Annotated in this window: 99 protein-coding genes (2 of these 99 only partly in view); 57 read left to right on the top strand and 42 right to left on the bottom strand. The window is 51.7% G+C overall.

Annotated elements, in window-relative coordinates:
- From METMI_RS0119800 to METMI_RS0119730, 14 genes are all read left to right on the top strand, one after another.
- Window positions 1-906: the 3' portion of a hypothetical protein gene (locus METMI_RS0119800; protein WP_029151825.1), read on the top strand. Its footprint begins 27 nt before the window's first position; only the last 906 of its 933 coding nucleotides appear in the window; the start codon falls outside the window, past its left edge; the stop codon is at window positions 904-906.
- A gap of 3 nt (window positions 907-909) precedes the next feature.
- Window positions 910-5,211, top strand: coding sequence for a hypothetical protein (locus METMI_RS0119795; RefSeq protein WP_019868047.1), 4,302 nt, complete (start codon window positions 910-912; stop codon window positions 5,209-5,211).
- A 62-nt stretch (window positions 5,212-5,273) separates the two neighbouring features.
- A complete protein-coding gene (locus METMI_RS0119790) occupies window positions 5,274-7,067 on the top strand; it encodes an FISUMP domain-containing protein (RefSeq protein ID WP_019868046.1) in 1,794 nt (597 codons plus the stop codon).
- A complete protein-coding gene (locus METMI_RS25770) occupies window positions 7,068-8,969 on the top strand; it encodes a glycosyltransferase family 2 protein (RefSeq protein ID WP_156829907.1) in 1,902 nt (633 codons plus the stop codon). It abuts the gene before it with no gap.
- Between the two features lie 30 nt (window positions 8,970-8,999).
- A complete protein-coding gene (locus METMI_RS28210; RefSeq protein ID WP_156829906.1) occupies window positions 9,000-10,307 on the top strand; it encodes a hypothetical protein in 1,308 nt (435 codons plus the stop codon).
- A 48-nt stretch (window positions 10,308-10,355) separates the two neighbouring features.
- Window positions 10,356-11,561, top strand: coding sequence for a hypothetical protein (locus METMI_RS27180; protein ID WP_019868043.1), 1,206 nt, complete (start codon window positions 10,356-10,358; stop codon window positions 11,559-11,561).
- Between the two features lie 523 nt (window positions 11,562-12,084).
- Window positions 12,085-13,551: an MBL fold metallo-hydrolase gene (locus METMI_RS0119770; protein ID WP_019868042.1), complete on the top strand. Its 1,467-nt coding sequence runs from the start codon at window positions 12,085-12,087 to the stop codon at window positions 13,549-13,551.
- Window positions 13,552-13,580: 29 nt separating this feature from the next.
- Window positions 13,581-14,039 (top strand): cupin domain-containing protein, encoded by a 459-nt coding sequence (locus METMI_RS0119765; RefSeq protein ID WP_019868041.1) that lies wholly within the window; start codon window positions 13,581-13,583, stop codon window positions 14,037-14,039.
- A 340-nt stretch (window positions 14,040-14,379) separates the two neighbouring features.
- Entirely contained in the window at window positions 14,380-14,628 is a 249-nt protein-coding gene (locus tag METMI_RS26475) for a hypothetical protein (protein ID WP_029151824.1), read from the top strand.
- Between the two features lie 26 nt (window positions 14,629-14,654).
- Window positions 14,655-14,846: a hemin uptake protein HemP gene (gene hemP / locus METMI_RS0119750; protein ID WP_019868038.1), complete on the top strand. Its 192-nt coding sequence runs from the start codon at window positions 14,655-14,657 to the stop codon at window positions 14,844-14,846.
- 195 nt (window positions 14,847-15,041) lie between these two features.
- Window positions 15,042-15,911, top strand: coding sequence for an energy transducer TonB (locus METMI_RS24690; protein WP_019868037.1), 870 nt, complete (start codon window positions 15,042-15,044; stop codon window positions 15,909-15,911).
- A gap of 4 nt (window positions 15,912-15,915) precedes the next feature.
- On the top strand, window positions 15,916-16,605 hold the full coding sequence (locus tag METMI_RS24685; protein WP_019868036.1) for a MotA/TolQ/ExbB proton channel family protein: 690 nt from the start codon (window positions 15,916-15,918) through the stop codon (window positions 16,603-16,605).
- Window positions 16,605-17,030, top strand: a complete 426-nt coding sequence (locus METMI_RS0119735; protein WP_019868035.1) for an ExbD/TolR family protein — start codon at window positions 16,605-16,607, stop codon at window positions 17,028-17,030. Before METMI_RS24685 ends, METMI_RS0119735 begins: the two co-directional genes overlap by 1 nt.
- 124 nt (window positions 17,031-17,154) lie before the next feature.
- A complete protein-coding gene (locus METMI_RS0119730; RefSeq protein ID WP_019868034.1) occupies window positions 17,155-19,317 on the top strand; it encodes a TonB-dependent receptor in 2,163 nt (720 codons plus the stop codon).
- A gap of 181 nt (window positions 19,318-19,498) precedes the next feature.
- On the opposite strand, the gene METMI_RS0119725 is transcribed toward METMI_RS0119730, so the two are convergent.
- On the bottom strand, window positions 19,499-19,738 hold the full coding sequence (locus METMI_RS0119725; RefSeq protein ID WP_019868033.1) for a hypothetical protein: 240 nt from the start codon (window positions 19,736-19,738) through the stop codon (window positions 19,499-19,501).
- A 154-nt stretch (window positions 19,739-19,892) separates the two neighbouring features.
- Here METMI_RS0119725 and METMI_RS0119720 point away from each other — a divergent pair, with 154 nt between their 5' ends.
- The 14 genes from METMI_RS0119720 to METMI_RS0119650 all read left to right on the top strand — a co-directional run bounded on the left by METMI_RS0119720 (window position 19,893) and on the right by METMI_RS0119650 (window position 42,731).
- Window positions 19,893-20,588 (top strand): PepSY-associated TM helix domain-containing protein, encoded by a 696-nt coding sequence (locus METMI_RS0119720; RefSeq protein WP_019868032.1) that lies wholly within the window; start codon window positions 19,893-19,895, stop codon window positions 20,586-20,588.
- Window positions 20,589-20,594: 6 nt separating this feature from the next.
- The gene (locus METMI_RS0119715) at window positions 20,595-21,278 is read left to right on the top strand and encodes a Fe2+-dependent dioxygenase (RefSeq protein ID WP_019868031.1); all 684 of its coding nucleotides are present in this window, start codon (window positions 20,595-20,597) and stop codon (window positions 21,276-21,278) included.
- A 382-nt stretch (window positions 21,279-21,660) separates the two neighbouring features.
- Window positions 21,661-22,155 carry a rhodanese-like domain-containing protein gene (locus METMI_RS0119710; protein ID WP_019868030.1) on the top strand — a complete coding sequence of 165 codons (495 nt, stop codon included), beginning with the start codon at window positions 21,661-21,663 and terminating at the stop codon, window positions 22,153-22,155.
- A gap of 47 nt (window positions 22,156-22,202) precedes the next feature.
- Entirely contained in the window at window positions 22,203-24,653 is a 2,451-nt protein-coding gene (locus METMI_RS0119705; RefSeq protein ID WP_019868029.1) for a DUF1549 and DUF1553 domain-containing protein, read from the top strand.
- Between the two features lie 31 nt (window positions 24,654-24,684).
- Window positions 24,685-26,130: a DUF1501 domain-containing protein gene (locus tag METMI_RS0119700; RefSeq protein WP_019868028.1), complete on the top strand. Its 1,446-nt coding sequence runs from the start codon at window positions 24,685-24,687 to the stop codon at window positions 26,128-26,130.
- A 567-nt stretch (window positions 26,131-26,697) separates the two neighbouring features.
- A complete protein-coding gene (locus tag METMI_RS0119690; RefSeq protein WP_019868026.1) occupies window positions 26,698-27,084 on the top strand; it encodes a hypothetical protein in 387 nt (128 codons plus the stop codon).
- Window positions 27,085-27,095: 11 nt separating this feature from the next.
- The gene (locus tag METMI_RS0119685; protein ID WP_019868025.1) at window positions 27,096-27,671 is read left to right on the top strand and encodes a peroxiredoxin; all 576 of its coding nucleotides are present in this window, start codon (window positions 27,096-27,098) and stop codon (window positions 27,669-27,671) included.
- Between the two features lie 151 nt (window positions 27,672-27,822).
- Window positions 27,823-28,437, top strand: coding sequence for a c-type cytochrome (locus tag METMI_RS0119680; RefSeq protein WP_156829905.1), 615 nt, complete (start codon window positions 27,823-27,825; stop codon window positions 28,435-28,437).
- A 354-nt stretch (window positions 28,438-28,791) separates the two neighbouring features.
- Window positions 28,792-30,441, top strand: coding sequence for a PepSY domain-containing protein (locus tag METMI_RS0119675; protein ID WP_019868023.1), 1,650 nt, complete (start codon window positions 28,792-28,794; stop codon window positions 30,439-30,441).
- Window positions 30,442-30,933: 492 nt separating this feature from the next.
- Window positions 30,934-32,178, top strand: a complete 1,245-nt coding sequence (locus METMI_RS0119670; RefSeq protein ID WP_232215258.1) for an MdtA/MuxA family multidrug efflux RND transporter periplasmic adaptor subunit — start codon at window positions 30,934-30,936, stop codon at window positions 32,176-32,178.
- Window positions 32,179-32,302: 124 nt separating this feature from the next.
- On the top strand, window positions 32,303-35,410 hold the full coding sequence (locus METMI_RS0119665; protein WP_019868021.1) for an MdtB/MuxB family multidrug efflux RND transporter permease subunit: 3,108 nt from the start codon (window positions 32,303-32,305) through the stop codon (window positions 35,408-35,410).
- Between the two features lie 286 nt (window positions 35,411-35,696).
- Complete coding sequence (locus METMI_RS0119660; RefSeq protein WP_019868020.1) at window positions 35,697-38,819, top strand: efflux RND transporter permease subunit; 3,123 nt, start codon at window positions 35,697-35,699, stop codon at window positions 38,817-38,819.
- Window positions 38,816-40,297: an efflux transporter outer membrane subunit gene (locus tag METMI_RS0119655; protein WP_019868019.1), complete on the top strand. Its 1,482-nt coding sequence runs from the start codon at window positions 38,816-38,818 to the stop codon at window positions 40,295-40,297. Before METMI_RS0119660 ends, METMI_RS0119655 begins: the two co-directional genes overlap by 4 nt.
- Before the next feature lie 64 nt (window positions 40,298-40,361).
- Window positions 40,362-42,731, top strand: coding sequence for a tetratricopeptide repeat protein (locus tag METMI_RS0119650; RefSeq protein WP_019868018.1), 2,370 nt, complete (start codon window positions 40,362-40,364; stop codon window positions 42,729-42,731).
- Between the two features lie 119 nt (window positions 42,732-42,850).
- On the opposite strand, the gene METMI_RS0119645 is transcribed toward METMI_RS0119650, so the two are convergent.
- Complete coding sequence (locus METMI_RS0119645; protein WP_198007945.1) at window positions 42,851-44,620, bottom strand: SLC13 family permease; 1,770 nt, start codon at window positions 44,618-44,620, stop codon at window positions 42,851-42,853.
- A 643-nt stretch (window positions 44,621-45,263) separates the two neighbouring features.
- Between METMI_RS0119645 and METMI_RS24680 the strand changes: the two genes are divergently transcribed.
- The 15 genes from METMI_RS24680 to METMI_RS0119560 all read left to right on the top strand — a co-directional run bounded on the left by METMI_RS24680 (window position 45,264) and on the right by METMI_RS0119560 (window position 59,686).
- Window positions 45,264-45,683, top strand: a complete 420-nt coding sequence (locus METMI_RS24680) for a phosphate-starvation-inducible protein PsiE (RefSeq protein ID WP_040573249.1) — start codon at window positions 45,264-45,266, stop codon at window positions 45,681-45,683.
- Window positions 45,684-45,804: 121 nt separating this feature from the next.
- Window positions 45,805-46,833 (top strand): urease accessory protein UreH domain-containing protein, encoded by a 1,029-nt coding sequence (locus METMI_RS0119630; RefSeq protein ID WP_040572808.1) that lies wholly within the window; start codon window positions 45,805-45,807, stop codon window positions 46,831-46,833.
- Window positions 46,834-46,874: 41 nt separating this feature from the next.
- Window positions 46,875-47,102 carry a cytochrome oxidase putative small subunit CydP gene (gene cydP / locus METMI_RS0119625; protein ID WP_019868013.1) on the top strand — a complete coding sequence of 76 codons (228 nt, stop codon included), beginning with the start codon at window positions 46,875-46,877 and terminating at the stop codon, window positions 47,100-47,102.
- Window positions 47,092-48,651: a cytochrome ubiquinol oxidase subunit I gene (locus METMI_RS0119620; protein ID WP_019868012.1), complete on the top strand. Its 1,560-nt coding sequence runs from the start codon at window positions 47,092-47,094 to the stop codon at window positions 48,649-48,651. Before cydP ends, METMI_RS0119620 begins: the two co-directional genes overlap by 11 nt.
- Window positions 48,652-48,723: 72 nt before the next feature.
- The gene (locus METMI_RS0119615) at window positions 48,724-49,221 is read left to right on the top strand and encodes a hypothetical protein (RefSeq protein WP_019868011.1); all 498 of its coding nucleotides are present in this window, start codon (window positions 48,724-48,726) and stop codon (window positions 49,219-49,221) included.
- A 64-nt stretch (window positions 49,222-49,285) separates the two neighbouring features.
- Window positions 49,286-50,425: a cytochrome d ubiquinol oxidase subunit II gene (gene cydB / locus METMI_RS0119610; RefSeq protein ID WP_019868010.1), complete on the top strand. Its 1,140-nt coding sequence runs from the start codon at window positions 49,286-49,288 to the stop codon at window positions 50,423-50,425.
- 10 nt (window positions 50,426-50,435) lie between these two features.
- Complete coding sequence (gene cydX, locus METMI_RS28245) at window positions 50,436-50,588, top strand: cytochrome bd-I oxidase subunit CydX (RefSeq protein WP_019868009.1); 153 nt, start codon at window positions 50,436-50,438, stop codon at window positions 50,586-50,588.
- A complete protein-coding gene (locus METMI_RS0119600) occupies window positions 50,578-50,793 on the top strand; it encodes a YgaP family membrane protein (RefSeq protein ID WP_019868008.1) in 216 nt (71 codons plus the stop codon). The genes cydX and METMI_RS0119600 overlap by 11 nt, the downstream gene beginning before the upstream one ends.
- Before the next feature lie 117 nt (window positions 50,794-50,910).
- A complete protein-coding gene (locus tag METMI_RS0119595; protein ID WP_019868007.1) occupies window positions 50,911-52,182 on the top strand; it encodes an NAD(P)/FAD-dependent oxidoreductase in 1,272 nt (423 codons plus the stop codon).
- Window positions 52,183-52,281: 99 nt separating this feature from the next.
- Window positions 52,282-52,521 (top strand): hypothetical protein, encoded by a 240-nt coding sequence (locus METMI_RS0119590; RefSeq protein WP_232215257.1) that lies wholly within the window; start codon window positions 52,282-52,284, stop codon window positions 52,519-52,521.
- Complete coding sequence (locus METMI_RS0119585) at window positions 52,518-52,946, top strand: type II toxin-antitoxin system VapC family toxin (RefSeq protein ID WP_019868005.1); 429 nt, start codon at window positions 52,518-52,520, stop codon at window positions 52,944-52,946. Before METMI_RS0119590 ends, METMI_RS0119585 begins: the two co-directional genes overlap by 4 nt.
- A 76-nt stretch (window positions 52,947-53,022) precedes the next feature.
- A complete protein-coding gene (locus tag METMI_RS0119580) occupies window positions 53,023-54,339 on the top strand; it encodes a TolC family protein (protein ID WP_019868004.1) in 1,317 nt (438 codons plus the stop codon).
- Window positions 54,340-54,574: 235 nt separating this feature from the next.
- Window positions 54,575-54,934 carry a hypothetical protein gene (locus METMI_RS0119575; RefSeq protein ID WP_232215256.1) on the top strand — a complete coding sequence of 120 codons (360 nt, stop codon included), beginning with the start codon at window positions 54,575-54,577 and terminating at the stop codon, window positions 54,932-54,934.
- Window positions 54,935-55,334: 400 nt separating this feature from the next.
- On the top strand, window positions 55,335-56,426 hold the full coding sequence (locus METMI_RS0119565) for an efflux RND transporter periplasmic adaptor subunit (RefSeq protein WP_019868001.1): 1,092 nt from the start codon (window positions 55,335-55,337) through the stop codon (window positions 56,424-56,426).
- Between the two features lie 2 nt (window positions 56,427-56,428).
- A complete protein-coding gene (locus METMI_RS0119560) occupies window positions 56,429-59,686 on the top strand; it encodes an efflux RND transporter permease subunit (protein WP_019868000.1) in 3,258 nt (1,085 codons plus the stop codon).
- A gap of 186 nt (window positions 59,687-59,872) precedes the next feature.
- Here the strand turns inward: METMI_RS0119560 and METMI_RS0119555 are convergent, their stop codons facing one another.
- Both METMI_RS0119555 and METMI_RS0119550 read right to left on the bottom strand, forming a co-directional pair.
- Window positions 59,873-60,535 carry a thiopurine S-methyltransferase gene (locus tag METMI_RS0119555; protein WP_019867999.1) on the bottom strand — a complete coding sequence of 221 codons (663 nt, stop codon included), beginning with the start codon at window positions 60,533-60,535 and terminating at the stop codon, window positions 59,873-59,875.
- Complete coding sequence (locus METMI_RS0119550; protein ID WP_019867998.1) at window positions 60,532-61,185, bottom strand: class I SAM-dependent methyltransferase; 654 nt, start codon at window positions 61,183-61,185, stop codon at window positions 60,532-60,534. The genes METMI_RS0119555 and METMI_RS0119550 overlap by 4 nt, the downstream gene beginning before the upstream one ends.
- Window positions 61,186-61,835: 650 nt before the next feature.
- On the opposite strand from METMI_RS0119550, the gene thpR reads away from it, so the two are divergent.
- The gene (thpR, locus tag METMI_RS24675) at window positions 61,836-62,384 is read left to right on the top strand and encodes an RNA 2',3'-cyclic phosphodiesterase (RefSeq protein ID WP_019867997.1); all 549 of its coding nucleotides are present in this window, start codon (window positions 61,836-61,838) and stop codon (window positions 62,382-62,384) included.
- Window positions 62,385-62,404: 20 nt separating this feature from the next.
- Here the strand turns inward: thpR and METMI_RS0119540 are convergent, their stop codons facing one another.
- On the bottom strand, window positions 62,405-63,964 hold the full coding sequence (locus METMI_RS0119540; RefSeq protein WP_019867996.1) for a sigma 54-interacting transcriptional regulator: 1,560 nt from the start codon (window positions 63,962-63,964) through the stop codon (window positions 62,405-62,407).
- A 163-nt stretch (window positions 63,965-64,127) separates the two neighbouring features.
- Here METMI_RS0119540 and METMI_RS0119535 point away from each other — a divergent pair, with 163 nt between their 5' ends.
- The 4 genes from METMI_RS0119535 to METMI_RS0119520 all read left to right on the top strand — a co-directional run bounded on the left by METMI_RS0119535 (window position 64,128) and on the right by METMI_RS0119520 (window position 67,259).
- Window positions 64,128-64,787 (top strand): DUF938 domain-containing protein, encoded by a 660-nt coding sequence (locus METMI_RS0119535; protein WP_019867995.1) that lies wholly within the window; start codon window positions 64,128-64,130, stop codon window positions 64,785-64,787.
- A 43-nt stretch (window positions 64,788-64,830) separates the two neighbouring features.
- Window positions 64,831-65,403: a beta-class carbonic anhydrase gene (locus METMI_RS0119530; protein WP_019867994.1), complete on the top strand. Its 573-nt coding sequence runs from the start codon at window positions 64,831-64,833 to the stop codon at window positions 65,401-65,403.
- Window positions 65,404-65,409: 6 nt separating this feature from the next.
- Window positions 65,410-66,141, top strand: coding sequence for an SDR family NAD(P)-dependent oxidoreductase (locus METMI_RS0119525; RefSeq protein ID WP_019867993.1), 732 nt, complete (start codon window positions 65,410-65,412; stop codon window positions 66,139-66,141).
- Between the two features lie 107 nt (window positions 66,142-66,248).
- Window positions 66,249-67,259 carry a L,D-transpeptidase family protein gene (locus METMI_RS0119520; protein WP_040573247.1) on the top strand — a complete coding sequence of 337 codons (1,011 nt, stop codon included), beginning with the start codon at window positions 66,249-66,251 and terminating at the stop codon, window positions 67,257-67,259.
- A gap of 27 nt (window positions 67,260-67,286) precedes the next feature.
- Here METMI_RS0119520 and METMI_RS0119515 read toward each other — a convergent pair whose 3' ends face one another.
- The 6 genes from METMI_RS0119515 to METMI_RS0119490 all read right to left on the bottom strand — a co-directional run bounded on the left by METMI_RS0119515 (window position 67,287) and on the right by METMI_RS0119490 (window position 71,489).
- Window positions 67,287-67,703 carry a YidH family protein gene (locus tag METMI_RS0119515; RefSeq protein WP_019867991.1) on the bottom strand — a complete coding sequence of 139 codons (417 nt, stop codon included), beginning with the start codon at window positions 67,701-67,703 and terminating at the stop codon, window positions 67,287-67,289.
- Window positions 67,704-67,708: 5 nt separating this feature from the next.
- Window positions 67,709-69,013 carry an NADP-dependent isocitrate dehydrogenase gene (icd, locus tag METMI_RS0119510; RefSeq protein ID WP_019867990.1) on the bottom strand — a complete coding sequence of 435 codons (1,305 nt, stop codon included), beginning with the start codon at window positions 69,011-69,013 and terminating at the stop codon, window positions 67,709-67,711.
- 313 nt (window positions 69,014-69,326) lie between these two features.
- Entirely contained in the window at window positions 69,327-70,373 is a 1,047-nt protein-coding gene (locus METMI_RS0119505; protein ID WP_019867989.1) for a peptidylprolyl isomerase, read from the bottom strand.
- Window positions 70,374-70,385: 12 nt separating this feature from the next.
- Complete coding sequence (locus METMI_RS0119500; RefSeq protein ID WP_019867988.1) at window positions 70,386-70,652, bottom strand: BolA family protein; 267 nt, start codon at window positions 70,650-70,652, stop codon at window positions 70,386-70,388.
- Entirely contained in the window at window positions 70,649-70,951 is a 303-nt protein-coding gene (locus METMI_RS0119495) for a YciI family protein (protein ID WP_019867987.1), read from the bottom strand. Before METMI_RS0119495 ends, METMI_RS0119500 begins: the two co-directional genes overlap by 4 nt.
- Before the next feature lies 1 nt (window position 70,952).
- Window positions 70,953-71,489, bottom strand: coding sequence for a septation protein A (locus METMI_RS0119490; RefSeq protein ID WP_019867986.1), 537 nt, complete (start codon window positions 71,487-71,489; stop codon window positions 70,953-70,955).
- 152 nt (window positions 71,490-71,641) lie between these two features.
- Between METMI_RS0119490 and METMI_RS0119485 the strand changes: the two genes are divergently transcribed.
- The 5 genes from METMI_RS0119485 (at window position 71,642) to dnaK (ending at window position 76,598) form a co-directional block, all read left to right on the top strand.
- Window positions 71,642-71,938 (top strand): DUF1244 domain-containing protein, encoded by a 297-nt coding sequence (locus METMI_RS0119485; protein ID WP_019867985.1) that lies wholly within the window; start codon window positions 71,642-71,644, stop codon window positions 71,936-71,938.
- Window positions 71,935-72,672 carry a class I SAM-dependent methyltransferase gene (locus METMI_RS0119480; RefSeq protein WP_019867984.1) on the top strand — a complete coding sequence of 246 codons (738 nt, stop codon included), beginning with the start codon at window positions 71,935-71,937 and terminating at the stop codon, window positions 72,670-72,672. Before METMI_RS0119485 ends, METMI_RS0119480 begins: the two co-directional genes overlap by 4 nt.
- Before the next feature lie 131 nt (window positions 72,673-72,803).
- Window positions 72,804-73,862, top strand: a complete 1,059-nt coding sequence (gene hrcA, locus METMI_RS0119475) for a heat-inducible transcriptional repressor HrcA (protein WP_019867983.1) — start codon at window positions 72,804-72,806, stop codon at window positions 73,860-73,862.
- 117 nt (window positions 73,863-73,979) lie between these two features.
- The gene (gene grpE / locus METMI_RS0119470) at window positions 73,980-74,594 is read left to right on the top strand and encodes a nucleotide exchange factor GrpE (RefSeq protein WP_019867982.1); all 615 of its coding nucleotides are present in this window, start codon (window positions 73,980-73,982) and stop codon (window positions 74,592-74,594) included.
- An 81-nt stretch (window positions 74,595-74,675) separates the two neighbouring features.
- Complete coding sequence (dnaK, locus tag METMI_RS0119465) at window positions 74,676-76,598, top strand: molecular chaperone DnaK (RefSeq protein ID WP_019867981.1); 1,923 nt, start codon at window positions 74,676-74,678, stop codon at window positions 76,596-76,598.
- 159 nt (window positions 76,599-76,757) lie between these two features.
- Here the strand turns inward: dnaK and trhP are convergent, their stop codons facing one another.
- The 27 genes from trhP to speA form a co-directional block, all read right to left on the bottom strand.
- Window positions 76,758-78,143, bottom strand: a complete 1,386-nt coding sequence (trhP, locus tag METMI_RS0119460) for a prephenate-dependent tRNA uridine(34) hydroxylase TrhP (RefSeq protein WP_019867980.1) — start codon at window positions 78,141-78,143, stop codon at window positions 76,758-76,760.
- A gap of 180 nt (window positions 78,144-78,323) precedes the next feature.
- A complete protein-coding gene (locus METMI_RS24670; RefSeq protein ID WP_019867979.1) occupies window positions 78,324-78,530 on the bottom strand; it encodes a succinate dehydrogenase assembly factor 2 in 207 nt (68 codons plus the stop codon).
- Entirely contained in the window at window positions 78,530-79,309 is a 780-nt protein-coding gene (locus METMI_RS0119450) for a succinate dehydrogenase iron-sulfur subunit (protein ID WP_019867978.1), read from the bottom strand. The genes METMI_RS24670 and METMI_RS0119450 overlap by 1 nt, the downstream gene beginning before the upstream one ends.
- A gap of 173 nt (window positions 79,310-79,482) precedes the next feature.
- Window positions 79,483-80,661, bottom strand: coding sequence for a glutaredoxin family protein (locus METMI_RS0119445; protein ID WP_332248678.1), 1,179 nt, complete (start codon window positions 80,659-80,661; stop codon window positions 79,483-79,485).
- A 198-nt stretch (window positions 80,662-80,859) separates the two neighbouring features.
- Window positions 80,860-82,644 (bottom strand): succinate dehydrogenase flavoprotein subunit, encoded by a 1,785-nt coding sequence (sdhA, locus tag METMI_RS0119440; protein WP_019867976.1) that lies wholly within the window; start codon window positions 82,642-82,644, stop codon window positions 80,860-80,862.
- A gap of 3 nt (window positions 82,645-82,647) precedes the next feature.
- Complete coding sequence (sdhD, locus tag METMI_RS0119435; protein WP_019867975.1) at window positions 82,648-83,028, bottom strand: succinate dehydrogenase, hydrophobic membrane anchor protein; 381 nt, start codon at window positions 83,026-83,028, stop codon at window positions 82,648-82,650.
- 11 nt (window positions 83,029-83,039) lie between these two features.
- A complete protein-coding gene (gene sdhC / locus METMI_RS0119430) occupies window positions 83,040-83,417 on the bottom strand; it encodes a succinate dehydrogenase, cytochrome b556 subunit (protein ID WP_019867974.1) in 378 nt (125 codons plus the stop codon).
- A 385-nt stretch (window positions 83,418-83,802) separates the two neighbouring features.
- Entirely contained in the window at window positions 83,803-84,963 is a 1,161-nt protein-coding gene (locus METMI_RS0119425) for a glycosyltransferase family 2 protein (protein WP_019867973.1), read from the bottom strand.
- A gap of 176 nt (window positions 84,964-85,139) precedes the next feature.
- Window positions 85,140-86,648, bottom strand: coding sequence for an amidophosphoribosyltransferase (purF, locus tag METMI_RS0119420; protein ID WP_019867972.1), 1,509 nt, complete (start codon window positions 86,646-86,648; stop codon window positions 85,140-85,142).
- 25 nt (window positions 86,649-86,673) lie between these two features.
- Window positions 86,674-87,165, bottom strand: coding sequence for a CvpA family protein (locus METMI_RS0119415; protein WP_029151818.1), 492 nt, complete (start codon window positions 87,163-87,165; stop codon window positions 86,674-86,676).
- Between the two features lie 29 nt (window positions 87,166-87,194).
- Window positions 87,195-88,043 carry an SPOR domain-containing protein gene (locus METMI_RS25755; protein WP_019867970.1) on the bottom strand — a complete coding sequence of 283 codons (849 nt, stop codon included), beginning with the start codon at window positions 88,041-88,043 and terminating at the stop codon, window positions 87,195-87,197.
- Window positions 88,040-89,320: a bifunctional tetrahydrofolate synthase/dihydrofolate synthase gene (gene folC / locus METMI_RS0119405; protein ID WP_019867969.1), complete on the bottom strand. Its 1,281-nt coding sequence runs from the start codon at window positions 89,318-89,320 to the stop codon at window positions 88,040-88,042. Before folC ends, METMI_RS25755 begins: the two co-directional genes overlap by 4 nt.
- Before the next feature lie 34 nt (window positions 89,321-89,354).
- Window positions 89,355-90,272, bottom strand: a complete 918-nt coding sequence (accD, locus tag METMI_RS24660; RefSeq protein WP_019867968.1) for an acetyl-CoA carboxylase, carboxyltransferase subunit beta — start codon at window positions 90,270-90,272, stop codon at window positions 89,355-89,357.
- A 1-nt stretch (window position 90,273) separates the two neighbouring features.
- A complete protein-coding gene (gene trpA / locus METMI_RS0119395; RefSeq protein WP_019867967.1) occupies window positions 90,274-91,086 on the bottom strand; it encodes a tryptophan synthase subunit alpha in 813 nt (270 codons plus the stop codon).
- Window positions 91,083-92,285, bottom strand: coding sequence for a tryptophan synthase subunit beta (trpB, locus tag METMI_RS0119390; protein ID WP_019867966.1), 1,203 nt, complete (start codon window positions 92,283-92,285; stop codon window positions 91,083-91,085). Before trpB ends, trpA begins: the two co-directional genes overlap by 4 nt.
- 263 nt (window positions 92,286-92,548) lie before the next feature.
- The gene (locus METMI_RS0119385) at window positions 92,549-93,175 is read right to left on the bottom strand and encodes a phosphoribosylanthranilate isomerase (RefSeq protein ID WP_019867965.1); all 627 of its coding nucleotides are present in this window, start codon (window positions 93,173-93,175) and stop codon (window positions 92,549-92,551) included.
- Between the two features lie 95 nt (window positions 93,176-93,270).
- Window positions 93,271-93,906: a DUF2231 domain-containing protein gene (locus tag METMI_RS0119380; protein ID WP_019867964.1), complete on the bottom strand. Its 636-nt coding sequence runs from the start codon at window positions 93,904-93,906 to the stop codon at window positions 93,271-93,273.
- Between the two features lie 87 nt (window positions 93,907-93,993).
- Window positions 93,994-94,794 carry a tRNA pseudouridine(38-40) synthase TruA gene (gene truA / locus METMI_RS0119375; RefSeq protein WP_019867963.1) on the bottom strand — a complete coding sequence of 267 codons (801 nt, stop codon included), beginning with the start codon at window positions 94,792-94,794 and terminating at the stop codon, window positions 93,994-93,996.
- Between the two features lie 345 nt (window positions 94,795-95,139).
- Window positions 95,140-95,514, bottom strand: coding sequence for a hypothetical protein (locus tag METMI_RS0119365; RefSeq protein WP_019867961.1), 375 nt, complete (start codon window positions 95,512-95,514; stop codon window positions 95,140-95,142).
- A gap of 213 nt (window positions 95,515-95,727) precedes the next feature.
- The gene (locus METMI_RS27550; RefSeq protein WP_019867959.1) at window positions 95,728-96,165 is read right to left on the bottom strand and encodes a hypothetical protein; all 438 of its coding nucleotides are present in this window, start codon (window positions 96,163-96,165) and stop codon (window positions 95,728-95,730) included.
- Window positions 96,166-96,174: 9 nt separating this feature from the next.
- The gene (locus tag METMI_RS24655) at window positions 96,175-97,074 is read right to left on the bottom strand and encodes a GAF domain-containing protein (protein ID WP_198007944.1); all 900 of its coding nucleotides are present in this window, start codon (window positions 97,072-97,074) and stop codon (window positions 96,175-96,177) included.
- Window positions 97,075-97,082: 8 nt separating this feature from the next.
- Entirely contained in the window at window positions 97,083-97,556 is a 474-nt protein-coding gene (locus tag METMI_RS0119350; protein WP_019867957.1) for a hypothetical protein, read from the bottom strand.
- Window positions 97,557-97,615: 59 nt separating this feature from the next.
- Window positions 97,616-97,966: a hypothetical protein gene (locus METMI_RS0119345; protein ID WP_019867956.1), complete on the bottom strand. Its 351-nt coding sequence runs from the start codon at window positions 97,964-97,966 to the stop codon at window positions 97,616-97,618.
- 99 nt (window positions 97,967-98,065) lie between these two features.
- Window positions 98,066-98,926 (bottom strand): NAD(P)-dependent oxidoreductase, encoded by an 861-nt coding sequence (locus tag METMI_RS0119340; protein WP_019867955.1) that lies wholly within the window; start codon window positions 98,924-98,926, stop codon window positions 98,066-98,068.
- 61 nt (window positions 98,927-98,987) lie between these two features.
- Window positions 98,988-100,004, bottom strand: coding sequence for a ParA family protein (locus tag METMI_RS0119335; protein WP_019867954.1), 1,017 nt, complete (start codon window positions 100,002-100,004; stop codon window positions 98,988-98,990).
- Entirely contained in the window at window positions 100,001-101,209 is a 1,209-nt protein-coding gene (locus tag METMI_RS0119330; RefSeq protein WP_019867953.1) for an ATP-binding protein, read from the bottom strand. The genes METMI_RS0119335 and METMI_RS0119330 overlap by 4 nt, the downstream gene beginning before the upstream one ends.
- 116 nt (window positions 101,210-101,325) lie before the next feature.
- Window positions 101,326-103,155 (bottom strand): biosynthetic arginine decarboxylase, encoded by a 1,830-nt coding sequence (gene speA, locus METMI_RS0119325; protein WP_019867952.1) that lies wholly within the window; start codon window positions 103,153-103,155, stop codon window positions 101,326-101,328.
- 897 nt (window positions 103,156-104,052) lie between these two features.
- Between speA and METMI_RS0119315 the strand changes: the two genes are divergently transcribed.
- A complete protein-coding gene (locus tag METMI_RS0119315; RefSeq protein WP_232215255.1) occupies window positions 104,053-104,871 on the top strand; it encodes a GGDEF domain-containing protein in 819 nt (272 codons plus the stop codon).
- Between the two features lie 177 nt (window positions 104,872-105,048).
- Here METMI_RS0119315 and METMI_RS0119305 read toward each other — a convergent pair whose 3' ends face one another.
- Both METMI_RS0119305 and METMI_RS0119300 read right to left on the bottom strand, forming a co-directional pair.
- Window positions 105,049-106,368, bottom strand: coding sequence for a hemolysin family protein (locus tag METMI_RS0119305; RefSeq protein ID WP_019867948.1), 1,320 nt, complete (start codon window positions 106,366-106,368; stop codon window positions 105,049-105,051).
- Between the two features lie 916 nt (window positions 106,369-107,284).
- A complete protein-coding gene (locus METMI_RS0119300) occupies window positions 107,285-108,385 on the bottom strand; it encodes a sigma-54 interaction domain-containing protein (protein ID WP_083930409.1) in 1,101 nt (366 codons plus the stop codon).
- Window positions 108,386-108,899: 514 nt separating this feature from the next.
- On the opposite strand from METMI_RS0119300, the gene METMI_RS0119295 reads away from it, so the two are divergent.
- Window positions 108,900-110,603 carry a hypothetical protein gene (locus tag METMI_RS0119295; RefSeq protein ID WP_019867946.1) on the top strand — a complete coding sequence of 568 codons (1,704 nt, stop codon included), beginning with the start codon at window positions 108,900-108,902 and terminating at the stop codon, window positions 110,601-110,603.
- A 410-nt stretch (window positions 110,604-111,013) separates the two neighbouring features.
- Here the strand turns inward: METMI_RS0119295 and METMI_RS0119285 are convergent, their stop codons facing one another.
- Complete coding sequence (locus tag METMI_RS0119285; RefSeq protein WP_019867944.1) at window positions 111,014-112,465, bottom strand: hypothetical protein; 1,452 nt, start codon at window positions 112,463-112,465, stop codon at window positions 111,014-111,016.
- Between the two features lie 74 nt (window positions 112,466-112,539).
- A complete protein-coding gene (locus METMI_RS24650) occupies window positions 112,540-113,088 on the bottom strand; it encodes a molybdopterin-binding protein (protein WP_019867943.1) in 549 nt (182 codons plus the stop codon).
- Between the two features lie 334 nt (window positions 113,089-113,422).
- Here METMI_RS24650 and METMI_RS0119275 point away from each other — a divergent pair, with 334 nt between their 5' ends.
- Together METMI_RS0119275 and METMI_RS0119270 are read left to right on the top strand one after the other, a co-directional pair.
- A complete protein-coding gene (locus tag METMI_RS0119275) occupies window positions 113,423-115,099 on the top strand; it encodes a hypothetical protein (protein WP_019867942.1) in 1,677 nt (558 codons plus the stop codon).
- Between the two features lie 238 nt (window positions 115,100-115,337).
- Window positions 115,338-115,343, top strand: the start of a protein-coding gene (locus METMI_RS0119270; protein WP_019867941.1) for a ShlB/FhaC/HecB family hemolysin secretion/activation protein. 1,608 nt of this gene lie beyond the right edge of the window; only the first 6 of its 1,614 coding nucleotides appear in the window; the start codon lies at window positions 115,338-115,340; its stop codon lies off the right edge, out of view.

The raw sequence follows: 115,343 nt of genomic DNA, 5'->3' as shown, positions 1-115,343 counted from the left end.
AAACTCTCGGCCTTGTATGCCAATCCTGCCGCCTTATCGCAGCAGGTAGAAGACACCGTTAGCTGCCCAGATAACATCACGGCTTGGTTGGGTAGGCTTAAGCTTTTGTATGGCGTGCCCATTAACTATTTGGTGCCTGATGAAGCGATGTTGCCGCCTGAATCAATCCGCTTTTTTTATCTTGATAGCAATTGGGTGGATGCTTTGGTGGATGGTGCCTACAGCATAGGGCGTAACCTCACAACCAATGAAGACACCGTCAGCTTGGCTTTGGACAAAGCCACCATGCCCATCATGAAGGATGGCACATCGGGCGCGTCAGCCTCGATCCGTGCAGCGGCTTTGGGCGTGGAGTCGCCAGTGGTTTCCTTCGCAACCATTTCCGGTTTTATGCTGCGCTCATCCTTGGTCCAGGATTATCCGGGCATGGGCGTCAACCCTTATCCCCTAGGCGGCACGCCGTTGGATCCGACCCCAAACCTGCTCACCATCTTGCGTATGGAACGTTTAGGGCCAGATTCGGATACCCTGATTTGCCTAGTGGAGGGTGATATGTATCGGGTTGATATACACGAAGCGCCAGAAGCCTTGCACTATGGCCTGGACAGCTTCGAAACCGCTGGTGATGCCATCACCAGTGAAAAGACCATTTATACCTTCACTAAAAGTGGTTCCCCCGGTGACGCTTCGGTGACCATGGATTTGGCAAACCCTAAACATCTTGATTTGGCGGCTAACAATTGTTTCCGTGCCACAAACGATAAACGCACTGTAAAAATGCAAACCTTGGCAAACCTTATTGCGCAAAACCAAGTGGTGCCATTACCTGCCATTGATTCGTCCGAAATGGGGTTTGAAATGGTGGAAGGCGTGGGTATGGTTAGTTTCTACAATAAAAAATCATAATTTATGAAAGCAATCGTTCCGTTAAATATAGCCGCCATTAGGGTAAGCCCTACCGACAATTCCAATGTGGTCACCCAATTTAAGGGGCGTGTGGCCAATTTTGACAATCTGCCCTATGGGCAAAAGTCGTCGCTAACCAGTACCGGTGATGCCGTCGTGCAATTGCTGGAAAGCAATGACAGCCCGCAAGCCCCATTGTACACAGGCATCCATTTGCACTGGGAACTGCCCGATTACTTCCGCAAAGGCGTGCAACCCGTGGGGGGCAGCAATGTCATTTTTCCCCAAGCGCCCAACCGTTGGCTGGTTGTGCGTTACCTCAGCGTTTACAACCCTGGCGACAATACCTGGGGGGCGGTCAGCAACTTTAGTTGGGTGGTGGAAAGCGATTATATTTCCATGTCGCAATTGAAGGATACGGATGGTGTCACCCGACCTTCCGTCCCTGTACCCTTGCCGGTCAACCCTGCTTTTGGTGAACAGCCTTACCGTTTTATGGGGCGTGTGGTCAATGCCTCGGAATGGCCGAAAACAGCGGTGGGTGACCAGTATCTCAGTGATTTTAACGATGAGGATGGGAACCCCTGTTATCTCAATTCGATCGGTTTCCTAGGCCCGGGCTTTTCCTCTTACTATCCTGATTGCTGTAGTGTTTTTGGTTTCTTGGATCGTTTTTTGGATAACCCCGTTATTTACAACGCGCTTAAAAATGGCACCCCTATCCAGTTTAAGGCCAGCTACCAAGTCATGGGTTGGATTAGTGATGGCAATGACCCCTTGGATGGGATTGCCACCCAAGTGGTCGGGCAATACCAAAATTACGTTACCAACTGCAACCAACAGGACACTGAAATAACAAAAACCCCCGCCGATTTTTTTACCAATATTGCCCAGCAAAATTTTAGGTGGCTGTTTAATAAGGCGGACATCACTTATACCTTAGATGCCAACAAAAATATTGAGACACTTGATATTCCCGACAAAACCATTTGTACGGGCATTGCCCAAGAGATTGTATGGGATATGCTGGTAAGCCCGGGCACATCCAGTTTTTTAGGGGATCCAGAAACCCCAACCCAACCCGGTGTCTGGACGGATAATGATTTAAAAGTGGCGATAGGCAACACGTCGATAGAAGCCTTGTCGGCTTTGCTGAAATATGATAACGGCAATACCGACAACGACCCCGATTTGCTGGGTAACTACGAATATTTGTTGGACGCCTTGCAGTTAGGCCTTTTGAACAACTTGGAAGCCCAGGGGAACAATGTCATCGCGCTGGAAGAGGCGTTGCATTCAAGTGGATTTGCCCGCGAACAGGGCGGTTTACAGTGGATAGTGCAACAAAAGCCCTCGGACCCTTCAAAACCGCCCGCACCGGTTGATCCTGATACGGAGATCAGTTTGCCGTTAACTTTGGCCGAAGAACTGAATCTCCTGAACCAAGCACAAAAAAATTATGACATGGGGCGTGGTGCATTGAAGCTCATGCGCCGGCAACTGTATATGGACTGGTATCGCTATATAAAAATGTATGCCGGCAATATTGTTTCCCCAAACGTCAGTGTCAATGCCCTCACGAATTTTTTAACCACCAAGGGGAAAAGCGAACTGGATGCCGTGGTCAACAAAGGCAACGCGGTGGGGGTGCTTGTTTATATCAGCTCGCCTGACAATTCAGGTTCAGTCATTGATGTGCAGCAGCCTGCGGGTGGCGACAACTCGGCCGCTTATGCCGTGTGGGACAAACTCAACCAGTTCAAACAGGAAATGGACGAATATCCTGACTGGCAAATTATTGCCGTGCCGGCCCCCTCATTTTGGTTGCCTACCGACCCGGTCGCGGTTATGGAAGGAAGCCGTATGGAACCCGCCCGCCGGAATGGGGCCACCAGCGATATCCAGGTGAGGCTTACCCCGGAGTTGCTGGGCCAGCTTGGCATCAGCTATAACGGGAATGGTTTCAGCATCAATGCGGCAACTGTTCCCGGGCAAGCAACGCTTAACACCAGCATCCCTTATCAGGATGATTTTTCCGCAGTCATCGGCGAAGCGTGTTTGTTAATACCTTCTTTAGCCCCCAATGTGGCCACTGCCTTACAAGGTTTAGGCGGTGGCGGCACTAATCCGGCGGTGGCCGACTATTCCGGATTTGTCACTGCCCTGAGCAACACCCAAGGCGGGGTGAGTGGGCTTGAAAAGGGTACTCCGCTAATCGGTTTGTACAATGCCGTCCGTCAGCCGGATTATGTTCCGGTTGCAAACCCGGTACAGACAGTGACGGTGCCTTTGCCCATAAATGTCACGTTCACTAACACAGCCGCCAACGGTTGGGTTCCTGATGCCGTGCAATGGAACACCCAAATGCAGTACCCGGAATTTTCCGAGAACCGTTATGACCCGTTTTTGCCAGTCAGTTTGATCTGGAACCTTAGCCTCGACCCGCTGCAAAAGAAATTGGACAAGCTGGATTACAGCAACACCAACCTGACCGATTTCTTCCAGCTAAACCCTGACGCCATTGATTACCAGTACAGCGTCAACAACTTGCCTATCACAACTGGCGATGAGGTCAGTTACGACAGTTCCGTGGTGATGTCCAAAAAAGCGACCTTTAGCCTCACTTACCAAATCGACAGTTTCGAAGCCAATTATCCTAACGATCCAGCTGACCCCACCCTTTCGCAAATATCCAACGACTACAAAAGCCGGAAAATATTGTCGCAAACCATGAGCGGGTTAAATGTGGAGCAATTGCTGTGTTACTACATACCCCAGATATCCGTGGAAGACCTCACCATGGGCTCTAGGGATTCAGTCACCACCGCGATAAAAAATGCCGCGCTCACGGCCAATGTTGGTGATAACTGGTATGACTATGCCTTTAACTCACAGGCGCCCATCCCGACCGGGCCACAGGCGTTAGCCAATTTTGGCCCGCTGCGGGGTGGTTTCTTTAGCGTCAATGGCCTTGAGGTGGTGGATGTCTTTGGGCAAAGGATGGTCTTGGGCACTCCCGTAAAAAATCCGGACGGCTCGCTGCAGGTCATCCCCGCCATGACTATGGCGCCATTGCCTGGCGATACCGCGAATGCCGGAAAAATTTTCTTGCCGCCCCGCATACTTGCGCCCACCCGGTTGTGGTTCCACTGGTTGAGTGCGGCGCACAATAATGCGGTCAGTGGTATCAGCAGCGATTTTGTCGAAATGAACACCCATCCCGCCACGTCACCCGTGTGCGGTTGGGTGCTGCCCAACCATTTGGACAATAGCCTCTTCTTTTATGATGCAGAAGGGGCGGCCGTGGGCTCATTTGGTGTGGAACATGGAAACTTACGGTACCGGACACGCGCCGGAAATATCAACAACCCATCGGACATGTTGTCGATAGACATCGGCCCTTATGGCGACACCGACCCTCCCGTCAATGTGCATTTAGCCAATTTTATGTGGTACATCAATAATAAAAGTGGCGGTGCCGGAGGCAGCGGCGATTTTCTGACCGACCTGATGCAGGCGATACTCAATTCTGACCGCTACATCAACCCGGCCAATTTTGCCCAAGACGCTTCCCTGTCTGTGCTGATAGGGCGGCCACTGGTCATTAGCCGGTCCATAATCAGTATGGAAACATCCGGTAACCTGCTACCGCTTAATCAGGCGGATACCCAGGCCACTGACCCTTGGCCTCTGGATGTCAATGCCGGACGTTATGAATACACGGATAGGATAGCCCACAGCACGGCCAACCTGGATCAAGTGCAGTTTCCGCTGAGGTTAGGGGATTTGAGCAATATTGATGACGGCTTGGTGGGTTATCTCATCGAGCAAAATGCCACTGACCCCTACGGCAATGGCACTTTCTATGCGCCTGCGGCCAACCCTTCCGGTTCCCACGGAGTGAGTGTGCCGTCGGCAACCAATATCCAGTTAACGTTGAATGCGTCCCCTATCGTATTGACGCTATTGATGGACCCCAGGGCCGCAGTTCATGCCACTGCGGGTGTGCTGCCTGTTGAGGAGCTGGGCATACCTGCCGACCAGTATTCCAATACGCTTAAAAACCTGCAAATGACCTTCTTCACCACGCCAGTCTTGCAAAAAAGGCAGGGGCTTATTGTGCCCCTGCCAGCACAGAGCGGCTATGTGTGGAGTTGGCTGGATCCGGGTGACCAGCCCCAGGTTCCTTTGGCCGCCAATGCGTCCAATAGCAATTCTTCTTGGGATTACACGCCACAAACTTTATTGGAAGGATGGTTGGCCCTTACCCCAGACCCCAACCCGGCACCGGACAACACGAACTAAAAAACGAGTTGTTGCTGAAAACACCTAAGCATTCCTGTTACCACTAAAAATTATTCATAAGTATGGCAAACGAAAATAATGGCATCAATTTGGTTGTGGCAAACCCTGAAGGCAAGCCTGTTGTTTACACGGGTTCACCTGCCACCACACTGACTTTTTCATTAACTAATTTAACGGGCGCGAATATCACGTTTGGGAACGGCACGGATGCCAACACCTTCGAAATTTTCCTGCCGGTATGCTTTGCCCTCTCGGATCTGGACAACATGCACATCCTCCTTGAAGGCTGGGCATTTAGTGTGAACAGCCAAGACACGTCTTTGATGTTGGTGTACAGCGGGGGAGGCGCACCAGTGTGGAATGACGGTGCCGTGTTCAGCTTTGACGTCACAGGGGTGCAAACCACTGCCCAGCCTAATACGGACACGGCACAAGTGACCTTCATCAATTTTTCCGATGGCGTGCCTTCACAGGTCACCGCACCTTTAAGCGTCTCCAACCCGCCTGTCCCGGGCAATGCCGACCTGACTAAAGTGTTACAGGTCTCTTTGGATAACCAAGGCGGCGTCATTGTTTCCCCTTCGGGCGACCCTTTACAGAACACTGTCTTCCTCAATATCAAAAACATAGGCGGCGCCCCGTTGTATTCTGGGGACGCCATGTGGCAGGGCAACCCCACGGTCACCGTTGTGTTTGTTTATGGCACCTCAACGGGGAGTTTGGCCCCTGATAACAAAACCAATGTCGGGCCAGGCAGTGGTTCGGCTTGGAACATTGCCGCCACCATCCCTTACAATCCGCCCCAAAATATCTGGGGCACCACGAACCCGTCTTCCGGTTCATCCGATGCCCATCCACGCTGGTTCCTCAAGCCCTCGGCGCTGAACCAAGGCATTATCGGCACGGGCGATAATGCGAATATCACCTTTAGTTTTAGCGAGATTATTTCCTTCACTCCGCCCGGACATACACAAATGATTGTGCAGTTCAGCGGTTTTATGAAAGATGAAAATACGCCTTACGACGATGCGGTATTTGTCCTGGACATGGTGAAGCAGAATGCACCTGCTACCCGCGGGCTCATCAACTTTTTTAGCCCGACCCCCCTGTATACGGTAAACCAACCTAACACACCGATAGCGATCCCCTTGCGGTGGGCTATGTTTGATGTCGCCAGTGTCACCGTCATCGCCAGTTTTCCGGGCATTAGCCCTATTGATGTGCCTTATCCGAACCCGACGACCATCGCTTATGACAATGCGGTAGTGACCATACCGGGCACTACCCAAAGCACGGCGGTGACCATCACCTTACAAGCCTACAATGGCACGGGCGGTTTTTTGAACAGCATGCAGTTCACGGTCTACATACAAGCCAACATGTTTGTGGACCCGCGTGACGGCAAGGTCTATCCGGTCGTTAAGGCCAATAACAGGCTATGGATGTCGGCCAACTTAGACTATGTGGCGCCTGCCGGTTCGTCAGTGTATGGCCCTGAAGCCCAATATGGACGCTTGTATCAATTTAATGCCGCCGCCCAGCCGCAAAATATGTCTGGATGGAGATTGCCGAATAAAGACGATTGGGAAAACCTCATCACCACTTTTACTTATGCCCAGTTAATAGCGGGCGGCGACAGTGGTTTTGACGCCCTACTTAACGGGTCTATGGACGTTAATGGCGTCCCCTCCAACTTTAGTGTCTACGGTTATTATTGGACAGGGGTAAATAATGGCGGCAAGGTGGATTATTTGTCTTTCAGTAGCAAAAGCAATTCGGTAACTTACTTGGAGGGCGCTTACGCCCTGCCTGCCGCATCCTCGCTGTCCGTAAGATATGTGAAAGACGTAAGTTAAGTGTCTGATATTATGGAAAATAACAAGACCATTTGCCTTTGCATGATGGTGCGCAACGAAAGCCATGTCATAAAAAGGGCATTGGAATCCGCCAAACCGCATATTGATTATTGGGTCATTGTTGATACGGGCTCAACAGACAATACGGAGGAAATCATCCAACAAACCCTTCTTGATATACCCGGTGAACTGCATCATTCAAAATGGGTGGACTTTGGCCACAACCGTACCGAAGTGGTACGCTTGGCCCGCAACAAAGCCGCTTACCTGCTTATCCTGGATGCGGATATGGCCGTTAATGTGTATGCCCCATTCAAACACAAACTGACCGCTGATGCTTATGAAATCAGGTACGAAGGCGATGAGTCTTACACACAGCACATGTTGGTCGCCGCCCGCCACAACTGGCATTATGTCGGTGTCACCCATGAATATATAGATGCCCCAACCAAGCAATACATCGACTGGATGGATGAGCTGACCCTGACGCATTTTGCCGATGGGGGGATGCGTAGCGACAAATTTGAAAGGGACATCCGCCTACTGACGGAAGATTTGCAGAAAGACCCGGGCAATGCCCGTAGCCTTTTTTATCTTGCCCAATCCTACAAGGACTTGGGCAAATACAAGGACGCGCTTTATTGGTATGAGCAGCGGGCCGCTATGGAAAATAGCTGGGACGAAGAGCGGTGGTTTGCCCAAATGCAGGCGGGAAGGATGAAGTTGCTTTGCGGTTATCCCTGGGATGAAGCCGTGCAAGCTTTGTTGAAAGCCTATGCCATGAGGCCTTCCAGAGCCGAACCCATTTATACCGTAGTCAGGTATCTGCGGGAACAGGGTTCATACCAATTGGCTTGGCAATTGTGCGCTTTTGCCGCCAATGGCATGCCTTTGCCAACCCGCGATATTTTGTTTATCGACACCCCGGTTTACCGCTACTTATTACAATTGGAGTATGCCGTTTGTGCTTATGCCAATGCATACTTTGCTATGGCCCTCAGCGCCTTCAATAGCATCTTGGGCATGGAGGGTTTGCCCGCCGATGTCGAAAATTCCGCTATCCGTGGGCGGAAATTGTGCTTGGCACAGTTGTTCCCCCCTAAAGAAAATATCGCCGGTCCCGACAATAGGATTATGGTGGTCACCATCTTTAACAATCCTGGAGATGCGCTCAACACTAATGTGCAGCAGCTGTTGGCGCAAAATTATCCGGACACCAAAACCCTGTTCATCAATGATGCTTCGACTGACGAAAGCCCCCGATATTTACCCCAAGCAAATGGGCAAATAACCCTAATCCATCATGCGGCTCGCCAGGGTTATGCCGCCAGTTTGCATGAGGCCATAACCGGACATTGCGATGCCGATGACATTGTGGTGATAGTCAACGGGGAGGATTGGTTGGCAGGGGCCGATGCGTTAAGCCAAGTGAATGCATTTTACCAACAGCAGGATTGCTGGGTCATGTATGGCCAATTTAACTACAGCACCGGGCAAAAAGGCGATAGCCAACCCTTTGCTTCCGTTCAGGAATTGCAACAACATCGTCAACAGCCCCGCGTCAGCCGGTTAAATAGTTTTCGGGCGGGGCTCTACCAGAGCATCGCCATGGTGGATCCATCATACGAGTGCCTTAAAAATGAAAAAGGGCAATGGCTGACTGCCGCCCCGGAAACCGCCATGATGGTGGCGCTCATGGAATTGGCCGGGTTTGACCGGATCCGCTATCTCGATGCGGTGCTAGGTACCTGTACAAAAAATATCCGTCATCCTGACAATTGGCTACAAGCCAACTTAATGAAAAATAACCTGAAAACCATAGCCGCTAAACGCCCTTTCATACCGCTCCCCAGTTACCGGTATGGAATTGATGGTATGGCAGGCCTTGAAAAGCGGATTTAACTTAAAAGTGATTGGACAATGAATGGGTCTTTGAACGAATTTTACGAAAAAGCGGCCTTGCTGGGGCATGACACGGACAAACTTGCCGCAGGGGAAACCGTTATTTCCTATGGCACTTTTGCCTCGTTGCTTGAGGGAAGGCGGTTGCTTTCGATGGCTACGGACGCACAGCGGGTGGCTAGGCAACAAAGCTTTTTCAACCCGCCTTTGCAGGCAAGGCAGCGTCTGGGGCAGGGCATACATGACCGTGGTGAAGCCCTGGTGTTTGCCGACGGTGTTTTGTTGGATGGCGACCACCAAGGCATAGGCAACCACATGCCCGCCCATATCAAGGCCATCAGCGTCCTACAAAAAACTATCCCCGCCGGGGAGGTTTGGGATGTCAGTGTCAGGGGCGAAGCATGGGGCATAGATGATATGGAAGAGCTGTATACCGCTGTCAACGTGGGTGAACTCATCATAGGGCCGGGAGCTAAATTAATCGTCAGGGGCAATGTGTTTTCTTTGCTTTGCCAACGGCTGGTTTGCTTACCCCCAACAGGGGACGGCACTGACGATTACCAATTGGGCATATTGCCGACACCTTTTTCAGTTGACAATAAAAACGGCGATATGGATGGCGGCGGCGGTGCGGATGGCCTGCACGGCGGACAAGGCGTTGACGGTAAGCAAGCCCACGTCAGCAGTAGTATCTTGGGATACACCTTGACCCATGACATTACTGAAGAAGCCATGTGTGGCAGTGATGGCGGTGACGGTAAAGATGGGGCACCGGGCATCCATGGACGCAATGGGGGAATGTGCAAGTTGGCAGAAATCACAGTACGTAATCTGGAAGGACGGCTGGCTGTTTTTGCACAGGCAGGTCAGGGCGGCAATGGCGGTCGGGGCGGCGATGGCGGTGATGGTGGCCACGGCGGCCACGGGGCTCAGGGTTATAAGTTAATACGAAAAACGTTAAACGCCGGCACCGGCGGCAAGGGGGGCAATGCAGGAAGTGGGGGTAAGGGTGGCATGGGCGGTAATGGTGGGTTGGCTTCTAATATATATATCAATCTGCCAACCGGACAACAATCCCAAGTCAGCTGTATGACCCTGGCATCTCAAGGGGGCTATGGTGGCCGAGGTGGCAAGGCAGGCGTAGCGGGCCATGCTGGCTTAGGCGGAAAGGGTGTGATCCCTGGCGCCGATGGTTTAGCCAGCGAAGCGGGGACGGATGGTAAAGATGGTATGGACGGGCGTTCGCGGCCTGCTCCGTGGATGTTTGTGAATGAACAGAGAAGGACAGGTGAAACCGTTTTGGTGGAAGCGCCGCAAATGGCGGCCTCATATCAGTGAGTTTTATCTACATTTTATAACCCATTATTTTTAATATAGGAAACCACTATGAAAAAATTAAGTTTTTATGAACGGGCGGAAAAGCTGGGGCATTCGGCTGAAGGGCTCAAGGCAGGCCATAAAATAGCTTCAGTGATCAGCATCCCCAATATCGAAGAATTAAGAAAACTATTGGATGACGGCTCTTCTGACGAAGACCGGGCTAAAAGGGAAGAGGCATTGTTTGGGCATATTCCGTTGACTTCGCCTGAAACAGATACCTCGGATGCCGGACTGTTAAGACGGGTGCATTCTTATGTTTATGGCAATGGGGTGTTGGCCGATTCTGACCGGGAAATTATTGACCAAGCTTTCCCTTTGGATGTTTTTGCCGAATCCGCAGCTAACGTGACTTACGATGTCCCAACCAATTTGGGCACTTCGCAATTAATGATCACTTTAAATTACGGGACGGTGACCATCAACGACCAAGCCTGTGTTTCAGTTTACAATTCCACCTTGAATTATACGATGGATACCTTGGTAAGAAATGGCACCCCACCAGCAGGAATGGGGGATTTTAATATCCTAGGTGTAACGGGCGGGACTGGCCCTGCAGGGGCTACGGGGGCTACGGGTGGTAATGGCAGTACGGGTAAGGCCGGTAACTGCTCCAGTGCAGGCATTGCTGGAGACTCGGGGCAAAATGGAACCGTAGGCAATACCGGAGGGACAGGCGGTGTAGGTGTGGCCGGTTTTGACGGTTTACCCAGCATGCCCGCCACCATTACCATTAACCAATCTATACAAAACACCAATTCTATCATTGTGTTTACAGCATCTGGCGGTGGTGGTACGGGTGGTGTTGGCGGTCAAGGTGGGACAGGCGGCATAGGCGGGAATGGCGGGAATGGTGCGACCTGCGGATGTACGGGATCAGGTGCGGGCAATGGCGTAAATGGCGGGGCGGGCGGCAATGGTGGCACAGGTGGCCAAGGCGGCAATGGCGTTAATGCCTCCGGCAATGTCATTGTCAATGTACCCGCCACTTATTTAAATGATATTAACGGGATAAGCGGGCCGGCTTCACCAGGCGTTGGTGGTGCTGGTGGTACAGGCGGGGTCGGCGGTGCTGGCGGCGGTGGCGGTTCCGGTGGTAAACACAATGGTAACGGCAGTGGCGGCAGCACGGGCGGTAACGGGACTAATGGTGCTAAAGGCGTCCAAGGGACGCAAACAGGGGCACCCGCGACTATTATCCCTAAGCCTATTTAACAGAAAAACATTGCTGCTTTTGTCCATGGCTTCCAGTTGTTTCCGTAAGCCATGGATATTGCAAAAAATTGTAGGCTAACGCAATTGGGTGCAGGCACTTTAGTTTGGCGGGATGTGCCTAGTGGGCTGGGGATTAGTTCCAGACTATTGATAGCAACCTTTGGGACACCGCTACAAAACACCGGAATATTCCCATATAAATAACCAAATAATATCCCCTAAGGCACGTATGGTTCCGGTGCTTCAATGTATCCAGCCATATTTCACATTTTGTTGGTACAGATTCACCCTGCATCAATACACACAGCACAACAGCAAAGGTTGTTGGCCATTCAGCATTTCCGAATTAAAAATCACTAGGTTTAAATTTCCCCGTCACTCCGTATAAGCTGGCAGCAATAGGTTTTGGCTAATTAGCCAAGGACTTATAGTTAATTAAGCTTAATGGTACAGCTCTTGCGTTAGCGAATCCGTTATTTCCTTATTTTTATAATTCCGAATTCATATCGCCTAGAGGTTTTACATGCGTAAATTATTGTTTCCCGTTTTTGGCTTGACTGTCGCGTTGACGGGTTGCGCCAGCTTACAACCACAGCCTTTGCAATCAGCCGCTGATGCGCTGGACGTTGCCAAGCTGAAATCCATTGAATTTTCAGGGACTGGACGTTGGTTCCAGTTCGGGCAGGCACCGAACCCCAACCTGCCTTGGCCGCAGTTTGATGTCAGCCGCTATACCGCCGATATCAATTATGAAACGCCCGGTGCGCGTGTCCAGATCACCCGTAAGCAAACCATAGAAGCCGGGCGCTTGCGTCCGGCTCCGGTTGAGCAAAAACCTGACCAATATGTCAGCGGGCAGTATGCTTGGAACCTTGCACCGCCAGCCAATGCGCCGCAAGGTGCGCCAGTCGCAACTGCCCAACCTGCCGCCGTTGAAGAGCGTGCCGCCGAAATTTGGGCGACCCCGCAAGGTTTTTTGAAAGCGGCTATTGCCCATCAAGCCACTTCCCAAGCCGCCGATGACGGGACGGAGGTGTCCTTCACGGTAGGCGGCAAATACCGCTATATTGGCAGGATCAATGCCAATCACCAAGTCGAGGGCGTGAAAACATGGATAGACAATCCGATTTTGGGCGATACGCTGGTGGAAACCAAGTTTTCAGATTATAAGGATTTTGGCGGCGTGCAATTCCCTGCCCATATCGAGCGTAGCCAAGGCGGTTATCCGGTATTGGATTTGAAGGTGGCCGAGGTCAAGTTAAATCCGGCGGTCAATCTTCCTGTACCCCGTGAGGTCGCCAGTTTTAAACTACCACCCGTTAAGGTTAGCCGTCTTGCCGATGGCGTGTTTTATCTGACGGGCGGTACGCACCACAGTGTCGCCATTGAGCAGCAAGACCATGTTGTTGTGGTCGAGGCACCGCTGAACGAAGACCGTTCTTTGGCGGTCATCGCCAAGGTCAAGGAAATTATCCCCAACAAGCCTATCAAGTATTTGGTGAACACCCACGCGCATTTCGACCATTCCGGTGGTTTGCGCACTTACGTCGATGAAGGCGCGACCATCGTGACGGCGCAACAAAACCAACCCTATTACGGGCAAGTTTGGGCGGCACCCAGAACGCTTAATGCTGACCGTTTGGCGAATTCAAACCGGACCGCCAGCTTTGAAACTTTTTCCGACAAACACGTTTTATCTGATGGCAAACGTGTGATTGAAATCCATTCCATTGCCGGCAATGGCCACAACGATGCCTTCGCGTTGGTTTACCTTCCTGCCGAGAAAGTCCTGATCGAAGCGGACGCTTATACCCCGGCCGCCGCTAACGTGCCGCCACCTGCTTCCCCTAATCCATATTCTGTGAACCTTTATGAAAACATCCAAAAGTTAGGGTTGGATGTGGACAAAATCGCCGCCTTGCATGGGTCACGGGTGGTGACATTGGCTGACCTTCGCGCGGTGATTGGTCTGGCTAGGGCTTCCCGTTGAGGAAGCCAAACATTCTGCGGAGATAAGGCATGCTGAAAAACTGGCAAATATTTGCTTTGGCAATGGCCGGAGGGTTGGTGCTGGCACAGTCCGCTCTAGCCGCCGGAATCGATCCCGCTTCGGTCGAATTCCAAACGCCAGGACAAATACAATGGGTCAGGAATGCCGCCGGAACTAACGAACAGGCAGTTTTGTTCGGAGACCCCAACAAACCTGGGCCTTATGTCGTGCGTATCAAATGGCTACCCGGCAATATGAGCCGCCCGCACTTCCATCCTAATGACCGTTTTTTTTCTGTCATCTTAGGGACTTGGTGGGTGGGGACAGGCGAAAAATATGACCCTGAAGATACCATCCCTGTCCCTGCCGGCAGTTATGTGATCCACCATGCGGGTAAGATCCATTATGACGGGGCAAAAAACGAAGAAACTATTATCCAGGTGTCCGGCATCGGCCCTGCGTCTTGCATACCGGCAGAGAAACATTGATGCCGCGTCATTTATCGTCGATATCGTAAGCGATAGCCCCAATTTTAAGCATTACGTCCAATAAAACTTCGGCGTGGCCCTGTGCAAGCATGACCACGCCGACTGTCCAATGTAAAAACACCATTTAGTATCGGCAAATCCTTGTGGATAAGGCATTACCCTGAGTTAGCCGTTTACGGCAGCGCATAGGCCAATGCCCAAAAATTCCTTGATATATTAAACGATAATCATTATCATTTGTTTTAAGCGATGAATGACCTCTCGCTTCTTTCGTTTAACGCCGGATATTGCATCTTGCGTTAAACATTTTTTCCGATTACCACACAGACGGGTGAGGTTTATGCTCCAGCGACAGTCCATTTCTGATAAAACCGAATTGATACGGCTACATTCGGCAACCTGCCTTTCGATGACACAATTCATCAATGGTCACCACTGCCCAAAACTATCCCATTTGATCGTGCAGCAACTCAGTTTATTGATCGCGCATCCCGATTTGGAACAGGTTTCCAACAGCCGGGATATGTACCAACAATTGCTCGAACACTGGCAAAGGGCTGTACATGGGCATCCTTCCAAGTTTCACTAAACACGTTTACGGACTTTGGATTCGAGATGAAAAATATCAATAACCTGCACATCCACCGCCAGAGCGTCGTGATTGTGGAACAGGAATCGGTTCCTGAGCGGCGGCGGGTCAGTAGTGCCGAGTTGTTTGGGATGCAGCATGAAGTCGTTATTGAACACAATAATGAGGAGTACCGCCTCCGCATCACCAGCAACAACAAACTGATTTTGACCAAATAGATGGGCTTGTAAACTTGCATTACCCAGCTAGCCACCCAGCCCCGCCGGACTAGGCAGCCCGCCAAGCGTTCAAATAAACGGAACTATTTTCGAGATTTCAGCAGTCAATAAACCGCCCTCAGCAGCGGCGTAGCCAGCCACCTAGAGCGTTAGCCAGGAAGCCAGCCAACTTTCATTGGTATATAAGGTATGGCTATGTCAAAACATTCTTTTAAGGTATTGGATTTTCCAGTCCCCACCGCTAAAAATCCACATCAGGCCCGAAACAACAGCTTATCCAAAGCCGGGATGCTTACTGTCGTTAGCGGCAATAATCCTGGCAATGCCAGTGCGTCCCCTATGCGTCCTGCCAGGCAAGGCGTTGGCCATCTGGGTAAACGCGGCGAATATTTAATCGCCATTCCGGTGACCCTAGCCTTGCATTGGTTAGGGCTTTTCGCCGTGCCGGTCGCCGAACCCCAGGAAACTATCCAAGCACCGAAACCGATTAGGGTGGAATGGCTGGGCAACCCGCAACCCCATGCAGAACCCGCTAAAGCGATCCCGCAGCAACTACCCGCCAAGCCCAAACAGGCAAAGCCCGTTGAAAAGCCTAAGGCGAAACCACGGAAAATGGAGGCCAACCCTTCAAAGCCCCTTATTGCCGCCCCCGGCACGGCAGCCGGGCCAGCAATCGCGCCGTCGCCAGCCCCCACGGCCAAGCCAGCGGTGGCCGCATCAGCAAACCCGATGCCCATGGCGCAAGCCGAAGCGGAACCCCGCGCCGCCGAGACTATGCCCGTCACGCTACCGCACCTTAATGCCAATTACCTGGACAACCCGGCACTGGATTATCCGCCCGTTTCACGCGAACTCAGCGAACAAGGCCGGGTGTTGGTGCGGGCCATGGTGAATGCCGACGGCCATGTCAAGCAAGTGCTGTTGCGTAAAAGCAGCGGTTTTAGCCGGCTGGACCAGGCCGCGCTGGATAGCGTGAGAAATTGGCGTTTTGTCCCGGCCCGGCGCGGCGAGCAGCCCGTGTCGGCTTGGGTTGTTGTTCCCGTTGCCTTTACTCTTGAAGGATAGCCAGATGGATTTCAAACATTTTTTGGCGCAAAGCGATACCCTGGGTACGGTCTTGTTCGGCTTGCTGGCCTGCATGTCGATGGCGAGTTGGTATTTTATTATCGTCAAAGCTTGGCAAGGCAGGTTGGCGCATCGCCGTAGCACACAATTTTTAAACAGTTTCTGGGACGCGGCTTCGTTGGATGATGTCGCGCAATCGTTGGTCCGGCATCCGGCCAGCGAACCTTTCGCCCATTTGGCCTACCACGCCATCAGTTCAGTCCGGCACCATGCCGAACATGGTGCACACCGCTTGCATGAGGCCGGTTCTGCGCCGGAATTTCTGACCCGTGCCATGCGCCGCGTCATTGATGAAGAGACCGCCAAGCTGGAATGGGGGCTTACGGCCTTGGCTTCGATTGCCAGCACCGCGCCGTTTGTCGGCCTGTTCGGCACGGTATGGGGGGGTTACCACGCGCTGGTCGGCATCGGCAAAGGCGGGCTAGGCACGCTGGACCAAATCGCCGGCCCGGTCGGCGAAGCCTTGATTATGACCGGATTGGGCTTGGCGGTCGCCATCCCCGCCGTGTTGGCGTACAACGATTGCTCACGCTCGAACCGCCTGACGCTGGCAAAGCTCGATGCCTTCGCCCATGATTTATTCGCCTTTTTGACCACGGGCGGCACTGTGCCAACCCAGACAGGAGGGCAGTGATGGCCTTCGGCGGTTTCGACCAAAACAAAAATACGCATCCGGTTTCAGAAATTAACATGGTGCCGCTGATAGACGTGATGCTGGTGCTGCTGATTATTTTCATGATCACCGCACCGTTGATGACACACACCATCAAAATTGACTTGCCGAAAACCGGCGGCCAGGCGCAGCCCGAACCGCCCGATGCCATCGCGTTATCCATCAATCTTGACCAGCAGCTGTTCTGGAACGGAACGCCGCTATCACGCCAGGAACTTCAGCAACGCTTGCGGCAAATCTCAATCCAAACGCCGCAACCGGAAGTGCACGTCCGCGCCGACCAGGCCGTACCGTACCGGCTGATTGCCGAAACTTTGTCCGATGCCGCGCAAGCCGGAGTGACCCGCATCGGTTTTGTCGCCGAGCCGGATCAGGGTGGCCAATGATGGTCTGTCCACGAAAGGCATGAAAAAAGATGATAAAACTTTTATTTGTAAACCCACCAGCCACCCAGCGTTTCCAGTCAGGCAGCCATCCTTTAAAACTATGCAATATTGACAGGGGAACTGTATGCCCAATCCAAAAACCACAAACAAATGGCCGTTAGGGGCTTTATTGCCGTTAGGTGCGGCGTTGAGCGGGATGGCCATGGCGGCGGAACCCGTAGCGGCTTATCCTGACGGGACGGAAACCGTCCTTGAAGATGTCAAGGTCAAGGCCGCGCCCTCGCAAAAACCCAACCGCTTCAAGGCCGAAACGTCCACGACTGGCGGCAAGACCGAGATGGCGATCCGTGACATCCCGCAATCGGTGAGTGTCGTCAAAAAAGAGCTGATCCAATCGCAAAATGCCTTTAATTTGCGGGATGCTTTGAAAAACGTCAGCGGCTTGACCATCGCCGCCGGGGAAGGGGCGCGCACGGGCGATTCGATCACCTTGCGCGGCTTTTCCGCCAATTCCGACAATTATCTCGATGGCGTGAAGGAAAACGGGCAGTACAACCGCGACACGTTCTTTATCGAAAAAACCGAAGTGCTGAAAGGCGCGTCCTCCATCCTATTCGGGCGCGGTGCAACGGGCGGCGTGATCAATCAAACCGCCAAAAAACCCACGGGCAAAACGGGCGTGACGGGCGGGTTCACTTATGGTTCTTACGATTTCAAACGCACCACGATGGATGCCGAATCGGCTTACCAAAACTTGTCGGCGCGGCTGAACTTCCTGTTCCAAGACAACGGGTCGTTCCGCGATTACAACGACACCCAACGGCTGGGTTTGGCGCCGTCCTTCCGCGTGAAAGTCGATGACGGCACCAACGTGGATTTGAGTTTGCTGCATCAGGAAGAGCAGGGCGTGTTCGACTACGGTGTGCCGATGTATCGCGGCAAACCCGCCGATGTGCCGGTCAACACCTATTATGGCTTTACTGATAACAGGTTGATGGACACCGACACCAATGTCGCCACGGTCGCGCTCAGCCATCGTTTCAACGCCGATTTTTCGGTCAAGAACACCGTGCGGGTCGGGGCGTATGAACGCAATTACCTCACCCATTTGTTTGGTGCGGTCACGGACAAAGGCGCGGCGTCGACGGTGGCGCGTAGCCAAGCCTTACGCCGCAACGTGCAGGACAATGTCTATAACCAGACGGATTTTGTCTACAAAAAACCGTTATTGGGCTTCAACAACACCTTGATGTTCGGTAGCGAATTCGGTTGGGAAAATTACGATTTCAAATCCAAAAACTCGACAGGGGTCAGTAGCATTTCTATCTTCAATCCGGTGTTGACCGCCAGCAGCACAGGCTTGGCGACTGATTTTAGCGGCATCTTGACGACTGACCGTTACACCAAGGCGCAAACCTATGCGGGCTATGTCTTGGATCAGTTTGAAATTTCACCGGAGTGGAAAGTGTTGGTGGGGACGCGCTATGACCAATTCGACGCCCAGCAGCTAGACCGTGTCGCCACTGACAGCTTCAGCCGTAGCGATAGCCAGTGGAGCCCGCGCAGCGGTTTGGTCTGGCAACCGGATAAGGTGCAGTCCTATTATTTCAGTTACGGCACGTCCTTCAACCCGTCGGCGGAGAGTTTGTCGCTGAGCGAGTCCACCGCCAATTTGCCGCCGGAACAGAACCGCAATTTTGAAATCGGTGCGAAATACGATTTGTTCGGCGGACGTTTATCGGCGACGGCGGCGGTGTTCCGTTTGGAAAAAACCAATGCCCGCACCGCCGACCCTAATGACTCCAATTTGACTATTTTGGCGGGTGAGCAGCGCACCGATGGTTTTGAATTCGGTTTGGCGGGCGAAGTGCTGCCGCGATGGGACATGTCGATGACCTATGCCTATTTGGATGCCGAGATCAGCAAATCCAATACGATGGCGACGGGTACGGTCAGCGGTTTGAGCAAATCCCTACAGGGCATGAACGCCACCAATGTCCCTGAACATAGCGGCGTGGTCTGGAACAGTTTCCACATCACGCCGGAGTGGGAAGTGGGCGGCGGCGTGTTTTACGCTTCCGACCGCTACGCCGACAACGTCAATGAAGTGACCTTGCCGGCTTACGCGCGTTTGGATGCCGTCGTGGCTTATCACCAAAAGCATTACGATGTGCAGATGAACGTGTTTAACCTCGCCGACACCGTGTATTACGAATCGGGGCAAACCCGTTCGGCCTTGCCGGGCGTGCCGTTGTCGGCGCAAGTGACGTTGAATGTGAAATATTAATTAGGATGGGTGGTACGAAGCCCAACAACTTTGAAGTTATAGAATTTACGCTTGTTCCCAAGCTGCGGCTTGGGAAGCTTTAGCTTCCAGTCATTTTCGAAGCTAGAACTTCTTAGTCTTGGGTTACCAAAGCCGGAGTTTGGTAACCAGCAGAAATTCTAGCATGAAGATAAAAGCATTTTTAAATCTGAGGCTTAAGTGAAATATCTATATTTTCATTATGTCTTATCAGAGACCTTTTTGCATTATCTTTAGATGAAAAAATCACAGGACGTTGTTGGGTCTTATCGGTTAACTCAATAGAACTCTTGTCTTTAACTAGGGTAACTTTATATCCGCTACCTGGAATTTTTTCGAGTTTTGCTTTATCGGCGGCTTTAATATTTGCTATAGCTTGTTCGGTAAGACGGTTTCTTGACATAAAATTACCATATAAATGAATTAAAAGTTACGTTATATTAGCAATAAGATTGCATTAAGTAAATACCTTAGATTTATTTTATTTCATAGATTGTTGGTGTTGTTTGCGATAGCGTAATCCGACCTACGATTCAAATACTTATCTAATTACCAAAATGAACACCACCCAAGCCACCACAACCCGCCCGCCCAAAAGCCAAGGCGGTTATCTCTTCTTACCCAAACCCCTTGCCCGTGGCACATTTTTAAAATGGCTGCGCCGCACCCATGCCTGGTTAGGCTTGTGGGGTGCGGCCTTGGGTTTGCTGTTTGGGGTGTCCGGCATCTTGCTCAACCACCGCGACATCCTGAAAATCCCCGCCGCCAAAATGGCCCAGCATGAACTGCAATTGCCGCTGCCTGGACTGCATCCCAGTGACCCTAAGGCCTTGGCGGTATGGTTGGGGCAAACTTTAGGCATCGACACCCAACATGCCAGAATCCGCCGCGAAGCGGGCAAGGCCGTGGTCTGGAACAACACCACAATCCAACAGCCGCCGCTGTGGCAAATCTCCGTCCGCAACCCCAAGCGTGTGCTGCAAGCCGACTATTGGGAAGGCAACGCTTTCGTCAGCGTCAAACAAGGCGAAGCTAATTTCTTCGCGCTACTGACCAACCTGCACAAAGGTTCGGGCATGGGCATCGGTTGGGTGTTGTTGGCGGACACGCTGGCGGGTGGTTTGGTGGTGCTGAGTTTGACGGGCACGCTGCTGTGGACGGGTCTGCATGGCAAACGTTTGGCGGCGGCTGGTTTGGGCTTGGGTTCATTCGGCCTGGCCATGTTTTTTACCTTACAAGCCATCGGGGAATAGACAAAAATGCTGGTTCAAATCCCCGGACTCCTCAGCCCGCAAGCCCTGCAACAATGCCGCGATATGCTCGCCGGTGCGCCGTGGACAGACGGGCGCGTCACCGCCGGAACCCAATCGGCGCAAGTCAAAAACAATTGGCAATTGCCGGAACAAAGCCCGCAATGCCAAGCCTTGCGCCCGGTCATCGCCGATGCCTTAAACCAGAACCCCCTGTTCTTATCCGCCGCCCTGCCAAAACGCATTTTTCCGCCTTTGTTCAACCGCTACGAAGGTGCGCACAACACTTTTGGCAACCATATCGACAACGCCATCCGCTATTGTCCGGTCACCGGACAGCGCATCCGCACGGACTTGTCGGCAACCGTGTTTTTAAGCGATCCCGACAGTTACGAAGGCGGCGAACTGGTCATTGAAGACACTTACGGGCAACATGCGGTCAAATTGGCGGCGGGCGATATGGTGTTGTATCCGGGTTCCAGTTTGCATCGGGTGGAACCCGTCACTAGCGGCGTGCGGATGGCGGCGTTTTTCTGGATCGAAAGCCTGGTGCGGGAAACCGAACGCCGCCGTTTGTTATTTGAGATGGACATGGCGATAGTGGAACTGCGCAGCACCCAAGGCGATTGCCCCCCGGCCATCAATTTGACGGGCTGCTACCATAATTTACTGCGGATGTGGGCGGAGGTTTGACTGCCATGGCATTTTTGTCACCATCCCCATTGATGGCTTCGTGGCGCAGGATTTAAATGCTTGGTTTGGGGGGAGTGCTGTTTGCTGGTGCTAGCCCCGATCCGGCTATATGCTTATTTTTTAACATCACTGTTGCTGGCCTATATGAATATCAACAGGGTAAAAATGATTTTGCCTGTTGGACGAAAACATGGCCGTGGGCATCAATGGCATTTAATTAATAATTCTTAGTTAAACAATGGCTTATAGTTAATTTAAATTAAATTTTTCTGGTTTGTGATACTGGCACGATAGCTGCTCTAGTACATACGAGAGCGACGATGCCCATTCGGTACGGGCATCCCGAACATTCTAGCCATACATCAAGGAACCCCTAATAACCATGAAAAACTCACCAAAACTGCTGTTGACGACATTATTGATCCTTGCGGCGCCAGTCACCTTTGCCGCCAACCATGACGCAGGCCATGCCAGCCAAAGCAAAGAAGCCCACACCGGCGATGCCCGCCCTTACACTGCCAAATCCCCAAAGCTCAACCGTGCCCAGTTGGACGCGTTGCTTGCCAAGCCTGAGCAGCTCACCATCATTGATGTCCGCCGCCCTGACGAAGTTTCGGCAATTGGCGGGTTTCCTGTTTATCTGAGCATCCAGCTCAATGCCCTAGAACAAAGTTTAGCGTTTATCCCTAAAGACCGGACGATTGTCACGGTGTCCAACCACGCCGGACGCGCTGGCAAAGCGGCTGACCTGTTGGCGGAAAAAGGTTTCCATGTCGCCGGGGCGGTCGGTTCGCAAAATTACGAAGAAGAAGGGGGAGTGATAACCAAAATCGCCCCGGTTGCGCCTAAAGCCACAGACCATAAAAAGAAACTTTGATAAAGCCAGGCATAGGCCGCTGACGCTTTTATATTTGGAGCATAGCCATGAAGACGAAATTATATCTTGCCATCCTGTGGGGGCTTTCCGGCGCGGTAGCGTTAGAAGCCTCCGCATCGGTGGATTTGTTCAACAATCCGGTCGGGGCGATAGGAGCCAAAAGCAACCAGCCGGACCTGTTCAATAACCCGGTCGGTGCGATAGGCACCGATAAAGCCCAAGCCGTGCCCGCAACCGAAAAAGCGGCGCCCGACAAGTCTGCCGCCGCCGAAGCAAAACCCGCCCAAACGGCCAAATCCAACCATTGGGCATATAAGCCAGTGAGCCGTCCGTCAGAACCAGCGGTCACTGATAAAAGCTGGGTGCGTAACCCTATTGACGCGTTCGTTTTGGCAAAATTGGAAGCCAAGGGGATCAAGCCTTCACCTGAAGCGGACCGTGCCGCGTTCATCCGCCGCGCGACGTTAGACGCTTGGGGCGTGATCCCCACGCCTGAGCAAGTCCAAGCCTTTGTGGAAGACACGGCGCCTAATGCTTATGAAAAATTGGCTGACCGTTTGTTGTCGTCGCCCAAATACGGTGAGCGCCAGGCTAGGCGTTGGCTGGATTTGGCACGCTATGCCGATAGCACGGGCTTTCAAAACGATGAGACGCGGCCTAATTTATGGCGCTACCGCGATTATGTGATCAATTCCTTCAACCAGGACAAACCGTATTCGCGCTTTATCCAGGAGCAATTGGCGGGTGACGAGATATGGCCTGACAACCAGGATGCCTTGATCGCCACGGGGTACATGGCGAATTTCCCCGACAACCACAACTCGCGGGATTTGGTGCAACGGAAATACCAGATCACCACCGACATCACCGATACGGTCGGCAAAGTGTTTTTGGCGCAGACCGTCGAGTGCGCACGCTGCCATAACCACAAATTCGACAAGATCAGCCAAAAAGACTATTTCTCCTTGCAATCGTTTTTTGCCAACGTCAGCGCGGTTGACAATATCCCTGTTGCGAAAAAAAGCGAAGTCGAACATAACTACGAAGCGGCTCTGGCCAAGTGGGAAGCCGCTACGAAAGATATCCGCGACAAGCAAAAAGCGATTATCGATTCGGTTAGGGACCAAGCCGTCAAGCATCATAAGGAGCGTTATTTGACGGATAGCCGCGAGGCGATCTTTAAGCCCCAAAGCGAATGGAACGCCCAAGACCGCTGGGTGAACCACCGTTTGGCGTACATCACCGACCAGCAAAGTTTGGCGGCTTTTTTGCGGGACACCGCAGAAAGCAAAGGTAAGGACAAAAACTACACCAAAGAAATTGCTGACAAATGGACGGAGTACGACAAGCTGGCCGAAGACCTGAAAAAGTTTAACGACTTAAAACCCAAATCCGGTTCGACTGAAATCTCCGCCATGACCGAACTGGGCCACTCCGATGCGCCGCCCAGTTATGTGTTTTTTGGGGGTGACCATGAGAAACCTTTGGAACAAGTGCAACCTGCGTTCCCTGAAGCGATCACCGACGAGAAACCTGATATTAAGGCGACGCCCTTTTCATCAGGCAGACGCGCCGCGCTGGCAAATTGGATCGCCAGCGATAAAAACCCTTTGACGGCACGGGTGTTCGTCAACCGGGTTTGGGAAGAATATTTCGGCCATGGCATTGTCGAAACCGTCAGTGATTTCGGTAAGGCCGGACAAAAACCGACTAACCCTGAATTGCTGGACTACTTGGCTGACAATTTCATCAAGCAAGGCTGGAGCATCAAAAAACTGCACCGCGACATCCTGTTGTCCAGCGTTTACCGTCAAGCCTCGGATTACCGTGAAGACATCGCCAAAGCCGACCCTGACAACAAATTGTTAGGGGTTTTCCCAAGAAAACGTTTGGAAGCCGAGCAAATCCGCGATTCCTTGCTGGTCGCGTCAGGCAAGCTGGAAGACAAGGTCGGCGGCCCCAGTGTGTTCCCGCCAGTCCCTGCCAACCTAGGTGCGGGCAACCAATGGCAAGTGTCTAAAGACCCTCAAGACCAGAACCGCCGCAGCTTGTATATCTTCACGCGCCGCAGTGTGCCGTACCCCTTGCTGGAAACCTTCAACATGGCTTCCGCGCAAGAGGCGCACAGCAAGCGTGAAGTGACCACCTCGCCTTTGCAGTCATTGGCCTTGTTCAATAGTGACGTGGTGTTTGGCTGGTCCCAGGCGTTGGCCGGACGGGTCATTAATGAAGCGGGTAAAGATGAAGCCGCGCAATTGGATAGGTTGTATCAAATCTTGTTTGCCCGCAAAGCGAGCGATTCCGAAAAAGTGTTGTTGCAGAAATTTTTGGACAACCATGAAAAGACGGTCAGGGAAAAAACCTCGGAAGGTAAGTTTGCGGTCAGCATACCGACCGGGCTGAAAGATAACCAAAAGCTGGATCCTATCCGTGCCGCCGCATTTGTTGATTTGGTACATACCGTGGCGAATTCCAACGAATTCATCTACCGCTTCTAACGCAACTATTATTTTCTAAGGGGATAAAGACATGAACAACCAATCACGCAGGGATTTTTTACTGAAAACAGGCTATGGCTTAGGCGGAATGGCATTGGGCGGGATGTTGCCTGGTGGCGGTTTCCTTTCCAGTGCCTTGGCATCCGAGCTGGCGGATCCGCTGACACCTAAACAGCCGCACTTTGCCGGCAAAGTGAAATCCATCATTTGGTTACACCAAAACGGCGCACCCAGCACGCTGGATTTGTACGATTACAAACCGGAACTGGTCAAGTTGGCGGGACAAGATGTCCCGGCTTCTTTCTTAAAAGGCATCAAAACCAGCACCCAAGGGGGCTTGGGTAAATTGTACGCGTCCAACCGCACATGGAAGCAACATGGCCAAAGCGGAGCTTGGTTTTCGGACTTGTTGCCCAATTTGGCGCAACATGCCGATGACCTGACTTTCATCAAATCCAGCGTGACGATTGGCGCGACCCATGACATTTCCATACTCAAGCTGAACTCGGGTGGTTTGAACCCGGGCCGCCCGACGCTAGGTGCATGGATCCAGTATGCTTTAGGTTCGGCAAACCCCGATTTGCCTGCTTATGTCGTCCTTTACAACGGCAAAAAAGAACCGACTGGCGGTTCCATCAACTGGAGCTCAGGCTTCCTGCCTGCGGTGTACCAGGGGACGGCTTTCCGTTCAGGCAAATCACCCATCCTGCATTTGGAACGTCCTGAATTGGTTGCCGCATCGCAGCAACATGACAATTTAGGTCTGTTAAAGCAATTGAACGATTTAAAAGACCAGGCCTATCCCCAAGACACTGAGTTGCAAGCCCGTGTCCGTTCTTATGATTTGGCGGAACGCATGCAAACGTCAGCGCCCGAAGCCGTTGACTTGAGCAAGGAGTCGGATGCGACCAAAGCCCTGTATGGTTTGGACGATGAAACCACCAAAGAATATGGCACCAACTTGCTGCGGGCGCGCCGTTTGGTCGAACGTGGCGTACGTTTCATCCAAGTCGTCAGCGGCCCTGTCGATGTGGACGGTGACGAGCGGACTTGGGATGCCCATACCAAACTGGAAGAAAACCACGGCAAACATGCCAAAATCGTCGATAAACCGATTGCCGGCTTGCTCACCGATTTGAAAGCCTTAGGTTTGTTGGATTCGACTTTGGTGGTGTGGACTTCAGAATTTGGTCGTACTTCCTGGGGCGAAAGCGGCACTGGCCGTGACCATAACCCTTGGGGTTACACCCAATGGTTGGCGGGTGGCGGTGTCAAAGCCGGGACAACTTATGGCGCGACTGACGAAATCGGCCTGCAAGTGGCGGACAAATCGCTTGCCGTCGACACCTACGACTTACACGCCACTATCCTCAACCAAATGGGCTTGGACCACTTGAAGCTGGTCTATAAATATCAAGGCCGTTCCGAACGCCCCACGGTGGTTTACGGAAAGGTCATTAAAGAACTCATCGCATAGTTGGGGCTGTTTACCCGGCAACCAACCCTTTGGGTATTGATGATGAAACCATGAAGGGCAAAATTTAGGCAGGTTTTTCTTACCTATTTTCCTTGTTTAAGATCGTGCCCTTTGTGGTTTTATCTCCACCTTCATCATGTTATTGACTGATGTTACTCAGACATTTTCTGCGACTTAAAAATAAATAAAGTAGAGTCGCTATCGCGATGTTTTTTAAATCGGGTTCTCGCACCCGAAGGCGAGATACTTTCTTTTGCGCCGCCAAAAGAAAGTATCCAAAGAAAAGGCGGCCCGGTTGCCGCTGATGTCTTGCGCTCCTCGCATTGGCCGGAGGGAGGCAGAATGGGCTTCCTGCCCATCTGCCTCCGTGCGGCATCCATGCCGCACCCCTTCGGGCTAGTCCCGACCAATACTGCGGTGCTCGACGCGGCAAACGGGATAGTAACTAAGTTACTGCGTAACAGAATCGGAAACTGAGGCCTTCCAACAAGGGCTCCCAATCTGGGGGACTGGTAGGGCACAGCATTATTGGCGGCTTGGAAACCGTCTTTTTAAGGAATACAACACATGCGTAAAATGATTAAGCCCTTCGGGATACTGCTCGTGCTGGTGGCTGGTATGGCTTATGCTGAAGCGGAATTCGATTTTGAAGAGTTGATGGAAACAATAGACACCAACGCCCATAATCTTCAGGACAACATCACCAACAAAGATGCCAACGGCTCAATCGCGCTTGCCAAAGAGATGCAAAACTCATTCAAATTGGTCGAAGGTTACTTTGAGAAACGGGGCGATGCCGCCGATGCCGTGACCGATGCCAAACGCTACGAGGACATGGCCGCCGAAATAGTCAAATTCGTCGAAACCAACGATTTTGAAGCCGCCTCCAACAAGGCCATAGAAATTTCCAAGGCTTGCGACACCGCTTGCCATGACACTTATAAACCGCTTTAAAGGAAGCACACATGAAACGATTTTTACTGGCGTGCCTATTGGGCAGTGCAATGCTATCTGCCAATGCCGCTTTGAAAGAAGGCGACACCGCACCCGATTTTACCGCCCAAGCTTCGCAAGCGGGCAAGGCATCCAGCTATTCGCTCAAGGAGGCTTTGAAAAAAGGCCCGGTGGTGGTTTATTTTTACCCTTCCGCTTTCACCAAAGGCTGCAATTTGCAGGCGCATAGCTTCGCCGTGAACTTCGACAAGTTTGCCGCTGCGGGCGCGGGCATTGTCGGTGTGTCCCTGGACAATATCGCCAGGCTGAACGAGTTTTCGGCCGACCCTGAATTTTGCGCCGGTAAATTCCCGGTGGCTTCGGATGAAGACGGCAAAATCAGCAAGTCCTTTGAATTGGATGTACGCGAAGCGGCGCCAGGAAAAAAAGACACCCGTGGCAATGACATCACCCATGGCTTTGCCGAGCGCACTACCTTCATTGTCACCCCGGACGGCAAAATCGCCGCCAGTATCGGTGGCCTAAAAGCCAAGGAAAACGTTGATAAGGCACTTGAAGTTGTCCAGCATCTTACGGTTAAACATTAACCGCCCACGTCGAAGCCAATTGGCCGCGCAGGGTTCTGCAAAGGCCCAATGCCAATCAAGCAAGTTCAGGCAATTTGCATTCACACTGCGGCTCCGGCGCTGCCATGTTTCATGGCGGCGTAGGTGCCGCTTGTTTTTTAGCCTGTTGGTCATGGCCGTGCCCATCCAAACGGTGGCGGCTGCCGATGGGATGGAAGATATTGGCCAGCGTATCGGCAAGGGTGATCCGGTGGTAGGAAAAACCCTTTCCGCATCAGAACGCTGCCAAGAATGCCATGGTGAAGACGGCAATAGCACCGATAACCGTATCCCTAAACATGCAGGGCAATACGCCAATTATCTCATCAAGCAATTACGCGATTTCCAATCCGGCGCACGGCAGCATGAAGTGATGACCGTGATGGCGGAGGATTTGACCGATGCCAATATCGCGGATATCGCCGCCTATTTCGCCAGCCAACCAACGATGCAAGGCCTGCCCATGCGGGATTTCCCGATAGCCACAAAATTATTTTTTGAGGGCGATAAGGGTAGGGCGATTGCGCCTTGCAGCAGTTGCCATGGCGACACAGGCAAAGGCAACCGTACCGGGGAGGTTGCTTATCCTGTGATTGGCGGGCAAAACAAAAATTACCTGCGGGCGCAACTGGTCAGTTGGAAATTGAGTGAACGCACCAATGGCCCCGATGGGGTGATGAACAAGACTGCAAAGTTGTTGAGTGATGATGAAATTGAAGCGTTGGCCAATTACATTTCCGGGTTGTAAGTAGGTGTGTAAAAGTTTTTTAACATTAAATTTTTGTAGAACCCATCCGACAGCCGGAACGGGTTTGTACCAACAGTAGGCGCATTAAGCGACCCGTTCCGTAACGTTTACAGTGCCTATAGGTATTTTGAAACGTTAAGGACGGGGTTTCAAACCCCGTCCTGCCCGAGAAGATATGGGAAAAGGGCGTGGACTCTGGGTAAGGTACGTACCCAAGTCCAAAGCCGGAACGGGTTTGTAGCCTGTCCGGTCATGTTTTTAATGCCTTAGGGTATTTTAAAACGTTAAGGACGGCGGCAGTCCTGCGCCGGGAAGGAGTGTTATAGGCAAATTTCTGATAAAGAAGGGCATAAAATGAAAAGATTAAACCGTCTGTTATATGAAATCCACCGCTGGGTCGGGATAGCCTTGGCGGCTTTTATGTTGATGTGGTTTTTTTCCGGTTTGGTGATTATGTATTCACCGACCATTACGCAAACGCGCAGCGAACAACTGGCCCATGCCGAGACCTTGGCTCCCGAAGTCGGTTGGTTGAGTGTGGGCGAAGCGTGGGAGCGCAGTGCCGGGCAACGCAAGGCATTGGACAAAACCAAGCCAAAAGAGGCCAAAGGCGATGAGGTGGCCGCCAGCATTGCTGACGCCCGTTTAGTCCGTAGCGCGGATGAGCCGCTGTGGCTGGTGGAAGACAGCAAAGGCCAACGCTGGGCCCTGTCCGCACTTGACGGCTCCCTTCATAAAACCTCGGCCGGACAGGCCTTAAAAATTGCCGAACATTGGTATGGGCTTGATTCCGGCGACATAGCCCAGGCCAAGCATCTGGCGACCTTGGACAAAACCATTATGCTGCGTAACCAGGACGCGTTGGCGCCTTTCCATCAGGTTGCCGTAGGTGGTCATGGCCAGCAGTTATTGATTTCGTCTAAGACCGGCGAAGTCCTGCACGCCTCCACCCAGGTAGGCCGCGCCTTTTACTGGGCGGGCAATTGGCTGCATTTGTTCAAGCCTTTGGAGGCCATCGGTTTGGGGAAAGCCCGTGGGGACGTGCAAATGTATTCAGGCTTGGCCGCAACGGTTGCGGTTTTGACCGGGCTGATTATTGGCTGGCTGCGCTGGCGTCCCGGTTTTGGCGGCAGGCCGACTTATTCGCAAGGCCGTACCCAGCCCTACCGCGAATTTTGGTTCAAATGGCATTTTTGGAGCGGCTTGCTGGGCGGGACGATGATGCTGTTCTGGGCGTTGAGTGGTTTTTTGGACACCAACCCCGGAAAAGTCTTCTCGCAAACCAATCCGAACCGCCAAGAAATCAACCGCTACTTAGGTGACGGTTTACCGTCTGCAATGCGCGATTGGCGGCCCGTGTTGCCCTTGGAACTGGCGGCCGCCGTTGAGGGTGCGGATGTCGTCGAACTCAGCTGGAAACGCTTGGAAAATGAAGCCGTGTTGCTGGCCAACACGCGTGACGGGCAACGTCTGCCACAAGCGGTCGAGGGTGGTAAAGCGCGTTTTGACGGACCGTCGTTGTTGGCGGCGGTAGGCCGGATTGCCGCTAAATCTGCCGTGGCAAGCCAAGTGCTTTTAAATGGCTATGACAGCTATTACTATGCCAGACAAGACCAAAGTTTGGTGGAAAAGCCCTTGCCCGTGCTGCTGGTGACCTTAGCCGATGACGCAGGCACACGTTTGTATATCGACCCGCAAGACGGCAAATTGCTTAGCAAAGTGGACAGAAGCGCGCGGGTGTTGCGCTGGGTTTATTCGGCTTTGCACCACTGGGATTTTGGTTGGCTCAGGTACCGGCCGCTCTGGGATGTTTGGATGCTGGCATGGGTGTCGTTTGGTTTGGTGTTAAGTGTCAGTTCCTTAATCATCGGTTGGAGACGGCTTAAACAAACTTTTGGGTTTAAAAGCACGTCCAGCCGCAAAAAAGCGCCTCATAAAAGCAGATACCCTGTCGGGCAAACCTTGGAAGAACCTCAGTTTGGTACCGATAGCTTGCAGGGGTGAGACTGAAATTTTTATTGTGACCGTTTGCGCTGGTTCCCAAGCTCCGGCCTCACTGCCATTAAGTTAACAAATAAACATTAAAATCAATAAATTAAAGTGTTTCCCAATGTAATATCAATGTAGGATGGACTGACGCTAGGAAGCCCATCAAAGTAGGCAACCCCATGATGGGCTTCCTAGCGTCAGCCCATCCTACTTTTAGTTGTTGTAATATTAAACACAACACATTGATTTTAAAATGCTAATCTTAAATTAATGGCAGTGAAGCTCCGGCTTGGGAACGGGCATCAACTCATCAGGAAAACATATTTCCTGCACATTCCTAAGTTAAGCTAGCCATGCCATCCGAGGCATCTGGTTAATGGTGGCTGGAGTGTCGGTAAATATCACTTCCTATCCGCTTTTTTTCGTGGCTTTAGTGGCTAAAGTGGACAATGGGTAAAATACCTTTAAATTCAATACATCAAACAAAACGTGTCAGAAAAATTAGTCATGAAGCCTGAAAATAGTATTGGGCGTACCGAAAAAACGGAACCCAAAAAACCTTCGCATTGGTTAATCTGGATGCTAGCGATCCTTGCCATCGGAGCGGCATTTTTGATCGCCAGGCCTTTCATTGTGGATTCCGGGCCGCCAGCACCCATGGTAAACGCCGGCAAGCCTAGCCGGAATATCACCTCAGTGATCGCCAAGGCGGCTGTGCAAGGTGATTTGCCGGTTTACCTCAACGGCTTGGGGACGGTCACTGGCCTGCGGACGGTCACCGTAAAATCCCGTGTCGATGGTGAGCTGGTAAAAGTCAGTTTCAAAGAAGGCGGGCTGGTAAAAGCAGGCGAAGTGATCGCCGAAATTGACCCGCGCCCGTATCAAGTCCAGCTCATGCAGGCCGAAGGCCAATTGATGCGCGATGAAGCGTTGCTAAAAAATGCCGAGCTTGATTTTCAGCGTTACCAGACCTTGCTGGAACAAGATTCGATAGCCGCGCAACAAGCCGCCACCCAAGCGGCGATGGTCAAGCAATATCAAGGTATCGTCGCCACCGATAAGGCTTTGGTCGCCAACGCCAAACTGCAATTGGATTATGCCAAAATCACCGCGCCGATTAGCGGGCGTTTAGGCCTTCGCATGGTTGACCAGGGCAATATCGTCAAGGCCTCCGACACCAACGGTATCGTCGTGATTACCCAGACACAACCGATAGCGGTGGTGTTTACCTTGCCGGAAGACCAAGTCCCGGCGGTGATGAAACAATTGCATGCCGGTAAAACCTTGGCGCTTGAAGCATTCGACCGTAGCGGTAAAAACCAGCTCGCGCAAGGGACGCTACTGGCGGTTGACAACCAAATTGACTTGAACACGGGCACGGTGAAATTGAAAGGCCAATTCGCCAACGATGACACCGCCTTGTTCGCCAACCAGTTCGTCAATATCAAAATGCAGGTGGACACTTTGCACGACGCCGTCATTATCCCAAGCGCGGCGGTGCAGACGGGCAATGCCGGTACCTTTGTCTATGTGGTCAAAGACGATCAGACGGTCAGTGTGCGTAATGTGCGGCTGGGCGCGGTTTATCAAGACCAAGTCGCCGTACTGGAAGGTGTGCAGGCTAATGAACGGGTCGTTGTTGAGGGGGCTGATAAATTGCGTGAGGATGCCAAGGTCAAGCTGATAGGGCGCGATGCGGAAGCGGCGACGCCAGTGCAAAACAAGCCGGAAAGGCCTAAGGATACGCGGTGATTTTTTCGATGCTGGTCAAGTCCGTAGGTTGGGGTGAGTGTGCGAACCCCAACGTTTATGTCCGCCATCGTTGGGGTTCCTGGCGTCACCCCAACCTACAAAGGCTGTCAGGGACGGTTAAATTATGAACCCCTCCCGCCTGTTCATCTTACGCCCGGTCGCCACGTCCTTGCTGATGCTGGCCTTGCTGCTGGTCGGCACCCTCGCGTACCGTGAACTGCCGATTTCCGCGCTGCCGCAAGTCGAATACCCCACCATCCAAGTCGTCACGCTGTATCCCGGCGCCAGCCAAGACGTGATGTCCTCGCTGATCACCGCGCCGCTGGAACGCCAGTTAGGGCAATTGCCGGGATTGACGCAGATGTCGTCCACCAGTTCGTCCGGCGCGTCGGTGGTCGTGCTGCAATTCACCTTGAACCTGGACATCGACATCGCCGAGCAGCAAGTGCAGGCGGCGATTAACGAGGCGTCGAATTTTTTGCCCGATGATTTGCCGATGCCGCCGATTTACAGCAAGGTCAACCCCGCCGACGCGCCGATCATGACCTTGGCCATCAGCTCCAAAACCTTGCCCTTGACTAAAGTGGAAGATTTGGTCGATACCCGTTTGGCGCAAAAACTCTCGCAATTGTCCGGCGTCGGTTTGGTCAACATCAGCGGCGGGCAGCGTCCGGCGGTGCGTATCCAGGCCAATCCGGCGGCCTTGTCGTCTTATGGCTTGAGCCTTGAGAACCTGCGGCAGGCCATCGTTGCCGCCAACGTCAACCAACCCAAAGGCATGTTTGATGGCCTGACCCGCTCGGCGACCATAGATGCCAACGACCAGTTAAAATCGGTCGCCGATTACCAGGCTCTGGTTATCGCTTACCGCGAAGGCCGCCCCGTGTTGTTGTCGGATGTCGCCACGGTTAAGGACGATGCCGAAAACGTGCGCTTGGCGGCTTGGGCCAACAAAACGGCGGCGGTGATCGTTAACATCCACCGCCAGCCCGGTAGCAACGTGATTGAAGTGGTCGATAGGATCAAGGACTTGTTGCCGCAACTGCAAGATTCGCTCCCCAATGGCCTGGATGTCGCGGTCATGAGCGACCGCACCACGACCATCCGCGCGTCGGTGGCGGATGTGCAAACCGAATTGCTGCTGGCCTTGGCCTTGGTGATCCTGGTGATTTTCCTGTTTTTGCGTAACCTGTCGGCGACCGCCATCCCCAGCGTGGTCGTGCCGCTGTCGTTGATCGGCACGTTTGCGTTCATGTATCTGGCGGGTTTCAGCGTCAACAATTTGACCTTGATGGCCTTGACCATTGCCGCCGGGTTCGTCGTTGATGACGCCATCGTGGTCATCGAAAACATAAGCCGCTACCTCGAAGAAGGCGAAACGCCGTTGCAGGCGGCCTTGAAAGGTTCGGCGCAAATCGGCTTCACCATCATCTCGCTGACGTTTTCCTTGGTGGCGGTGCTGATCCCGTTGTTGTTTATGGGCGATGTGGTCGGGCGTTTGTTCCGCGAGTTCGCCGTCACCTTGGCGGTCGCTATCCTGATTTCGGCAGTGATTTCGCTGACGCTGACGCCGATGATGTGCGCGAAAATGCTGCGCCCTATTAATGAAAAAAAGGCGGGATGGTTTTATAGCGCCAGCGGCCGTTTTTTGGATGGCATGACGGCGGGTTACGGCGGCTTGTTGCGCGTGGTGTTGCGGCACCAGACCATCACCTTGATCGTTGCCGTCGCGACTTTGCTGTTGACCGTCATCCTGTATATCTTCATCCCCAAAGGTTTTTTCCCTAGCCAGGACACCGGCGTTATCCAAGGCATCACCGAAGCCCCGCAAAGCATTTCTTTCAGTGCGATGGCGGAGCGGCAGCAAGCCGTGATTGAGGCGGTTTTGCAGGATCCGGCGGTCGCCAGCGTCACGTCGTTAATCGGTGTCGATGGCACGAACCCGACCCTGAACACCGGACGTTTGCAGGTTAACCTGAAACCTTTGGCCGAACGCGACACTGCAAGCCAAGTTATCCAACGCCTGCAAGCCCAAGCCGCGCCAGTGCAGGGCATCAATTTATACCTGCAACCCGTGCAGGATTTGACCATAGAAAACCGCATCAGCCGCAGCCAATACCAATTTACCGTGCAAGCTGTCGACCAGCAGGAACTCAACCGTTGGACGGGCTTGCTGGTTGACCAACTGGCGCCATCGCCGGTGTTTGCCGAGGTCGCCAGCGATGTGCAAGACCAAGGTTTGCAGGTGTTTGTCGCGGTGGACCGCAGCAATGCCAGCCGCTTGGGCGTTTCCATTGCCGCGATAGACAATACGCTGTACAACGCTTTCGGCCAGCGCCAAGTGTCGACGCTGTTCACGCAATCGAACCAGTACCGCGTCGTGCTGGAAGTGCAGCCGGAATTCCGCAATAGCGTCGCCGCGCTCAGCGGGCTTAGGGTGCAATCGGCCAGCGGCACGCAAGTGCCGTTATCGGCGGTGGCGACGGTTTCCGAGCGGTTCGCGCCCTTGGTTGTCAACCATCTGGCGCAATTCCCGTCCGCCACCATTTCCTTCAACTTGGCTTCCGGTGCCTTCCTCAGCGATGCGGTTAAGGCGATCACAAAAGCTAAACAAGACATCAACCTGCCGATTAGCGTACAAACCGAATTCCAAGGCGCGACTTTGGCGTTCAGTGCGTCCTTATCCAACACCGTGTGGCTGATTGTCGCGGCGATAGTGACGGTGTACATCGTCTTGGGCGTGTTGTACGAAAGCTATATCCATCCGGTGACGATATTGTCCACCTTGCCGTCGGCGGGTGTCGGCGCGTTGCTGGCCTTAATGCTGTCCGGCAATGATTTGGGCATCATCGGCATCATCGGCATCATTTTATTGATCGGCATCGTCAAGAAAAACGCCATCATGATGATAGATTTTGCCTTGGAAGCCGAGCGCAAAGAAGGCAAGCCCGCGTTTGAAGCCATCTACCAAGCCTGTTTGCTGCGTTTTAGGCCGATCATGATGACGACCATGGCGGCCTTGCTCAGCGCCTTGCCGTTGATGCTGGGCAGCGGTGTCGGTTCCGAATTGCGCCATCCTTTGGGTATCACGATGGTGGGCGGTTTGCTGGTCAGCCAGCTGTTGACATTGTTCACGACGCCGGTCATTTATCTGGCGTTTGACCGTTTGGGACGGAGGTTTAAAAGCAACAATGCGCCTTCGATAGTCGCTGTGGATTCGGGTAAGGATTAACCATGTCATTCCCTGGCTCCGTAGGGTGGGCAAACAGCTTTATCGTTTGCCCACCGGTTACCGCGCAAAAGGTGGGCAAAAAAAGCGTTGCCCACCCTACAATGCCCACCGTTCACGCCTTGTGCGGGACGGGGTTTGAAACCCCGTCCTTAATGTTTTACCAAACCTATAAGTATTCAAAACGTTATGGAACGGGTTACAAACCCGTTCCAGCGGTAGCTTGGGAACCAGCGCAAAGCTACTTTTTTCGTGCTTTTCGTGCATTTCGTGGACAAAGAGATTAACGATGTCACTCTCCGGCTATTTCATCACCCGTCCCGTCGCCACCACGTTATTGACGGTAGCCATCGCCTTGGCGGGCATCATGGCGTATTTCCAGTTGCCGATAGCGGCTTTGCCGCAGGTGGATTTCCCGTCGATTTCGGTGCGTGCGTCTATGCCCGGAGCCAGCCCGGAAACCATGGCGGCGAGCGTCGCCACGCCTTTGGAACGCACCCTGGGGCATATCGCGGGCATCACCGAAATGACCTCGTCCAGCGGTTTCGGCAATACCCAGATCAATATGCAATTTGAGTTAGACCGCGATTTCGACGGCGCGGCGCGGGATGTGCAAGCCGCGATCAATGCCGCCAGCAGCTTGTTGCCTAATATGCCGTCAAAACCCAATTACCGCCGCAATAACCCCAGCGACACGCCGCTGATGATCCTGGCCTTGACTTCGGATGTGTTGCCGCGTGACCAACTCTATGATGTCGCGTCAACCATCGTCGCGCAAAAAGTCTCGCAAGTGGAAGGCATGGGGCAGGTGGCGATACGCGGCAGCTCCTTGCCTGCAGTCAGGATAGAGCTGAACCCCGCCGCGTTGGCCAAGTATGGCGTGAGCTTTGCCGATGTCCGCGCGGCCATCACGGCGACCAATGTCAACCGGCCCAAAGGGGCAATCGAAGATGACGTGCGCCACTGGCAGATCGCCGTCAACGACCAGGCCAAAAAAGCCAGCGATTATTTGCCGCTGATCGTCAATTACCGCAACGGTGCCCCCGTGCGGCTTGCCGACATCGGCACTGCCGTCGATTCCGCCGAGAACTTGGGCAATTCCGGGTTCCTGAACGGTAAACCGGCGGTGATGCTGGCTTTATACAAACAAGACCGGGGCAATGTCATCAAGACCGTGGATAAGGTCAAAGCCATGCTGCCGCAGTTGCAAGCGTCCGTCCCCCCTTCGGTGGATTTGTCGGTGGCGATGGACCGCTCGGTGTACATACGCGCGTCGCTGCATGAAGTCGAGCTGACATTGGTGATCGCCGTGGTGCTGGTCATCTTGGTGGTGTTTGCGTTCTTGCGGGATTTACGGGCGGCGATGGTGCCGGTCATCACCGTCCCGGTCGCGCTGATCGGTACTTTCGGCATCATGCACTTATGCCATTTTAGCCTGAACATCTTGTCGTTGATGGCCTTGACGGTCTCGACGGGCTTTGTCGTCGATGACGCCATCGTCGTGATAGAAAACGCCAACCGCCATATTGAAGACGGCGTACCGCCCAAGCAGGCGGCTATGCTGGCGATCAAGGAAGTCGGTTTCACCGTGCTGACCATGAGCCTGTCGCTGATCGCCGTGTTTATCCCGATTTTGCTGATGGATGGCGTGGTCGGGCGTTTGTTTCTGGAATTCGGCGTGACCTTGTCCGCCGCCGTGGTGGTGTCTTTGTTGTTGTCGTTCACCACCACGCCGATGCTGTGCGCGTCCTGGCTAAAATCCGCAGGCACTGGCAAACATGGGCGTTTTTACCAGCTCAGTGAAAATGGCTTTAACAATCTGCTGAAAGCTTATGACCAAACCTTGTCTTGGGTGTTGCGGCATGGCGGCATGGTGGTTTTGTTGTTGGCGCTGATTGTCGGCCTGAATTTTTATTTGTACACGATTATTCCTAAAGGCTTTTTTCCGCTGCAAGACACCGGGCGTTTGCTGGGTGGCATTATCGGCGAGCAGTCGATTTCCTCGCAGGCGATGCGGGAAAAACTGGCGGCGGTGGTCAAAGTCTTAAAAGCAGAGCCGAATGTCGATACGGTCGCGGGCATGACGGAAGGCGACAGCGCCAACAACGGGCGTTTGTTTGTGATGCTCAAAGACATCGGGGAGCGCGAGATAAAGGCTGACGAGCTGATGGACAAATTCCGCCAGCAATTTACCGGGCTGGTGGGGGCCAGCGTGTTCTTAAGGCCTGCCCAAGAACTGCGTCTGGGGGCTAGGCCGTCCCCGGCAACTTATGAATATGCCCTGCAAGCCGACCAGCTTGACGAGCTGAAAACCTGGACGCCGCGCATAGTCGCGGCCTTGCGGGAAGTGCCTGAGCTGACCGATGTCAGTGCCGACCATCAGGACAAAGGCCAGCAGATTTCCTTGCAAATCGACCGCACCGCCGCTTCTAGGTTAGGCGTTAGCCAAGCCTTGATTGATTCGACCTTGAACGACGCTTTCGGGCAGCGGCAAGTGTCGGTGATTTACGCGCCGCTGAACCAATACCACGTCGTGATGGAGGTTGCACCGGAATACGCGCAAAGCGTCGAAGCCTTGAAAAGCATATATGTCAGCGTGCCGCCCAGCGACAGCTTGCCGGATGGCGCAAAAGTGCCGTTAGCCGCGTTCAGCAGTTACCAGCAAACTGGCCGGGCCTTGTCGGTCAACCATCAGGACCAGTTCCCGACATCCACGATTTCGTTCAACCTGGCGGCGGGTGTGTCATTGTCCGACGCAAAGCTGGCGATTGACCAAGCATTGGATGATTTGGCGGTGCCGACGTCGATACATGGCAGTTTCCAAGGCTCGGCGAAAGAATTTGAGAAGACCGTGAAGAACCAGCCGTGGTTGATATTGTCGGCGTTGGTGGCGATTTACATCGTGCTGGGCATACTTTATGAAAGTTACATCCACCCCTTGACGATACTGTCCACGTTGCCGTCGGCGGGGGTCGGGGCGATTTTGGCCTTATTGGCGTTTGACACCGAGTTCAGCATCATCGCGCTGATTGGCGTTATCCTGCTGATCGGCATCGTCAAAAAGAACGCCATCATGATGATAGATTTCGCCATCAATGCCGAACGCACGGGAGGCTTAAGCCCCGAAGAAGCGATCCGCAAGGCTTGCCATCTGCGTTTCCGGCCTATTTTGATGACCACCTTCGGCGCCTTGCTGGCCGCCGTGCCGCTGGCTTTCGGTAGCGGTTACGGCTCGGAATTGTTGCAGCCTTTAGGCATAACCATTATCGGTGGCTTAGTTTTTAGCCAATTGCTGACCCTATACACCACGCCAGTCATCTACCTTTATCTGGACTGTTTTCAAACTTGGTGCGGCAAGTGTTTAAGCCGCAACGCCAAACATCTTGAACCTAACCCATTAGAATCACAGTGACAAAAACTATTACCGATTGCCGCCTGTTGGCCATTACCGCCACTTTGCTGCTGGCCGCCTGTACCGTCGGGCCTGATTACCACCGTCCGGCGAGTATTGTCCCTAGCGGATTTAAAGAAGCGAAGGGTTGGGCGCAAGCGCAGCCCCGTGACCATGAAATTCCCGACCAATGGTGGCGGCTGTTTGACGACCCTTTTTTAAACGGCCTGGAGCAGCAAGTCACGGTTTCCAACCAAGCCATAGCCCAAGCCGAAGCGCAATACCGTCAAGCCCAAGCTTTAGCCCAAAACGCCAGTGCCGCTTACTTGCCCACGGTCAATGCCAGTGCCAGCGCAAACCGTTTCAAAGCCGCCAGCGGGCAGAACCTGGTTGTCTCGGGGGTCAGGAATTTGTTCGGCGGTGCGCTCAGCGTCGCTTGGGAGCCGGATTTGTGGGGCAGGGTGCGCAGGCAAACCGAAGCCAGCACCAGCACCGCACAAGCCAATGCCGCGACTTTGCAAGCCTTGAAGCTATCCACCCAAGCGACGCTTGCGCAAGATTATTTCCAATTGCGGGCGACCGATGCGCAAATCAAGTTGTTGGACGACACCGTCACGGCCTACGAAAAGACCTTGAAGATTATCCAAAACCGCTACAACGCAGGCGTGACCGGTAAGGCGGATGTCGTGCAAGCCCAAGCGCAACTGGAAGCCACCCGCGCCCAAGCGATCAACCTCGGCGTACAACGGGCGCAACTGGAACACGCCATTGCCCTGCTGGTCGGCAAGACCCCCGCCCAGCTCAATATAAGCGTTACGGCATTGAACGCCTGGGTGCCTGCCATCCCGCTTGACATCCCGTCGCAATTGCTGGAACGCAGGCCGGATATCGCCGCCGCCGAGCGCTTGGCCGCCGCCGCCAATGCGCAAATCGGCGTGGCCCAAGCGGCTTTTTACCCGCGCCTGAATCTTGCCGCCAGCGATGGCACCCAAGCCAACAACTTGGCGAACCTGTTCACGACCGCCGCCAATTATTGGGCCTTGGGGCCGGCGGCTTTGGCCTTGCCGTTGTTTGATGGCGGCTCACGCAATGCCCAGTTGGCGGCGGCCAGGGACAATTTTGACGCCACTGTCGCCGCCTATCGGCAAACGGTTTTGACCGGGTTCCAGGAAGTGGAAGATTATCTGGCGGCGCTGCGACTATTGGAGCAGGAAACCGGGGTGCTGGATAAGGCGGTCATTTCCGCACGCAAATCCGTGGAGCTGAACACTAACCAATACCAAGCCGGTACGGTCAGCTACCTTAATGTCATGACCGCCCAAACCACGGCGCTGGCCAATGAACAAAACGCCGTGGTGTTGCAAGGGCAACGCCTGACCGCCGCTGTCCAGCTCATCAAGGCGTTGGGCGGCGGCTGGGAGGCGAAGGATTTGCCCGCTAAGGATAAAGCGGGCGGTGACATGAAATGGTCGCGGTTTTTGCCGGTTCCAGTGCGGTGAAACAATGAAATGGGTTAAATTAATTTTAAACCCTGTGAAATGGGTAACAACCAGGTGCTATAAGATGACCAGTATTTATGAGCAGATACTCCAAAAAGGCCTGCAAGCCAGGCAGGCCAATCATAGGCAACAGGCGCTGGCGCTGTTTAAAGACGCGGTCGCTTGTGACCCCGGGCAATTGCCCGCTTACCGTGAAGCGGGCGTTGAGTGCCGGGAGCTAGGTTTGTTTAGCGAAGCGGAAGGTTTTTTCCAGCAGGCGCTTGCACGTAGGCCTGGCGATCTGGCGACCGTGATCCACCAGGCCATCTGTAGCCGCCGCCAAGGCAAGCATGAACTGTGCTTGCAGCAATTGATGGCGGTGGCCGAAAAAAATATCAAGAATGGGCATCTCTGCAAGGAATTAGGCACTTCCCTAAAAGAGCTAGGCCGCTTGGAAGAGGCGGGGCAATGGTTCTTAAGGGCATTGGCCGAGTCGCCGACCAACATCCATATTTTGTCGGAATATGGGTTGGTGGCCAGGATGTTGGGGAAAAGGGAGTTGGCCCTGGCCCAGTTTGAAACCATCACCCGGCACCATCCCACGCATATCCCGGCTTATCTTGAAGCGTCCACCGAGTTGCAGGCGTTAGGGAGGCAACAGGAGGCCTTGGAAAAATTACAACGCGCTTTTGTGCAAGTCCAGGATAAAGCCTTGCTGGAGAAATATCTGGTGCTGTTGTTTGAGCTGGATGGCGGGAAAGCCGTCCACCAGTTATTTTTGCATGCGGCTTACTATCCTATTTCCGATGTTTTAATCCAGCATTTTTCCAATTATGCGCTTACTGGCCCTGCAGATAAGGCCGACATAACCACCTTCCCCAAAAACTTGGTGGTGGCTTTGTTTAGCCAAGAGCAGTTCGCCATGAGGATGATGAACCTTAGGACAGGGCGTTATGATTCCTTTATCGCCCTATTGTCTTATTTTGAGCCAGTGCTGGTGGAGCTCATCGGGGATCAACACCAGGCATTAATGAATGATAGGTTGTTCCTACTGTTGATTATTTGTTCTTGGTATAAAAGAAACGGCGTGGTGAAGCCTTATGTCATCGCGCATGCCGGGCAATACATCGCCCGCTATCCGTTCAGCGATTTATGCCGGGTGAGCGCCTCGTTAGTGGCCTTGACCTCCCCGCAGCAGGTTTTGTCCTGGCTTGCCGAAGGCGCAATCGGGCGGCATTCCATAACCTGCCTGTTGGCCTGTTTGGTCATGCGTGGCTATTATCCTGATGAGCCTTGTTTGGAGGTGTTTGATGATAAGGCATCGCTGTTGGGTTTATTGCCGTCATTTTGTGTGCCTGACAACGCGGCCGTCCTTAAAAACATTTTCACGCACCTGTTGCAAAAGGAAAAGCTGACCATAGACGACGTTAGAAGGCTTTATCCCGAAACCCCATTGCTGGAGTCCGTTAAGGCCGTTGATGACGCCTTAAAACCCGTCTTCCAGGCCAATCACCAACAGTTGGTTCAAGCTAAAAAATTGAAGGTCGCCCTGTGCATTTCAGGGCAATTGCGCGGTTACCAAAAAGCTTATGACACCATCAAAAAAACGCTGGTTGACCCTTTGCAGCCGGATATTTTTGTCCACACCTGGAAAGATGTTGGCTTTAAAGAGCCTTTCCCAAACAAAATGGCCAGCAGCCGGGTTTTTCAAGGCCATTTCCTGACCGCCTACCTCAATTTGGCATTCCTAAAAAACTATTCCTATCCGGAAATCAAGAGGAAGTTGCCGACGGTTTTTGCGCTGTTCAACAAAAACGCTTCGGTTACCCCGGAGCAACTGAAAGAATTTTACCAAACCGATTTTGTGGTGGTTGAGGATGATGGCCTGCCGCCCTATGCGGCATTGAACAACCAGCAAAAAATGTTCTATAAGATTGATGCGTGCAATGAATTGCTGAAAGCCAGCGGCAGGTCTTATGATTTGGTCATCCGTTTACGCCCTGACAAGGAATTGCATGGCCTGGCGCATACCGATTGGAGCCAAGTTGCGGAAGTTTGCAATAGCGGAAAAGCCATTTACATCAACTGCTTTACAGGCCTTAGCAATTTCTATGAGGGTGGCGCTTACCATTTGGGCGACATTGTGGCGATCGGATCCCAAAGCACGATGAATTTTTATGCCCGTGTCCCGACCTTCCAAGAGACTTTCCTTGACCAAGGGCTGGCGTATTTCGAGAGGGTAGGGCAACGCTCCCAATCAATGTTAGGCCATGGCTTATTTTTAGGTGGCTATGCGGCCAGGGACATTCCGTTGAAATTGGGGGATTTTATAAACACCAGCCTTAAGGCCGAAGACATCCTTCAGGCGATCAACCAAGATTTAGGCAATCTGGATCAGGACGTGGCGGAGAGTCTCGTTGAGGCCTTAAAGCAAGATATTCTTGATCAAACATAAGTATGGCGTATGCCAGCAAAGGGTCATTGCCATTAAGTTAAGAATTTAATGCAATTAAAACAATGTATTGCGAACCCTATGATTGGTATGAACCACAAAATATATGCCGGATCACTATCTTAGAACGGCCAGACAATCGGAATGATCCATAATGCCACCACCCCTTCCAGTAAAGTCAATGGTATCCCAAGCCTGAAATAATCACCGAAACGATAACCCCCCGGCCCATAGACCATCAAATTTGTCTGATAACCAATCGGCGTCATAAAACTGGCGGAAGCGGCAATCATGATCGCCACTGAAAACGGCAGTGCGCTCACCTCCAACGCATGGGCGCTACTGAGCGCGATGGGGAACATCAGGATGGCGGCCGCATTATTGGTAATAACTTCGGTCACCAATACGGTCGTTACATAAATGATCACCAACAACACCCAAGGGTCATTGGCGGCCACGGATAACGCCTCCTTGGCAATCATATCGGCCAGCCCGACCTTTTCGACCGACGCCCCCAACGCAAATGCGCACGCGATCACCAAAAGCACGTTAAAGTCGATGTCCCTTTGCGCACCTTCCAACGTCAAACACCCCGTCAGTAACATGGCGGCAACCGCGAGGATCGAGGCCTGTAAAATCGGCATGACATCAAAGACCGTTAGCATCAGCATCATGACCATGATCGACAATGCCCAAGGCGCGCGTTCATGGCGGACATGCCCTGAGTTTTCCAGTTTACCGATTAATAAAAAATCACGGCTATTGCGGTATTTAAATAAAAACCCTTTTTCAGCTTCGATTAACAGGGTGTCTCCCGGATGCAGGGTAATGTCCCCCAGCTTGCCTTTTATGCGCTGTCCGTTCCGGGAAATCGCCAGCACGACCGCATTGTAGCGATGGCGAAAACGGGCTTCGCGCAGATTGGTATTGGCTATCGGGCTTTCCGCCGAGATGACGGCCTCAAACAAACGCCGTTCGTTTTGGCGGCTGTCCAATTTGAACGTTTGCTTGGTGGCAACCACTAGGCCACGGATACGCCGCAATTCGACCACGGACTCGACGGCGCCAGCAAAAACGAGATGGTCCCCGGGCAATATTAACGTGTCAGGTGACACCACGGAGAATATCTGGTCGTCCCGGACAATTTCTATTAAATACAATCCGGGTAAATGCCGGAGCCCGGCTTGTTCCACGGACTGTCCTGCCAATTCGCAACCCTCCTCAACCTGCATCTCCAGAAGGTACTCGCGGACATCATCAAACTGTTCTATGGAGCCGGTCCGTTCAGGCAGCAGCTTTTGCCCCAGTGTCACTAGGTAAATACAACCTATCAATGCGACCGGCAAACCTACATAGCCGAGTTCAAACAAACCCAGGCCACGCACATGCGCTTTCTGCATCAGGCCGTCAACGACCAGATTAGTGCTGGTGCCGATTAAGGTGCAGGTGCCCCCCAATATTGCCGCAAAACTCAGTGGCATTAAGAATGTTGAAGGTTTAAAACCGGAACGCTTGCACCAGTCCTGAATCGCGACGGTAAACATTGCCACAATGGGGCTGTTATTGATGAAAGCGCTCATGGCGGTGGCCGGAAAAACCAGCCGTATTAACGCTTCTGTCGGGCTTTTGGGTTTTCCCAGCAACACGCGGCTCATCCAGTCCACCGCACCGGTTTCCCGCAAGCCGGCAACAACGGCATAAAGTACGGCAATAGTGGCCATCCCCTTATCCGAAAAGCCTGCCAATGCTTCAGCAGGTGACAAAATGCCCGTGACCAAGATAAAAGCGAGCACAAAAATCAGCACGGCATCTGCCGGAAAACGGTTACTGGCCAACATGCCCAAGGTAACCAACACCAGCCCTGAAACTATCCACATTTCAACTAACATCATTTGACAATCCTTTTTTTCATACACAATCATTTGATAACTGTTTATGGGCAAGCAAAGAATTTTATTCCCACAAACGTTGGGTAGCTATTAATTAATGGCACAGCAGGATTTTTCGCTTAGGGAGGAATACGAAAACTTATGCAAGCGCATTCTGTAGGTATGTCCGTGTAGCGCGAATAGATCCGCAGCTACAATCGCTAAGCTTATTTCGTGCCCATTTCCCTTACCGCCTTTGATCTAAGCCAATGGCAATGGTTGCCGGATAAAAATTTTGCGCTGATAGGGGATCGGCGCCCGCCAATAGCCGGCTTATGGATAAGCTATGACATCGGTCTGGCTTATAAAAACGTTTCATAATTGTCTCAATATGAAATATTAATGGTTCATTATTGTTTATCTATGAAGCAGGTAATTAAAAAAATGAGTTCATATTTCCGCTAATGCTTGGCATTTGAATAGGTTAACCGTCCAGTATGGACTGGCCTAACAATTGCATTAGCATTTTATTATATTCCTCCGCAACAATTGGCGATAATATACCAGATGATTATCAATGGGTTTGCAATAGCTAACTTTGTCAACGGCAGGTCTGTATCCCTTTTTTATGATTAACCGCATAAGACAGCATTGGATTGATGGCGCTATGAAACAGCAACCGCTAAATGAGCTTCGTGCAAGTTATAAGGCCCGGATGGACGGACTGGGTTTGTTGCTGATTGAGGCCTTTCATTATTTGGCGCTTTTTGTCATCGGCGCAAGTATCGTTTGGTCAGCGGTCGTAGCCTATGCAGGTATGGTCGCCCAAGGCCACGCGACAATAGGGGACATTTTGTTGCTGTTCATTTATCTGGAATTGGGTGCGATGGTCGGCATTTATTTTCAGACCAATGTCATGCCGGTGCGCTGCTTGATTTTTATCGCCATCACGGCTTTATCGCGGTTGCTGATCGCCGATGTCCAAGCGCATCACACTGCAGGCATGGGGATTTTGTTGATATCCGTGTCAATATTATTATTGGGCTTATCGACCTTGGTGATAGGCAAGTTTGCGGACAAGCCATGAGGCTTGCCGCATTTTTGAAACCCAATAATGTTGGGCATATATTAACGCCTTGCCTACTGGAGCTGTGGGTTTTAGGCGAAGGGTCAATCTTGTCAAAGTTTGCAAGTGGGCGGGTTAGTTTATGGGCATTAAGACTGGAAAGCTAAAAATCGACGGGATGCACTGTTCAGGTTGTGAGGACATCATAACTGCGGCCGTTAGCGGGCTGCCCGGCATCCGGAAAACGAAAACCAGCTACCGCCAGCAAACTGTCGATGTCGAATATGACAACCTGTTGGTCGATGAGGCGCGTATCCGCCAAGCCATAGAGGCCAAGGGTTATGGCGTGGTGATAGGGCCTTCAACATTGGCTAATGTTCGCCATGCTTTTACCTTCCTGCTGTTACTGTTATTGGTTGGCGGAGTGGCATTTTGGGGCAAAAGCCAGATGCCCGGCGTGATGCAGCAAATCCAGCCACACATGGGCTTTGCCGTGCTGTTCAGTATCGGTTTTTTGACGGGGTTCCATTGCATCGGCATGTGCGGCGGCTTTGTGGTTGGCTATACCGATGCCAGCCGCTCTAAAGCCCGCCAAGTGTTGGCGCATTTGAGTTACGGTTTTGGCAAAACCCTGTCTTATGCGGCACTGGGCGCCGGTTTTGGTTTGTTGGGTTCGGCCATTGCCATAACCCCCCAGATGCGTGGCGGCGCGGCATTGGCGGCTAGTGTTTTCCTGCTGCTTTATGGTTTGAAGATGCTCAATGTGTTTTCCGTCTTAAGGCATTTCACTTTGCGCTTACCAAAGGCGGTGAACCGGAGTATAACGAGTCATTTACACAAACATCGTAGCCCATTGCTGACGGGATTATTGACTGGCCTGTTGCTGGGGTGCGGCCCTTTGCAAGCCATGTATGTGATGGCGGCCGGTAGCGGTGATCCGTTAGAAGGTGCAACTATTTTATTGATGTTCAGTTTGGGGACGTTATTGCCATTGCTGGGTTTCGGTTTATTCGCAAGCCTATTGTCGTCAGCAGTCATGCGGCAACTGGTGCGGGTTTCGGGGATATTAGTGATAGCAATGGGGTTGATGATGGCGGGCCGCGGTTTGAAAATGCTGGAACCCATCCAGGCCCCTTCCACGATGGCCCCACATATGCAGCAACCCCGTTGAGGCTATGATGGGAACAGCGCAATGATTGACAGGAGAGAAATATGCCGGACCTAACCCAAATCCCACCTAAACCCGGCGTATTCCGCCGGGAGATAGGTGCAGCCCTCTTGCTGAAAGTCATTTTGTTGGTTGGGCTTTGGTTCCTGATTTTCCGCTGGCAGGACAAGCCGGCCAACAAACCAGATATTGCCGAACATTTTGTGTTGCCCACCGGGCAACACCCCGATTTTTCTTCACACGCTATAAAGGAGCCCCGCCATGATCGGTGACGATATTGTCATGTTGTCCAGGCTGCAATTCGGCCTGACCGCGCTGTACCATTTTTTATTCGTGCCGCTGACGCTGGGCATGACCTTTATCCTCGGCATCATGGAATCCGTGTATGTGATGACCGGCAAGGAAGTTTATAAGGACATGACCAAGTTTTGGGGCAAGCTGTTCGGGATTAACTTTGCAATGGGCGTTACCACGGGCATTACTTTGGAATTCCAGTTCGGCACCAATTGGGCGTATTACTCACATTATGTCGGCGATATTTTCGGCCCTCTCCTTGCCAGCGAAGGCTGGATGGCATTCTTTTTAGAATCCACTTTCGTTGGCCTTTTTTTCTTCGGTTGGGACAAACTAACCAAAGTCCAGCATTTGGTGGTGACCTGGCTGCTCGCGGTTGGCACCAGTTTGTCGGCCTTGTGGATATTAATCGCCAATGGCTGGATGCAGTATCCGGTCGGTGCCGAGTTCAATTACGAAACCTTACGTATGGAAATGACCAGTTTCGCCGATGTGATCTTGAATCCGGTCGCCCAAGTCAAGTTCGTCCACACGGTCGCGGCGGGGTATGTCACGGGTTCCATGTTCGTGTTGGGCATCAGTTCCTGGTATTTGCTGAACAAACGCGACATCGGCTTTGCCCGCCGTTCATTTTCAATAGCCTCGGCATTTGGTTTGGCTTCGGTTTTGTCGGTGATCGTTTTGGGCGACGAAAGTGGTTACACCCAAGGCGAGACGCAAAAAATCAAGCTCGCCGCGATTGAAGCGGAATGGGAAACTGAAGCTGCCCCCGCCAGTTTCACGGCTTTTGGTTTCCCGAACCAAGCCACGCAACATACCGATTACGCGATCAAAATCCCGTATGTTTTGGGGCTGATCGCCACCCGCTCGATAGACGAACCTGTCAAAGGCTTGAAAGAGTTGCGTGAAGACAGTTTGGTGCGGGTCAAAAACGGCATGGTGGCTTATGGGGAATTGCAAAAATTGCGTAGTGGCGACCATAGCGATGCCACTTTGCAAGCGTTCGATGCCCACAAAGCCGATTTAGGCTATGGCTTGCTGCTGAAAAAATACACCGAAAACGTCGTCGATGCCGATACGGCGACCATCGAAAAAGCCGCCAATGACACCATCCCCAAAGTCGCGCCGCTGTTCTGGACGTTCCGCGTGATGGTGGCTTGTGGTTTTACCATGCTGTTTGTGTTTGCGATGACTTTTTATTATTGCGCGACCCGTGTCGCCGATCAAAAACGTTGGTTGCTGCGCATGGCGGTTTGGTGCATCCCATTACCTTGGATAGCTGCGGAAACGGGCTGGTTTGTCGCCGAAGTGGGCAGGCAACCGTGGACAATTTCCGGCGTATTGCCGACCCATCTGAGCGTATCCAGCATCAGCACTGGGCAATTGTGGTTCAGCATCGCCGGATTCGCCTTGTTTTACACGGTGTTGCTGATTATCGAAATGTATCTGATGCTCAAATATGTGCGCTTGGGACCCAGCAGTTTGCATACTGGGCGGTACTTTTTTGAGCCACAGGCAGGCCATTAACAAAACTAGGATGCGCCCAAAGGGCATAAAAGTTGATGACAGCAAGCCGATCAACACCATAGGAACAATACTATGAAACAGACCCAACTGGTTTTATTGCTGGTAGTCATGACAGGCACGGCTCACGCGGCGCAACCCGCCGACCCGGCACGTTTGGATGAAGTCGTGGCGCGTGGTGTCCATGTCATGCCGTTTGATTTGGACAAAACCCAGCATATTTTTAGCAAAACCGAGAATGGCGGTATCCAGCAAGTGGTTGCTAAAGATGCCACTGACATTCCACAAATCGCTTTAATACGTAAGCATTTGTCGGCGTTGGCGGCACGGTTTAGTGAAGGTGATTTCTCAGGCCCCATTCGTATCCACGGCGACACCATGCCGGGCGTGCAGGACTTGCGGGCAGGGTTCAAGCATATCCAATTCACTTACCGGGCATTATCTGATGGCGCCGAAATAGCCTACGTCAGCACCGACCCCAAACTGATAGGGGCGATACATCAGTATTTTGATGCCCAATTGAGCGACCACGCCCGCCACGCCGTGTCGGGGGCGCACCACCACAACCATTAATTGGCTAGATGCGGATTGCTGGGGTTCGCACACTCACCCCAGCCTACATTTTGAGGAGTAAACCATGTTCGATTATGAAACCATGCGTGTCATTTGGTGGCTATTCATCGGCGTTGTCGCCATTGCCTTTGCCGTCACCGAGGGTTTTGATTTTGGTGTCTGCACCTTGTTGCCGCTGGTCGGCAAAACCGACACCGAACGCCGCGTTATCATCAATACGGTTGGTGTGACTTGGGAAGGCAATCAGGTTTGGTTGATTTTATTGGGCGGGGCGATTTTTGCGATCTGGCCCGCCGTGTACGCGACGCTGTTTTCTGGCCTGTATGTCGCCATGTTGCTGGTGCTGTTTGCCTTGTTCTTCCGTCCGGCGGGGTTTGATTACCGCAGCAAACTGCCAGACCCACGCTGGCGCAACGCTTGGGATTGGTGCTTGTTCTTAGGCGGAACCTTGCCACCTGTATTGTTCGGCGTGTTGGTCGGCAATTTGCTGCTCGGTTTGCCCTTCCATCTCGACCAAGATTTGCGGGCTTTTTATGACGGCTCGTTTTGGGGCTTGTTGAACCCGTTCGCCTTGCTGTGCGGGGTCATCGGTTTGGCCTTGACCACTTTCCATGGCGCGTTGTTCTTAAAATGCCGCAGCGAAGGCGTGATTTATGAACGTAGCACCGCTGTGCTGAATATCTTGGGCCCTGTTTTGTTGCTGTTGTTAGGCATAGCCACCGTATGGACATTATTCGGCATAGACCGCCCAGAAATCACGCAAATGCCTGCGGGTGATGCGCCTTCCAATCCGATGAACAAAACGGTCATTGCTGCCGGCGCAAGTTGGTTGACCCATTTCTTGACGTATCCATGGATGCTTATTGCGCCAACAGTGGGTTTTATCGGATTGATTATGGCTTGGCTGTTTGGCAAAGGCGACAACCGTGTTGCGGCTTTGTTAAGCAGCAGCTTAGGCTTGACCGGACTGTTATTGACCATCGGTTTTGGCCTGTTTCCGTTCCTACTGATTTCTACCACCGACCCGCGCTCCAGCTTGACGCTTTACGATGCCAGTTCCAGCCACACCACTTTGCTGTGGGCGTTCTGGATCACCGTGGTGTTTCTGCCGATTGTGTTGTTGTATACCCGCTGGGTTTACAAAATCATCTGGGGCGACATCACCGAACAAACCATTTTGCAAGACACCCATACACTTTATTAAGGAGACGACCATGTGGTATTTCACTTGGCTACTCGGCGTAGGCTTTGCGGCGGCGTTCGCCATCATCAACGCGATGTGGTTGGAGTCGGTGTGCGACATCGACACCCACGGCATCGACCAATCCTGTGACAGTTTATCTGGAGGCAAACGCCATGACCACTGAACGCATTGTCCGCATCGTCGCGGGGATTTTTATTTTGCTGTCCTTAAGCCTGGGCGTGGAAGGCAGCCCATTGTTCCATCATCAAAACTGGCTGTGGTTCACCGCTTTCGTCGGTTTTAATTTGCTCCAAAGCGGTTTCACCCAATTTTGTCCGCTGGAAATGATCCTGAAAAAACTGGGTGTGAAATCAAGCTGTCAACAATAAAAAATAAAGAAACGTAGGGTGGTCTGACGCAGGAAGCCCACCGCTAACGATAAAAATTGAGTTGATGGGCTTCCTATCGTCAGCCCATCCTACATAAATTAATGAGGAACAAACATCATGGCTAAAATCGTAATCGTCGGTGCTGGTATTGGCGGCATCCCAATGGCATTTGAAATGAAAGACTTGGCGCGTAAAGAAGACGAAGTGGTGGTTATCGCCGATACGCCGACCTTCCATTTTGTGCCGTCCAATCCGTGGGTGGGCGTGAATTGGCGCAAACCAGAAGACATCAAAGTGCCGTTGGAACCCGTATTCAAAAAGAAAAAAATCACCTTCATCCAACAAAAAGTCGCCCGTTTCCAACCGGAACAAAACCAAGTCGAATTGGCGGACGGCAGCACTGTAGCTTACGATTATTTGGTCATCGCCACCGGCCCGAAACTGGCGTTTGAAGAAATTGAAGGTTTAGGCCCTCATGGCTACACTGAATCTGTCTGTCATGTCGATCATGCTGGTCCGGCAGGTGAGCGTTGGCAAGAATTCTTGCAAAACCCAGGCCCTATCATTGTTGGCGCGGTACAAGGCGCGTCCTGCTTTGGCCCGGCGTATGAATACATGTTCACCGCCGAAACCGACCTGCGCCAACATGAAATCCGCGACAAAGTGAAAATCACTTACGTCACTTCAGAACCCTATATTGGTCATTTGGGCTTGGACGGCGTCGGCGACACCAAAGGCATGTTGGAAAGCGAAATGCGCAACAAACACATCGACTGGATTTGCAACGCCAAAGTTGACCGCGTCGAAAACGGCATGATGTATGTCACCGAAGTGGACGACAGCGGCAACGTCAAGAAACAACATGAATTGCCATTCAAACACAGCATGATGTTGCCTGCTTTCAAAGGCGTGGACGCGTTGTTCGGCATTGACAAACTGACCAACCCGCGCGGCTTTGTCTTGGTGGACGAACACCAACGCAATCCGACTTATAAAAACATTTATTCGGTTGGTGTCTGTATCGCCATTCCGCCACAAAAACCCACGCCCGTACCGACTGGCATACCTAAAACAGGTTATATGATCGAGTCGATGGTCACCGCCACCGCGCACAATATCCGTGACGAATTGGACGGCAAAGAACCTAGCCACAAAGGCACGTGGAACGCGCTATGCCTCGCGGATTTTGGTGATTCCGGGATTGCTTTCCTCGCCATGCCGCAAATCCCGCCGCGCAATGTGCAATGGGCATCACGCGGCAAATGGGTGCATTGGGCAAAAATCGGCTATGAGAAATACTTCATGCGTAAAGTCCGCAAAGGCTTGAGCGAGCCTTTTTATGAGCGCTTGCCTTTGAAGATGATGGGCATTATGCGGTTGAAAAAGTAGCCTGTATGCAGCGATAGCGGAATACGGGGCTTCATAAACATTGCATTGCCTATAATCTACCCCGATAATTTGTTGAAATTTTCAACAACTCAGGAGTAAATGATGGCTACCGTTAATTTCAGTGTCCCCGATGAGGTAAAAGCCGCATTCAACGCTGCGTATCAAGGCCAAAATAAAAGCGCAGTCATCGCCGAACTGATGCGCGAAGCTGTCGAACGCGCAGTGCGTAAACAACAACACCAACAAGCGATTGCTGATCTGTTGGCTTTGCGTGGGCAAATCCCTGCCGTCACCGAGGAAGCCGTGCAAGCGGCGCGCGACGAGTTGCGGCAAGCATGACGTTTGTAGTGGTGGATGCCAGCGTCGCGGTGAAATGGCTGTTGCCGCAACAACGTGAAGAAGCTGATGTCGATAAGGCGTTACAGTTATTGCAAGCGGTTGGCCGTCAGGACATGCGGATGCTACAACCGCCGCATTTTCTCGCCGAACTGATGGGTGTGGTTGTCAGGCTCGCTCCCGACCATGCCGAACGGCTGTTTGCAGCGGTCCAACATTTAGAAATCTCGGTGGCGGATAATGCGGCGGTTTACCAAACGGCGATGCATTTAAGCCGTGAGCTTAAGCATCATCTGTTCGACACGCTCTACCACGCCGCTGCCTTGGAACGCAGGAATGCCGTGTTGATTACTGCCGATGCGGCTTATTACCGGAAAGCGTCGAGCTTAGGTCAAATCATCTTGTTGCAAGATTTTCCGGCAACTTAAAACTGTAGGGTACGCATTGCGTACCTTTTTGAAAGTCAATTTATTTGGAAATGGTACACACAACGTACCCTACACTATGAATTCATTGAAATTATTGCTCATTTGCTCTGTATTTAGCAGCATCGCCTACGCCGCTCCGCCGCTGACCTTGCCGCAGGCGATAGATTACGCATTAGCGAATAATCCTGAATTGCAGATCATGCAGGCTCGTATCGACCAAGCCCAAGACCAACTGGGTTTGGCGATGGCGAACTATTACCCGCAAATCAAAGCGGGTATCGCTTATCAACACAGCAATAACCCGGCGGAAGCGTTTGCAATGATTATCGCCCAACGGCGTTTGGATTTTGCCGGTACGGATTTCAACCATCCTGGCGGCGTGGACAATTTCCGCGAGCAAATCGGCGCGACGTATTCTTTATATAGAGGCGGTCAAGATAGCCACCAAGCGCAAGCGGCGGAATTAGGCGTGGCGGCTTCTGAGTTGGATCAAGCGGCGGTAAAAAACCGCTTGGTCAGCAACATCACCGCCGCGTATTACGCGCAATTGGCGGCGGTCGATGCCCAGCAAGTCAGCGAAAGCTCAGTTAGCGCCGTGCAAAGCGAGTTGACGCAATCACAAACACGTTTTGCTGCTGGTACGGTGCTGAAATCGGATGTGCTGTCCTTGCAAGTACAACTGGCAGAAGCCAAAGAAGCACAAATCCAAGCCGCTAATGCGGTCGAAATGGCGAACACCATGCTGAAAACCTTGTTGGGCATGTCAGCCAATGAGCCGTTGGCGATCAAGGAAACTTTGGCGCAAGCCTTGCCGAAAAATCCCCCTAAGTTTGATGCCTTATTGACGCAAGCCTTGGTACAACACCCCGAATTGCAAGCCGCCGCCAAGCGCGTCGCGATAGCAGAACAACAGCTCGCCGCCGCCAAAGGTGCGTATCTGCCCCGTGCCGATGCTTATGCCAGCTACGGTTTCAACAACCGCAGCCCCGATTTTGATACTGACCGCGATAATGTCAGTGTCGGTGTGCAAGTCGAGGTGGATGTGTTTAATGGTTTCGCCACCCAGGCTAAAGTCAAAAAAGCCGGACACGAACTGACTGCCGCGCAAGAAGCCCTGCGCCAACAACGATTACAAATAGAAAGCGCCGTGAAATCCGCACAACTGCGTTTGCAAGAAGCCTTGAACCGCGCCGATGTGGCGGCGGTATCTGTGCAAGCCGCCGAAGAAGCCTTGCGTTTGGTCAATGAACAACGCCAAGCGGGCGTGGTGACGGTGACACGTTATATCGAGGCCGAAGTGGCGCGGGATAAGGCGCACACGCGGCAAATCTCGGCAAGGTTTGATGCATTGAGGGCGGAAGCGGAACTGAAACAGGCGACGGGTGGGTTTTAAGCTAGGCAATTTATTGTTGGGCGAGTGCTGACAGCCAACAACAGATGCGCCTTGATGGGGTATGCTATCGTTTTATGGCCTGCGGTTAATCCCGCCTAGGCACATAAGCTTGCAACTTTTTTGACATCATGGAAGCACAGTAGTGAATAAGATTAGCATCATTAAGAAAAAACTATCCAATCCCCGCGTCAGAAGACGCTTGAAAATAGGCCTTTTCATTTACGGGGGGGTGATTATGATGGGGCTGGAATTTAAATTCGCCTATGACATTGGCTACTTTGACGCGCAGGCACTGAAAAAGGAGAAGAACGCCGGGCTGTCGGCTGCGCGGCTCGTGCTGACGCTTGAATCCGCCCAGCGGATCGTCACGGGTGCTCTAAAAGAAGACCCGACCAACCCGAAAACGATGGTGACCCAGATTTTTGATAACAACCAAAAACTTGCGAGCATTATTATCGAAAACGACAAGCAAAAGAAAGTTGCTTGGATTATTGATATGCGCTTGTTTTTTACTGGCGATTTATTCAATGGCGACGGGTATAACTTAAGCGAAGGTATTGAAAAACAAAATAATATCATTCGCAACGCTGATTGACTGCCTATAACCTTGATGCAATTTATCGTAGGATGTACCCAAAGGGTATAAAGGCTGACGTAAGGAAGCCCATCAACATTTGAAAGAAACCGATGGGCTTCCTCACTTTCAGACGTAGGGTGGGCACCAACAGTAGTCGCTTAAAGCGCCTACTGTTGGTGCCCACCCTACATTAGAACACCGAGTTCAACAGGATTTTCCGCAGGTTACCAAGCTCTAGCTTGGTAACCCAAGTCTCAGAAGCTTTAGCTTCGAGAATTCTGGAAGCTAGAGCTTCCTGCCCTGCATTCCCAAGCTGGAGCTTGGGAACGAGAGTAAACGAGAGTAATCGCAGTATCCACTGATTGCCCATAACAGATAAAACGGGTGTAACCCATCCTACGTTTAACAGGATTTGTCCATGACTGACCAGCTGACATCTTTCACCCCACCAAAATGGCTAATCCCCACCGTAGCAATCGGCGGATTATTATTGGTAATTCTTTTCGCATTAGGCTTTCTCGGCGGCGAAGAAAAAATTGAATCTGGCACCACGGCAAACGCCGCCCAAACTCTACCGGCCAATTCCGACACAATAACCGTCAGCCGCCAAGCTGCCGCCAATGCCTTGGCGTGGCAGGGCACAGTACGCTCGCGGATTGCCGTGAAAATCGCGCCGAAATTGAACGCCCGCATTGTTGAAATCCTGGTGCATCCCGGTGAGCGGGTGAAAAAAGGTTCGGTGTTGGCAAGGTTGGATGACCGCGATTTACGCGCCGCCAGCAACGCCGCGCAAGCCGCACAAGCCGCCGCCCAAGCCCAGGCCGCGCAAGCGCAAACGGAAGAAAAGCGCATCATTGACTTATACCAAAAGCAAGCCGCAACCCGGCAAAATTACGATGCCGTGCTGGCGCAAGCTAAAGCCGCACGGGCGATGGCGAACCAAGCCGCCAGTGCCGCGCAACAAAGCCAAGTCATGTTAGGTGAGAATATCCTGTACGCGCCGTTCGACGGCATCATCGGCGAACGTCTGCAAGAGCCGGGCGACATGGGTTTACCTAACCAACCGATAGTCACTTTGTTGAAACCCGATGATTTACGTTTGGAAGCGGCAATTTCCAGCCATTGCGCCGAAACCATCCAATTAAGTATGTCTGTCACGGTACGCATTGATGCCTTGCACCAAACCTTAACCGGAAAAGTGGATGAAATCGCGCCGGAAACCGATCCGCAAACCCGCAGCCAAGCCATAAAGATCAGCCTGCCCAAAGTCCAAGGTTTACAACACGGGCAATTTGGTTGGCTGGAATTGGCTTGCCAAGCCGAACAGACCGCGTTGCTGATCCCGGCAACCGCCGTTTTGCATTACGGGCAATTGCAAGCGGTTAAGGTCGTGGAAGGCAAACAATGGCATACACGGCATATCCGTACAGGCAAGGTTTATGGCGAGCAAGTTGAAGTGTTGTCCGGTTTGCACGAAGGCGAAACGATTTTGCTAAACAGCAGGTTGTGACCATGAGTATCGAAACCAAAAAAGACAGCCTAACCGTCGCTATCGTCCGGCTATTCACCACTTCGCATTTATCCTTGCTGTTCCTGATTATCTCTTTGCTGGCGGGGGCGGCGGCGTTATTTTTGACCCCGCGCGAGGAAGACCCGCAAATCATCGTCCCTGTGATGGACGTGTTCGTGCAAGTGCCGGGCGCATCTGCCGAGGAAGTCGAGAAACAAGTCACCACGCCGCTGGAAACTTTGCTACGGCAAATCCAAGGTGTGGAATACGTTTATTCCGCCTCGCGCCCTGGTGAGTCCGTCGTTACGGTGCGCTATTTGGTCGGTGAAAATCTGGAAAACAGCGTTATCAAAACCCGCGACAAAGTGCTGGCCAACCAGGATATCATCCCGCCTGGGGTCACTAATTGGTTGGTCAAGCCTGTAGAAATCGACGATGTGCCGATTTTGATGCTGAGTTTGTCACCGCAACGGTCAGATATGGAAGCGACCGACTTGCGTCGTGTCGCCGATGAATTGGTCGAACGCTTGCGCGAAGTCGATAACGTCGGTAAAAGTTGGGTAGTCGGCAGCGCACCACGGCGAATTTCTATTTATCCAGACCCTGCCAAATTACAAGCAGGCAATATCACTTTACTGGACATCCAACAGGCTTTGGCGAAAAACAACGTCAATCTGCCTGTCGGCACGCTCACCGAGCAAAACAAAGAAATTATTCTCGAAGCCGGCCCGCATTATCAAACTGCCGAACAAATCGGCGGCACGGTGGTGAAAGTCGTAGAAGGCCGTTTGCTGACTTTACGCGATGTCGCGCAAATCATTGACGGCGGCGCGGACACCGACACTTACACCCGCATCGGCTTTGGCCCTGCGGTGGCGCACATGCAAACCGCCGGGGAAGTTGCCAAATTACCCGCCGTGGGCGAAGAACGCCCGTTAACGACCATCGCCATCGCCAAACGCAAAGGCAGCAACGCCGTCAGCGTCGCCGAACAAGTCTTGACGGTCACCGAACAGCTTAAAGGCACGTTAATCCCCGACGATGTGCTAATCACCATCACCCGCAACTACGGCGAAACCGCCGACCACAAAGTCAATGAATTGGTCATGCACTTAAGCATCGCCATTTTGACTATCATCGTCTTGCTGGCCTTGTCCTTAGGCTTTAAAGAATCGTTGATCGTGTCCTTAGCCGTGCCGATGACCTTCGCCGTCACCTTGCTGTGCGATTACCTGTTCGGTTACACCATCAACCGCGTGACCTTGTTCGCGCTGATTTTGTCGCTAGGTTTGCTGGTCGATGATCCGATTGTTGATGTCGAAAACATCCACCGCCACTACAAACTGCGCAAAGAACCGCCTTTGCAAGCTTTGCTGAGCGCGGTTGACGAAATCCGCCCGCCCACTATTTTGGCAACTTTCGCGGTCATCATGTCCTTCGTGCCGATGTTTTTCATTACCGGCATGATGGGGCCGTACATGGCGCCGATGGCCTTTAACGTGCCTGTGGCGATGTTGATGTCGTTGGTGATTGCCTTCACCGTCACACCGTGGGCGAGTTTCAAGTTACTGAAAGGCGATTATGGTAAAGACCACGGTGAAGCGTTCGATTTAAAAACCACACGCGGTTTCAAAATCTACCAAGCCATCGTCGCACCGTTGTTGGCGAGCAAAGCTAAGGCGTGGCTATTCTTATTAATAGTCATGATCGCCTTCGTCGCTTCAGCCATGATGGCGGTGACGCGCATCGTGCCGCTGAAACTGTTACCGTTCGATAACAAAAACGAATTGCAGCTTATCGTCGACATGCCTAAAGGCAGCAGCTTGGAAACCACCGACGAAGTCGCGGCGGCGTTGGGGCATTACCTCGCCACGGTCAACGAAGTCAGCAGTTACCAAAGCTATGTCGGCTTGTCTTCGCCGATGGATTTCAACGGCATGGTGCGCCATTACTATCTGCGTCAAGGTGCGAACGTTGGCGACATCCGCATCGTTCTGGCCGACAAAAAACACCGCGACCAACCGTCGCACAATATTGCCCTGCGGATCAGGCCAGAAATCGAACGCATAGCCAAACAGTACGGCGCGAACATCAAAATTGTCGAAATGCCACCGGGGCCGCCGGTGTTGTCTACTTTAGTTGCCGAAATTTACGGCCCGCCGGAAGCCAGTTATGCCGATTTGCTCCACGTCGCCAAACGGGTGCGTGGTGACATCGAAAAAACCGCAGGTGTGGTCGATGTCGATGATTTTGCCGAAGCCGAACACGGCAAATTGCATTACCTAGTTGACCACGACAAAGCGGCCTTGCTGGGCATTAGCACCGCGCAAGTCGCGCAAACCTTGCAATTGGCGATAGCGGGCGGCTCGGTGGGCGTATTGCATATTCCTCAAGAACGCCAACCCTTAACCATCCAATTGCAACTGCCACGGGCAGCGCGTTCTTCCGAAGCCGATTTATTGGCCTTATCGGTGCAAACGAGCAACGGGCAACTGGTGCGCTTAAGTGAAATCGGCAGTTTCAAACACGAACAAGGCGAGCGGGCGATTTACCACAAAAACTTGCAACGCGTCGCTTATGTGACGGGCGAAATGGCAGGCCGCAGTCCGGTCGAAGCGATTTTGGACTTGTTCGGCACGTTTGATGAAAAGCCGTTGCCGGACGGTTATAAAGCCGAAATGGCAGGGGAGGGCGAGTGGAAAATCACCGTCGATGTCTTCCGCGATTTAGGGCTGGCTTTCGGCGCGGCAATGGTGATGATTTACGTCTTGCTGGTCGGGCAAACCGGATCGTTGGGCGTACCGTTGATTATGATGATCGCCATCCCCTTGACCGTGATCGGTATCATGCCCGGCTTTTGGTTCATCAATTTATTCACCGAACCCGTCGGCGGCTACGCAACCCCGATTTACTTCACCGCCACGGCGATGATCGGCATGATCGCGCTAGCGGGCATCGTGGTGCGCAACTCGATTATTTTGATCGACTTTATTGAAAACATTTACCGTAATAATCCGCTGATTAGCTTGGCGGATGCGATAGTCGAAGCAGGCGCAACGCGTTTGAACCCGATATTTTTGACCGCCGCCTCGGCGGTGCTGGGTTCGATGATGATTGTGTTGGATCCAATTTTTTCCGGTTTGGCCTGGAGCTTTATCTTTGGGATTATCGCGTCAACGCTGTTTTCGTTGGTGGTGATTCCGGTGGTGTATTTCTTGATAAAACGGAATATGCCGAAACAAATCATTCAGGAACAATAAGCAGCGGTTTCTACCCGAGCCGCTTTGTAGGGTGGGCACCAAAAGTAGGCGCTTTAAGCGACGCTGTTCTGCACACCATTTTCGGATGAATAGCGGGGTTGAACTATTGGGTGAAGGCCAATCCTATCGTTGCTGGGGCAAAAACCTAGGTTTGTACTCCTCGCCCATTTGTAATAAGCAGCAATTCTATCCAGCCGCTTTTGCCGTCAGCCGATAAACTTTATATTCCGTGCGCTCCAGTGCAGGTGGATTCCCCTCAAACACGCTTTCAACATGAGTCAATTCGACATGGAAGGCTTGTGAATACAGGGTTTTAATTTCCTCAGAGATACCCAAGGCTTGGTCGTCGGTTTCATCCGGCCCGGCATCTTCGGTGGTCAATAAAAACACGTCGGCGGTGGCGGGGGTTATTCGCCGTAATTGCGTGACATAAGCCCCACGGATATGTTCGGGCAGGGCGGTGAGGGCGGCGCGGTCGTAAACAGTATCAATCCGCCCCAAATCCGCTGGCCTGAGCGCGAAATAATCGCCGCATAAAATGCTCAAATTGCCGTGTTGCCATAGCGTCAATTTCCCTTGCCGGGTTTGTTTGGGTTTTAACTGGTTGTCTCGGAAAAACGCCCGCACGGCAATCGGGCTTAATTCCACGCCTATCACCTCATGGCCTTGCGCGACTAGCCACAGCATATCCAAACTCTTCCCGCACAAGGGCACAAAAATCCGGCTACCCACCGCCAGATCTAATCGCGGCCAGAAGCGGCTGAGCAAGGGGTTGACCGCTGCTTGATGGAAATCGGTCTGGCTATCACGCCAGCATTGCAGCCACAAACCGTTGTCAGGGCTGATCATGCTTCGCTAAAGTTCAGGAAGCGGCCTTTGTAAGCTGCGCCATTTTCCATGACCTGTCCCGCAGGCCGCATGGAGCAGGCATAACCCAAGTGCGCCATGGCTTTGCAAAAGCCCACACGGTTACCGCGATCCGGGTCAACGATGATGATTTGCGCTTCAGGGGCGGCGTGGCGGTCGATGAACCTGGCGAGCTGTTCCGGTTGCTGGCGTTCGTACAGCACGTCACTGCCGATAATCAGGTCAAACTCGCCCAAACCAGGGTTGTCGCCCGCCCAATTGCCGGGTTGGTATTTCATCGGCGCCAGTCCGTTCAATTGCAGGTTGGCTTCTAAAAACGTTTGGCTTAACGGATGCCAATCACTGACGGTCATATCGCCCGCCCGGCGATGGATGACCAAGCTTGCCAACGCCAGCCCTGCGCCAATCTCCAAAATGCGTTTGCCAGTCAGGTCAAAACCGTGCATCGCCAAGGCAAGGATCCGCGCCGATGGCCAAATATGCCCAAACAGAGGCCAGCTTGCCGGGGAAATGCCCGCCCGTTCCGCCGCACCGTGCGGGTCTGCATATTGCTGTAAGTCCAGTAAGGAGCGGATCTGATAGTGTAAACCGCCGACCGTGACGGTTTCGAATTTGACATGATAACCTGGCATGACGCTGTTTTCTCATAAGGGTTGTGATTCTAATCGCAAGCACAACCGTTCCTAAGAAGAGGCATACAGACCGACAAGGCTGCCATAGGGTAGCACTTTGGAGGGATGAGGGTTAGATTAAATGGGTTACTAAATTGATGTTACGCAGACATTTTCTGCGAATTGGAAATAAAAAATAGTGAGTCGCTATCGCGACGACTATTTAATCGGGTTCTCGCACCCGACGGCGAGATACTTTCTTTTGCGCCGCCAAAAGAAAGTATCCAAAGAAAAGGCGTCCCGATTGCCGCTTCATCCTGCGCTCCTCGGTTTTGTCGGGGGTCGGTAGAAGGGGCTTCCTGCCCCTCTACCGACGAGCGGCATCCCTGCCGCTCCCCTTCGGGCTGATCCCAACAAAACCTGCGGTGCTCGGCGCGGCAAACGGGAGCAAAAACACGTTACTGCGTAACATCAGTTGCTAAAAAATATAACGGGAAGTTTAAGGCATGTAAGATTAAGGCGGTTTTTTTAGGATATGGCAATAAATTCGGCCTGAAGCCAAAAGACTCTATCGGGGCTTCAGCAAAGAGATAAGCTAATGGGAGTTTTATATCTTTTTTAATGGGCAATACCTTTCGTTGCCAGTTTTTAAATCAACCAAACACAACACCATGAAACGCTTATTCTTCGGCCTAGAACCCACTGACGAAACCCGCGAGCGCTGCACAAGCATCATTCAAGCCATCGCCAACGGTGCAAACCAACCTGTTCCGGCGGCAAACCTGCATGTGACCTTGGTGTTTTTAGGTTTACTGGATGCCGCTAAAGAAAGCGCGTTGCTTGAGGATGCTGCAACGGTGGCCTGCGCAAAAACCGCTATCATCTTTGACCAGTTAAGCCATTGGCAAAAGCCCGGCATTTTGTGTTTGGCCGCCAGCGATACCGCCCCTGAACTGTTATCGTTAGTCGGGCAATTAACGGCATTATCGAAAAAATGGGGGGTTACCCTTGACGGACGGCCTTATCAGGCGCATGTCACGCTCGCCAGAAAGGCCAAACACCCCGTCGGCTTAGCATTCGGGCCGGTTATTTGGCAAGCCGATACGTTTTGTCTGTTTGAATCCTGTCCGGTTGAAAATGGCGTGGAATATCGCGTGCTCAAGCGGTGGCCAATGGCTGGCCAAGTGGCTATTGGAAGCCTAAAAAGACCAACACCTTGAAGCCAAACTTGCCAAACCTATCAGGCATCGCGGTAATCGGTTGATTTGATCCCGTATTTTTGCAGTTTGCCGTAAACCGCGCGGGTGCTTATGTCCATGTCCACGGCGATTTTTTTTATATCGCCATGATGCTGTTTTAAGGCGTTTTCAAGGTATGCCTGCTCAACGTTGCTGATGGCCTGTTCCTTGATGTCTTTCCAGTTTTCAAGGTAAGGCATCGGGGCGGGGAGCTCCAAATCCAATACCGTCATTTCTTTGCCTTGGGTAAACAAAATGCTGCGTTCCAAGATGTTTTCCAGTTCGCGCACATTGCCCGGCCATGCGTAGCGGCGGATTTTCTGCATCACCTCGCGGCTGACGGATTCCACTTGTTTGTTATATTTTTTGTTCAAACGTTGGACAATGTGCTGGACTAAAAAAGGCAGGTCTTCCGGCCGTTCACAAAGGGGCGGGATGCTTAAGCGGATGACGTTAAGGCGGAAGTACAGGTCTTTGCGGAATGGCCCTTGCTTGGCGAGCGCTTCCAAGTTTTGGTTGGTCGCGGAGATGATCCGCACATTGACCGGCAGCGTTTGTTTGCCGCCTACCCGCTCCAGTTCGCCTTCTTGCAGCACCCGCAGCAGACGGGTTTGTGCCGCTGGCGACAAGGTGTCCACTTCGTCCAGGAATAGCGTCCCGCCTTCCGCCCGCTCAAAATAGCCTTGGTGCACTTCGATTGCGCCTGTGAACGCGCCTTTCTCATGGCCGAACAACGCGCTTTCAATCAGGCTTTCAGGGATCGCCCCGCAGTTGATCGCCATAAACGGCTTTTGGCAGCGGTCGCTCATGGCATGGATGGCTTTGGCGATCAATTCCTTGCCGACACCGGTTTGGCCTTGGATCAGCACGGTCGCCAAGGTGGGTGCGACCACTTCTATGGATTGCAGGATTTTCTGCATGGTCGGCGATTTGGCAATAATCGCGGGAGGCTGGTATTTTCTGGATGCAGGGTTGCTTTGCTTATGCCAGAGCTGTTGCATGCTTGCTTCAATACGTGAGTGCAGGGCATCCATATCCTGGATTTCCTTAACGGGCGTGGTGTCCGTGTATTCCATGCCCGGATGGCCTTTTGCCGCTTCGCGGTTAGTGTAGACGCACACTTCGCAGCCACCGTCATGGCGGGCAATGCTTTTTTTGATTTCGACTTTGGCATAACCGAAATTTCTGGCCGCAATGCCGCCAAAGACGCTGGACGTCATCCGGCACAGCTCAGGGAAGTTGGTCACTTGGGTGCCAAAAGGGCAGCAAGTGTTGGTGACGGTGATGCAATCGGGGTTGCTGGAAGCGAGGGAAAAGTTGCCGCCGATATTGTTTTTTAGGCCGAGGATGAGTTCGATATAACTGTCATTAGCCAGCGTCCCGTAGTTGGCGGTGTCTTCCCGGTAGCTTTGTTCAAAAAAACAGCCGGCGGTTTTGGCAATATGTTCAACCAGTTGTTCGCAGTGCTTTTGTCCCTGTTGTTCGCTGGCGTGCATCAGCTCCAGGATGAAGGTTTGCAGGAAAAAAATGGGCGTTATGTCTGACAGTGGCGGACGGTTCATAATCGTTTTGTGAAATGAAATTTCATAGATTGAAGCACAGCTTCTGTTAATGGGCAATGATAAAAAATATCTGTTTGATTTTATGAAGAAAAATACTTAGAAAATGCTGGCACGAGACTTGCAATTTTAAAGTTCCTACAACAATAAAAACGAGGAGATAACAATGGACGACAACAAACCGCCCCTAAACCCCCACCCGTTAAGCGAATATGTCGCTTGGGCAGGCAACCGCAATAAAGAACCGTTATTAGGGGTCCTGAAAGAGAAGTTGCCGAAAAATCCAGCCAGGGTTTTGGAATTTGCCAGCGGCAGCGGGATGCACATCAATTTTTTCGCGCCGCATTTTGGGCATTTGCATTTTCATCCTACCGATAAAGACATCGAAGTTTTTGACAACATTAAAAAACTGACCCTAGATCACAAGAATGATAATATCGCCGACCCTGCGCATTTGGATTTGACTGACCCGGAAACGTGGTTCAACTCGGGTATGCCCAATTCGTTCTCGGCGATTTTTTGCATCAATATTTTTCAAGTCGCGCCGATTTCAATTGCCGACGGCATGATGCGTTGTGCGGCGCATTTGCTTGATGACGATGGCATCTTGATGATTTATGGGCCTTTCCAAGTCGAAGGCGTATTTACCACGGATTCCAACAAGGAGTTCCATGAAAAGCTCAGCTCCGCCGGGGTTTCGGAATGGGGCCTGAAAGATGTGACGGATTTGAAAAAGGCCGCCGCCGATCATGGCCTGGAATTGAAAGAACAAATTGACATGCCCGCCAATAATTTCACTCTGGTTTTTGGCAAAAAACACCCATAACAAGCGTTTTGAAAACGCGGATATTAACCTACTAGGAAAGACCATGAGCAATATATTAAACGAAGTGTTAAGCGCGAACCGTGACTATGCGGCGAGTTTCGACAAAGGCGATTTGCCGATGCCTCCAGGCCGCCATTTTGCCATCCTGACCTGTATGGATGCCCGTCTCGACCCGGCCAAATATGCCGGGCTTTCCGAAGGCGATGCCCATGTCATCCGTAATGCTGGTGGACGTGCCAGCGATGACGCCATCCGTTCGCTGGTCATTTCCTACAAACTGCTGGGCACCCGCGAATGGTTTGTCGTCCATCATACCGACTGCGGTATGGAAACTTTCACCGATGACATCATGCGTGATTTGTTGGGCAGCAGCCTAAAAACCGCATCGGTGGATGAAACGGGTTGGCATGATTGCTGTGAAGGCCCAGGGTCTGCGGAAGGCAAATATATCGACTGGCTGACCATCAAAGACCAGGCGCAAAGTGTTTTGGAAGATGTTGTGCGCATCAAATCCCATCCGCTGGTGCCTTCGGATATTCCGGTTTACGGCTACATTTATGATGTGAAATCAGGCAGGCTGATTGAAGTGCCGGCGGCGCCAGCGGCGGGGAAGTAGGGCGCGATGAAAAAAAGTTCAGCCGTTATCATTGGCGTCGGGCCCGAACAAGGGCTGGGGGCTGCGTTGGCGAAGTTTTTCGCTGGCAAAGGTTTGCACGTTTTTATCGCCGGACGCAGTGAAGGCAAATTGCAAGCGGTCGCCGAAAAAATCAGGCAAACAGGCGGTACAGCCACGCCGGTCGTCACTGATGCGACGGTTGGACAGGAGGTCGCGCAGTTATTCAATCTGACGCAACGGGAGGGCTTTAGTGTCGATATTGCTGTTTACAATGTGGACAGCAATATCCCGTCGCCGTTATTGGAGACCGATGTCCAGACTTTTACCACGCTCTGGCAGCAAAATTGTCTGGGCGCATTTTTGTTTGGCAAAGAGGCGATAAACGTCATGCAGCCACAACAGGCCGGGACACTGTTTTTCACTGGTGCCACCGCATCATTGCGGGCCAGGCCGCCATTCACGGCATTTGCCGCCGCCAAAGCGGGGTTAAGGGCGTTGGCGCAAGGGATGGCCAGGGAGTTTTCGCCACAAGGCATCCATGTCGTCCATACCATTATTGACGGCGTGATTGATGGCGACCGCGCCAGGGAACAATTTCCCGACTATGTGAAGACTAAAGGCAATGGCGGCTTATTGCAGCTTGAGGCCATCGCGCAAACGTATTGGGCGATCCATCAGCAACCACTGAGCGCATGGACTCATGAGCTAGATTTAAGGCCGTTCAAAGAACCTTTTTGAAAGGGCGTTTTTCCAACCGTGTAACCGCCAAGCCGCTTGTGCTTGCCTTCAGCATGAACATCCAAGGGTGGCGGCAGCTTTTTATTCTTATTGAGGGAATTATCCTAATGAAACTTTCTGAAGCGCTTGCGGTTTCGGTTTTATTGTCCGTTGTGGCCAGTAATGCCCATGCCACGACTTACAATTTGCCTGAAAACGGCCATGATAACGTCATCACCCAATTCCAGGATGATGTGCCCTTAACCCGTGTGGAACAAAATGAGACTTTATTGGATGTGGCCCGGCGTTTTAGCTTGGGGCAGACAGAAATTGTCCGGTTGAACCCTGAGCTTGACCGCTGGCATATCAAAAAAAATGAGATCGTCCGCTTGGCCAACAAACGTATCCTCCCTGACACGCCCAGGGAAGGCATCACCTTAAATATTGCGGAATACCGGCTGTATTATTATCCGCCAGTCCAGGCGGGCGCGGCGCCACAAGTCATTTCCTATGCACATGGCATTGGCAGGCAAGATTGGAAAACCCCGCTGGGCAAAACCCATATTGTCCGCAAAGTCAAAGATCCGGCCTGGCATCCGCCAGAGTCGATAAGGCGCGAACACGCCGCCAATGGCGACCCTCTACCTGCTATTGTTGCGCCAGGCCCGCATAACCCTTTGGGGGCTTACATGTTGCATTTGGCTGTTCCTGGCGGGTATCTGATACATGGCACCGACATTGACAAGATTTACGGCATTGGCATGCAAATCACGCATGGCTGTGTCCGGATGTATCCTGAGGACATTGAGGAGCTATACCGGTCGGTGCCGGTCGGGACGCCGGTCCACATTGTCAAACAGCCCATTAAGGTAGGCTGGCTGGACAATGTCTTCTACATCGAAGCGCATCCCGACCTGGAAGGTGAGGAAACCACTTTGGAACAACGGGTTGCGATGGCTTTGGGGCTTATCCAAAAAGCCAATAACCAGGCCGTGCCTGAATTTGACCCAGAGGTTTTAAGGCGGGCGCTTAAGGCCTTGGACGGGAACCCTGTCGCCCTCTTTGAAAGGGCGCCGCCATTGCCGGAATTGCCAAAAGGGGCGGCACGCAAAATCGGGCTTACAGAGGGTGAAGGCTAACGCATTTGCGGGGAACCAATGTTTTGTTCAATTTGTGAGAGATATATTTTTTAGGAGGGGCAATACCGCTTGCCCATAAAAAAGCACAAACAAGTGGACTGTCAGCGCGATCCCCAGAATGGCGACGGCCAAGGTCGTGAGTACGCTTAGGTTCGTCCTGTAGCCTTCCGGGATTTCAACGGGCTTAAGGGTGCGGAGAAATGTCCGGTACTGGGCAATGGCGACACCCGCCGCCAATATGCCCAACACAATAAACGCGAGGCCAATCCAGAACGAGAAGCCCCTTTGTAGCGTCCCGCCATTTTGGGGCGAGAGCATGTGCACAAACAGGCCAAAGCGTTCGATCATGAAACCAAACGCCATAAACGTAAGGCTGGTGCGGTTCCAGGCAAGCAGCGTGCGTTCCGCCGCGAACAATACCCTAGGGTCGTTGAGTTCGGACATTTTAGTTACGGTGATATTTTTAAGTTTTCGATCAAGGCGTCCGCAAACTCACTGCATTTGACTTCGGTGGCGCCTTCCATGAGGCGGGCGAAATCATACGTGACCCGTTTGCTGGCGATCGCCGCGTCCATTGCCTGGATGACCGCATCAGCCGCTTCAGGCCACCCCAGATAACGCAGCATCATTTCGCCGGATAAAATTAACGACCCCGGATTCACTTTGTCCAGATCGGCATATTTAGGCGCGGTGCCGTGGGTGGCCTCAAAAACCGCCGTGCCTGTCTGATAGTTGATATTGCCGCCCGGTGCGATGCCTATGCCGCCGACCTGGGCCGCCAGTGCGTCGGACAGATAATCGCCGTTCAAATTTAGTGTGGCTATCACATCAAAGTCTTCAGGACGGGTCAGGACTTGTTGCAAGGCGATGTCGGCGATAGCGTCCTTGATTAAAATGCGGCCTGCCCCCAGGGCTTTGGCCTGTTCAAGGTTCGCTGCCTGCTCGCCTTGTTCCTCGCGGGTTTTTTCCCATTGCCGCCACGTATATGTCTGCGCGGCATAATCCCGTTCGGCGACGCCGTAGGCCCAATTGCGGAACGCCCCTTCGGTAAATTTCATGATATTGCCCTTGTGGACTATCGTCACGCTTTTACGTTTGTTGGCAATGGCATAATCAATCGCCGCCCGCATCAGGCGCGCCGTGCCTTCTTCGGAAACGGGCTTGATGCCTATGCCTGAGGTTTCAGGGAAACGGATTTTACTGAATTGTTCCGGGAAATTTTCTTGCAACAGACGCATGAAGCGTTGGTTTCCCTCGCTGCCTTGGGCAAATTCCAAACCTGCGTAAATGTCTTCGGTGTTTTCGCGGAAGATCACCATATCAACGGATTCAGGATGCTTCACTGGCGACGGCACGCCCTGGAACCATCTCACCGGACGTAAGCAAACATACATATCGAGCATTTGCCGTAGGGCGACGTTAAGGGAGCGGATACCGCCGCCGATAGGCGTCGTCAACGGCCCTTTTATTGAGACCAGATAATCCCGGCAAGCATCGACAGTGGCGTCCGGCAACCCATTGCCAAACATGCGGTGGGCTTTTTCCCCGGCATACACTTCCAGCCAATGGATTTTCCGTTGCCCCGAATAGGCGCTGGCAACCGCCGCGTCCAGCACCCGCACGGTGGCGCGCCAAATGTCCGGCCCCGTGCCGTCACCTTCGATGTAAGGGATAATGGGATGGTCAGGTACGGTTAGCCTGCCGTCTTGCATGGTGATGGGATGGCCTTTGGACGGTGGGATGGGCGTGGGCATGGCATCTCCTATTGTAATTGGGTAAGAAGGCATTGAGGCCGTTGCCCTTATCCGCAAAGCGGTTACGGTAAGATCGGTTGGTTTTTTGAAAAGGCTTTTAAGGGAAAGGGCGTGCCAATCATAGCAAATGCCGGGGGATTTGTAATAGCTGCTTCCGCCGTGTGTCCTGGCCCGCTTGGGGGCGGCTCCTGTTGGCTTTTGGCACAAAGCGGCGTGGACGGAGCCACATGTCCAGAATTCCCGCCATGTGGGCATTGGCCCGGACATAAAAAAGGGCGGTAAGACCGCCCTTTTTTGTTGTGCCAACTGATGTTTATTTCTTTTTCTCAACGGCTGGTTTTGCCGCTTCTGGCTTTTTTTCTTCCGCCACCGGGGCTTTTTCCTCGGTCACTTCTTCAACGATGGTTTCTTTGGCAACGGTCTTGCCGTCTTTGTCTTTGATTTCTTCTTCGACAACCACTTCTTCAGTCACCGGTTTGGCGGCTTCTGCCGCTGGCTTTGGCGCTTCGGCCGGTTTGGCTGGCTCATCTTTCATCAGGATTTCAACTTTAGCTTGTTTACGCAGGTTTTCCAGCATGTCCTGGACTTTTTTGCGTTGTAACATAGGCATCAGTTGTTCTTTGACGGCTTCCAATGGAGGTGGCGTTTGTGCGCGTGAATCTTCGCGTAAAATCACATGCCAGCCGAATTGGGTTTGGACGGGTTCTTTGGTGTATTTGCCTTTTTCGAGCGCGATCACGGCTTTTGAAAAGGGTTCGACCATTTGCCCTGCAACGAACCAGCCTAAGTCACCGCCATTTTGGGCTTCTTTTCCGTCCAGGGAGTTTTTGTTCGCCAATTTTGCAAAATCGGCGCCTTTGTCCAATTCAGCAATCAGTTTTTTGGCTTCCGCTTCGGTTTTGACCAAAATGTGGCGTGCTTTATATTCGGTATTGTTGCTGCCGGCACCGACTTTGCTGTCATACTCGGCTTTGATTTCTGCATCAGTGACCGGATTGGCTTTAATGAAGTTTTGCACTTCCGCTTGGGTCAAGATGGATTTTTTGGCTTCTTCCAAGCGGTCAGCCACTTCAGGGGTTTTATCCAGTTGCTTTTGGATGGCGTCTTGGACTAACAGTTCGCGTTGGATCAGCTCTTCGAGTAGTTTTTCTTTTGGGAACGCTTGGCCTTGTGAGCGTTCGGCAATTTCTTTTTCTAGGCTATCGAAAGTGGCTTTTGCGATGTATTTGCCATTAACAATGGCGATGGCGTCGGCTTTATTGATAACAGGTGCGCTGGCGTCAGTCGTCGCTTTTTGGTCACAACCTGTGGCAATGAGCGCAGTGCCGGCAACAAGCAATGGGATTAAAGTTTTTTTCATTACTGGGTTCCTTTAGTTTTGTTCAGAGGGTGAGAGGGCATTAATGCCTAAGGCATGAATTTGTTGTTTCATCAGGTCACCGAGGACTTTGTAGACCAATTGATGGCGTTGGACCAAGGATTTGCCCTCGAAAGCATCGGCAACAATCGTGATGTGATAGTGTCCGCCGCCGCTTCTGGCTCCGGCATGGCCTGCGTGGGCCGCGCTGTTATCAAGGATTTCCAGTAGTTCAGGGTGCAAGGCTTCAGTCAAAGCAGTTTTGATTAATTCGGTTGTCATTGGGGAAATACTTTTTTAAAGGGTTTAACGGTGACTTTGGCATAAACGCCGGCGTCAATATAAGGGTCGCTGCCAGCCCAGGCTTGTGCCGCAGCCAAGCTATCGAACTCCGCCACAATCAGGCTGCCGGTAAAGCCGGCTTCGCCCGGATTGTCTGTGTCTAAAGCCGGATGCGGGCCCGCCAACACGAGGCGCCCGGCATCCTGGAGCATTTGCAAACGCGCGAGATGGGCAGGCCTGGCGGATAACCGCTTGCTTAGGCTGTCCGCGACATCTTCGCTGATAATGGTATAGAGCACCTTATTCCTCCGTTTCAGGGACGTATCTATACAGGTAAACCATTTGTAAGATAATGAACACCACCATCATACCGGGCACACCAAAGGTTTTAAACGTGACCCAATCGTCGGTGTTGAAATGGAACATGACATAGAGGTTGATGAAACCCACGCCGGTAAAAAAACCGCCCCACAACATGTTCAGGCGTTTCCAGACCGGTTTTGGCAATGTCAGGCTGGCAGACATCATCCGTTCGACAAAAGTTTTCTCGCCGAAAAATTGGCTGCCGAAAAAAGCGATGCCAAACAGCCATTCGATGATGGACAATTTCCATTTGATGAATTGCTCGTCTTGCAGATACAGCGTCGCCCCGCCCATCACCACGACTAAGCCTAAGGTGATCCATTGCATGGACGCGACTTTACGGTAGCGCAACCAGGAATAGCTCACCTGGATAATGGTGGCAACCATCATGACGGCGGTGGCGACATAAATGTCGTAAACTTTGTAGGCGATAAAAAATAGGATAATGGGGAAAAACTCTAAGAGTTGTTTCATAAGCGGTGTTTTGAGGGTTTCAGACAGGGTTTTTGGCCTTAAACTGCACAGGCGGCAGTTTCATATCGTTTCATTGTAGAATTTTTGCCGATGAATGTACATGTTTGCATGACGGTTTCTGCTAGAATGCCTACCATTTTTGGAGCTCAGTGATGTCAGAACAAATCCGCACAGAATTGGAAGCCGCGGCATTCCGCCGTTTGCTCAAGCACTTACAGGAACATACTGAAGTGCAAAACATTGACCTGATGATACTCGCCGATTTTTGCCGCAACTGTTTGGCAAAATGGTATGCGGAAGCGGCAAAAGAACAAGGCGTGGCCGTTGATTACGAACAGGCCCGGGAAATCATCTATGGCATGCCCTATAAAAATTGGAAAGGACAATTCCAAGCGGATGCCACCCCCGAACAGTTGGCTGCCTATAACCGCAAATTGGAAAGCAAATGACGACAGCAACCCCTTATGACGCTATGTTTTCGGGTGTGATCGGGCAAGATTACGAGATGCTGAAGTTGCTCGCGCCGTTAGCGGTGGAAATGAGCCGACTTGTGGGCGCCACCGTCGGCCAGCATCCAAAAACGGACGATAAGCCGCTGAATGTGGTTGAATTGGGGGGCGGCACGGGCATCACCACCTTGTCGATATTGGCCGCAACCAATGCCATCCAGTTATTGAGCGTCGACAACGAACCCGTGATGCAGGGCCAAGCCCAAAAAAAACTACAGGCTTGGCAGGCACAGGGCAAGTTGGCGTTTTGTTTGGATGACGCCTTATCGGCGTTACAACAACTCGCCGACGGCAGTGTGGACGTGGTCGCTTCCGCCTACACGCTACACAACTTCCCCAACGGCTATCGCCAACAAGTCATTTCCGAAATTTTCCGTGTCCTGAAACCTGCTGGCCAGTTCGTCAATGGCGACCGTTACGCGCTGGATGATATAGACCAACATACGCGCACCACCCAGACGGAAGTCGGCCGCTATTTCCGCCTCCTCACCGCCGCCAATAAGCTCGATTTGCTGGAACATTGGATGGTGCATCTGTTCAGTGATGAATCAGAAAACCACATCATGCGTGAAAGCCTGGCATTACAGCAATTGGCGGCTGTAGGGTTTGCCGGTATCCATTTAAGCAACCGCAGTGAAGTCAACGCGCTGGTCACTACCTATAAACCCCGTTGACCATTAAGCAATTGAATAAAAGCGGTTATTGATACACTGGCCTGTGTTGACAAGCGTTTGACGAGCTGATATTTTCGCCCCCTGGCACTCCCTGTAGATGAGTGCTAATTTTGTAATAAGTTGAGGTCGGTGTGGGCAAACAAACGCAATTATTAAACGAAAGGTCACTGCAATTATTGAAAACGCTGGTTGAGCGTTATATCAGTGATGGCCAGCCTGTGGGTTCCAGGGCATTGTCAAAAGACTCGGATTTGAACTTAAGCCCTGCTACCATCCGCAACGTCATGGCGGATTTGGAAGATTTAGGGTTGGTGCATTCCCCGCACACCTCGGCGGGGCGGGTGCCGACCGTCAGCGGCTACCGGCTTTTTGTCGACAGCCTGTTGACTGTCCAGCCCCTCAACAGCCATGAGCTTAACCGTTTGCAGGGCACGTTGTCCGCCCAATACGACACCAACAATATGATAGGCGTGGCTTCACGGATGTTGGCGGATTTGACCAACATGGCGGGCGTCGTCACGCTGCCGCGCCGGGAAATCGTCTGCTTCCGGCATATCGAATTCCTGCCTTTGTCGCACAACCGTGTGCTGGTGATTTTTGTCACCAACGAGCAGGAAGTGCACAACAAAATCATCCTCACCGCCAAAAATTTTAGCCCCGCCGAATTGCAACAGGCCGCCAATTACATCAATTCCATGTACGCAGGCCGTAGCCTCAATGCCGTGCGCGAAGCCGTCATCCAAGAATTGCAAGATGACCAGGCCCGTGTCAACCAAGGTATGTTGGATGCCATCAGCATGGCGCAACAAGTGTTCAGCCAAGACGGGCAGAAAGACGATTATGTGCTGGCGGGAGAAACCAATTTGATGGGCTTTTCCGAGCTCTCCGGCCGGGACCGCCTGAAAACCTTGTTTGAGGCGTTTTATCAAAAACAAGGCGTGATCGACTTGCTGGACCAGTGCATGAAAGCCGAGGGTGTGCAGATTTTTATCGGCGAAGAGTCCGGCTATCAGGCGTTTGACCATTGCAGTCTGGTGACATCCTCGTATTCGGTCAGCGATGAAGTGGTGGGGGTGTTGGGCGTGATTGGCCCGACCCGTATGGCTTATGAAAAAATCATCCCTTATGTCGACATCACCGCAAAATTATTGGGCGCGGCCTTGAATCCGAAAGCGGCACCCCCATTGTAGGCATAGCTATTTGCATACCACGCGTTGGTCGCCACGGCGAGGCGCGTTTTTAACAGCGGAATCGTAGTGATGCCCGCCCGACACACCCCCACTAACATCCCGTAAAAGGTAAAAATAATGAGTAACGAGCAGGAAATTCCGGCATCGCAGGTAGATGCTGAAGTTGGAACTGAGGCGGAAACCGAGCAGGACGCGGTTGTCAGCGAAGAAACGGCTGAAACGGTTGCCGATACTGAAATCGGCGAGCATGAATACAGCATAGACGAATTGAAAAAGGAGCTGGGAGAGGCCAAACAGAAAGCCCAGGAAAACTGGGACAAGGCCTTGCGCATCCAGGCGGAAATGGAAAACCTCAAGCGCCGTACCCAAAAAGATTTGGAAGACGCGCATAAATTCGCGCTGACAGGTTTCGCCAAAGAATTGTTGCCGGTATTGGACAGCCTGGAATTGGGCTTGCAAGCCGCGACTGGCGATAATGACGAGGTCAAAAAATTCCGCGAAGGCAGCGAATTGACCATCAAACAATTTGAAGCGGCTTTTGCAAAATTTAACGTTGTGACCATCAACCCTGTTGGCGAGCCATTCAACGCCGAACACCACCAAGCGATGGTCATGCAAGTCGTCGAAGGCGCCGCACCCAACACCGTCGTGACCGTGTTCCAAAAAGGTTATTTACTCAATGGACGCTTGCTCCGTCCGGCAATGGTTGTCGTTGCCAAAGCAGCAGATTGACCGCAGGCTTGAAATTAACAAAAACAGCCTCATATCGCCCATAACAACAAACATTTACATTCAAGTCTGGAGAAAAATTCAATGGCTAAAATTATTGGTATAGATTTAGGGACCACCAACTCCTGTGTAGCGGTACTGGAAAACGGTATTGCTAAAGTTATCGAAAACAGCGAAGGCGCACGCACCACACCTTCCATCATCGCGTTCAGCAGTGATGACGAAGTGTTGGTCGGCCAATCGGCAAAACGCCAAGCCGTCACCAACCCTAAAAACACCTTGTTCGCGATCAAACGCTTGATCGGCCGCCGTTTTAAAGATGATGTCGTGCAAAAAGACATCAAAATGGTGCCTTACAACATCGTTGAAGCCGAAAATGGCGACGCCTGGGTTGAAGTCCACGGCAAAAAAATGGCGGCACCGGAAATTTCCGCCCGCGTGTTGATGAAAATGAAAAAAGATGCCGAAGCGTATCTGGGCGAAACCGTCACTGAGGCGGTCATTACCGTGCCTGCGTACTTTAACGACTCACAACGCCAAGCGACCAAAGACGCCGGCCGAATCGCGGGTTTGGACGTTAAGCGCATCATCAACGAACCAACTGCGGCGGCATTGGCGTTCGGTATGGACAAACCTAAAGGCGACACCAAAATTGCCGTGTATGACTTGGGTGGCGGTACCTTCGATATTTCCATCATCGAAATCGCGGAAATCGACGGCGAACACCAATTTGAAGTGTTGGCAACCAACGGCGACACCTTCCTGGGCGGTGAAGATTTTGACTCACGCGTCATCGAATATTTGGCGGAAGAGTTCAAAAAAGACACGGGCGTTGATGTGCATAACGACCCGTTGGCTCTGCAACGTCTGAAAGAAGCGGCGGAAAAAGCCAAAATCGAATTGTCATCCAGCCAACAAACCGATGTGAATTTGCCGTACATCACTGCCGATGCGACCGGCCCGAAACATTTGAACGTCAAACTGACCCGCGCCAAATTGGAGTCTTTGGTTGAAGAATTGATCAACCGCACCAAAGGCCCATGCGAAATGGCCCTGAAAGATGCGGGTTTGTCAGCCAAAGAAATCAATGACGTGATCTTGGTTGGCGGTCAAACCCGTATGCCGAAAGTCCAAGAAATGGTCAAAACCATTTTTGGCCAAGAGCCACGTAAAGATGTCAATCCCGACGAGGCCGTGGCTTTGGGTGCGGCCATCCAAGCGGGTGTCTTGGGCGGAGAGGTCAAGGACGTGTTGTTGTTGGACGTTATCCCATTGTCGCTAGGTATCGAAACCCTAGGCGGCGTGATGACCAAGCTGATCGAGAAAAACACCACCATTCCAACGAATGCGTCACAAGTGTTTTCAACAGCCGATGACAACCAAACTGCCGTGACCGTGCATGTGTTGCAAGGCGAGCGTGAAAAAGCGTCTGCGAACAAATCTTTGGGACGTTTTGACTTGTCGGACATCCCGCCTGCGCCACGCGGCATACCACAAGTTGAAGTGTCTTTTGACATTGATGCCAACGGTATCCTGAACGTGTCGGCAAAAGACAAGGCGACGGGCAAAAAGCAATCCATTGTCATTAAAGCCTCCAGCGGTTTGTCGGATGACGAAGTCGAACGCATGATCAAAGATGCCGAAGCCCATGCCGATGAAGACCGTAAACTGACTGAATTGGTCCACGCGCGTAACCACGCCGACACCATGATCCATGCGACTGAAAAATCGCTGAAAGAATTGGGTGACCAAGTCAGCAGCCAAGAAAAAACTGAAATCGAACATGCGGTCGAAGCCTTGAAGGCGGCATTGAAAGGCGATGACAAAGACGACATCGATGCCAAAACCAATGCCTTGACTGAAATTTCAGGCAAACTGGCGGAACGTGTTTACGCCCAAAAAGGTGCGTCTGAAGGTGGTGAAGCCCACACTAGCGGCGCTTCACATGCGGCGGATGATGGCGTTGTTGATGCCGAGTTTGAAGAAGTTAACGACGATAAGAAATAAAATGTTTGGCCTGGGTTAATGTAAAACGTTAATCCGGGCCATTTTGTTTCATAAGCCGGAATGCCCCGCTCAAGAGAAGGGGGTTCCGGCTTTTTAGTATCTGGCGCAATCAGAAAATTGCCGTGCTTGGGCGGCCCTAGGTTTCCCTTACTTGTCCGGTCAACTAACGGCAAATTCCCCTGATGAAGTAGGTAAGCCGGACTCCGTGAAATAACGCGCCAACAGGCCATAGCCGCCCCGCATTTCCGGCAAGGGTATTTTTACTTCATAGCCACCGCCGGACGCTTCTTCCATCGCTTGCCCGTACATGCCTTCCATGCGTTCGACGGTAATGTCCCGGTTGCCTTCCGGCAGGATCAATTCCAGCGTATCGCCCACCGAAAACTTATTTTTGACATCAATGGTCGCCAGTCCGGTGGCGGGATCGTAACACCTAATTTCACCGCAAAATTGCTGCTGATGGCTTTTGGAATAGCCGGAAATGTAATTTTGTTGCTCATGCGTATGGTGGCGCTGATAAAAGCCGTCGGTGTAGCCCCGGTTGGCGAGGTTTTCCAACACACCGATCAGTTCAGGCTGGAACGGGCGGCCTGCCAGCGCATCGTCAATGGCCTGACGGTAGCTTTGCGCGGTGCGGGCGACGTAATAATGCGATTTGGTACGGCCTTCGATTTTCAGGCTGTCGACGCCGATTTCGACCAAGCGGTGGATATGCTCGATAGCCCGCAAGTCTTTGGAATTCATGATGTAAGTGCCGTTTTCATCTTCCATGATCGGCAGCAATTCGCCTTTGCGGCCTTCCTCTTCCAGAAAATAAATGTTGTCCGCCAAGGGATGGCGTTCCGCGCCACCACAGCTGGCGGTGCTGATGTCGGACAGGGACAAGGAACCGCCCGCCAATACCGTGTCACCCTCGGCATTTTCGTGCGCGGGCAGGGTATCATATTTCCAGCGGCAGGAATTGGTGCAGGTGCCTTGGTTAGGGTCGCGGTGGTTGAAATAACCGGACAGCAAGCAACGGCCCGAATAGGCGATGCACAAGGCGCCATGGACAAACACTTCCAATTCCATATCCGGGCATTGCTGGCGGATTTCGGCAATTTCATCCAACGACAATTCCCGCGACAAGATGATGCGTGCCACGCCCAATTTTTGCCAGAATTTGACCGCCGCATAATTGACCGTGTTGGCCTGCACCGACAAATGGATAGGCATTTCCGGCCAAGCCTCCCGGGCCATCATGATCAGTCCAGGGTCGGCCATAATCAGTGCATCCGGCTGCATGGCGATGATCGGGGCCAGATCCTTAATAAACGTTTTGACTTTGGCGTTATGCGGGATCACATTCGTCGCCAGAAAAAACTTTTTGCCTTGTTGGTGGGCTTCGTCTATGCCTGTCGCCAGATTGCCGGCCAGGAAATCGTTATTGCGCACCCTCAGGCTATAGCGCGGTAGCCCTGCATACACGGCATCGGCACCGTAGGCAAACGCATAGCGCATGTTTTTGATGGTTCCGGCCGGGGAGAGGAGTTCTATTTTTTTCATGTGTGCAGATAAAAATTCAGTGTTGTAAAGGATAGTTAGGGCACATGGGGGCAACCGTCCAGCAATTCAAGGATATGCCAGTTCCGGTGCTGGAAATGGCCGCAATTTCAGAAATAATGCCGCAACGGCTGGCTCAACCAGCCTCTTCGGCTGGGCAAGGGCATGCCGGTGATTTGCCTGTCAGCGGTTTTCCGGCCGGGTTGCCTGCAAGCGGTTGGCCGTAAAAATTGCCAACAGCACTTCATCGTCAAGTTCCAACAGCTCAGCAAAGCGTGCCCTTTCCTCGGCACACGCTTGCAAATAAACCGTGTCGAGATAATGGTTTAGCAACAAATCCAACTCCAAACTGCCACGGCGGCATTGCCATTTTAATTTTGCCAATTCCATTATTGGCGTTGGAGCATCAGTTTTTTGGTTTCGGCGATGGCTTTGGCGGGGTTCAGGCCTTTGGGGCAGGTGTCGGTGCAGTTCATGATGGTGTGGCAGCGGTAGAGTTTGAACGGGTCTTCCAGTTCGTCCAGACGTGCGCCGGCGTTTTCATCGCGGCTGTCCGCCAACCAGCGGTAAGCTTGCAGCAACACCGCAGGGCCGAGGTAACGGTCGCTGTTCCACCAATAGCTGGGGCAACTGGTTGAGCAGCAGGCACAGAGCACGCATTCGTACAAGCCATCCAACTTGGCACGGTCTTCCTTGCTTTGCAGGCGTTCGCTGTCGGCAGGGGCTGGGGTTTGGGTCGCTATCCACGGTTTGATGGACGCATATTGCGCGTAAAAATGCGTCATGTCCGGCACCAAATCTTTGACCACTGACATGTGCGGCAAGGGATAAATTTTGATGGTGCCCGGGTAAGCATCAATGGCTTTGGTGCAGGCCAGCGTGTTTTTGCCATTGACGTTCATTGCGCACGAGCCGCACACGCCTTCGCGGCAGGAGCGTCGGAAGGTGAGGGTGCTGTCGATGTCGTTTTTGATTTTTAAAATCGCATCCAACACCATCGGCCCGCAATCGTCCATATCCAGTTCATAAACATCGACACGGGGATTTTCACCGGAATCAGGATCCCAGCGGTAGACTTCAAAGCGGCGGATATTTTTGGCGTGGGCAGGGGCTTTGAAGGTTTTTCCTTCGGTGATTACGGAATTTTTGGGTAGGGTGAATTCAGCCATGTAAGCAATCTCGGGTTGATAAAGTTAAACGCGTGTTTCCAGTTTTAGGCGTGGAAAAGTCAATGATCTTGCGTAAAAAATGTGTTGCCGTCTAAGGTTCAATAATAGGGGGCGGTTCTGGTGTCTTCCAGGCCCTGTCCACAGGCTTTCCTGCTGGCTTTGGGGGCAAAGTGCTATTGGGCGGACAGCAAATACAAACCCAATCCCACCATGACCAAACCGCTGACCAGTTTCAATGCCCGCCCTTCCTTTTCCTGCAATCTGCGTTGGCTGAGGGTGATCACGCCAATGCCCAGCACGATGAAGTCATCCAGCATATAGGCCAGGTTGTAAAGTAACAGGTAGCCGTAATAGCCCATGCCTTCGGTTTGCCGTAAGGTCAAGATGCGGGTGTAAAGCGCCGGAAAACCGGACGTACATAGGAATTCAACGATTTGCACTAAAATTGCCAACGTGACTGCGCCCAGCACCGCACCAAGAAGGTTTTCCGCTTGCAGGATGCCCCGGATCTTAGCGTAGATGCCCGGTTTTGCAGACTTGGGGATGGAGAGCGAAACACCCCGGCCATAAGCCCAAACATCCTTAAGGTTAATTGTGCCCGCCAGTATCGCCATGGCGGCGATGGCAATTTCTGAGGCACGCGACAACCCTATCAGCAAAAACAGGTTCAACCACGCCGCCATGAACACAAAATAGGCGATGCCTTCAACAGCGACAAAAGCCCCCGCCACTGCAAACATGCGCTTTCTGTCACGCATAGGGGCTAGCAGCGAAATCATTAGGATCAGCACCCACATCGAACAAGGGTTAAAACCGTCCAACAATCCCATCGCAATCGTAAACAGCGGCAAACCCACTTGCGCCAAAGAAATCTGCGTGCCTAGCAAGGTCAGGTCAAAATCCTCGGCTGCTTTAGGGATGGTGTCGTTGGGGGTGCAAGAAAGCGCCTCTTCAGCCTCGCAACTGCCCGTATCATTGCCTGGCAGCGGCTTCTCCACTGGCCGTTGCGCCAATTCGGCACGCAACAGTTTGCCCGTGCCGGCTTCATCGGAATACCCGAATATCAAATGCCCGTTGAGGTAAAAGGCCGGAACCCTGACCATGGCGAGGTTTTGTGCATCGGCGATGCTTTTCAAGCGTTCCAAGGCCTTAGGTTCTTTTTGGATATCATGGATCAGTATTTGCAATTGAGGCTGCTCTTTGCGCAAGACTTCCAAGAATTGCTCGGCGTCAGCACAATGCGGGCAGCCTTCGCGGACAAACACTTCAATATCGCTGGCTTGCCGGGAAGCTGGCGGCGGGCTTATGCTTTCGGCAGCGGCCGATGCCGTAAAAGCCAATAACAATGCCAATATCAGGAACCCTGTGGCAGGTAACCTAGGTAGGATAAAGGCGGCCGGATAGAACCTGGGAAAGGCTGATAATATTTGCTGGTGACTTGCTATGGTTGTCATATTGGCAACAATCCTCCACTGGTCAAAATGGGGCAATAAAACGCTTCACGGCAGCAGGCGGGCCTGATGAGGCCGGGCTAACATCCGTTTTAGGAATCAATAAACCCGTTCTTTGGGCGGGATCGCCTCCACATCATCCGACAAGGTGTACAAATGCACAGGACGGTAATCAATCCCGACCTGGCCGTCGGTCAGCCAAGTCAGCGTATGCTTCATCCAGTTGGCATCGTCACGGTTGGGGTAATCTTCCCGCGCATGGCCACCACGGCTTTCCTTACGGTTGCCGGCCGCGTTGATGGCGACATTGGCTTGGGCGAGCAGATTATCCAGTTCTAAGGTTTCCACCAAGTCCGTGTTCCAGATCAATGACTTGTCTTTCACGGTGACATCGGCAAACGATGCGCTGATTTTTGCCATTGCCGCTATGCCTTCATCCAACGTGGTTTGGGTCCTAAACACGGCGGCTTTGGTTTGCATGGTGCGTTGCATGTCCAGACGGATTTCGGCGGTGCTGCGGCTGCCGTTGGCATTGCGGATTTTGTCAAACCGCGCCAAGGCCGCCCCGCAAGCATCTTTATTGAGCGGTTTATGGGCGGTGCCAGGTTTGATGAGTTCGGCGCAACGGATGGCCGCGGAACGGCCGAACACGATCAGATCCAGCAAGGAGTTCGAACCCAAACGGTTCGCGCCATGCACTGACACGCAGGCCGCTTCGCCGATGGCCATCAGGCCAGGGACGACTTTGTCAGGATTGCCGTTTTCCAAGGTCACCACTTCGGCTTTGTAATTGGTGGGGATGCCGCCCATGTTGTAATGCACGGTCGGCAAAACCGGGATCGGCTCTTTCGTAACGTCAACCCCGGCGAAAATTTTCGAAGTTTCGGCTATGCCCGGCAGACGCTCGTGGATAATCGCCGGGTCAAGATGCTCAATATGCAGATAAATATGGTCTTTAAGCTTACCCACGCCACGGCCTTCGTTGATTTCGATGGTCATGGCGCGGCTGACCACGTCGCGGGAAGCCAAATCTTTCGCCGATGGCGCGTAGCGTTCCATAAACCGCTCGCCTTCGGAATTGGTCAAATAACCGCCTTCGCCCCTGACCCCTTCGGTGATCAGGCAACCCGCGCCGTAAATGCCGGTCGGGTGGAATTGGATGAACTCCATGTCCTGCAACGGCAAACCCGCGCGCAGAACCATCGCATTGCCATCGCCAGTGACGGTATGCGCGGACGTGCAGGAAAAATAACTGCGGCCATAACCGCCCGTCGCCAACACCGTTTGGTGGCCTTTGAACAAATGCAAGGAGCCGTCATCCAGGCACCACGCCAACACGCCCCGGCATTCGCCATCCTGCATGATCAAATCCAGCGCGATGTATTCCACGAAGAATTCGGCGTTATGCTTCAAGGCTTGCTGGTACAAGGTGTGCAAAATCGCGTGGCCGGTTTTGTCAGCCGCCGCACATGTGCGTTGCGCAAGGCCTTTGCCGTAATGCGTGGTCATGCCGCCAAAGGCGCGTTGGTAAATCTTGCCGTCAGCGGTGCGCGAGAACGGCACGCCGTAATGTTCCAGTTCAATGACCGCCGGGATCGCCTCGCGGCACATGTATTCAATCGCATCCTGGTCGCCCAGCCAGTCCGAGCCTTTGACCGTGTCGTACATGTGGAAACGCCAGTCATCTTCGCCCATATTGCCCAAGGCCGCGCTGATACCGCCTTGCGCCGCCACCGTATGGCTGCGGGTAGGGAAAACTTTGGTCAGGCAAGCGGTTTTGAGCCCCTTTTCAGCCATGCCAAACGTCGCCCGCAACCCCGCGCCACCTGCGCCCACGACGATGACATCGTAAGCGTGTTCGATAATTTTGTAACTTGTAGACATGCCTTATCCCACTAAAATGATACGCAAAACCGCCAGCAACGCCGCCAGTGCCAGAAATAGGAACGCCAGGTTCACCGCCCACACGGCGGCGATTTTCGCGCCTTCGTTGGCGACATAATCCTCAATCACCACTTGCAAGCCTAGGGCGGCATGATAAAACACCGCCAATAGCCACGCCACGATGCACACGGTATTAAACGGTGTGGCCAGCCACGCCACCGTGTCTCGGTAAGGCTCGTTGAAGCACAAATTCAGCAAGGTCAACAGCGGGAAGGATAACGGGACTAAAGCCACGGCGGTGACGCGTTGCATCCACCAATGTGAAGTTCCGGTTTTTGCCGAACCTAATCCCAGCGCTTTGGCTAAAGGGGGTCTAAAATCCATGAAGTTGCCTCTCAAATAAAGATTAACGCGAATAATGTTAACGCAAAAGCCGCGCCAAGCTCGATTTTAGCGTAATAGTCTAACGTTTCCTTAGCAAAAGTCTCGCCAGTGTCCCAAACCAAATGCCGCACACCATGGCACAAATGGAAAAAAAGTGCGTAAACAAACCCCCAATACATCAGCGTGACCAACCCGTTATCGAGTATCCCTTGCATTTCGCCATAGGTATTAATGCCACCAGAGACCGCAGATAAAATATAAACAATAAACAGCAGACCCACCGACAACATGACGCCCGTGATACGGTGGGAAATCGAGATAAGGCCTGTTAACGGCAATTTGTAGATTTGCAAATGAGGGGAAGTGGGGCGGTTTGTGTTGGAAGCCATAAGTTTACCCTGTGGTTTAGTTAGCAAGGGCTACAGCTAATTCATTAAACTGTAGTTTTGTAGGGGGTATTGTGCGGAAGGCTGGGAGAAAAAGCCAGAGATAAGGTGTGCATATTGGGCAAATATCGCCCGGGTGTCTTATAGACTGATAATTTGAGGGTGTGTAAGATTTTTGTGTAACCGGTCATTGGGCAGCAATTGGTTTCACCCGCCGCCCTGCGTGCATACATCATAGGCCGCGCAATGCACGATAGCAGTCACTGTACGCTACGGATAGCCCACCGTTGGCAGTGACCCCCAACACTGCTGTTGACTTAGCGACTGGTACCGGATTTTTCCCGTGCGGCAAGGAGGGTAAAAACACGTTACTGCGTAACGTCAGTTGCTAAGGGGGGGTAGTGCTTTGCTCCTTTTCTAGAGCCAATGCATATTGTTTTAGCTTATTTTTGTAATATTGCATCTGAGGCCTAAAGCTACCTGCAATCTTCATCAGTTCGTAAGCTTTTTTCAGATCATCCTTTTCTAATTCAAGGGCTATTCCTTTCAATGTCAGAATTTCCGATCTACTCAATTCCCGTGTTTGGTTAAGATCTAATAAAATCTGCTTATTAAGCGTTAATCCCCGGACTACTTTTTTTGCTATTTTATTAATATTGTGATTTTCTTGGATATAATTTAAAACAATTTTGGATCTTTTTAAGACAAATGTTTTTGCTTCTTGGATATCCTCAAAAATATCATTCATTTTTAAGAAGTCTTGGTAGCGATCATCATATTTGTTTATGAGATCACCATCAATCGCCATAACCTCACTATCTACAGAGCCGATATATCCCGGCCTATTGGGTTTTAGGCCAAATGTACCGGCAAAACTGGGGTCGCCTCGACCCAGTAATGATATGTACTCCATCTCACTTCTTTGAAACCTATGTAATATAAACGCATTTTTATCACCATTTGGACTAATCGCTTTACGATTTTTATCTATAACTCCACAGAGGTGTGTGCTTAATATCTTGATTTCGATACCCGTTTTTACAATGAATTTAGGTATTTTTGCTTGAAGATATAATATTTCTTTCTTAAAAGGCCGTTCAAACTCTTCAATTTCTTCAAGCCTACCTTTCCACCTAAATAAAGCCCTATCGGGATCGCCCATATCAACCAATACATTCTTTATGCTTTTAGAAAAGCAAAGAGGAGTCCAAAACTCGTCCACGTCCAAAAACATTACATGAGTAAAGCCATCGTCTTTTGCATTAACGTAGGCTTCAGCAAAAGCTCTGGATTGTAATCTGTTATATTCAAGGAATTTATCATTCAATATAACATCGTATTCATCATTCTCTGGTTCAATTAAATACTCTGCATTCTTAAATTTAACCGGAAAATTCTTTTGTATTTTTTCTAAAACTTTGTATGTATTATCAGAAGTAAAGTTTACGTATACTTCAATTTCATCAAAACCAAAAAAAAAGTGGTGAAAGATCCATTCTGGCAAATATGCCGCCTCGTCTTTAGCAATTGCGACAAGTTTTATTTTCATATTGTTCATAATGCTTATTTAAATAAATTTAAAGAGTAGGAGTTTACATTCTAACAATGTTGTTAAATCAGTGCACTATTGAAATCCTTATGTTCAGATTTCTTGCCCCGGTCTAGCAGAGTGTCAAATACGGGCAAGATCGGAATAGGATTGCCCGCTTCGGAGAACTTATCATGTCAATCACAATTTTGCATTTCGACAATAAAATTCTCAGAATTTCTCTGGCCTTGCGCACTGTCGTTGCGTAGGGCTTCTATACGTTCGAGGTAGTCATCATCAATGTCGCCAGTGATGTATTCGTGGCTGAAACAGGAGGTGTCGAAATGGGTGATGTTCGGGTTGCCTTTGCCGACGGCGGCGATCAAGTCTTCCAATCCTTGGTAAATCAAACGGTCTGCGCCGATGGCCGCGCACACTTCTTCTTCACTACGGTTGTGGGCGATCAGTTCGTGGGCGGCGGGCATGTCGATGCCGTAGACGTTGGGGTAACGGACAGGAGGGGCGGCGGAGGCGAAATAAACTTTTTTAGCGCCTGCATCCCGGGCCATTTGGATGATTTGTTCCGAGGTTGTGCCCCTGACCACGGAATCATCGACCAACAGCACATTTTTGCCTTCAAATTCCAGGCCGATGGCGTTGAGTTTTTGGCGGACAGATTTCTCGCGCATCTTTTGTCCGGGCATGATGAAGGTACGGCCTATGTAACGGTTCTTGATAAAGCCTTCGCGGAACTTTACGCCTAGGATGTAAGCCATTTGCAAGGCGGCGGTGCGACTAGTGTCGGGTATCGGGATGACAACATCAATGTCATTATCGGCCCATTCTTTTTGGATTTTTTCAGCCAGTTTTGTGCCCATCCGCAAGCGGGCTTTATAGACCGAAATATTGTCAATGATAGAATCGGGGCGGGCGAAATAAACGTATTCGAAAATACAAGGGCAATGGTCGGTTTTTTCGGCGCATTGTTGGGTATGCAAGGTACCTGATTCTTCGATAAAAACGGCTTCACCCGCCGCAATGTCGCGGATAAGTTCAAAACCTAGCACGTCCAGGGCGACGCTTTCGGAAGCGATCATAAATTCCGGGCCGTCTTTGCTTTGCCGTTGCCCGAAAACGACTGGCCGGATGCCGTTGGGGTCGCGGAAACCTAAGATACCAAAACCGGCTATCATAATGACGACGGCATACGCGCCACGGCAACGCCTATGCACGCCGGCGACGGCCTGGAAGACATCGGCGACGCTTAAATGCAGTTTGCCCAGGCTTTGCAATTCGTGTGCGAAGACGTTGAGCAAGACTTCAGAGTCGGAGTCGGTGTTGATATGGCGTTGGTCTTGGACAAACAACGCTTCCTTCAATTCTTCGGTGTTGGTCAAGTTGCCGTTATGCGCCAAGGTCAAACCAAATGGCGAATTGACGTAAAACGGTTGGGCTTCGGCAGATCCGGTACAGCCCGCCGTGGGATAACGGACATGGGCAATGCCCATATTGCCCCGCAGCTTCATCATCTGGGCATTGGTGAAGACATCACGGGTCAAGCCAGTGTCTTTACGTAAATGCAAACGCCCGTTTTTGCAAGTGACTATCCCCGCCGCATCTTGCCCGCGATGTTGCAGGACGGTCAGCGCGTCATAGAGTTCTTGGTTGACTTCGTGATGCGAAACAATAGCAGCAATACCACACATTTTTTACGACCTGAATTTAAAAGTGTTAGCGATAACGGATATTTTCCAACAAATCCGATGGAAAATGAGCTTGTAGCCAGAGGGCGATGGTTTGAAAAGGTGGCAGCAAGTTGGCTTTGTGCCACCATGGCGAATGGGGTAGGACGGACAAGCCTGCCATGATAACGATAGCCGTCACCCAAATGCAGCCGAGCATCATGCCCAATACCATTCCACCCGAACGGTCAACTAGCGTTAATGGCGTGCTTTTTAGAAGGTTGCCTAATAACATACGAATTATCCTACCCAACAAAACCGTCAGCAAATATAAAGCGATAAATGCAACCGTCATCCTGGCGTGAGGGTCTTGAGTAGGGATAGGCAAAAAATACGCTAACTCCCGGCTGAACCCCAAGCCAACGAATAAGGCGACAAATTCACATAGCAAGGAAAAGGCTTGATGGCTATAGCCCCTAACCGTACCAATGATCGAGGAAATAACCACCATTCCGGCAATAGCATAATCTATCCAGATCATGGGTTGGACTTATCGTTAGGGGATCGGATTTATTCAGAGACCAGAATACTACTGATATTCTGTTGATCGAGTTTGTTTTTCATAGCCGCCGCCCGTTTTTTATCCAGCTCAGGCCCGACCCGAAGCCGGTATAAAACGCCTTTGCTGGTTTGGACGGTTTCCAATAGGACGGGCATGCCTTGTTTACGGATAGCGTCGGACAACGATAAGGCGTTTTCTTTTTTACTGAAACTGCCAGCCTGGAGATACCAACGCGACAAGCCTGCAACAGGTTTAGCGGGTTTTGCCACAGGTTTGGTAACTTTGCCGGGTGTTGATGTCGGGGCCGCTTTGCTAATAGGGCTCGGTTTGACAATAGCAGGGTCGGCTTTTTTGTAATTTCGGGCTACTTCAGGCTTTGTCCCTGCCTTTGGGGTTGGCGCCTTCATGATCGGTTGTTTTGCCCCACCGACTTCGCCAGTGTCTAAACTTGGGGTTTGCGGCAGGGCTTGGACAGAATTGTCTGGTTCTTCTTGCCCACCCATTGGGTCGGCCGGCGCGGCTTCTTCGCCGGCCACTTCATTGTCCATGGGGTCACCTGTCAGCTCCTCTTCTTCCATGGGGGGAGGCGTCATATTTTCACTTTCGGCAAGATTATCATCAGGCTTTTCAGGCGTTTCTGCCGTTTCATCGGGCAATGGCGCAATGCTGTCAGCATTCCGTGGCAGTTTACTGAGCGAATCGTCTACGGTGATGGCGGGTTCGTCAGGGATGACCAGTTCGCTGACCACTTGACCACTGTTGTCAACAGGATCCTCAAAGAGCATGGGGATAAAAATAGCGGCCAAAGCAGTAACGACAATGGCGCCAATAATCCGTTGTGTTAATTCTTGATTCATGTTGTCAACTCGCTTTTCTCAAATTCATTCAAACAATCAGACACCAAAAAGAAGGAGCCAAAAACTAGTAACACATCGCCAGGTTGCGCTTGGTTTTTTGCCGCGTTAAAGGCATCCGTAAAACCCGTGAAGCCAAAGCATACCTTGCTGACTGGACTTTGTAAAAAAATCTCACGCATCGCGGATTCGGATATGGCCCTAGGGTTGGTCAATGGCGCGAAATACCAGCTATCGACGGCGGCGTCCATGATGTTTAGCACCCCGCTGATATCTTTGTCCTTCATCATGGAAAATACCGCATGGACGCGCCGTCCAGGAAAATAATCCGAGAGGTAAGCCACTAACGTTTTGACTGCATCCGGATTATGCCCCACGTCCAGGATGACAGGAATATCCCCGGGAAACAATTGGAAACGCCCTGCCAAGCTGACGGTTTCCAGGCCGTGCCGTATCGACATTTCGCTGACCGGCAAACGCTTGGATAACAGCTCCACGGCTAAAATGGCGGATGACGCGTTGCGGTACTGGTGTTCGCCTTTTAAGGCAGGTTCCGGTAAGTCATGGAGACACCGTTCACCTGCCTGCCAATCCCAAGTGGCGCCTTTTCTGGCATAACGGAATTCATGATTGATGCGGTAGAGTAGGGCGTCCTTTTCCGAGGCGGTTGCCAAGACAGAATCCGGCGGATTGTTGTCGCCCACTATCGCCGGAGTCGCGGCACGAAAAATCCCGGCTTTCTCGCGCCCTATGGCTTCGCGTGTGTCGCCCAGCCAATAGACATGGTCAATACCAATGCTGGTGACCAAAGCAATATCAGGATCGACGATGTTCACGGCGTCCAGCCGGCCCCCCAAACCCACTTCCAACAGCTGGATATCCAAACCGGCACGCCAGAATATGTCAAGGGCGGCAAGCGTGCCAAATTCGAAATAACTCAAGGAATGGTCGTTGCGGACAGCTTCTATGCGCACAAAAGCTTCACAAATCAGTTCATCGGATACGGGCTCGCCGGCTATTTTAATCCGTTCGTTATATTTGATCAGGTGTGGCGAGGTATAGGTGCCGACCCGATAGCCTTGTGCTTTATAAATGGCTTCAAGATAGGCGACACAGGAACCCTTGCCATTAGTCCCCGCGACTGTGATTGTCAAAGGCTTATGATGGTTAGGGTTTAACGCATCGTAAACGGCTGCGACCCGTTCCAGGCCTAAATCTATTGCTACCGGATGCAAGCTTTCTTGCCAGCTCAACCAGCCGGGTAGTGAATCAAAATACATTATCGAAAAATAAGCCTAAATGTATATGATCTGATTAAGCCGCAAACGCGGCATCATCTGCCGGTTCGGCCGTTTCTGCCGGGATGGCTCCAGGGGCTTTGCTGGCCATTAAAATGGCTAGGATATCGGCTATCTTATCGCGCATCAAGCGTCTATCAATGATCATGTCAATAGCCCCGTGTTCCTGCAAAAATTCACTGCGTTGGAAACCTTCGGGCAATTTTTCCCGCACGGTTTGTTCGATGACGCGGGGGCCGGCAAAACCGATCAGGGCATTGGGTTCGGCAACATTAATGTCGCCCAGCATCGCCAAGCTGGCGGAAACGCCCCCCATGGTAGGGTCGGTCATGTAGGAAATGTAAGGGATGCCCGCTTCGGATAATTTAGTTAAGGCGGCGCTGGTTTTTGCCATTTGGAACAAGGAAAACAACGATTCCTGCATACGCGCCCCGCCGCTGGCTGTAAATACGATAAACGGGACGCCCAGTTCCAAGCTTTTGTTAATGCCGCGCACAAAGCGTTCGCCGACCACCGAGCCCATAGACCCGCCCATAAAACTAAAATCAAACGCGGCAACGACGATGTCCTGGCCTTTGAGTCGCCCTTTCATCACCACCAGCGCGTCATTTTCTTTAGTTTGCTTTTGGGCAACGACTAAGCGTTCCTTATATTTTTTGATGTCCCTAAATTTCAAAGGATCCAATGGCTTGATGGTTTTGCCGATTTCTTCGCGGTTGTTCTCGTCCAGGAACATATCGATACGCATTCTTGCCGAGATGCGCATGTGATGGTCGCATTTAGGGCAAACGCTATAATTTTTTTCCAATTCCGAGTTGTACAGGATGGCGCTACAGTTCGGGCATTTGCTCCACAAACCTTCGGGTACTGTCGTCCTTTTCGTGGCCGTATCGGTTTTGATAAAAGAAGGGCGTAATTTTTCTAACCAACTCATATTAAGCTCCGTTGCTGTCCATCGCTAGCCGCATGGACGCTAACAATTCAATGATTTCCTGTTTGGCTTGCGCAGGGGTGTCTAGGTTCGCTTCAATTTTGCTGATCAAGGCGCTGCCTATGACCACGCCATCACCTAACGCCGCAATTGTTTTTGCCGTTTCCGCGTCTTTGACACCAAAGCCAATGGCCACCGGCAAGTTTGTGTTGGCGCGTAATTGTTCGAGCTTGGCTTTGACATTGGCGGTGTCCAAGTGGCCGGCGCCCGTCACCCCTTTTAGGGACACATAATACAGATAACCGCTACCGATGGCATCCATCAAGCGGATACGTTCTTCGCTACTGTTAGGGGCTAGCAAGAAAATCGGGTCGATGTCGCGGGCTTTCAGCAAAGCAGCGCAGTGTTCGCCTTCTTCGGGCGGCAAATCGACGGTTAAAATGCCATCGACCTCGGCGCGGGCGGTGGCGTTGGCAAATTCTTCATAGCCCATCGCTTCGATGGGGTTCAGATAGCCCATCAGCACAACTGGCGTATGTTGGTTGGTGCGCCGGAATTCCATGGCTATTGCCAAGGTGCGGCGCAAGCTCATTTTGTGCGCCAAGGCGCGTTCGCTGGCGCGTTGGATGACTGGGCCGTCCGCCATCGGGTCGGAAAACGGCACGCCCAATTCGATCACGTCAACGCCCGCTTCAACCATCGCGTGCATCATCGGTACGGTGAATTCGGGGTACGGGTCGCCAGCGGTGATGAACGGGATTAACGCCTTACGGCCTGACTTGGATAATTCTTCAAATTTGGCGGCTAATCGGCTCACAGTTCTATTCCTTCTCGTCTTGCCATGGTTTGCATGTCTTTGTCGCCACGACCGGACAAATTAATGATGAGTGTTTGGTCCGGGCGCATCGTGGGTGCGAGTTTCATCGCGTAGGCCATCGCGTGGCTGGATTCCAGCGCAGGGATGATGCCTTCCATACGGGTCAGCGCGTAAAAGCCATCCAAAGCTTCGTTATCGGTGATGCTGACGTACTGAGCCCGTCCGGTGTCTTTCAGCCAGGCGTGTTCAGGGCCGACACCCGGGTAATCCAAGCCAGCGGAAATCGAATGGGTTTCGATGATTTCGCCGTCGTCATCGGCCATCAGATAAGTGCGGTTGCCGTGTAACACGCCCGGACGGCCTGCCGACAAGGGCGCGGAATGCCGGCCGGTCGCTATGCCGTCACCCGCCGCTTCCACGCCGACCATCGCCACGGAAGCATCGTCAATGAACGGATAGAACAGACCAATCGCATTGGAACCGCCGCCGACACAGGCGACCAGCGCATCCGGCAAGCGCCCGGTCGCGTCCAAACATTGCTGTTTGGCTTCGCGGCCGATAATCGCTTGGAAATCGCGGACCATCGCAGGGTAGGGGTGGGGGCCGGCGACCGTGCCGATGATGTAGAAGGTGTTGTCGACGTTGGTCACCCAATCGCGTAGGGCTTCGTTAAGCGCATCTTTCAGGGTTTTGGAACCGGACTCCACGGCGACGACGGTCGCGCCCAGCAATTTCATGCGGTAGACGTTCAAAGATTGCCGCGCGACATCGACCGCGCCCATGTATACCACGCATTCCAAGCCCAGCCGCGCCGCGACCGTGGCGGTGGCGACGCCATGCTGGCCTGCGCCGGTCTCGGCGATGATGCGGGTTTTGCCCATGCGTTTGGCGAGCAGGGCTTGGCCAACCGTGTTGTTGATTTTGTGCGAACCGGTATGGTTGAGGTCTTCGCGTTTCAGGTAAATTTGCGCGCCACCCAATTCGCGGCTCCAGCGTTCGGCGTGGTACAAAGGCGAAGGGCGGCCGACATAGTATTGCAAATCTTTGTCCAGCTCGGCGATGAAATCAGGATCGTCCAGATAGCGTTGGTAGGCGGCGTTCAGTTCCTGGATCGGTGGGATCAGGGTTTCAGCAACGAACATACCGCCGTAAGGGCCGAAATGTCCGCGCGCATCGGGCATGGTGTATTTTTCTGTCATATTTATAATTGTTTCATAAGTGCTTGCATCTTAAATTTCATAATTGTTCCGGCAAGCACTTATGAAACAATTAATAACTTATTGAAGGGGCAATTAATATAGAGACTGTGAAAGAATTATTTTATGTCCACGAAAATCACGAAAAAACACGAAAGTGTAAAATCAGATCAAATATAAGTTATTGAAAGTTATTATTTAATTGTTTCGTGTTTTTTGTGGGCAACCATTAATTCTTAGAGCATTTTGCAATACTTTCACAGTCTCTATAGCGTATCCCCTTGAGTAACTTCCTTTAAAAACGCCCGCATTTTTTGCGCATCTTTAATACCTTTGCCAGTCTCCACGCCGCTACTGACATCCAGCGCGTATGGCCTGACCATTTGTACGGCGGCTCTGGCGTTGCCGGCATCCAAACCGCCCGCCAAGATAATCGGCAATGCGCAATCATTCGGGATCAACTCCCAATCAAACTGGCTGCCCGTGCCGCCTTTGGCGTGTGGATGGTAAGCATCCAGCAACAAACCGTCGGCATCGTGATAATCAGCCGCAAGCTGGTGGACATCCACGCCGTCCTGCATTCGAATCGCTTTGATATAGCGTTTGCCATAAATCCGGCATTGTTCCGGCGTTTCATCGCCGTGGAATTGCAGGCAATCAATAGCCACATTTGCCAGCACATCGCGTATCTCGGCTTCGATTGCATCGACAAACAAGGCCACGGCCGTCGTAAAAGCGGGCAGGGCGTTGACGATATTGCTTGCTTCGGCGATTCCGATATGGCGCGGGCTGGGTGGATAAAACACCAAGCCTATGGCATCGGCACCTGAACGCGCAGCAAAAACCGCATCCTCGACACGGGTAAAACCGCAAATTTTAACGCGAGTTCGCATAAAGTGATATGGGAATTTAGAAAAATTATGAGATTAAAGGAGTTGCTTGCTTTTCATACCGTGCTGGATGGTTCGTGCCGTTTGTGGACGGAAGCTTATTCGTGAGGGTGTTCGTGGTTATGGCCGTGTTCGTGGCCAACACCATTTTCCGGTACCGGAACGGCGGCAACCGCGACACCGTATTTGTAGACCATCAACCCGCCCAAGTCCGCCCCCAAACTCAACAGCAAGCATAAGATCGCGGCGGCGGACAGGAATAAGCCATTGGCAACGCCATGTAAAGCTGCGCCTGTTTTCATGCGCCACAACGACAACACCGTTGCCAAGGACAACACCGAAATGCCGAAATGTTCGTGGCGTTCCATAATGGCATGGACATTGTCGCCGTGCGGGACGGTATCGGCGGCGATAAACCCCGCCAGCACCGTGAAGGCGGCGGCGACCGTACCTAGGTATAAAAACCAACTGGCCACTTCACGCCATGACGGTTTTTTGGCCACAGTCGCCACGGCATCCACGGCAAAAAAAGCCAGCAAAAAAGCGATGGGGAAATGCACCAGCATGGGATGGATGTTCATCATCGCCGAGACGCCGGGCATCAGGGTCGAAAATAGGCCGCCTGGGGTGGTTGCGGCCAGCCCTTCGATGAACGCCAGCAAACTGACGAGGCCGTCAGCCAAGCCGCCGTGATCCTCGCCGCCGTGGATTTGGAAAGATAAAAAATTGTACATAGCCGTTTTAATGTGAAGGAAGCCCGATCAATAGGCACAATCTACCTGATATTGCGGGAATTGCAACTCGCTAGCAGGTGCTGCAAGCTAATCAAAACGTTTGGCGTCACTGGGCAATTTAGAGAATATCGGATTTTTAACCAAGCCAAATTCATCGGGATAATACACCCCGCCCAGATATAAGCCTTCCGGTGGCGCCGTTCTGGCGGCGAGTTTGCGGTCTTTCACTTCCAATAAAAAACGTGTCCAGTCAAGCGGTTGCTTGCCTGTGCCGATCTCCATCAACACCCCTGCAATATTCCTGACCATGTGATGCAAAAAGGCATTGGCGGAAATGTCCATCACCACCTGGTCGCCATTGCGGTGAACTTCAATAAAGTACATCAGCCGGTTCGGGCTTTTGGATTCGCAACTTTGGGCGCGGAAGGAAGAAAAATCATGTTCACCTATGAGAAATTGCGCGGCCTCGTGCATTCTGTCCGCATCCAAAGGCGCGTAGCACCAGGTGGTCTGTTGGTGAAGCAAGGCCGATTTGACCGGACGGTTGCTGATGACATAGCGGTAAAAACGGGCGATCGCGCTATAACGGGCGTGGAAACCGCCGCTTGCAGGACGCGCCCAGAGTATCCTGACATCGGCTGGCAATTGGCTATTGCCCCCTAACAGCCAAGCCTCCAAAGGCCGCACGGCATCGGTGTCAAAATGCACCACTTGCTCCAGCGCATGGACACCGGAGTCCGTGCGTCCGGCACAGCAGACCTTCACCGGATGGTGGGCGATTTTGCTTAACGCCAGTTCCAATTCTTGTTGCACACTTCGGGCATGTGCTTGTGCTTGCCAGCCGGAATAATGGCTGCCGTTGTATTCTATGCCTAGGATGATGCGCATTAATGTGGGTTATAAGGGATTGCTTGACTGGGGTTTACGTGAAATCCATTTTAAAAATGGGCGGGTGCGGGCAATTCATCAATGGGTGGCAATTTTAACTGAATATAGAAATCCAGTTGCCAAAATATGCTTGGAAGGCCTGCGGTTTTCGCGGAGCCATACGGCGTGGCGTAACTGATGGCCCCGGAAGGGTGATGGAAGCGGTGGGATTAGAGAGATAACGTGGCGGCCACCGTTATGGTGACCTGGCCGAAAGTTTTGCCTAGCTGTTGGCAACAGGTCCAGTGCTTAGCTGGGGTGGCTGGCGTCCTGCCTTGGCCTTGAGGATAAGCCTGTCCATCATCCTTATGCCTCGCCGGGTGATTTTCTGAAGATATTGATTGCCAAGGCGACAAAACCAACCGCCACTATGGTGGAACCTATACTGGCAAAGGGTTCGCCTAAGCTGGCATTGCCACCGTAAATCAGGGCGATGCCCACTAAGGTGATCGGCAATCCGATATTCTGTGACCAGAAATGCACTTTGGCCAAGACATGTTGCGCCAAGTAAGGGAAGGCTTGGTAAATCAAGCCGGATAGGGCCAGTGAAACCCAGCCGAGCAGGTTGGCGTGGGCATGGGTGTCGCGTTGTGCAAAAGCATGGCTGGCGGCCATGTAAATACCAATGCCTATGCCTAACAGTGCGTAAATTACCGCGATGCGTATGAATTTAAGTGCCATGGTTGTCTCCCAGAAATTAAAAGAAATTCAAAATGATAAGTTTATCATTTTGAATTATCGGGTTTATTAAGAAACCCTTTGCCGCTTCTTAAAATTTTCTTAACTAACGGGGTAAGTCACGTCCGGCCATAGCGCCGCTGGTAAAACCCTGCGCTTGATTGTGGGGGAGGGCGGTTTTAAGCAAAAGCCGCAAATTTTCCGGCCTCTTCGTTTTCATTTGGCAACATTGTTCAGTACCAGCGGGCGGGAGAGGGTTAGGCAAAATCGTCCGCGCCCGGCTTTTTCAATACGGACCCCGCATTGCCTTTCGTCCAGGCGGCGCTTAAGTAAAACGAGCCGCGCTTCCAGATTATCCGACAATTCCGGCAAACCAATCTCAGGCTGCAACCGTAGCTCACGATTACTGAAATTGTTACGGCCTTGTTGTTGGTATTCCTGCGCCAGATACCACAGTATCGCACCGGCAACGCCTTTGATCAGGTAGCTGCCGTTAATAAACAGGCTATGGTCACATTGGAAATGGCGGATATGGATGGGGAAGCCGTCCACCAAAGGATATTCGGAAAAAAGGGGCGGCGTTTCATCAGGACAAGGCTCTGCAACCTCAGTCAAACGCTGGATGGCATTGGCGAGATGGGCGGCCAAGGTCATTAGCGCATCTTAGTCATCATAGCCAAAACGCAGGTCTTGGTCGCTTTCGACATAAAGCACGCCCAATAACTGTCCGTCAAAGCTGACGGGGACGGCCATCTGGCTACGGCATTCGGCAATGCCGGGTATTGGAATGGCCGTTTCCAATTGTCCGGTCAGGCCGATTTGTTCCATGCTGGCGCGTATGGCTTTGCCGTAGCCGTACTCGCTGGTGCTGTGGGCAATGCGTATCGGCGTTTGTTCGCGCCCGGCGATACCGATCACGCCGTAGCCTAGGGGCGTTTCCGAACCGATACCGGCCGAGCCATAACCGATACTGGCGACCGTGTACAAACACTGGCGTGCGCCATCGAGCATCAGCATCATGGCATATTGGATGCCGAAATTTTCCTGCATCACTTCCATCAGGCCACTGAACAGCTTGTCCAAATCCATGTGGGCATTGAGCCGGAACGCGCTTTGCCGGAGTAAGGGCAACAGGTTGGGGCGTTTTTTCTTGGCTTGAACATGGGCAACAGGCAGTTCTTCCATATCCAGCACTTCGTAAACGTCTGCGCCCAGCAAGCGGAATATGCCAGCCATGCCGGTGTGCGCGGCAATCCCCGACAACTTTGCCCGCATCATCTCAAACAACGGCCCTGAAGTTTCCGTATGCAGGTAATGCAAAGACAGCCTATAGCTGGCGGCGGTTTCCGAGTGCGTCACATACAGCGTGGCATAAGGGTTAGCCAAAATATTGGCGCGGGTTTTGTTAAAAAACTGGAAGGTAAGGGCGATATGCCGATAATCCATGTATTGGAATTGGGAAAGGTAGGCAATGTTGGGGATGCCATCAAGCGAGCTGGTGGCCAGTACGCTGGGCACGCCACCATCAAAACAATCACGCAAGGATTCTAAAGAAAACGGCATGGCGGTCACTAAGCAAGATGGCTGCCCGCCAAAGGCCCTGGCGTTTGTTGGTAAACCGCCAAGGGTTTCACAAGCATCGCAACCGGGTCTTCGGCATAAAGATAACTGGAAATAAATGCCTGCCCGTAACCTAGCGGGGAAATTTGTTCGGCAAAAGCCTTCCGGTGGTTTTCCAAATGGCCGAGTTCCATGTCCGTTAAAGGCCGTGTCAAGGTAACCAGGCCTTTGATTTGGATCGCTTGTTCAGTTAAGGGCAGGCAAAATACCGCGGCGATATGCGGGTGGGTGATAACATCGGCTAGCAAATCGGCAGACGTATGGCGTGAAACAAAAACCGATAAAAGCCCGCTTTCCGCCAACAACCGGCAGCCTATCCCCCTAGTTATGGCTGGCCTTTGCAAATTGCCGCAACTGGCCACGCTGATGGCGGCTCCGGCATGCAATAAACCGGTGAGCCTGGTAATATCCACAAGGTCTTGCATCGCTTACCTTTTTGGGTTATGGCATTGGTTTAGTTATATTTTTAGTGGCAAGGCAGCTGTCACCTACGGCTATTGAACGGCATTAAGGCGGCCATCAGCAATATAATGACCAGGACGGGCCAGAAAAAGGGGGCGAAGAGGAAAACCGCGAATAGGGCGACAAAAAGGGCGGCAAAAAATATCACCAGGCCAACGCCAAAAAACAGCAATGCCGCCAGGACGCCGCTTATCAACATCACCGCTAAAACGCTGGGGATCGCCGCAAATTGGACAATGGCGTTGTCTACTGGCTGGCCATTGACGACCAGCTTAAAGACGCCGACATCGGGATGGAACAAATAGCTTAGCAGGGCAATGATGACGCCTATGAAAAATACGGTGGCGATTAGGGAATGGCGTTCTTGTTTCATAGCGGTTCCTCAGCTAGGGGTTAAAAATTTCGGAAATTATGGCCGATAGTCTTGCGCTGGGTTTTGGATTTTACAGCAATTATGATTTAAACCTGTTCCTCAATGTCCGCTTTTTAGGCGAAACAAAGCCGATATGTCTTCATCGCCATGGCCTGCCGCCATGAGCTGTTCATATTCGGTAATGGTCATCACCGACAAGGGAATCGCCACCTGGGCATTTTCCGCCATGCGTTGGCAGATTTTTAAGTCTTTGTGATGCAAGGCCAACTTAAATCCTGGCGCAAAGGTCCCGCTGGTCATCGTCTTGCCGCGCTTATCCAAAAACCAATTCCCCGCCGCACCACCCGCCACCGCGTCGATGACTTTTTCCATTGGCAGGTTTTGCGCCGCCGCAAACGCCAAGGCTTCGGTCACCGCTTGGTTGATGCCAGCGCACATCACTTGATTGACCGCTTTGGTCGCTTGCCCCGAACCTGTAGGGCCAACGTGGATAATGCGCGATGACATAGCTTCCAGCACCGGACGCACTTTGTCCAAGGTATCCGCATCCCCGCCGATCATGATCGACAACGTGCCGTTGTTCGCCCCTTCCACACCACCGGAAACGGGCGCATCCACAAACGCCACGCCTTTTGCCCGTAACAACACCGCCGCCTGTTGCGCGGTTCCGCTGCTGACTGTGGACATATCCACCACCACCGTACCCGCTTTGGCAGTCCCGGCAATCGCTGCAACCACCGCCAACACATCGCTATCCGCCGACACGCAGGTCAGCACCACATCCATGTCAGCGGCAAGCTTGGTAATGTCTGCATAAGCGGTGACGACAGCCAGTTCCGCCGCCAAGGCTTGGGCTTTTGCGGCAGTGCGGTTATACACGCCCGCCAGCAAACCCGCTTTGGCAAGGTTGCGTGCCATCCCTAAGCCCATTGCACCTAGGCCGATAAAACCAACTTGCATGTGTTTCTCCTGTTTTTTATGGCAATGCCAAATGGTTTTTAATCTGGTTGGGTATGGCGATTCATAGTATTACGCCAATGAGTCCGGCGATTCTTATAGCCAGTTCTCTGAAATCTTTTTTGGCATCTTGCACTGCGCTGGCGTGGCTACCGATAGCACCATCTGCCGGGGTCAAATTAAAGATGGCTTTGCGGTGTTCTTGAGCCATAGGCATTAGGCTACGGTAATGCTTGATAATGGCAAGGCAGTATGGGTCATCTGCCTGTTTCATCGTATTGATAGGTGCTTCATCCAAAACCGCTTCCCGATAGACATTTGGGATGCGGTTGACCCATTTGTCATAGGCTTTTACAGGACGGTCAAGGCGGACACTGTGTTGCTGGCAGAGATAACCAATAGGTTTCATATTACCTTTTGGCAATTCCAAAGCACTATAGTTGTGGGCTTCGGGGCTGCCTTGCCAGTTGTGCAGCCTTTTATTCCAAGAGCTTTTCCAGCTTTTTAAAGTGGGCCCTAGATTGCGTAGGCCTTGTAAAGAAAACAAATCTGCTCCCAAAGGAATGACTACATAATCGGTTGCGATTAATACCGAGCGATTAATCGCACCAAGGTTGGGCCCTATATCCACCAAAATGATGTCGGCTTGCACTTTTGCAGCTGCCATTTGCATGACTTGCCAAAAGGCACTGATGATTCGCATGGGGCGGTACAATGCCCTGTCGCCCATGCTACTGGGCCATTCTTTGGACAATTCGTCCTCAAAGCAAGACAAATCGACATCGCCGGGTAGGAGGTATAGGTCGGTTGCTATTCTTTGTAAGGCTGGTTCTGCAATGTCATTAACTTCCATAAGCGGCTTTACGCATTGGTAGATAGTGGAGCCTGAATTTTGCGTACTCCAAATAGTTTCAATATCTTCTTCATCCAAAAATGCTGCGGTTAGGTTAGATTGCGGGTCAAGGTCAATAATCACCACGCGTTTACGCAAACTGGCAAACATCCAAGCCAAATGGTAAATCAAAGAGGTTTTTCCGACCCCGCCTTTATTATTAAAGAAAGTTAAAACGGGAGGTGTCATGATTTGGCCTTCAATGTGCAAACGACTGCGCTTTGGTTCGTTTCAAAAAGTGGTTCAGGATTGCCATTATTAGCCATTTCCCGCCTGGCAACGGCAATGCCACGGCCAAAAGCTTGAATAAAACCAAACGTTTTTAAAACATCCCCCATATTCGGGTTCCGGTAATCAGTAATTCCCGGTTTACCAAAATTCTCAGAGGTCACATTGCCATAAGGGCCGCCAGGACTGTTAATTTCAATCCGGTCATTAAACCAATAAACCCTAACCGGGGCATTCGTACTTTCATAGCTTCGGTGCAATACAGCGTTGTATAAGATTTGCTGGATAGCGGCAGAAGGGTACGGCATCCCTTTTTGATGAGTTGGGGCTGACGTAATGTCGACTGTAACCCGATTATGGGCTTTGAGTTTTTCTTCGGTACGGCGCAACATTTCCACGACCGCCCCCCCGATATTTTCTTCATCAATGACTGGATCAGCCAACTCGGTGCCGTCAATCCTAAGGAATTGCACGTACGCACCCGGCAAGAAATCTTGCGGGCTTTTACCTATGGCTAATAAACCCATGACCGTTGGTATCGGGTCATCGGGTGAAACAATCATTTTGCAAGAAGCAAGACGTTGCTCAAAAGTGCGTCCGTTCGTTTCCAGCACGTCGGCGGCAAAAGCAGCAGGTAGGTATTCATTTTCGAAAATGACCCGTGATAAATCTGTGAGTTTTGCTGTAGGGATCGGATAAATGTCAAATGGCAGGTTTTTGTAACGACGTTTCTCATTGAGGATACGCTCGTCCTGTGCGTTGGCAATGGCGCGGCGCGGGCCAATCCGAATCCAGATTCGGCCTTCATATTTGACTGGGGGCATGTCAGACGGCATGACCGTGACCACAGCCATGTCAGCACCTTTCAGTTGTCGTTTTTCTACCGATAATACGGGTAACGGCAGAATGTTGCCATCTGTCTTGATGTCAGCTAATGCCAGCAACAGTTGGTCTGTTACCTCCAAACCACTTGGCTCCCCATTGTCCTTGGCGCCAATAAATAGAACCCCAAGTCCATTATGATTAGGCAAATCATTGGCAAAAGCACAGACAGCTTGGCGTGCCTTTTTGGGGACATCGCCCTTGAAAGATTCCTTACGTTCAACCCGGTCAGATTCGAGAGCGTCTAATAAAGCCAAAAGCGCTTGGTCGGATAAATTTATCATTATTGTCACCTGTTTCCTTACTAATTCGATGAGAAGCGACACCGCCGTATCCCGCAGTTTACTGTGCTAATTTCGATGGGCTTCTCATCCTACAACATCTTTCTAACTCTCAGAGCCTATTTTTCTAAGTAAGTATAAGCATTCAACCCCGCCACCAACTCCTGTTCATATTCCTGACGTTGCCCGTCACTCAAGTCACTGTTCGCCAATTTCTCCCTAAACGCGGCTTTGAGTTCTTCGCTGCTGATATGCACATAATCCAGCAATTCCGATACGTCTTCACCTTCTTGCAGGTCGTAGAAATGGTAGCCGTTGTCGTCGAGTTTGATATTGATGGAATGGGTGTCGCCGAACAGATTGTGCATGTCACCCAAAATCTCTTGGTAGGCACCGACCATGAAAAAACCAATCAGATACGGCTCTTCACTGTTGATGTTATGTACAGGCAGGGTTTTTTCAAGATTTTGCCCGTCGATGTATTGGTCGATACGTCCGTCCGAATCGCAGGTCAAATCTTGGATAACGGCGCGGCGGGTGGGTTGTTCGTCCAGGCGGTGGATGGGCATGATCGGGAAGATTTGGTCTATGCCCCAAATGTCCGGCAGGGATTGGAACAGCGAGAAATTGCAGAAAATCTTGTCGGCAAGTTTTTCGCTCAGTTCTTGCAAAATCTCGGCTTCGTTTTGGTTGTTCGAATTGAGTGAATTTTGCAGTTGTTGGCAAAAAATCGCGTAGTCATTTTCCGCTGCTGCCAAGCCGTTGATGCTGAGTTTGTCGCGGGCGAATTTGGCGCGGGCTTCGGACAGTTGGAAATAGGCATCGTGATAGGCTTCAACCAGATTACGGTTATCCGTTACGTCCAGCGCGGCTTTATCGTTACTGTACACCGATTCAATGTCAGTGACGTTGGTGATGAGCACGGCGTGGTGGGCGGTCAGGGCGCGGCCAGATTCGGTGATGATGTCGGGTTGTGGCACTTGTTTTTCGGCGCAGATGTCGGCGAAGCTGCGGACGATGTTGTGCGCGTATTCGTCCAGGCTGTAGTTGATCGACGATTCGCGGCGTGAACGGCTACCGTCGTAATCCACGCCCAAACCACCGCCCGCATCGACGATTTTTATCGCCGCGCCCAAGCGGCGCAGTTCGACATAAAATTGCCCGGCTTCTTTCAGGGCGATTTTAATATCATGGATGTTGGCGATTTGCGAACCCATGTGGAAGTGCATCAGTTTCAGGCAATCGAGCAAGTTGGCTTGCTTGAGGCGCTCAATCAGTTGCAGGACTTCATAGGCATGAAGGCCGAATTTGGATTTCTCGCCACCGCTGTTTTGCCATTTGCCCGCGCTGATGCTGGACAAACGGACACGCACACCTAGTACAGGCTGTACATCCAGTTTTGCCGCTTCTTCGATAATCAATTCCAGTTCCAGCGGTTTTTCGATGACCAGATGCAGGTTCAGGCCCATTTTCAGGCCGATCAGCGCGAGGCGGATGTACGCGCGGTCTTTGTAGCCGTTGCAGACCACCACGCCTTGGTGCGACAAGGCCATGATCGCCAGCAATTCCGGCTTGCTGCCCGCTTCCAAACCGATATTATCCGCCGCCAAAATGCCTTCGACGACCTGCCGCTGTTGGTTGACTTTGATTGGATAGACAGGCGTGTATTTGCCTGTGTAAGCCAGTTTGGCACAGGCATTTTTGAAGGCATTGTCCAAACGGATGACGCGGTCTTTCAAAATGTCGGTGAAACGCACCAGCACTGGCAAGGACAATTGTTTGTCATTTAAGGATTGGGCAATTTCAAACAAATCCAAACTGATGGTTTTATCAGCACTGGGTCTGACGCAGACATGCCCGTTATCGTTAATTGAAAAATAACTGTTACCCCATGAGTCTATGGCATAGGTTTGGGCGGATTGTTGGATAGTCCAGTTGCTTGGGTTCACTGATTGGCTCCGGTAAGAGGGGTTAGTTTATAACGGGGTTACGGGGTAGGGTGGTGTCTGGAATATGCAGGGGCTTTGCTTCCATTGCTTTGGCATTACGCATAAACCGTACAATAATCCCCGCTTCTAGCTGATCAGGGGCTAGGTTGCCAGCCGGATATTCCACCTTCCCTTTGGGGGGCGTGACAGCAAGGAACTGGCGTCTGTTATGAAACAGAATGACCTGGCTGGCTCCCTGTCCCTTACATTGGGGATTCTGTGCATAAGGGCTCCTGACCATTATTAAGGCCTAAAGTGTAGTCTACGGCGGGTGTGTAAACAACGCTTTTCATGGCCAGCGGAAGGGGGCGCCATCATTTTTCATGGTGAATGGATATGGCGCCCCATTTGAAAGTGGTGTGCTTTGTGACCGGGCAGATCCGGCTTTTGTATCGGTGAGGCATCGTCATTGCTGGCATCCTATCGCTTAACGGTAAGATGCCGTGCCCATTAAATTTCCGTCCAGTTATGGGGAGGGACCGGATATGGTCAACTAGCGGGGCTTGGCCGGTCGTTTTTGTTTTTTGGCGGGGGCTGGCAGTTACGGCGAAGATATAAAAGCGTTATACTGGAACATAAGCAGACTATGTAAAGTGACTGGCAATGAAAAAAAACATTTATTACAAACTAAGTAGTGAACCTCTAATCATTAACAGCTTTAGACGGACTTTGGGTGAAATTGAATGGCTTTTATTGGTTTTGATATTATTTTATTTAGTTGTAGGAAAAATTGAAAACGTTGAAAAACAATTGGTTATATTTGCGTCTTGCTTATATGCAGTAGGGGTTGCCTCTTTCCAATATTGGGATTTTTTTAAAGAGGCAAAACAATGGAAAATTGCCTTCCAAAGCTGGGTGATGATCATTTTTATCAGCTGGGTGATATGGTATACAGGAAAACTGCAAAGCCCCTTGTTCAATTTGTACTTGTTGCCTGTGCTTGCCAGCGCCATCACTTTAGGTAAATTAGTCACCTTATTGCAAGTCGGTTTAATTTTTTCTATTTTTTTGTATCTAGGAAGCAATTTTCATCAAAACCACATGGATGCATTATTTTCCATGGCCGGCAGTAGCGATGTGTTGATGCTGTTTTTCCCGATGTTATTGGTCGCCTATATATCAACCATGCTGACTTCGGATATTCAAACCGGTTTTAATAGCCTTAAATGCGAATCCGAAATAGACGATCTAACCAAATTATTTAACTACCGGACATTTAAATCGGTCTCACAAAAATTGCTTAACCAAGCCAAACGCCACAATAGGAAGGTATCGGTGCTCATGATAGACGCCGATAATTTGAAAACTACCAACGATTATTTCGGCCATGAAGCCGGTAATTTATTGTTGGTCAACATCGCCCAGTGCTTAATTTCGGTGCTTAGGGACGGCGATATTGCCGCACGCTTTGGTGGCGATGAATTTGTGGTGCTTTTGACTGATTGTAAACAAAATGATAGCGCCCAAGTTGCCCAACGGATCATTGAAGAATTCCATAACACGCAAATCCGTTACCATGGCGAGAACATAAAGCTAAGTGCCAGTATTGGTATCGCCAACTTCCCTGAACATGGCGACACCCTGGATGTTTTATTGGCCAAATCCGATAAGGCCATGTACGCCAGCAAACATCAAGGCCGATGCCTGGCAACGGTTTATAGCACAAAATTGGATTGATAAGCCGTTTCCTGGCCGTAAGCGCTTATTCAAATAGCTATGGGATCAGGCGTAAAGCTTGCTTCCTTACCCAAAAAGAAAACATCATCATGGCCCAACCCCGGAAGGTGATTTTAATGCTAAGGCAGACGGCATGAAGCAGTCTTTTGGCATAGTCACTTACCTAATTAAACAGGCTCAAATTAGCGGTTCTTTAGGATAGATTTGGACCCAAACAATACGCGGGCCATGCATTTTTTTGACCACCAGGTCAAATTGGTTAAATTCAATTTTCTGGTTCTCTACCGGAATATCGCCAAGTTTGCTTAGGATGAGGCCGCCAATTGACACGGTGTCTTCCAAATCAAGTTCTTCGTTCTCAACATCTATCCCCAAAATCCTCTCCAGAGAAAATATCGGCAAGCTGCCTTTGCCGATCAAGGTGTCGTCTTCTAGGCGGCTCCAGTCATTACTGTTTTGGCGGAACTCGTCACGTATTTCGCCGACCATTGCGCTGATCAGGTTATCCAAGGTAATAAAACCTTCGGGTTTTTGCCCTCTTTCTCCGATGACGGTGAAGTGGGAAGCGCCAGTGCGGAAATGGCGTAATAAGTCCAGTGAGGGCGTGTTCGCCGGTATATATTGGATGGGGCGTAAGTATTTGGTCAGCTCGCCAATGGCTTTGCCTTTTTGTTGGGCAAGGAACAAATCCTTCAGGTGAATGACCCCCAACACGTCAGTTTTATTGGTGTCGAAGTACGGATAACGGCTGAAGCGTGATTGGTATACGATGTCCAGGTTTTCCTCCAAGGTGTTGGTGTGATGTAAGGAAACCATTTCGTGGCTAGGCCGCATCAGGTCGGACACCTCCAGTTTGCTGAAATCGAGCGTTTGCGCCAGGATATTCCATTCGTCGCGGGTAAAGCGTTCGTTCAGGCGGTTGCTGCGCAAGATCAGTTTGAGTTCGTCGGCGGAATAGCGGGCATCGTGGTTATGGGCATGACCCGGGCCAAACACATAGAGCACCAGGTTGGCACTGGAATTGAGCAGCCAGATCGCAGGGAACATCAGCCAGTAAAATCCGTAGAGTGGCACGGCGGTCCAAAGGCCGATGCTTTCGGGGTTGCGGATCGCCAATGATTTGGGTGCAAGTTCGCCTACCACAATATGCAAAAAGGAGATGACCGAAAAAGCGATGGCGAACGAGATGCCGTGTATCAGCTCCGGCGAGGTGACGCCAACCTTGCCTAGGACAGGTTCCAGCAGGCTGGCGAACGCAGGTTCGCCGACCCACCCCAAACCCAGTGACGCCAGCGTAATGCCCAACTGGCAAGCCGATAAATAGGCGTCCAGCTTTACATGCACTTTGGCGAGGATACGCCCACGTAAGCCCCGCGTTTTGGCAATTTCACGGATGCGCGTCTGGCGTAGTTTAACTAGGCCAAATTCTGCCGCCACAAAAAAGCCATTAAGGGCAACCAGGAACAAGGCAATAATGATCAAAAATAGGTTAGTCATAGTGGGACGGTTTGGGGCCCGAAAAAATTTACGCTAAATTTTAAAAAACAGGCAAAAAAACTAATGTGGAATGGGCCAGTGGGGTATCCCGCAACGCTGTGCAAGCAGCTTGGCGTTAAGCGCGGCCAGGTAATGGGATCGTAATTTGGGTGGTTGATAACTGATAGAGAATCGGGGGGGTATTCTTACGCCCTGATTATACTCGAACGTCTGGGGCAAAATCCCAATACTTTTTGAGGATGGCTTAGATTTTTTAGCGCCGCAAGATGGGCAAGGGCTTAGCCGGGGATTCCTATACTGGGGGAGGCTATTAAAGGAAACGGGGCGGCAGGGATGCCAAGTCGAATAAAGGCTATTGCTGGCTTGGCTATGGTTCCCTAGCCTGCTGGATGGGAACCTATAAAAAGGGTGGATGTTATTGGCAAGGCTTAGCTGGATTTTTTAAACGCCTTAGCCCAGGCCGGCAGTGACCGGAACTTGTCTGCTGCCTTTTGAAACGGTGTGGCCGTGGCGGGCGGATACTCGCTGTTGTGAGGCTATTATCCCCCATCCGGCACTACACCGGTGGTCACCAAAACGCCCTAGTACTCAGTCAATGTTGAATTGTCAGTATGATTTTCGTAGGGGCAAGCGGTTGCCCGTCTGATCGCTACGGATGTTGGTGCAGGCCATAGAAAAGGCGGACAACCGTCCGTCGGGTTTAGACTGGCCCGACAAAAAATCAAGGCTGTGTCACCGTTAATTGTGGAAGCCTTAAATGACGCGGCTTTGAGCGAAAGCCGCAATCCGCATTAAATAAGGCTTTGCGCCGAACATAAAATTTTTTCAACAACTAACGGTGACATAGCCAAAATCAATGACCGGGCACTAGGCTTTTAGGATTGGACGGGGCCTTATGTTTAAGCAGGAGAAAACCCTATGCCAAATAACCATAACGTTTCAGCCGGTGGCGCAAGATATTCCGGCTGATGCCGAGCAGGCGTCCGGTTTGCACTTGATTGTTCTCGCAATGTTCATAGGCGGTGCGGATAATGGTTTCTTCAATAGTATCAAACAAATTGCCGGTGGGTTGTTCGTACAATGCCGCTAACGCATTCTCGAGCGCTTTTAGGGAATGCGCTTCTGAATTAGGGTTGGCTTGGCTGCGTGACACCCCAAAATTAGGGTTTAAATGCAGGTCATCGAAAGTGACATTGCCGTCCTTACTGACGAGCAAGGCGTGGTGGATGACGTTTTGTAGTTCACGGATATTGCCAGGCCATGCATAGCCCAATAGCGCACGTTCGGCGTCCTTGCTTAAGTCAAAACTGTTGAGTTTCAGGCGTTTGCCGTAACGTTCCAAAAAATGCCGGGCTAAAGGCAAAATGTCGCCCGGACGCTCACGTAACGGCAATAAGTCCAGTGCCGCGACATTTAAACGGTAATACAAATCTTCACGGAACCGTCCCGCTTGCACGGCCTCTGCCAGGTTGACATTGGTCGCCGCGACAAGGCGCACGTCAATAGAAATGGGGGCTCGCGAACCAATACGGACCACTTCCTGTTCTTGGAGCACACGCAATATCTTGACTTGCGTGGACATGGGCAAATCCCCAATTTCATCAAGGAACAAAGTGCCGCCGTTAGCCGCTTCAAACCAACCGCCACGGGCATTTAATGCGCCTGTAAAGGCCCCCCGTTCATGGCCGAACAATTCGCTTTCCACGAGTGATTCGGAAAATGCGCCGCAGTTTACCGCGATAAACGGGCCATTCTGCCGTTGGCTAAATTTATGGACTTGCCGCGCCACCAGCTCCTTACCGGTGCCGGTTTCGCCTATGATCAGCACCGTCGCATCGCTAGGGGCTATCCGTTCGATGTATTCCAACAGGCGGACTGAGGAAGGGTCGGCAAAAACGATTGCTGTAGCCCTGACCGATAGGGCATGGGAATCAGGGTTAGGTAATGTAATCAGTGGCTCACTATGAAAATTAGTATGCACATGATTAGATATTGTGATGTCCTTGTAAGTATTCATATAATTTTTTTAAATAGTAAGAAATCATTATGAGCGGGCGATTCCAAAGTGATCGTAGCCGGCGGGTAGCGGCACGATGGCCTAAGAGTTGCCCATTTCTCAAATGGGTATTTCCATTTTTTGCGTATCACCTATTACTCTAACAGGCAATCTAATCAATTTAGTAATGATAAATTGTTATGTGGTTATCTAATTTTGGCATATATGAGGCGGGTTTCACGTTCGGTTTCTTGGTTATTTAATTATAAGTAATTATTTTTAATTAAAATTAGTTGTTTTAATGGGAAGCTGGCGCACGCCGACACCCCATCATTGTTTCCCTTTACTGATGTTGATTGATCAGCATCAGATCAGCAGATACTGCTCGCCAGCCAACAGATTATTATTTTTTTATTCAAAAAGTTAAATATATTCAATTGCTTATGAATTGGCATTGTAAATGCTGTAGAAATGCCAGCAGAAAATAATCTGCACGATGCATTAATTTACAATTTGAAGAAAAAAGGTAATTTCTATGAAACAATTAAATACATTGGCCCTTGCGGTTTCGTTACTGGCCGGTTCGCAGGTGGCAAATGCGCTCACGCCATGGACAACGGGTTTTAATTCCCCTGACGTCGCGGTTTATACCTCAGGTGGGGCGGCACAGGATAAAGCGTTCGGACAGGTTGTCACCACCACCCTGGCGGCGCCTGGCACCCTTGACACATTCAGTGATGTGGATCCGGCGACAGGTTCAGTGGGCTCCCGTTGGACCGTGTACTATTTCACGGGCAACGCCAATTTGGGCGCAGGCTTGGCGGGCAAAAAGATTTTGCTTGAGAAGCGTTCGTACGGTGCGGCAGGCTACGGGGTGGTCCCCTTGTTGGCTTCTTCCGGGGCTGGCCTTGCGCTTGAGCATTTAAAGATTGTGGGCTTAAAGCAAGCGGACTGGGAAGTGGATGGGGTTGTGGGGGGCAAAAAATGGAAAAAAACTATTGATGCCAGCAATGGTAGCAAGTATTTGGTTAAAAAAGTTTCGGACGCCGGTTTTTTGGGCGTTGACCCGCAGGTGCTGTTAAAACCTAAGACCCAAAACTACCCGCTTCCTGTCAATCAAATCATTACGGGCTTGCCAGATGCTGGTTGGCCTTTGACATTGACTAAAGTCCCTACTACAGGCACCAATGCTTTTACGGTCGTGCCTACGGGTGGTTTGGTTTATGGCGTGGCCGTTACCTTGGACTTATATAAAATTTTGCAGGCCGCCCAGAAAAAGGCGGGTACTTTGCCAAGCAGCGTCGTGATAGGCAGTTACGACGAAGGCAGTTTGCCCAACCTTAACCGCAATGTCCTTGCCTCATTGCTGGCTGGAAAAATTGGCGCTTGGGAGCAAATTAAAATTGTCGATAAAACCGCCGGTAATGTTGTAAAAAGCCTTTTGGATCCTAGTATTCTTGCCGCCGCTGGCGTGGTGGCCCCTTATAAGGAATCAACCACAGGCAGTAATTTGACTCCGGTTGCTGTGGGCAAGCGTAATCCGGGTGCGGCAATCGGCGCGGTCGCTTACGCCAAATTCCTTAACTACCCTAGCACCAGCAATTCCTTTGCCCCAGCGCCAACCACAACTGACAATGCACTGGATGAAGACGCCGCATTGCCGATTGTCAAGGCTCCCGGCGGTGCCGCCGATACCGGAAACCTTTTGAAAGATTGGCAAAACGGCACCAATGCTACTGGTTACAACAACGTCATTGATGGCGGCAATCCGGCCAAACGCTGGGGTATCGCCATTAATAGCGCTGACCGTAACAGTGCGGTCACTTTAGATGGTACTGGCGGTGACCCTTGGCGTTATATCAGGATTGACGGTTATGCGCCGACGTTGGAAAACGTCGCCGCAGGCGTTTACCCGCATTGGGCGGAAGGGGCTGTCATTTACCGTACCAGCAAACCAGCTGATACACTGTGGGCGGTCAAAACCAAGCTTCTGAAAGCGTTTGCCGATGACTTGGGTAGCCCAACTGTCGCCAATGCGGTCAATACCACCCAAGCTTGGGGTAAGACCGGCATTTTTGCGACAACCGCAGACCCTCGTGGATTTAAGGCCTCTGTGCCATTCAACAGTAGCAACCCGGTTGTGGCGTTTACGCATAGCAATGGCGGCACCACGCATGCCGATATTGTCCCTGTGGCCGATTCGGCTGCAACTGGCGGCCTAGCCATCCAATTGAAATAGGCTTGGTGTTACAAAGCGGCCACAAAATTCGTTATTCGTTTGACATGAAAATCATAGTGGTGGGGCAGGGGCGTCTAATACATGCGCTTGGCGGATCCAAGCCCGTCCCCGCCACCTTACTTTGAAAAAGCTTAAAAGGCTTGCTCCGGCATCTGCTTAGCTAAGGCTATTTGGCAAAGCAGGGCCACCTTACCCAAAGTGTGTCTACAGTTGAAATTTGTGGGCATCTCCCCATTTCAGGGGCAAGTGCAACTTGCCCCTGTCCTCCTTAATTATCTCCACTCTAAAAGCAAGTAGGGGCGGACGTCTGTCCGCCAGGCTGTACAAAAATCCAAAGCCATTAGGCAGGCCGCCCGACCCTATAAAAAGCACTGTCGGCGGTTCAAGATTGGCTGAATGCCCGCATTGCTTCACAACGCCCTCAAAAACAAAATCAAATCCAGCCGTTCCCGGTTATCAAGGCCTAGCTGAAAACGCCGGTCGTAAAAATCCAGGACATTCCCCAGTTCTTTAGCCATGCCATTGTGGAAATAGGGTGCGCGGGCGGCAAGCCCCCGCAAGGCCGGGACTTTGAAACGGCCTATATCCTGCCATTTGCCAGTAATGAGCGCACGGCCCGGATCGGTGGTTTGCAAGGTCCCACCCGTCATTTTATTGCGCAAGGTATAAAGCGGCATATCGGCCGTGCGTTGCGCCGCGTCACTGATGCCGATATTCAGGAATCTGGCTACGGAATGGCTGCCAGCGTTGGGTGCTTCGTGGCAAGTGCTGCAAGTGCCATTGATAACGCCGGGGCCGCCAAGCTCCGGCGCATCGTTAAGCCCCGGAACGCCAGAGATGACGAAAGCTTTGGTGTTGAACAGCCGTTGTCCGCGGGCTATCGCCGCCCGTATGTCAGCCAGTGCCGAAACGGTCAAACCATCCCAGATGTCGTACAAGCTGAACACTACCGGGTCACTGGGCAAGCCCGTTTTGCTGTCACCCGATAAGTCATTGACACCTTGGTAAAAACCTTGTTTCGATAAACTGGCCGGCCCGCCTTTCGCGCCTGAAACGTTAAGTGCCTTGGCGTCGTTGTCATAGATTTGGGCGGTATACAGGGCCGTTTCAAAATCAACGATATGTTTGCGTTGTTCTTGGCTTAGCGGCTGTCCTTGCGCATGGCCGGTAGTGGCGTTATTTGCCTGCCTGGCCAAATCATAGCGGATGGATCGCCCGGGGGCTGTCTCGCGCCCGTCCCACATGACGGCGCTTAAGAATTTTAAATTGGTTGCGGGAAGCGGGCGACGGAACAAGGAAAGTTCAAACAACGGGCCAAGATCTTTGGCCGTGGCAAACCCATAAGGGTCGCTGATGCCGGCCAGCTCAAATTCGGCATCAGCGGGGACTTTGAGGCCAATCCGGATCACCCCCTTGTTGAGCAGCATGCTATAGGCATTACGGCGCGCTTTAAGGGTCGAGGTTTTCGCTTTTGGCGAATTGGCGCCATCGTTGGTACGGAAAATTGGCCCGGTTCCGCCCGTGTCCTTGAAGCGCTGTAGTAAGCCCTGGGGGGTGACGCTCCAGCCCTCCTCAGGCAAATGGCAAGTCGAGCAAGCCCTGCCGTTGCTTCCTAAGGGCTGGAAAAACTCGTTGCCCAGGTCGATGCCGCCTTGTTTGCTGAATGTGGCGCTTGAACCGGAAGGATTGGGGAAGGCCGTGTTGTTTTCGATAAGCGATGTCCCGCCAGCGGCATAAACCGCATCTTGTATAAGCTGGGAAATAACCCAAAGTGCCAGTAAATGCCATAAATGACGCCATCGGCTTAAGCTGGGTATTGGCGTATTTTGTCCGTTATTCTGTGCTATAAATTTTCGTTTCATTATGCATTGCCCCGTTTAAGGAAAACGGCGCCCGGCCAGGAATGCTGCCGGGCGCTCCAAACGTTACGTCCGTATCATGGGGCTGAACGGACAATAATGGTGTTTAGATGGAACACATTCCGTCCGCCAGCCTTATCGCCAGGCATCACTAGCTTCACGGCGCCTTCGGTGTCATCCAAAGGCAATATTGCCCCGGTCGCATCGACTGTCGCAAAAGCCACCATGGCTTGTTCGCCACCGAAAGATGGCTGGATTTCCGCCATCGCGACAATAACCTGATAACAATCCGTGGCATTGATGGCCAGATATTTCCTGAGCATATCATTCTTGCGGGTGGAGTCGGTGATCACGCCCGCTTCGCTGATCAAGTCGTATAAGGGCACGCCGACAAAAGTTTTGGTGACGAGTCCGGCGGCACCGGAAAAGTAAGTCACCGTCATCTTGGATGTTTGGTAGCCGCCTAAGATTTTGGGCGTGAATGATTTGGGGTGATTGACCGCCCCTCCTAGCCTGAATCCGGATGAAGCCCCGCCGAGACAGCTGGGTGCCGCCTGGCCCAATGAGGCATATCCGAACGTAAGGATAAAAGCTAAGGCCAATGGGTGGAATATACGTGTTGTCATGTCTTGCTCCTAAATCGTTATTTACTTGAATAAATAGCCTATAGCGATTACGGCAATAGTGTCAACCTGAAATGATGGCGGAAAGGATTTTCCTCCCAACAAAGAATTTGTCTCGAAAGCGGTGTTTTGTCGCTTTTATAACAAATTGTCCTGTTGGGTATACATTTTAATGGCGTAAAACCGACATACAAATGTTGCTTATCCTTTATTTATATAGTCAAATAGATAGCGATTGCAGTTGGCATTATAGCTGCATCACAAACAAGGTTACCGCTGATTGGCTTGTAACTTAATTCCAACATCGCATTGTATTAACTTTTAAAAGAAGGCTTATATGAAAAAAATCAATACACTCGCCGCAACCGTTGCGCTGCTAATCGCTTCGCAAGGCGCAAGCGCCCTGACACCCTGGGTAGATAAGGGGCCGAATTTGACGGTTTTCATTTCAGGTGCCGTAGCCCTAACGAATGCTTATACCCAGGTGGTCACCAATACCTTGGCTGCTTCGGGTAGCTTGGACACTTTTAATGATGTTGACCCGGTCACCGGTTCTAAGGGCTCGCGTTGGACGGCCCATTACTTTACCGGGCATGCCAATTTGGGTAGCGGGCTTGCCGGTAAGAAAATCCTGTTGGTCAGGCGTACTGCGGGAGGTTCTGGTTATGGGGTCATTCCGTTGAATAGCGTTATTCCGCTTGAGCATTTAAACATTGTTGGGAAAACGTTGACGGATTGGGTCGCTGATGGGCCCGGCGCATGGAAACAAACCATAAATGCAGCTAATGCCAGCAAATATTTAGTCAAACATATTTCTGACGGTGGTTCCATCGCGGTTGACCCCAGCATTTTGTTGAAACCAGGTACAGAAAATTATCCAGACCAGCAAAATGAATTGATGACCGGATTGCCTGAGCCTGGATGGCCATTGAACACCACCAATATACCGACCACAGGCAGCAGTGCTTTTACGGTGATACCTACGGGGGGATTGGCTTACGGTGTCGCAGTCACGCTGGATTTGTATAAGGTGCTGCAAGCCGCACAAAAACGTGCCGGTTCTTTATCCAGCACTGCCATCATAGGCAATTATAGCGAAGCGGATATGCCAAACCTTAACCGGAATATGCTTGCGTCATTGCTGTCGGGCAAGATCGGGGCGTGGGACCAGATCAAAATCGTCGACAAGACCGATGGCAACAAGGTCAAGAGTTTGCTGGACAGCAGCATATTGGCGAGCGCGGGTGTTTTGGCGCCTTATAAAGAATCAACTACAGGCAACAACTTGACGCCGGTCGCGCTAGGATTAAGGAATAATGGCGCCGCGACGAGTGTGATTGCCTACTCGGTGTTCCTCAATTATCCGGGCACTAAAAATTCGGTTAGGCCTGCGGCCAAAACTGCGGATAATGCGGTGGAGGAAGACGCCTCGCTGCCTATCGTCAAGCAGCCGATTATTGTTTCCGATACCGGGACGTTGCTCAAAGATTGGCAAAACGGCACCAATATCCTGGGCTTTAACAATGTGGTGGAAGGTTTGGGTTATGCCAAACGTTGGGGGATCGCGCTCAATTCAGCCGACAGGAATAGTGCGGTCACCGCCACTGGCACGGGTGGCGACCCTTGGCGTTACATCAAGATTGATGGTTACGCGCCAACCTTGGAGAACATAGCGGCCGGGGTTTATCCTTATTGGGCGGAAGGTGTGGTGCTTTACCGTACGAATAAGAGCGGGGATCCAGGTTGGGCCTTAAAGACCAAGGTCATGAAAACGTTGGCAGATAATCTGGGCAGCCCGGCGATCATAGGCGCGGTTACAACAACCCAGGCCTGGGGAAAGACCGGTGCTTTTGCGACCACCGCCGATCCGCGTGGGTTTACCACAACCTTGCCATTTAACCCCAGCAATCCTGTCGTGCCTTTCTCGCATAAGAGCAACGGCGCCATCCATACCGAAATTGTACCGGTTGCCGATTCGGCCGCTGCTGGCGGATTGGTTGTCCAAATGAAATAAACGGCGTCCCTGTTAGCGTCAATGAGCCGCTGCTGCTTTATCAACAGGCAATCAACAGTTGTTGTTGATAGGGCAGCAGGTCCAGTCCTGTTTGCCAATAAAATAGATAATTAAATCAATTGGGTAAATGATGGCATATTATTTGCAGTACTGATTAATCACCAACATGCCATAAACAACAAACCCGCACCCATCTCTTGACACTTTTTGATAAACCGCCTGTAAGTATTCTGGTCTTATGAAG

This window comes from Methylovulum miyakonense HT12 (assembly GCF_000384075.1).
GTDB classification, from domain to species: Bacteria; Pseudomonadota; Gammaproteobacteria; order Methylococcales; family Methylomonadaceae; genus Methylovulum; species Methylovulum miyakonense.
The sequence above is the reverse complement of the archived record's forward strand: the minus strand, read 5'-3'. Positions and strand labels throughout refer to the sequence as shown.

Coding starts and splice junctions, on each gene's coding strand:
- METMI_RS0119795 (WP_019868047.1), top strand. CDS start 910: ATGAAAGCAATCGTTCCGTTAAATATAGCCGCCATTAGGGTAAGCCCT.
- METMI_RS0119790 (WP_019868046.1), top strand. CDS start 5,274: ATGGCAAACGAAAATAATGGCATCAATTTGGTTGTGGCAAACCCTGAA.
- METMI_RS27180 (WP_019868043.1), top strand. CDS start 10,356: ATGAAAAAATTAAGTTTTTATGAACGGGCGGAAAAGCTGGGGCATTCG.
- METMI_RS0119770 (WP_019868042.1), top strand. CDS start 12,085: ATGCGTAAATTATTGTTTCCCGTTTTTGGCTTGACTGTCGCGTTGACG.
- METMI_RS0119765 (WP_019868041.1), top strand. CDS start 13,581: ATGCTGAAAAACTGGCAAATATTTGCTTTGGCAATGGCCGGAGGGTTG.
- METMI_RS26475 (WP_029151824.1), top strand. CDS start 14,380: ATGCTCCAGCGACAGTCCATTTCTGATAAAACCGAATTGATACGGCTA.
- hemP (WP_019868038.1), top strand. CDS start 14,655: ATGAAAAATATCAATAACCTGCACATCCACCGCCAGAGCGTCGTGATT.
- METMI_RS24690 (WP_019868037.1), top strand. CDS start 15,042: ATGTCAAAACATTCTTTTAAGGTATTGGATTTTCCAGTCCCCACCGCT.
- METMI_RS24685 (WP_019868036.1), top strand. CDS start 15,916: ATGGATTTCAAACATTTTTTGGCGCAAAGCGATACCCTGGGTACGGTC.
- METMI_RS0119735 (WP_019868035.1), top strand. CDS start 16,605: ATGGCCTTCGGCGGTTTCGACCAAAACAAAAATACGCATCCGGTTTCA.
- METMI_RS0119730 (WP_019868034.1), top strand. CDS start 17,155: ATGCCCAATCCAAAAACCACAAACAAATGGCCGTTAGGGGCTTTATTG.
- METMI_RS0119725 (WP_019868033.1), bottom strand. CDS start 19,738: ATGTCAAGAAACCGTCTTACCGAACAAGCTATAGCAAATATTAAAGCC.
- METMI_RS0119720 (WP_019868032.1), top strand. CDS start 19,893: ATGAACACCACCCAAGCCACCACAACCCGCCCGCCCAAAAGCCAAGGC.
- METMI_RS0119715 (WP_019868031.1), top strand. CDS start 20,595: ATGCTGGTTCAAATCCCCGGACTCCTCAGCCCGCAAGCCCTGCAACAA.
- METMI_RS0119710 (WP_019868030.1), top strand. CDS start 21,661: ATGAAAAACTCACCAAAACTGCTGTTGACGACATTATTGATCCTTGCG.
- METMI_RS0119705 (WP_019868029.1), top strand. CDS start 22,203: ATGAAGACGAAATTATATCTTGCCATCCTGTGGGGGCTTTCCGGCGCG.
- METMI_RS0119700 (WP_019868028.1), top strand. CDS start 24,685: ATGAACAACCAATCACGCAGGGATTTTTTACTGAAAACAGGCTATGGC.
- METMI_RS0119690 (WP_019868026.1), top strand. CDS start 26,698: ATGCGTAAAATGATTAAGCCCTTCGGGATACTGCTCGTGCTGGTGGCT.
- METMI_RS0119685 (WP_019868025.1), top strand. CDS start 27,096: ATGAAACGATTTTTACTGGCGTGCCTATTGGGCAGTGCAATGCTATCT.
- METMI_RS0119680 (WP_156829905.1), top strand. CDS start 27,823: ATGGCCGTGCCCATCCAAACGGTGGCGGCTGCCGATGGGATGGAAGAT.
- METMI_RS0119675 (WP_019868023.1), top strand. CDS start 28,792: ATGAAAAGATTAAACCGTCTGTTATATGAAATCCACCGCTGGGTCGGG.
- METMI_RS0119670 (WP_232215258.1), top strand. CDS start 30,934: ATGAAGCCTGAAAATAGTATTGGGCGTACCGAAAAAACGGAACCCAAA.
- METMI_RS0119665 (WP_019868021.1), top strand. CDS start 32,303: ATGAACCCCTCCCGCCTGTTCATCTTACGCCCGGTCGCCACGTCCTTG.
- METMI_RS0119660 (WP_019868020.1), top strand. CDS start 35,697: ATGTCACTCTCCGGCTATTTCATCACCCGTCCCGTCGCCACCACGTTA.
- METMI_RS0119650 (WP_019868018.1), top strand. CDS start 40,362: ATGACCAGTATTTATGAGCAGATACTCCAAAAAGGCCTGCAAGCCAGG.
- METMI_RS0119645 (WP_198007945.1), bottom strand. CDS start 44,620: ATGATGTTAGTTGAAATGTGGATAGTTTCAGGGCTGGTGTTGGTTACC.
- METMI_RS24680 (WP_040573249.1), top strand. CDS start 45,264: ATGAAACAGCAACCGCTAAATGAGCTTCGTGCAAGTTATAAGGCCCGG.
- METMI_RS0119630 (WP_040572808.1), top strand. CDS start 45,805: ATGGGCATTAAGACTGGAAAGCTAAAAATCGACGGGATGCACTGTTCA.
- cydP (WP_019868013.1), top strand. CDS start 46,875: ATGCCGGACCTAACCCAAATCCCACCTAAACCCGGCGTATTCCGCCGG.
- METMI_RS0119620 (WP_019868012.1), top strand. CDS start 47,092: ATGATCGGTGACGATATTGTCATGTTGTCCAGGCTGCAATTCGGCCTG.
- METMI_RS0119615 (WP_019868011.1), top strand. CDS start 48,724: ATGAAACAGACCCAACTGGTTTTATTGCTGGTAGTCATGACAGGCACG.
- cydB (WP_019868010.1), top strand. CDS start 49,286: ATGTTCGATTATGAAACCATGCGTGTCATTTGGTGGCTATTCATCGGC.
- cydX (WP_019868009.1), top strand. CDS start 50,436: ATGTGGTATTTCACTTGGCTACTCGGCGTAGGCTTTGCGGCGGCGTTC.
- METMI_RS0119600 (WP_019868008.1), top strand. CDS start 50,578: ATGACCACTGAACGCATTGTCCGCATCGTCGCGGGGATTTTTATTTTG.
- METMI_RS0119595 (WP_019868007.1), top strand. CDS start 50,911: ATGGCTAAAATCGTAATCGTCGGTGCTGGTATTGGCGGCATCCCAATG.
- METMI_RS0119590 (WP_232215257.1), top strand. CDS start 52,282: ATGATGGCTACCGTTAATTTCAGTGTCCCCGATGAGGTAAAAGCCGCA.
- METMI_RS0119585 (WP_019868005.1), top strand. CDS start 52,518: ATGACGTTTGTAGTGGTGGATGCCAGCGTCGCGGTGAAATGGCTGTTG.
- METMI_RS0119580 (WP_019868004.1), top strand. CDS start 53,023: ATGAATTCATTGAAATTATTGCTCATTTGCTCTGTATTTAGCAGCATC.
- METMI_RS0119575 (WP_232215256.1), top strand. CDS start 54,575: ATGATGGGGCTGGAATTTAAATTCGCCTATGACATTGGCTACTTTGAC.
- METMI_RS0119565 (WP_019868001.1), top strand. CDS start 55,335: ATGACTGACCAGCTGACATCTTTCACCCCACCAAAATGGCTAATCCCC.
- METMI_RS0119560 (WP_019868000.1), top strand. CDS start 56,429: ATGAGTATCGAAACCAAAAAAGACAGCCTAACCGTCGCTATCGTCCGG.
- METMI_RS0119555 (WP_019867999.1), bottom strand. CDS start 60,535: ATGATCAGCCCTGACAACGGTTTGTGGCTGCAATGCTGGCGTGATAGC.
- METMI_RS0119550 (WP_019867998.1), bottom strand. CDS start 61,185: ATGCCAGGTTATCATGTCAAATTCGAAACCGTCACGGTCGGCGGTTTA.
- thpR (WP_019867997.1), top strand. CDS start 61,836: ATGAAACGCTTATTCTTCGGCCTAGAACCCACTGACGAAACCCGCGAG.
- METMI_RS0119540 (WP_019867996.1), bottom strand. CDS start 63,964: ATGAACCGTCCGCCACTGTCAGACATAACGCCCATTTTTTTCCTGCAA.
- METMI_RS0119535 (WP_019867995.1), top strand. CDS start 64,128: ATGGACGACAACAAACCGCCCCTAAACCCCCACCCGTTAAGCGAATAT.
- METMI_RS0119530 (WP_019867994.1), top strand. CDS start 64,831: ATGAGCAATATATTAAACGAAGTGTTAAGCGCGAACCGTGACTATGCG.
- METMI_RS0119525 (WP_019867993.1), top strand. CDS start 65,410: ATGAAAAAAAGTTCAGCCGTTATCATTGGCGTCGGGCCCGAACAAGGG.
- METMI_RS0119520 (WP_040573247.1), top strand. CDS start 66,249: ATGAAACTTTCTGAAGCGCTTGCGGTTTCGGTTTTATTGTCCGTTGTG.
- METMI_RS0119515 (WP_019867991.1), bottom strand. CDS start 67,703: ATGTCCGAACTCAACGACCCTAGGGTATTGTTCGCGGCGGAACGCACG.
- icd (WP_019867990.1), bottom strand. CDS start 69,013: ATGCCCACGCCCATCCCACCGTCCAAAGGCCATCCCATCACCATGCAA.
- METMI_RS0119505 (WP_019867989.1), bottom strand. CDS start 70,373: ATGAAAAAAACTTTAATCCCATTGCTTGTTGCCGGCACTGCGCTCATT.
- METMI_RS0119500 (WP_019867988.1), bottom strand. CDS start 70,652: ATGACAACCGAATTAATCAAAACTGCTTTGACTGAAGCCTTGCACCCT.
- METMI_RS0119490 (WP_019867986.1), bottom strand. CDS start 71,489: ATGAAACAACTCTTAGAGTTTTTCCCCATTATCCTATTTTTTATCGCC.
- METMI_RS0119485 (WP_019867985.1), top strand. CDS start 71,642: ATGTCAGAACAAATCCGCACAGAATTGGAAGCCGCGGCATTCCGCCGT.
- METMI_RS0119480 (WP_019867984.1), top strand. CDS start 71,935: ATGACGACAGCAACCCCTTATGACGCTATGTTTTCGGGTGTGATCGGG.
- grpE (WP_019867982.1), top strand. CDS start 73,980: ATGAGTAACGAGCAGGAAATTCCGGCATCGCAGGTAGATGCTGAAGTT.
- dnaK (WP_019867981.1), top strand. CDS start 74,676: ATGGCTAAAATTATTGGTATAGATTTAGGGACCACCAACTCCTGTGTA.
- trhP (WP_019867980.1), bottom strand. CDS start 78,143: ATGAAAAAAATAGAACTCCTCTCCCCGGCCGGAACCATCAAAAACATG.
- METMI_RS24670 (WP_019867979.1), bottom strand. CDS start 78,530: ATGGAATTGGCAAAATTAAAATGGCAATGCCGCCGTGGCAGTTTGGAG.
- METMI_RS0119450 (WP_019867978.1), bottom strand. CDS start 79,309: ATGGCTGAATTCACCCTACCCAAAAATTCCGTAATCACCGAAGGAAAA.
- sdhA (WP_019867976.1), bottom strand. CDS start 82,644: ATGTCTACAAGTTACAAAATTATCGAACACGCTTACGATGTCATCGTC.
- sdhD (WP_019867975.1), bottom strand. CDS start 83,028: ATGGATTTTAGACCCCCTTTAGCCAAAGCGCTGGGATTAGGTTCGGCA.
- sdhC (WP_019867974.1), bottom strand. CDS start 83,417: ATGGCTTCCAACACAAACCGCCCCACTTCCCCTCATTTGCAAATCTAC.
- METMI_RS0119425 (WP_019867973.1), bottom strand. CDS start 84,963: ATGAAAATAAAACTTGTCGCAATTGCTAAAGACGAGGCGGCATATTTG.
- purF (WP_019867972.1), bottom strand. CDS start 86,648: ATGTGTGGTATTGCTGCTATTGTTTCGCATCACGAAGTCAACCAAGAA.
- METMI_RS0119415 (WP_029151818.1), bottom strand. CDS start 87,165: ATGATCTGGATAGATTATGCTATTGCCGGAATGGTGGTTATTTCCTCG.
- METMI_RS25755 (WP_019867970.1), bottom strand. CDS start 88,043: ATGAATCAAGAATTAACACAACGGATTATTGGCGCCATTGTCGTTACT.
- folC (WP_019867969.1), bottom strand. CDS start 89,320: ATGTATTTTGATTCACTACCCGGCTGGTTGAGCTGGCAAGAAAGCTTG.
- accD (WP_019867968.1), bottom strand. CDS start 90,272: ATGAGTTGGTTAGAAAAATTACGCCCTTCTTTTATCAAAACCGATACG.
- trpB (WP_019867966.1), bottom strand. CDS start 92,285: ATGACAGAAAAATACACCATGCCCGATGCGCGCGGACATTTCGGCCCT.
- METMI_RS0119385 (WP_019867965.1), bottom strand. CDS start 93,175: ATGCGAACTCGCGTTAAAATTTGCGGTTTTACCCGTGTCGAGGATGCG.
- METMI_RS0119380 (WP_019867964.1), bottom strand. CDS start 93,906: ATGTACAATTTTTTATCTTTCCAAATCCACGGCGGCGAGGATCACGGC.
- truA (WP_019867963.1), bottom strand. CDS start 94,794: ATGCGCATCATCCTAGGCATAGAATACAACGGCAGCCATTATTCCGGC.
- METMI_RS0119365 (WP_019867961.1), bottom strand. CDS start 95,514: ATGGCACTTAAATTCATACGCATCGCGGTAATTTACGCACTGTTAGGC.
- METMI_RS27550 (WP_019867959.1), bottom strand. CDS start 96,165: ATGACCTTGGCCGCCCATCTCGCCAATGCCATCCAGCGTTTGACTGAG.
- METMI_RS24655 (WP_198007944.1), bottom strand. CDS start 97,074: ATGCCGTTTTCTTTAGAATCCTTGCGTGATTGTTTTGATGGTGGCGTG.
- METMI_RS0119350 (WP_019867957.1), bottom strand. CDS start 97,556: ATGCAAGACCTTGTGGATATTACCAGGCTCACCGGTTTATTGCATGCC.
- METMI_RS0119345 (WP_019867956.1), bottom strand. CDS start 97,966: ATGAAACAAGAACGCCATTCCCTAATCGCCACCGTATTTTTCATAGGC.
- METMI_RS0119340 (WP_019867955.1), bottom strand. CDS start 98,926: ATGCAAGTTGGTTTTATCGGCCTAGGTGCAATGGGCTTAGGGATGGCA.
- METMI_RS0119335 (WP_019867954.1), bottom strand. CDS start 100,004: ATGACACCTCCCGTTTTAACTTTCTTTAATAATAAAGGCGGGGTCGGA.
- METMI_RS0119330 (WP_019867953.1), bottom strand. CDS start 101,209: ATGATAAATTTATCCGACCAAGCGCTTTTGGCTTTATTAGACGCTCTC.
- METMI_RS0119315 (WP_232215255.1), top strand. CDS start 104,053: ATGATCATTTTTATCAGCTGGGTGATATGGTATACAGGAAAACTGCAA.
- METMI_RS0119305 (WP_019867948.1), bottom strand. CDS start 106,368: ATGACTAACCTATTTTTGATCATTATTGCCTTGTTCCTGGTTGCCCTT.
- METMI_RS0119300 (WP_083930409.1), bottom strand. CDS start 108,385: ATGAATACTTACAAGGACATCACAATATCTAATCATGTGCATACTAAT.
- METMI_RS0119295 (WP_019867946.1), top strand. CDS start 108,900: ATGAAACAATTAAATACATTGGCCCTTGCGGTTTCGTTACTGGCCGGT.
- METMI_RS0119285 (WP_019867944.1), bottom strand. CDS start 112,465: ATGAAACGAAAATTTATAGCACAGAATAACGGACAAAATACGCCAATA.
- METMI_RS24650 (WP_019867943.1), bottom strand. CDS start 113,088: ATGACAACACGTATATTCCACCCATTGGCCTTAGCTTTTATCCTTACG.
- METMI_RS0119275 (WP_019867942.1), top strand. CDS start 113,423: ATGAAAAAAATCAATACACTCGCCGCAACCGTTGCGCTGCTAATCGCT.